The 114,585-nt window shown below is 68.5% G+C and carries 99 protein-coding genes, 3 tRNA genes and 1 pseudogene (1 of these 103 cut by a window edge); 33 read left to right on the forward strand and 70 right to left on the reverse strand.

Annotated elements, in window-relative coordinates:
* The 6 genes from mutM to AC07VM_RS16560 all read right to left on the reverse strand — a co-directional run.
* Positions 1 to 452: the 5' portion of a bifunctional DNA-formamidopyrimidine glycosylase/DNA-(apurinic or apyrimidinic site) lyase gene (gene mutM, locus AC07VM_RS16535; RefSeq protein ID WP_494912290.1), read on the reverse strand. The gene continues 412 nt to the left of window position 1, outside the view; 452 of the gene's 864 nt are visible here — the first part of the coding sequence; the start codon lies at positions 450 to 452; its stop codon lies off the left edge, out of view.
* Positions 445 to 1,137, reverse strand: a complete 693-nt coding sequence (rnc, locus tag AC07VM_RS16540) for a ribonuclease III (RefSeq protein WP_267418332.1) — start codon at positions 1,135 to 1,137, stop codon at positions 445 to 447. The genes mutM and rnc overlap by 8 nt, the downstream gene beginning before the upstream one ends.
* 10 nt (positions 1,138 to 1,147) lie before the next feature.
* Positions 1,148 to 1,357 carry a 50S ribosomal protein L32 gene (rpmF, locus tag AC07VM_RS16545; protein ID WP_029263535.1) on the reverse strand — a complete coding sequence of 70 codons (210 nt, stop codon included), beginning with the start codon at positions 1,355 to 1,357 and terminating at the stop codon, positions 1,148 to 1,150.
* Between the two features lie 2 nt (positions 1,358 to 1,359).
* Positions 1,360 to 1,908, reverse strand: a complete 549-nt coding sequence (locus tag AC07VM_RS16550; RefSeq protein ID WP_267418540.1) for a YceD family protein — start codon at positions 1,906 to 1,908, stop codon at positions 1,360 to 1,362.
* 71 nt (positions 1,909 to 1,979) lie between these two features.
* Complete coding sequence (gene coaD, locus AC07VM_RS16555) at positions 1,980 to 2,477, reverse strand: pantetheine-phosphate adenylyltransferase (RefSeq protein ID WP_267418327.1); 498 nt, start codon at positions 2,475 to 2,477, stop codon at positions 1,980 to 1,982.
* A 30-nt stretch (positions 2,478 to 2,507) separates the two neighbouring features.
* Positions 2,508 to 4,682: an ATP-dependent DNA helicase RecG gene (locus tag AC07VM_RS16560; protein ID WP_494912293.1), complete on the reverse strand. Its 2,175-nt coding sequence runs from the start codon at positions 4,680 to 4,682 to the stop codon at positions 2,508 to 2,510.
* A gap of 61 nt (positions 4,683 to 4,743) precedes the next feature.
* Here AC07VM_RS16560 and rsmD point away from each other — a divergent pair, with 61 nt between their 5' ends.
* Positions 4,744 to 5,352 (forward strand): 16S rRNA (guanine(966)-N(2))-methyltransferase RsmD, encoded by a 609-nt coding sequence (gene rsmD / locus AC07VM_RS16565; RefSeq protein WP_494912295.1) that lies wholly within the window; start codon positions 4,744 to 4,746, stop codon positions 5,350 to 5,352.
* Here the strand turns inward: rsmD and thiL are convergent.
* A complete protein-coding gene (thiL, locus tag AC07VM_RS16570; protein ID WP_494912297.1) occupies positions 5,322 to 6,317 on the reverse strand; it encodes a thiamine-phosphate kinase in 996 nt (331 codons plus the stop codon). The two genes, rsmD and thiL, sit on opposite strands and share 31 nt — an antisense overlap.
* A gap of 23 nt (positions 6,318 to 6,340) precedes the next feature.
* Between thiL and AC07VM_RS16575 the strand changes: the two genes are divergently transcribed.
* Positions 6,341 to 6,826: a DUF3515 family protein gene (locus AC07VM_RS16575; RefSeq protein WP_267418323.1), complete on the forward strand. Its 486-nt coding sequence runs from the start codon at positions 6,341 to 6,343 to the stop codon at positions 6,824 to 6,826.
* A gap of 18 nt (positions 6,827 to 6,844) precedes the next feature.
* On the opposite strand, the gene AC07VM_RS16580 is transcribed toward AC07VM_RS16575, so the two are convergent.
* The 6 genes from AC07VM_RS16580 to leuC all read right to left on the reverse strand — a co-directional run bounded on the left by AC07VM_RS16580 (position 6,845) and on the right by leuC (position 13,195).
* On the reverse strand, positions 6,845 to 7,927 hold the full coding sequence (locus AC07VM_RS16580) for a D-alanine--D-alanine ligase family protein (protein ID WP_267418322.1): 1,083 nt from the start codon (positions 7,925 to 7,927) through the stop codon (positions 6,845 to 6,847).
* Positions 7,833 to 8,966: an NAD(P)H-dependent glycerol-3-phosphate dehydrogenase gene (locus tag AC07VM_RS16585; RefSeq protein ID WP_267418321.1), complete on the reverse strand. Its 1,134-nt coding sequence runs from the start codon at positions 8,964 to 8,966 to the stop codon at positions 7,833 to 7,835. The genes AC07VM_RS16580 and AC07VM_RS16585 overlap by 95 nt, the downstream gene beginning before the upstream one ends.
* Complete coding sequence (locus AC07VM_RS16590; protein WP_494912300.1) at positions 8,956 to 9,720, reverse strand: lysophospholipid acyltransferase family protein; 765 nt, start codon at positions 9,718 to 9,720, stop codon at positions 8,956 to 8,958. The genes AC07VM_RS16585 and AC07VM_RS16590 overlap by 11 nt, the downstream gene beginning before the upstream one ends.
* Complete coding sequence (gene murA, locus AC07VM_RS16595) at positions 9,717 to 11,084, reverse strand: UDP-N-acetylglucosamine 1-carboxyvinyltransferase (protein ID WP_267418319.1); 1,368 nt, start codon at positions 11,082 to 11,084, stop codon at positions 9,717 to 9,719. Before murA ends, AC07VM_RS16590 begins: the two co-directional genes overlap by 4 nt.
* A 65-nt stretch (positions 11,085 to 11,149) precedes the next feature.
* A complete protein-coding gene (leuD, locus tag AC07VM_RS16600) occupies positions 11,150 to 11,746 on the reverse strand; it encodes a 3-isopropylmalate dehydratase small subunit (protein ID WP_105721078.1) in 597 nt (198 codons plus the stop codon).
* 3 nt (positions 11,747 to 11,749) lie between these two features.
* Positions 11,750 to 13,195: a 3-isopropylmalate dehydratase large subunit gene (gene leuC, locus AC07VM_RS16605; protein WP_494912301.1), complete on the reverse strand. Its 1,446-nt coding sequence runs from the start codon at positions 13,193 to 13,195 to the stop codon at positions 11,750 to 11,752.
* Positions 13,196 to 13,385: 190 nt separating this feature from the next.
* Between leuC and AC07VM_RS16610 the strand changes: the two genes are divergently transcribed.
* Positions 13,386 to 14,681 carry an O-acetylhomoserine aminocarboxypropyltransferase/cysteine synthase family protein gene (locus tag AC07VM_RS16610; protein ID WP_494912302.1) on the forward strand — a complete coding sequence of 432 codons (1,296 nt, stop codon included), beginning with the start codon at positions 13,386 to 13,388 and terminating at the stop codon, positions 14,679 to 14,681.
* Positions 14,678 to 15,991: an LLM class flavin-dependent oxidoreductase gene (locus tag AC07VM_RS16615; protein ID WP_494912303.1), complete on the forward strand. Its 1,314-nt coding sequence runs from the start codon at positions 14,678 to 14,680 to the stop codon at positions 15,989 to 15,991. Before AC07VM_RS16610 ends, AC07VM_RS16615 begins: the two co-directional genes overlap by 4 nt.
* Positions 15,992 to 16,015: 24 nt before the next feature.
* On the opposite strand, the gene AC07VM_RS16620 is transcribed toward AC07VM_RS16615, so the two are convergent.
* Positions 16,016 to 17,020 (reverse strand): TerC/Alx family metal homeostasis membrane protein, encoded by a 1,005-nt coding sequence (locus AC07VM_RS16620; RefSeq protein ID WP_267418315.1) that lies wholly within the window; start codon positions 17,018 to 17,020, stop codon positions 16,016 to 16,018.
* 269 nt (positions 17,021 to 17,289) lie between these two features.
* On the opposite strand from AC07VM_RS16620, the gene AC07VM_RS16625 reads away from it, so the two are divergent.
* Genes AC07VM_RS16625 through AC07VM_RS16635 form a run of 3 tightly spaced genes read left to right on the forward strand, consistent with a single transcriptional unit; the run spans position 17,290 to position 20,393 of the window.
* Positions 17,290 to 17,850: an RNA polymerase sigma factor gene (locus AC07VM_RS16625; RefSeq protein WP_494912304.1), complete on the forward strand. Its 561-nt coding sequence runs from the start codon at positions 17,290 to 17,292 to the stop codon at positions 17,848 to 17,850.
* Entirely contained in the window at positions 17,847 to 19,007 is a 1,161-nt protein-coding gene (locus tag AC07VM_RS16630) for a DUF4349 domain-containing protein (protein WP_494912305.1), read from the forward strand. Before AC07VM_RS16625 ends, AC07VM_RS16630 begins: the two co-directional genes overlap by 4 nt.
* A 54-nt stretch (positions 19,008 to 19,061) precedes the next feature.
* Positions 19,062 to 20,393: an acyltransferase family protein gene (locus tag AC07VM_RS16635; protein WP_494912306.1), complete on the forward strand. Its 1,332-nt coding sequence runs from the start codon at positions 19,062 to 19,064 to the stop codon at positions 20,391 to 20,393.
* A 91-nt stretch (positions 20,394 to 20,484) separates the two neighbouring features.
* Here the strand turns inward: AC07VM_RS16635 and AC07VM_RS16640 are convergent.
* Positions 20,485 to 20,557: transfer RNA gene (locus AC07VM_RS16640), tRNA-Glu, on the reverse strand.
* Positions 20,558 to 20,706: 149 nt separating this feature from the next.
* Between AC07VM_RS16640 and AC07VM_RS16645 the strand changes: the two genes are divergently transcribed.
* Both AC07VM_RS16645 and AC07VM_RS16650 read left to right on the forward strand, forming a co-directional pair.
* Positions 20,707 to 21,345, forward strand: coding sequence for an MBL fold metallo-hydrolase (locus AC07VM_RS16645; RefSeq protein ID WP_494912307.1), 639 nt, complete (start codon positions 20,707 to 20,709; stop codon positions 21,343 to 21,345).
* Between the two features lie 2 nt (positions 21,346 to 21,347).
* Entirely contained in the window at positions 21,348 to 22,250 is a 903-nt protein-coding gene (locus AC07VM_RS16650) for a phosphotransferase (protein WP_494912308.1), read from the forward strand.
* Here the strand turns inward: AC07VM_RS16650 and pepN are convergent.
* Together pepN and AC07VM_RS16660 are read right to left on the reverse strand one after the other, a co-directional pair.
* Complete coding sequence (gene pepN / locus AC07VM_RS16655) at positions 22,222 to 24,708, reverse strand: aminopeptidase N (RefSeq protein ID WP_494912309.1); 2,487 nt, start codon at positions 24,706 to 24,708, stop codon at positions 22,222 to 22,224. The two genes, AC07VM_RS16650 and pepN, sit on opposite strands and share 29 nt — an antisense overlap.
* Before the next feature lie 49 nt (positions 24,709 to 24,757).
* The gene (locus AC07VM_RS16660; protein WP_494912310.1) at positions 24,758 to 27,211 is read right to left on the reverse strand and encodes a tetratricopeptide repeat protein; all 2,454 of its coding nucleotides are present in this window, start codon (positions 27,209 to 27,211) and stop codon (positions 24,758 to 24,760) included.
* Positions 27,212 to 27,366: 155 nt separating this feature from the next.
* Here AC07VM_RS16660 and AC07VM_RS16665 point away from each other — a divergent pair, with 155 nt between their 5' ends.
* Together AC07VM_RS16665 and AC07VM_RS16670 are read left to right on the forward strand one after the other, a co-directional pair.
* Complete coding sequence (locus tag AC07VM_RS16665) at positions 27,367 to 27,864, forward strand: hypothetical protein (RefSeq protein WP_494912312.1); 498 nt, start codon at positions 27,367 to 27,369, stop codon at positions 27,862 to 27,864.
* A 1-nt stretch (position 27,865) separates the two neighbouring features.
* Complete coding sequence (locus AC07VM_RS16670; protein WP_494912313.1) at positions 27,866 to 28,870, forward strand: hypothetical protein; 1,005 nt, start codon at positions 27,866 to 27,868, stop codon at positions 28,868 to 28,870.
* On the opposite strand, the gene AC07VM_RS16675 is transcribed toward AC07VM_RS16670, so the two are convergent.
* From AC07VM_RS16675 to AC07VM_RS16700, 6 genes are all read right to left on the reverse strand, one after another.
* Complete coding sequence (locus tag AC07VM_RS16675) at positions 28,836 to 29,849, reverse strand: DNA topoisomerase IB (protein ID WP_494912315.1); 1,014 nt, start codon at positions 29,847 to 29,849, stop codon at positions 28,836 to 28,838. The genes AC07VM_RS16670 and AC07VM_RS16675 overlap by 35 nt on opposite strands.
* Before the next feature lie 84 nt (positions 29,850 to 29,933).
* Positions 29,934 to 30,428: a hypothetical protein gene (locus AC07VM_RS16680; protein ID WP_267418303.1), complete on the reverse strand. Its 495-nt coding sequence runs from the start codon at positions 30,426 to 30,428 to the stop codon at positions 29,934 to 29,936.
* 68 nt (positions 30,429 to 30,496) lie between these two features.
* Entirely contained in the window at positions 30,497 to 33,856 is a 3,360-nt protein-coding gene (locus AC07VM_RS16685) for an ATP-binding protein (protein ID WP_494912317.1), read from the reverse strand.
* The gene (locus AC07VM_RS16690) at positions 33,853 to 34,515 is read right to left on the reverse strand and encodes a DUF4194 domain-containing protein (RefSeq protein ID WP_494912318.1); all 663 of its coding nucleotides are present in this window, start codon (positions 34,513 to 34,515) and stop codon (positions 33,853 to 33,855) included. Before AC07VM_RS16690 ends, AC07VM_RS16685 begins: the two co-directional genes overlap by 4 nt.
* Positions 34,508 to 35,971, reverse strand: coding sequence for a DUF3375 domain-containing protein (locus tag AC07VM_RS16695; protein ID WP_494912320.1), 1,464 nt, complete (start codon positions 35,969 to 35,971; stop codon positions 34,508 to 34,510). Before AC07VM_RS16695 ends, AC07VM_RS16690 begins: the two co-directional genes overlap by 8 nt.
* 85 nt (positions 35,972 to 36,056) lie before the next feature.
* The gene (locus tag AC07VM_RS16700; protein ID WP_494912321.1) at positions 36,057 to 36,812 is read right to left on the reverse strand and encodes a GntR family transcriptional regulator; all 756 of its coding nucleotides are present in this window, start codon (positions 36,810 to 36,812) and stop codon (positions 36,057 to 36,059) included.
* A 154-nt stretch (positions 36,813 to 36,966) separates the two neighbouring features.
* Here AC07VM_RS16700 and AC07VM_RS16705 point away from each other — a divergent pair, with 154 nt between their 5' ends.
* Positions 36,967 to 37,668: an HAD family hydrolase gene (locus tag AC07VM_RS16705; protein ID WP_267418298.1), complete on the forward strand. Its 702-nt coding sequence runs from the start codon at positions 36,967 to 36,969 to the stop codon at positions 37,666 to 37,668.
* 56 nt (positions 37,669 to 37,724) lie between these two features.
* On the forward strand, positions 37,725 to 40,781 hold the full coding sequence (locus AC07VM_RS16710) for a LamG-like jellyroll fold domain-containing protein (protein WP_494912323.1): 3,057 nt from the start codon (positions 37,725 to 37,727) through the stop codon (positions 40,779 to 40,781).
* Positions 40,782 to 40,919: 138 nt separating this feature from the next.
* Here the strand turns inward: AC07VM_RS16710 and AC07VM_RS16715 are convergent, their stop codons facing one another.
* Positions 40,920 to 41,516, reverse strand: coding sequence for a TetR/AcrR family transcriptional regulator (locus AC07VM_RS16715; RefSeq protein WP_494912324.1), 597 nt, complete (start codon positions 41,514 to 41,516; stop codon positions 40,920 to 40,922).
* Between the two features lie 112 nt (positions 41,517 to 41,628).
* Here AC07VM_RS16715 and pdhA point away from each other — a divergent pair, with 112 nt between their 5' ends.
* From pdhA to AC07VM_RS16730, 3 genes are read left to right on the forward strand one after another with little or no spacing between them, the layout of a single operon-like run.
* On the forward strand, positions 41,629 to 42,738 hold the full coding sequence (gene pdhA / locus AC07VM_RS16720; protein ID WP_494912325.1) for a pyruvate dehydrogenase (acetyl-transferring) E1 component subunit alpha: 1,110 nt from the start codon (positions 41,629 to 41,631) through the stop codon (positions 42,736 to 42,738).
* Positions 42,735 to 43,727, forward strand: coding sequence for an alpha-ketoacid dehydrogenase subunit beta (locus AC07VM_RS16725; RefSeq protein WP_494912326.1), 993 nt, complete (start codon positions 42,735 to 42,737; stop codon positions 43,725 to 43,727). The genes pdhA and AC07VM_RS16725 overlap by 4 nt, the downstream gene beginning before the upstream one ends.
* Before the next feature lie 16 nt (positions 43,728 to 43,743).
* Positions 43,744 to 44,952, forward strand: a complete 1,209-nt coding sequence (locus AC07VM_RS16730) for a dihydrolipoamide acetyltransferase family protein (protein WP_494912327.1) — start codon at positions 43,744 to 43,746, stop codon at positions 44,950 to 44,952.
* A 168-nt stretch (positions 44,953 to 45,120) separates the two neighbouring features.
* Here the strand turns inward: AC07VM_RS16730 and AC07VM_RS16735 are convergent.
* The 8 genes from AC07VM_RS16735 to AC07VM_RS16770 form a co-directional block, all read right to left on the reverse strand.
* Positions 45,121 to 45,192: transfer RNA gene (locus AC07VM_RS16735), tRNA-Gln, on the reverse strand.
* A 99-nt stretch (positions 45,193 to 45,291) separates the two neighbouring features.
* Complete coding sequence (gene gltX, locus AC07VM_RS16740; RefSeq protein WP_267418292.1) at positions 45,292 to 46,797, reverse strand: glutamate--tRNA ligase; 1,506 nt, start codon at positions 46,795 to 46,797, stop codon at positions 45,292 to 45,294.
* A 52-nt stretch (positions 46,798 to 46,849) separates the two neighbouring features.
* The gene (locus tag AC07VM_RS16745) at positions 46,850 to 47,614 is read right to left on the reverse strand and encodes a class I SAM-dependent methyltransferase (protein WP_494912329.1); all 765 of its coding nucleotides are present in this window, start codon (positions 47,612 to 47,614) and stop codon (positions 46,850 to 46,852) included.
* Positions 47,611 to 48,870: an MFS transporter gene (locus AC07VM_RS16750; protein ID WP_267418290.1), complete on the reverse strand. Its 1,260-nt coding sequence runs from the start codon at positions 48,868 to 48,870 to the stop codon at positions 47,611 to 47,613. The genes AC07VM_RS16745 and AC07VM_RS16750 overlap by 4 nt, the downstream gene beginning before the upstream one ends.
* A complete protein-coding gene (locus tag AC07VM_RS16755) occupies positions 48,867 to 49,643 on the reverse strand; it encodes a fumarylacetoacetate hydrolase family protein (protein WP_494912330.1) in 777 nt (258 codons plus the stop codon). The genes AC07VM_RS16750 and AC07VM_RS16755 overlap by 4 nt, the downstream gene beginning before the upstream one ends.
* A gap of 111 nt (positions 49,644 to 49,754) precedes the next feature.
* Positions 49,755 to 50,855, reverse strand: coding sequence for a branched-chain amino acid aminotransferase (locus tag AC07VM_RS16760; protein WP_267418287.1), 1,101 nt, complete (start codon positions 50,853 to 50,855; stop codon positions 49,755 to 49,757).
* A 60-nt stretch (positions 50,856 to 50,915) separates the two neighbouring features.
* The gene (locus tag AC07VM_RS16765) at positions 50,916 to 51,959 is read right to left on the reverse strand and encodes a 3-isopropylmalate dehydrogenase (protein ID WP_494912332.1); all 1,044 of its coding nucleotides are present in this window, start codon (positions 51,957 to 51,959) and stop codon (positions 50,916 to 50,918) included.
* Between the two features lie 81 nt (positions 51,960 to 52,040).
* Positions 52,041 to 53,576 carry an MFS transporter gene (locus AC07VM_RS16770; protein ID WP_494912334.1) on the reverse strand — a complete coding sequence of 512 codons (1,536 nt, stop codon included), beginning with the start codon at positions 53,574 to 53,576 and terminating at the stop codon, positions 52,041 to 52,043.
* A gap of 95 nt (positions 53,577 to 53,671) precedes the next feature.
* Here AC07VM_RS16770 and AC07VM_RS16775 point away from each other — a divergent pair, with 95 nt between their 5' ends.
* On the forward strand, positions 53,672 to 54,214 hold the full coding sequence (locus AC07VM_RS16775; RefSeq protein WP_267418284.1) for a TetR/AcrR family transcriptional regulator: 543 nt from the start codon (positions 53,672 to 53,674) through the stop codon (positions 54,212 to 54,214).
* A 63-nt stretch (positions 54,215 to 54,277) separates the two neighbouring features.
* Here the strand turns inward: AC07VM_RS16775 and serA are convergent, their stop codons facing one another.
* The 3 genes from serA to AC07VM_RS16790 all read right to left on the reverse strand — a co-directional run bounded on the left by serA (position 54,278) and on the right by AC07VM_RS16790 (position 56,802).
* Positions 54,278 to 55,882, reverse strand: coding sequence for a phosphoglycerate dehydrogenase (gene serA, locus AC07VM_RS16780; RefSeq protein ID WP_494912335.1), 1,605 nt, complete (start codon positions 55,880 to 55,882; stop codon positions 54,278 to 54,280).
* 123 nt (positions 55,883 to 56,005) lie between these two features.
* A complete protein-coding gene (locus AC07VM_RS16785) occupies positions 56,006 to 56,341 on the reverse strand; it encodes a hypothetical protein (protein ID WP_494912337.1) in 336 nt (111 codons plus the stop codon).
* Positions 56,338 to 56,802, reverse strand: a complete 465-nt coding sequence (locus AC07VM_RS16790) for a hypothetical protein (RefSeq protein WP_494912338.1) — start codon at positions 56,800 to 56,802, stop codon at positions 56,338 to 56,340. The genes AC07VM_RS16785 and AC07VM_RS16790 overlap by 4 nt, the downstream gene beginning before the upstream one ends.
* Positions 56,803 to 56,885: 83 nt before the next feature.
* Between AC07VM_RS16790 and AC07VM_RS16795 the strand changes: the two genes are divergently transcribed.
* A complete protein-coding gene (locus AC07VM_RS16795) occupies positions 56,886 to 57,827 on the forward strand; it encodes a hypothetical protein (protein ID WP_267418280.1) in 942 nt (313 codons plus the stop codon).
* Positions 57,828 to 57,840: 13 nt separating this feature from the next.
* Here the strand turns inward: AC07VM_RS16795 and AC07VM_RS16800 are convergent, their stop codons facing one another.
* Entirely contained in the window at positions 57,841 to 58,503 is a 663-nt protein-coding gene (locus tag AC07VM_RS16800) for a GntR family transcriptional regulator (RefSeq protein ID WP_494912340.1), read from the reverse strand.
* Between the two features lie 73 nt (positions 58,504 to 58,576).
* Here AC07VM_RS16800 and AC07VM_RS16805 point away from each other — a divergent pair, with 73 nt between their 5' ends.
* A complete protein-coding gene (locus AC07VM_RS16805; RefSeq protein ID WP_494912341.1) occupies positions 58,577 to 61,411 on the forward strand; it encodes an FAD-binding and (Fe-S)-binding domain-containing protein in 2,835 nt (944 codons plus the stop codon).
* A 67-nt stretch (positions 61,412 to 61,478) separates the two neighbouring features.
* Here the strand turns inward: AC07VM_RS16805 and ilvC are convergent.
* The 7 genes and pseudogenes from ilvC to AC07VM_RS16840 all read right to left on the reverse strand — a co-directional run.
* A pseudogene (ilvC, locus tag AC07VM_RS16810) lies at positions 61,479 to 62,552 on the reverse strand (ketol-acid reductoisomerase); the annotation flags it as partial.
* A gap of 34 nt (positions 62,553 to 62,586) precedes the next feature.
* Positions 62,587 to 63,096, reverse strand: a complete 510-nt coding sequence (gene ilvN / locus AC07VM_RS16815) for an acetolactate synthase small subunit (protein WP_017830816.1) — start codon at positions 63,094 to 63,096, stop codon at positions 62,587 to 62,589.
* A gap of 3 nt (positions 63,097 to 63,099) precedes the next feature.
* The gene (locus AC07VM_RS16820) at positions 63,100 to 64,902 is read right to left on the reverse strand and encodes an acetolactate synthase large subunit (RefSeq protein ID WP_267418277.1); all 1,803 of its coding nucleotides are present in this window, start codon (positions 64,900 to 64,902) and stop codon (positions 63,100 to 63,102) included.
* Positions 64,903 to 64,953: 51 nt separating this feature from the next.
* Positions 64,954 to 66,672 (reverse strand): dihydroxy-acid dehydratase, encoded by a 1,719-nt coding sequence (gene ilvD / locus AC07VM_RS16825; protein WP_267418275.1) that lies wholly within the window; start codon positions 66,670 to 66,672, stop codon positions 64,954 to 64,956.
* A gap of 9 nt (positions 66,673 to 66,681) precedes the next feature.
* A complete protein-coding gene (gene otsB / locus AC07VM_RS16830; protein WP_267418274.1) occupies positions 66,682 to 67,479 on the reverse strand; it encodes a trehalose-phosphatase in 798 nt (265 codons plus the stop codon).
* 52 nt (positions 67,480 to 67,531) lie between these two features.
* Positions 67,532 to 68,938, reverse strand: a complete 1,407-nt coding sequence (locus AC07VM_RS16835; protein WP_494912342.1) for an alpha,alpha-trehalose-phosphate synthase (UDP-forming) — start codon at positions 68,936 to 68,938, stop codon at positions 67,532 to 67,534.
* A 60-nt stretch (positions 68,939 to 68,998) separates the two neighbouring features.
* Positions 68,999 to 70,255: an MFS transporter gene (locus AC07VM_RS16840; RefSeq protein WP_267418272.1), complete on the reverse strand. Its 1,257-nt coding sequence runs from the start codon at positions 70,253 to 70,255 to the stop codon at positions 68,999 to 69,001.
* Between the two features lie 207 nt (positions 70,256 to 70,462).
* On the opposite strand from AC07VM_RS16840, the gene AC07VM_RS16845 reads away from it, so the two are divergent.
* Positions 70,463 to 71,668 (forward strand): aminotransferase-like domain-containing protein, encoded by a 1,206-nt coding sequence (locus AC07VM_RS16845; protein ID WP_494912343.1) that lies wholly within the window; start codon positions 70,463 to 70,465, stop codon positions 71,666 to 71,668.
* A 9-nt stretch (positions 71,669 to 71,677) separates the two neighbouring features.
* The gene (locus tag AC07VM_RS16850; protein WP_494912344.1) at positions 71,678 to 71,977 is read left to right on the forward strand and encodes a hypothetical protein; all 300 of its coding nucleotides are present in this window, start codon (positions 71,678 to 71,680) and stop codon (positions 71,975 to 71,977) included.
* A gap of 24 nt (positions 71,978 to 72,001) precedes the next feature.
* Here AC07VM_RS16850 and AC07VM_RS16855 read toward each other — a convergent pair whose 3' ends face one another.
* From AC07VM_RS16855 to AC07VM_RS16865, 3 genes are read right to left on the reverse strand one after another with little or no spacing between them, the layout of a single operon-like run.
* On the reverse strand, positions 72,002 to 73,186 hold the full coding sequence (locus AC07VM_RS16855) for an acetyl-CoA C-acetyltransferase (protein WP_494912345.1): 1,185 nt from the start codon (positions 73,184 to 73,186) through the stop codon (positions 72,002 to 72,004).
* Entirely contained in the window at positions 73,179 to 73,847 is a 669-nt protein-coding gene (locus AC07VM_RS16860) for a CoA transferase subunit B (protein WP_267418268.1), read from the reverse strand. The genes AC07VM_RS16855 and AC07VM_RS16860 overlap by 8 nt, the downstream gene beginning before the upstream one ends.
* Position 73,848: 1 nt before the next feature.
* Positions 73,849 to 74,622 (reverse strand): CoA transferase subunit A, encoded by a 774-nt coding sequence (locus tag AC07VM_RS16865; RefSeq protein WP_494912346.1) that lies wholly within the window; start codon positions 74,620 to 74,622, stop codon positions 73,849 to 73,851.
* A gap of 105 nt (positions 74,623 to 74,727) precedes the next feature.
* On the opposite strand from AC07VM_RS16865, the gene AC07VM_RS16870 reads away from it, so the two are divergent.
* From AC07VM_RS16870 to AC07VM_RS16885, 4 genes are all read left to right on the forward strand, one after another.
* The gene (locus tag AC07VM_RS16870; RefSeq protein WP_494912348.1) at positions 74,728 to 75,516 is read left to right on the forward strand and encodes an IclR family transcriptional regulator; all 789 of its coding nucleotides are present in this window, start codon (positions 74,728 to 74,730) and stop codon (positions 75,514 to 75,516) included.
* Positions 75,517 to 75,553: 37 nt separating this feature from the next.
* Positions 75,554 to 75,991, forward strand: coding sequence for a MarR family winged helix-turn-helix transcriptional regulator (locus AC07VM_RS16875; protein WP_267418265.1), 438 nt, complete (start codon positions 75,554 to 75,556; stop codon positions 75,989 to 75,991).
* Positions 75,988 to 77,217 carry an MFS transporter gene (locus AC07VM_RS16880; protein WP_494912350.1) on the forward strand — a complete coding sequence of 410 codons (1,230 nt, stop codon included), beginning with the start codon at positions 75,988 to 75,990 and terminating at the stop codon, positions 77,215 to 77,217. Before AC07VM_RS16875 ends, AC07VM_RS16880 begins: the two co-directional genes overlap by 4 nt.
* 76 nt (positions 77,218 to 77,293) lie before the next feature.
* On the forward strand, positions 77,294 to 77,776 hold the full coding sequence (locus AC07VM_RS16885; RefSeq protein WP_494912351.1) for a YbaK/EbsC family protein: 483 nt from the start codon (positions 77,294 to 77,296) through the stop codon (positions 77,774 to 77,776).
* Between the two features lie 97 nt (positions 77,777 to 77,873).
* Here the strand turns inward: AC07VM_RS16885 and AC07VM_RS16890 are convergent, their stop codons facing one another.
* The 3 genes from AC07VM_RS16890 to AC07VM_RS16900 all read right to left on the reverse strand — a co-directional run bounded on the left by AC07VM_RS16890 (position 77,874) and on the right by AC07VM_RS16900 (position 80,116).
* Positions 77,874 to 79,424 (reverse strand): Ig-like domain-containing protein, encoded by a 1,551-nt coding sequence (locus AC07VM_RS16890; protein ID WP_494912353.1) that lies wholly within the window; start codon positions 79,422 to 79,424, stop codon positions 77,874 to 77,876.
* A gap of 168 nt (positions 79,425 to 79,592) precedes the next feature.
* Positions 79,593 to 79,934, reverse strand: a complete 342-nt coding sequence (locus AC07VM_RS16895) for a hypothetical protein (RefSeq protein WP_494912354.1) — start codon at positions 79,932 to 79,934, stop codon at positions 79,593 to 79,595.
* Positions 79,935 to 80,043: 109 nt separating this feature from the next.
* A tRNA-Lys gene (locus AC07VM_RS16900) sits at positions 80,044 to 80,116 on the reverse strand.
* 155 nt (positions 80,117 to 80,271) lie between these two features.
* Here AC07VM_RS16900 and AC07VM_RS16905 point away from each other — a divergent pair.
* Both AC07VM_RS16905 and AC07VM_RS16910 read left to right on the forward strand, forming a co-directional pair.
* Entirely contained in the window at positions 80,272 to 81,069 is a 798-nt protein-coding gene (locus AC07VM_RS16905; RefSeq protein WP_267418259.1) for an inositol monophosphatase family protein, read from the forward strand.
* 20 nt (positions 81,070 to 81,089) lie between these two features.
* Positions 81,090 to 81,659 (forward strand): hypothetical protein, encoded by a 570-nt coding sequence (locus AC07VM_RS16910; RefSeq protein ID WP_494912356.1) that lies wholly within the window; start codon positions 81,090 to 81,092, stop codon positions 81,657 to 81,659.
* 33 nt (positions 81,660 to 81,692) lie between these two features.
* Here the strand turns inward: AC07VM_RS16910 and AC07VM_RS16915 are convergent, their stop codons facing one another.
* Genes AC07VM_RS16915 through AC07VM_RS16930 form a run of 4 tightly spaced genes read right to left on the reverse strand, consistent with a single transcriptional unit; the run spans position 81,693 to position 85,632 of the window.
* The gene (locus AC07VM_RS16915) at positions 81,693 to 82,505 is read right to left on the reverse strand and encodes an ABC transporter ATP-binding protein (protein WP_494912357.1); all 813 of its coding nucleotides are present in this window, start codon (positions 82,503 to 82,505) and stop codon (positions 81,693 to 81,695) included.
* A complete protein-coding gene (locus AC07VM_RS16920; RefSeq protein ID WP_494912358.1) occupies positions 82,502 to 83,545 on the reverse strand; it encodes a FecCD family ABC transporter permease in 1,044 nt (347 codons plus the stop codon). Before AC07VM_RS16920 ends, AC07VM_RS16915 begins: the two co-directional genes overlap by 4 nt.
* A complete protein-coding gene (locus tag AC07VM_RS16925) occupies positions 83,542 to 84,531 on the reverse strand; it encodes a FecCD family ABC transporter permease (protein ID WP_267418255.1) in 990 nt (329 codons plus the stop codon). Before AC07VM_RS16925 ends, AC07VM_RS16920 begins: the two co-directional genes overlap by 4 nt.
* A 57-nt stretch (positions 84,532 to 84,588) precedes the next feature.
* Positions 84,589 to 85,632, reverse strand: a complete 1,044-nt coding sequence (locus AC07VM_RS16930; protein WP_494912359.1) for an ABC transporter substrate-binding protein — start codon at positions 85,630 to 85,632, stop codon at positions 84,589 to 84,591.
* A 162-nt stretch (positions 85,633 to 85,794) separates the two neighbouring features.
* Between AC07VM_RS16930 and AC07VM_RS16935 the strand changes: the two genes are divergently transcribed.
* Complete coding sequence (locus AC07VM_RS16935) at positions 85,795 to 86,580, forward strand: helix-turn-helix transcriptional regulator (protein WP_494912360.1); 786 nt, start codon at positions 85,795 to 85,797, stop codon at positions 86,578 to 86,580.
* Between the two features lie 24 nt (positions 86,581 to 86,604).
* On the opposite strand, the gene AC07VM_RS16940 is transcribed toward AC07VM_RS16935, so the two are convergent.
* From AC07VM_RS16940 to AC07VM_RS16965, 6 genes are all read right to left on the reverse strand, one after another.
* On the reverse strand, positions 86,605 to 89,496 hold the full coding sequence (locus AC07VM_RS16940) for an HAD-IC family P-type ATPase (RefSeq protein WP_494912361.1): 2,892 nt from the start codon (positions 89,494 to 89,496) through the stop codon (positions 86,605 to 86,607).
* 102 nt (positions 89,497 to 89,598) lie between these two features.
* A complete protein-coding gene (locus AC07VM_RS16945; RefSeq protein ID WP_494912362.1) occupies positions 89,599 to 90,732 on the reverse strand; it encodes an AAA family ATPase in 1,134 nt (377 codons plus the stop codon).
* Between the two features lie 229 nt (positions 90,733 to 90,961).
* The gene (locus tag AC07VM_RS16950; RefSeq protein WP_494912363.1) at positions 90,962 to 92,770 is read right to left on the reverse strand and encodes a serine/threonine-protein kinase; all 1,809 of its coding nucleotides are present in this window, start codon (positions 92,768 to 92,770) and stop codon (positions 90,962 to 90,964) included.
* A 94-nt stretch (positions 92,771 to 92,864) separates the two neighbouring features.
* A complete protein-coding gene (locus AC07VM_RS16955) occupies positions 92,865 to 94,520 on the reverse strand; it encodes a UvrD-helicase domain-containing protein (RefSeq protein ID WP_494912365.1) in 1,656 nt (551 codons plus the stop codon).
* A complete protein-coding gene (locus AC07VM_RS16960; protein WP_494912366.1) occupies positions 94,517 to 96,451 on the reverse strand; it encodes an ATP-dependent nuclease in 1,935 nt (644 codons plus the stop codon). Before AC07VM_RS16960 ends, AC07VM_RS16955 begins: the two co-directional genes overlap by 4 nt.
* Positions 96,452 to 97,105: 654 nt before the next feature.
* Positions 97,106 to 97,390: a helix-turn-helix transcriptional regulator gene (locus AC07VM_RS16965; protein ID WP_494912368.1), complete on the reverse strand. Its 285-nt coding sequence runs from the start codon at positions 97,388 to 97,390 to the stop codon at positions 97,106 to 97,108.
* A gap of 674 nt (positions 97,391 to 98,064) precedes the next feature.
* Here AC07VM_RS16965 and AC07VM_RS16970 point away from each other — a divergent pair.
* Entirely contained in the window at positions 98,065 to 98,850 is a 786-nt protein-coding gene (locus AC07VM_RS16970) for a metallophosphoesterase family protein (protein ID WP_494912369.1), read from the forward strand.
* Positions 98,847 to 99,230 carry a hypothetical protein gene (locus AC07VM_RS16975; protein ID WP_494912371.1) on the forward strand — a complete coding sequence of 128 codons (384 nt, stop codon included), beginning with the start codon at positions 98,847 to 98,849 and terminating at the stop codon, positions 99,228 to 99,230. Before AC07VM_RS16970 ends, AC07VM_RS16975 begins: the two co-directional genes overlap by 4 nt.
* 28 nt (positions 99,231 to 99,258) lie before the next feature.
* Here the strand turns inward: AC07VM_RS16975 and AC07VM_RS16980 are convergent, their stop codons facing one another.
* From AC07VM_RS16980 to AC07VM_RS16995, 4 genes are all read right to left on the reverse strand, one after another.
* Positions 99,259 to 99,381, reverse strand: a complete 123-nt coding sequence (locus AC07VM_RS16980; protein WP_494912372.1) for a hypothetical protein — start codon at positions 99,379 to 99,381, stop codon at positions 99,259 to 99,261.
* A 222-nt stretch (positions 99,382 to 99,603) separates the two neighbouring features.
* Positions 99,604 to 101,193 carry an exonuclease domain-containing protein gene (locus AC07VM_RS16985; protein WP_494912374.1) on the reverse strand — a complete coding sequence of 530 codons (1,590 nt, stop codon included), beginning with the start codon at positions 101,191 to 101,193 and terminating at the stop codon, positions 99,604 to 99,606.
* Between the two features lie 90 nt (positions 101,194 to 101,283).
* Complete coding sequence (locus AC07VM_RS16990) at positions 101,284 to 102,612, reverse strand: ApeA N-terminal domain 1-containing protein (RefSeq protein WP_494912375.1); 1,329 nt, start codon at positions 102,610 to 102,612, stop codon at positions 101,284 to 101,286.
* Positions 102,613 to 102,675: 63 nt separating this feature from the next.
* Positions 102,676 to 102,846: a hypothetical protein gene (locus AC07VM_RS16995; RefSeq protein ID WP_494912377.1), complete on the reverse strand. Its 171-nt coding sequence runs from the start codon at positions 102,844 to 102,846 to the stop codon at positions 102,676 to 102,678.
* A gap of 156 nt (positions 102,847 to 103,002) precedes the next feature.
* Between AC07VM_RS16995 and AC07VM_RS17000 the strand changes: the two genes are divergently transcribed.
* Entirely contained in the window at positions 103,003 to 103,320 is a 318-nt protein-coding gene (locus tag AC07VM_RS17000) for a hypothetical protein (RefSeq protein WP_494912379.1), read from the forward strand.
* 63 nt (positions 103,321 to 103,383) lie between these two features.
* Complete coding sequence (locus tag AC07VM_RS17005) at positions 103,384 to 103,893, forward strand: hypothetical protein (RefSeq protein ID WP_494912381.1); 510 nt, start codon at positions 103,384 to 103,386, stop codon at positions 103,891 to 103,893.
* 135 nt (positions 103,894 to 104,028) lie between these two features.
* Here the strand turns inward: AC07VM_RS17005 and AC07VM_RS17010 are convergent, their stop codons facing one another.
* Together AC07VM_RS17010 and AC07VM_RS17015 are read right to left on the reverse strand one after the other, a co-directional pair.
* Positions 104,029 to 105,675, reverse strand: a complete 1,647-nt coding sequence (locus AC07VM_RS17010) for an SIR2 family protein (protein WP_494912383.1) — start codon at positions 105,673 to 105,675, stop codon at positions 104,029 to 104,031.
* A 205-nt stretch (positions 105,676 to 105,880) separates the two neighbouring features.
* Positions 105,881 to 108,028 carry a hypothetical protein gene (locus tag AC07VM_RS17015; RefSeq protein WP_494912385.1) on the reverse strand — a complete coding sequence of 716 codons (2,148 nt, stop codon included), beginning with the start codon at positions 108,026 to 108,028 and terminating at the stop codon, positions 105,881 to 105,883.
* Between the two features lie 134 nt (positions 108,029 to 108,162).
* Between AC07VM_RS17015 and AC07VM_RS17020 the strand changes: the two genes are divergently transcribed.
* A complete protein-coding gene (locus tag AC07VM_RS17020) occupies positions 108,163 to 109,158 on the forward strand; it encodes a DUF2971 domain-containing protein (RefSeq protein ID WP_494912386.1) in 996 nt (331 codons plus the stop codon).
* A gap of 27 nt (positions 109,159 to 109,185) precedes the next feature.
* Here AC07VM_RS17020 and AC07VM_RS17025 read toward each other — a convergent pair whose 3' ends face one another.
* The 5 genes from AC07VM_RS17025 to AC07VM_RS17045 all read right to left on the reverse strand — a co-directional run.
* Positions 109,186 to 109,608: a hypothetical protein gene (locus tag AC07VM_RS17025; RefSeq protein WP_494912387.1), complete on the reverse strand. Its 423-nt coding sequence runs from the start codon at positions 109,606 to 109,608 to the stop codon at positions 109,186 to 109,188.
* On the reverse strand, positions 109,605 to 110,411 hold the full coding sequence (locus tag AC07VM_RS17030) for a hypothetical protein (RefSeq protein ID WP_494912389.1): 807 nt from the start codon (positions 110,409 to 110,411) through the stop codon (positions 109,605 to 109,607). Before AC07VM_RS17030 ends, AC07VM_RS17025 begins: the two co-directional genes overlap by 4 nt.
* A gap of 14 nt (positions 110,412 to 110,425) precedes the next feature.
* A complete protein-coding gene (locus AC07VM_RS17035; RefSeq protein WP_494912390.1) occupies positions 110,426 to 111,655 on the reverse strand; it encodes a hypothetical protein in 1,230 nt (409 codons plus the stop codon).
* The gene (locus AC07VM_RS17040) at positions 111,642 to 112,961 is read right to left on the reverse strand and encodes a hypothetical protein (RefSeq protein WP_494912392.1); all 1,320 of its coding nucleotides are present in this window, start codon (positions 112,959 to 112,961) and stop codon (positions 111,642 to 111,644) included. The genes AC07VM_RS17035 and AC07VM_RS17040 overlap by 14 nt, the downstream gene beginning before the upstream one ends.
* Positions 112,962 to 113,251: 290 nt before the next feature.
* Positions 113,252 to 114,585, reverse strand: a 1,334-nt coding sequence (locus AC07VM_RS17045) for a tyrosine-type recombinase/integrase (RefSeq protein ID WP_494912394.1), incomplete at its 5' end; no start/stop codon positions are given.

Raw genomic sequence — 114,585 nt, forward strand, 5'->3', positions numbered from 1 at the left:
TCGTCCATCGGATCGCGGGCGATGTGCGCGACCTGGGTGGGGATGCGCGAGGCGCCGTCGTCGAGCAGGGCATCCACCGCGAGCGAGCCGAACGTCCGCTGATCGGCGAAGACGATGGCGAGCTCACCGTGGAGGGGATGCTCGATGCCGATCCGCACGCGCTCATGCCTCTCGGCCTGTGCGTTCGGCGTGCGCAGCAGCATCTGTCCGCTCATCCCGAGATGCGCGATCAGCGCGGACTCGGCGTCGTCGAGCGGAAGCCAGAGGAACTTGCCCCGACGAGAGGCGGCCGTGAAGGTGCGCCCCTCCAGTCGTCCGACGAAATCCGCCGGCCCGGCGCCGTGCCGCGTGAGGGCGCGTTCGTCGAACACGCTCACGGAGGTGATCAGAGAGCCGACGGCCGCGGGCGCGAGTCCCGCTCGGACGACCTCGACCTCGGGGAGCTCAGGCACGCTCGCTGAGGGTGCGCCAGGCGCTGAGAGCCGCCGCCATCTCCGCGGTCTTCTTGCTGCTGCCGGTGCCGGTCATGCTCACGTCGCCGACGGCGACCGTCGCGGTGAAGCGACGGTCGTGATCCGGACCACTCGCCTCCACCGAATACTGGGGCGGCGGCGCACCGACGCGCGCGGCGAGTTCCTGCAGGCTCGTCTTCGGGTCCATCGCCGCGCCGTAGCGCTCCGGGTCGGCCAGCAGGGGCTTCGTCAGACGCAGGACGAGCTCGGTCGCGGCCTCCGGGCCGGCCGAGAGATACGTCGCGCCGATGACCGCTTCCATCGTGTCGGCCAGGATCGAGTCCTTATCCCGACCGCCGGTCTGCTCCTCACCGCGACCCAGCAGCAGGTGGCTGCCGAGATCGATCCCGCGCGCCACCTCGGCGAGGGCGACGGTGGAGACGACGCTCGCGCGCCGCTTCGCCAGCTCGCCCTCATCGAGGTCGGGGTGCGTGGTGAACAGCATCACGGTGACGGCCTGCCCGAGCACCGAGTCCCCGAGGAACTCGAGACGCTCGTTGTGCGGGATGCCACCGTGCTCGTACGCGTAGGAGCGGTGGGTGAGGGCCAACTCCAGAAGCTCCGCGTCGATGTCGACGCGGAGCTTATCTGGGAGAGGTCTCGTCCCCCCGGGGACCTCCGTCACGGTACGCGACTCAGACGTCGGCGACCTTGCGGCCCTTGTACTCGAGGAACAGCTCGGTGCCCTGCGAGTCGGTGACGACCTTCGCCTGGTGAGGGCGGCTGTAGACGACCTGACCGTTCTCGACCGTCTTCACGAGGGCGACGGGAGCCGCCTTCCACTGCGCGCGGCGCGAGCGGGTGTTCGAACGGGAAACCTTGCGCTTCGGGGGGTTACCAGCCATGACTAGCTCTCTTCTTTCTCGGCGGCACGAGATTCTTCCGTGCCGTCTTGGTCTGTGATGTTCTGGAGCGCACTCCATCGAGGATCGATGGGAGCGGCCTGCTCCGTTCCGGTGCTCACGGTCAGTCGTTCACCCGTTTGCGGGTCGAGACCCGGGCAATCCGGCTGACACACCGGCTGAAAAGGAAGTGCCAGTACGGCCGCATCCCTGACGAGAGTTTCAAGATCCACGTGGTCGTCTTGAACCTCGAAGTCAGTTTCTTCCTCACCAGGATACGCGAAAAGCTCCTGGAACTCGACTTCGACGGGCCGAGTGATGTCGATCAGGCATCTTCCGCACACACCGGCGTACTCCGCATCGGCTGTTCCGGACACGAGAATGCCCTCGTGGACGGACTCCAGCCGCACGTCGAGATCGAGTTCGGAACCCGCCTCGTACGAGACGATGCCCTCACCCCACGCCTCCGCGAGAGCGACGGTGAACTCGTGTTCGCGCATCTCACCCGGACGTCGGACGATGTCGCGGACGGGGAGGACGAAAGGGCCGTTCATTCGAGAGCGCACCCTGCAATGCTACCGGGCCGCGCCTCGGGCCGGGCTGACCACGCGTTCAGGGAACGGGCTCAGATGCCCCGAGATCCGGTGTCGAGGAACTCGGCGACGGCGGCCGGGACGAACGGCGAGATGTCGCCGCCGAGCGAGGCGACCTGGCGGACCAGCGAGCTCGAGACCATCGCATGCGACGGGTCGGGCAGGAGGAACACGGTCTCGATGTCGGCGAGGTGGCGGTTGACGATCGCCATCGGCGACTCGTAGGCGACATCGATCTGCGAGCGGATGCCCTTGACGAGCACCCCGGCACCGACGTCACGGGCGTAGTCGACGAGGAGACCCATGCTCCAGGAGCCGATCACGATGTTGCCCGGCATCCCGTCATCGGCGATCGAGCGCTCCAGCAGGGACAGTCGCTGCGCGATCGGCAGCATGGCCTCCTTGCCGGGGTTGTGCACCACCAGCACATGCAGCTCGTCGTACAGGGCGGCGGCCCGACGGATCACGTCGAGGTGACCCAGGGTCGGCGGATCGAAGGAACCCGGGACGACGGCGATCCGGCTGCTCATGCCACCAGCCTAGGGCACCTCACCGGCGACTCAGTTCTTCGCCAGGGCCGCGCGATCCTCGTCGCTCACCCGGCGGGCGATGGCCTCGCGCAGGCCCGGATGCTGCTCCAGGAGCGGGTCGGCGGCGAGGATCGCCTCGGCCACCTCCCGCGCGCGGGTGATGAGCCCGGCGTCCTTCACGACACGCAGCAGCTTCAGCGAGGAGCGGACGCCGGCCTGGGCCGCACCGAGGACGTCGCCCTCGCCGCGAAGCTCCAGATCGACCTCGGCCAGCGCGAATCCGTCGAGGGTCGCCGCCACGGCATCGACGCGATCCCGCGCGAGGGAGCCGGCCTCCGCCTCGGTGACCAGCAGGCAGAGCCCGGGGACCCCGCCTCGACCGACGCGACCGCGCAGCTGGTGCAGCTGCGACACCCCGAAACGATCGGCGTCGAGCACGATCATGGTGGAGGCGTTCGGCACGTCGACGCCGACCTCGATCACCGTGGTCGCCAGGAGGAGGTCGATGTCGCCGCGGGCGAAGGCCTGCATCACCGCGTCCTTCTCCTCCGACGGCATCTTCCCATGCAGCACGGCGCGACGCAGACCGCCGAGCGTGGGGTGGGTCGCGAGGGCCTCATCGAGCTGCACGACGCCCCAGCGCGGGCCCGATGCGCCTTCGGGAGCGAGCGCGGACTGCTCCCCCGCCTCCGCGGTCTTCTTCGCCGTGTCGATCGCCGCGCACACCGCGAAGACCTGGCGGCCCTGCGCGATCTCCTCGGCGGCGCGCTCCCAGACCCGGTTGAACCACCCCGGATGCTCGGCGAGCGGTGCGACGAACGACTCGATGCCGGCGCGGCCGGCGGGCATCGTGCGGATGACCGAGGTGTCGAGGTCGCCGAACACCGTCATGGCCACGGTTCTCGGGATGGGCGTGGCCGTGAGCACCAGCGCGTGCGGACTCGACCCCTTGGCGCGCAGCGCCTCGCGCTGCTCGACCCCGAAGCGGTGCTGCTCGTCGACGACGACGAGGCCGAGATCGGCGAACGTGGTCTTCTCCCCCAGCAGCGCGTGCGTGCCGACGACGATGAGCGCCTGGCCCGAAGCGACGCGGAGTGCGGCCTTGCGGCGCTCCGCAGCCGGAAGCTGACCCGTGAGCAGGGTGGGCATCAGCTGCGGGGCGAGTTCGGGTCCGAGCATCTTGGCGATGGAGCGCAGGTGCTGACCGGCCAGGACCTCGGTGGGCGCGATCAGCGCCGCCTGGCCGCCACTCTCGGCCACCTGCAACATGGCCCGCAGCGCGACCAGGGTCTTGCCGGAGCCGACCTCGCCCTGGACGAGACGGTTCATCGGCCAGGAGCCGACGAGGTCGGTGGCGATCTGGGCGCCCACGGTCTCCTGATCGGGCGTGAGCGTGTACGGCATGGCCGCGTCGAACCGTTCGAGCAGCCCGCCCGCCCGCGCCGGGCGCGAGGTCGCCGACAGCGCCCGCACGGCGTCGCGCTGCTGCAGGAGCGCCGTCTGCAGGGTGAGCGCTTCGTGCATGCGCAGGGTGCGGACGGCCGGATCGATGTCGTTGCGATTGCGGGGCCGGTGGATCCGCTCGAGCGCCTCGCCCGCCGTGAGCAGCTCCTCGCGCTCGCGGATCTCGTCGGTCAACGGGTCGGGCGCCTCGTCGAGGCCGTCCAGCACACGACCGATGAGCCGGGCGATCTGCCAGGTCTGGATGGTGGACGTGGCCGGGTAGATCGGGATCGGCACCGCCGCGCGTGCATCCGCGCTCCGCCGGGCCGCATCCTCGTCGTCGAAGAGCTCGTACTCGGGGTGCGCGAACTGCGTGACCCCGTTGAACTCGCCCACCTTGCCGGAGAACACCCCGCGTCGGCCGACGGCGAGATCCTTGGAGCGCCATTCCGCCGCGCCGACGTTCTTCGCGAAGAACGTGAGCGACATGCGCCCGATGCCGTCGCCGATCACGACGTCGACCATCGCGCCCGGGCGGTTGCGCATGCGCCGGAAGCTCGACGACAGCACCTCGGCCACGATGGTCACCGTCTCGCCGAGCGGGAGATCACGGATCGGGGTGAGCTCTCCCGGATCCGCATAGCGGCGAGGGTAGTGGGCGAGCAGGTCGCCGACGCTCTGCATGCCGAAGGCACGACCGAGCGTCTTGGCAGACGCCGCACCGAGCGCATCCTCCAACGAGGAATCGAGCGTGAGCGACATGCTCCGAGTCTAGGGAACGCGACCGACACGGCCCGCACTCCTCCTGTCGTATCGTGAACAGGTGACCAGGATCATCGCAGGAGCCGCTCGGGGCGCACGGCTCGAGGTTCCGGGAGCCGGCACCCGACCGACCAGCGACCGCGTGCGCGAGTCGCTGTTCGGCAGCCTCGAGTCCCTGAGCGCCATCTCCGGGGCCCGGGTCCTCGATCTGTACGCGGGATCCGGTGCGCTCGGCCTCGAATCCCTGAGTCGAGGTGCGGCGAGTGCCGAGTTCGTGGAGCGCGGACGTCAGGCCGCGGCCATCGTCCGCCGCAACGCCGCCGTCGTGGCCAAGGCGGGCGGGCTGACGCCGGGACGCGTGCACGAGAGCGCGGTCCACACCTTCCTGCTGCGCGCGACCGGACCCTTCGACCTCGTCTTCACGGACCCGCCCTACGACCTCGACGACGCCGCGATGACGGCGGATCTCGTCGCGCTCGCGCCGCTCCTGTCGTCGGACGCCGTCGTCGTCGTCGAGCGCGCCCGTCGATCCACTCCCCCGGATTTCGCCGCCGCCGGGCTGGAGCAGTTCCGGGAGAAGTCCTACGGCGACACCACCCTGTGGTGGGCCGAGCCGGTCGAGGACTCGGGCACGGATCGTCAGCCGGCGACCGAGTCCCAGTCCCGGTAGGGATCCCAGCCGCTGAGGTCGACCGGAAGGTCGTCGCAGAGCAGATCCTCCGCACCGCGTGGACGCACCCTCCCGATGACACGGAACCCCGGCGGCAGGATGCCCTCGGGGAACGTCGCCAGGAGCGCATGGTCCTCACCCCCGGCGATCGCTCGCTCCGGGTCGTCCCCGAGTGCCGACCGATCGAGGGCGATCGTGACGTCGGAGGCCGCCGCCATCCGCCGCGCATCGAGCGCCAGCCCGTCGGAGACGTCCATCATCGCGGTGGCGCCCGCCGTCGCGGCCACGGCGCCCAGGCCGATCGGCGGCGAGGGACGCAACTGCGCGGCCAGCGCGGCGCTCTCCCCCGCAGCCAGCTTCGACACGTCGACCGGCACCGGCACGTCGCCGTCGCGGAAGCGCCCGAACAGCACCGCGAGTCCGTGCGCGGCATGACCGAGCTCGCCGGCGACCGCGACGACGTCTCCGGCGCGTGCACCGCTGCGGGTGACCGCCGCTCGGCCTTCGAGGTCGCCGAGTGCCGTCACCGCGACGGTCAGGACGTCCGAGACCGTCAGGTCGCCGCCGACGACCGCACAGCCGGGGGCGAGGGCGGCACAGGCGTCACGGAAGCCGTCGGCGAGCCGTTCCACGAACGAGAGGCGAAGGTCGCGCGGCACGGCCAGGGCGACGAGCAGCGCCGTCGGGCGGGCGCCCATCGCCGCGATGTCCGCGAGGTTCACGGCGGCGGACTTCCAGCCGAGGTCGTACCCCGAGGACCAGGCCAGACGGAAGTCCGGCCCATGCACGAGGGTGTCGGTCGTCGCCACCACCGTGCCCGACGGCGTCGCGATGACGGCGGCGTCGTCGCCCGGTCCGATCAGCGTGTGCGAGGCCGCGGGCGTCCGCGTCAGGATGGCCTGCAGGATGCGCCCCTCGGACACATCTCCCAGGCGCGGATCATCGGCTTCGGGTCGGGAGGGCATGCTGTCAAAGGTAGCCTGGAAGCATGCCTCGTTCCCGTCGCCTCGCTGCCTTCGCCGGTGCGGTGGCCATCACCGCCGCGCTCACCGGCTGCTCGACCACCGTGCACCTCGAACCGGCCGACGATGCGAACAATCCCGCCTGCGCCTCCGTCTCGGTGCTGCTCCCCGACAACGTCGCGGGATTCGACCGTGTGTGGACCGACGCCCAGGCGTCGGGGGCATGGGGCGAGCCCACCACCGTCGTGCTGCGGTGCGGCGTCGAGCCGCCCGCACCGTCCGCTCTCGTGTGCACCACCCTCGGGGGCGTCGACTGGCTGGTCCTCGATCAGGAGGAGACGCGTCAGCGTCTCGTGACCTACGGACGCGAACCCGCGATCGAGATCAACATCCGGCGCGGGGAGCAGATCGATTTCCAGTCGATCGTCGACTCGCTGTCGAAGAGCATCCAGTCCGGACTCGCGCCGGCCACGGCCCAGTGCACCGACCGGGTCGAGTTCCCCGCGAGCTGAGGCCCGCGGGGAACGTCGTCAGCGGCGCAGACCGGCCTCGATGAGCTCGGTGATCAGGTCGCCGTAGCTCAGCCCCGACGCCACCCAGCACTTCGGGAACATCGAGATCGGCGTGAACCCGGGCATCGTGTTCAGCTCGTTCACCACGAGATCGCCGGACGGGGTCAGGAACATGTCGACACGGGCGAGGCCCCGGCCGTCGACGGCCTCGAACGCCCGGATGCCCGCCTCGCGGATCGCCGATTGCTCGGCGTCGGTGACGTCGGCGGGACACACCACGTCGACGCCGTCGCCGCCGAGGTACTTGCCCTCGAAGTCGTAGAACCCGCGGGACGTGAGCACGATCTCGCCCGGAAGCGACGCCCGGACGCCGTCCGCCGTCTCCAGCACGGCGACCTCGATCTCGCGACCGGTCACGCCGGTCTCGATCAGCACCTTCTCGTCCTCGGCGAAGGCCACGGCCAGCGCGGCGTCGAGCTCGTCCGCGGCGGCGACCTTGGACACACCGACGCTCGAACCCGCTCGCGCCGGCTTCACGAACAGAGGCAGTCCGAGCTCCGCGGCGCGAGCACGCACGGCGTCGGCATCCTGCTCCCAGTCCCGGCGGCGGACCGTCACCCCGGGGGCGACGGAGATCCCGGCCGCCTGGAGCGCGATCTTCATGAAGTGCTTGTCCATGCAGAGGGCCGAATCGAGGACCCCACCGCCGGCGTAAGGGACCTCGAGCGTGTCGAAGTAGCCCTGGATGGTGCCGTCCTCGCCGTGCGTGCCGTGCAGGATGGGCAGCACCACGTCGATCTCTCCGAAGCCCTCCACGGTGCCGTCGACCTGCACGACGCGCAGGGTGCGGTCGCCGCCGGGCTCGGGCCACAGCACACGGGTGCCGTTGTCGACGACCTCGGGGAGGTGCGCCGCATCGAGCGGGAACTTCGCGGGGTCGTCCTCTTCGAGGACGAAGGCACCCTCGCGGGTGATCCCCACCGGGATCACGGCGTAGCGGTCGCGATCAATCGCTCCCAGCACGCCCCCCGCCGTTGCGGAACTGATCGAATGCTCGCTGGAGCGCCCGCCGAAGAGCACCACCACCGTCTGCTTGTCCATGGTTGGTCCTCTCACCCTGCGGGGTGTCGTCGTCCGTCGTCAGGTGGGGTGCGATGTCACGCGGATCCATCTTGCCGTCCAGCACCATCTTCACCTGCTCGACGATGGGCATGTCCACTTCGGCCTCGCGCGCGAGCTGCAGGATGGGCGCGACGGAGGCGAGTCCCTCCGCCGTCTGTTGCATCTGCTTCACCACGTCCTGGAAGCTGTACCCCTGGCCGAGCAGGCGCCCCGCCGTGTTGTTGCGGCTCAGCGGCGACTGGCACGTGGCGATCAGGTCGCCGAGGCCCGCGAGCCCCTGGAGCGTCTCGGGGTGCGCGCCGTTCGCGACCGCGAAGTCCGTCATCTCGACGAGACCGCGCGTGATGATCGAGGCCTTGGTGTTCTCGCCATAGCCCACGCCGTCCACGATGCCGATGGCGACCGCGATCAGGTTCTTGAGCACACCGCCGAACTCGGTGCCGATGACATCCGTGTTCACGAAGGTGCGGAAGTAGCTGTTCCGCGCCGCGCGCGCCACGATCTCGGCGGTCTCCTGGCTGCGCGAGGAGATCACGGCCGCGGTCGGCTGCTCGCGGGCGATCTCGAGCGCGAGGTTCGGACCGGAGGCGACGGCGATGCGATCGGGGTCGCAGCGCAGCTCCTGCTGGATCACCTGGCTCATGCGCAGACCGGTGCCGCGCTCGACGCCCTTCATGAGGCTGATGACCTTCGCGTCGCTGTCGGCCAGCAGCGGACGCAGCGCCTTCAGGTTCTCGCGCAGCGACTGGCTCGGCACCGACAGGTAAACCTGGTCGACACCCTCCAGCGAGGTCGCGAGCTCATGCGTGGCGGCCATCGTCCGCGGCAGGTTGATGCCGGGCAGGTAGCGGGAGTTGCGCTTGGCCTCGTTGATCTCCTGCGCGAGCTCGGCGCGTCGGGCCCACATCGTGACCTGGGCACCGCCGTCGGCGAGGATCTTTCCGAAGGTGGTTCCCCAGCTGCCCGAGCCGATGACCGTGGCCCGGGGGCCGACCGGAGCGGTTCTCTTAGGAGTCAAGGCGTCCGGTCTCCTTCTGGCCGTGGCTCGCGGGGTTCCAGCGCTCCGCGGGTGCCTTCTCGTCGCGCAGCTCCTCGAGGAGTGCCGTGATCGCGTTCATCAGCCGGTTCGACGCCTCGGTGAGGGCCGCCGGCTCCCCCGCACGACCGCGCAGGTCGGAGACGTCGACCGGATCGCCGATGAGCACCCGGACGGGCTTGCGCAACGGCCAGAGGCTCAGGCCCTTCTGATAGCGGCCCATGATCTCCTGCGTGCCCCACTGGGCCATCGGGATCAGCGGGATGCCGTCGGCGAGGGCCAGGCGCACCGCGCCGGACTTGCCGCGCATCGGCCACAGGTCGGGATCGCGCGTGAGCGTGCCCTCCGGGTAGACGATGACCCCGCGGCCGTGCTCCACGAGCTCTTCCGACTGCTTCATCGTCTGCCGCGCCGAGGTGGCGGACGAGGTGCGGGCGACCGGGATCATCCCGGTGCGGTGCAGGAACCAGCCGAGCACCGGCACCTTGAACAGGCTCTCCTTGGCCATGAACCGAGGGGCCCGACCCGCGCGCCACACGGCGACCGCCACGATGAGCGGATCGAACTCCGAGTAGTGGTTCGGCGCGAGGATGAACGAGCCCTGCTGCGGAAGCTTCTCCGCACCGGTGACCCGGATCTTCGCGATCAGCGAGACGGGCGGGATCACCAGCGCGGCGAGCGGCCAGAAGATGCTCGGCCGCGTCGTCTCGGATGACCGGGACGTCACGGCGGTCACCGGATGACGTCGAAGTCGGCGCCGAGCGCGTCGAGCTTGGCGAGGAACTTCTCGTAGCCGCGGCTGAGGATGTCCACTCCCGACACCTTCGACTCCCCCGACGCGGTCAGCGCAGCGATGACGTGGCTGTATCCGCCGCGGAGGTCGGGCACCACGATGTCCGCGCCGTGCAGCGGCGTGGGACCGGTGATGACGGCGGCCTGCTCGAGGTCCCGACGGGGAACGCGACGGGGACCGTCCTGCAGACCACGCGGGTGCACGACGATGTCGGCGCCCATCTTGACCAGGGCGTCCGTGAAGCCCATCCGGTTCTCGTACACGGTCTCGTGCACGACGGAGCGGCCGTGCGCCTGCGTCAGGGCGACGACGAGCGGCTGCTGCCAGTCCGTCATGAAGCCCGGGTGCACGTCGGTCTCGATCACGACGGGCTTGATCTCGCCGTCGCGGCGGAAGAGGATGCCGTCCTCCTGGATGTCGAACCAGCCGCCCGCCTTGCGGAAGACGTTGAGGAAGGTCAGCATCTCCTGCTGCTTGGCACCGCCGACGAAGATCTCGCCGTCCGTGGCCAGCGCGGCGGAGGCCCAGGACGCGGCCTCGTTGCGGTCGAAGATCGAGCGGTGGTCGTAGCCGCGGAGCTTCTCGACGCCCTCGATGACGATGACGCGGTTCGGCTCGTAGGAGATGATCGCGCCCATCTTCTGCAGGACGGCGATCAGGTCCATGATCTCGGGCTCGATGGCCGCGTTGCGCAGCTCCGTCACGCCCTCGGCGCGGACGGCGGTGAGCAGCACCTGCTCCGTGGCCCCGACGCTCGGGTACGGGAGGTGGATGTTCGCCCCGTGCAGCCGGCTTCCGCCGGTCGAGAGACGGATGCCGCTGGGCAGCTTCTCCACGATCGCCCCGAACTTGCGGAGCGCATCCAGGTGGAAGTCGATGGGGCGGTCGCCGATGCGGCATCCGCCGAGGTCGGGGATGAACGCCTGACCGAGACGGTGCAGCAGCGGGCCGCAGAACAGGATCGGGATGCGGGAGGCACCCGCGTGCGCGTCGATCTCCTCGAAGTGCGCGGACTCGACGTCGCTCGGGTCGAAGATCAGCGAACCGGGCTCGTCGCCCTCGGAGACGCGCACGCCGTGCACCTCGAGCAGCGAACGGACGACGGCGACATCGCTGATGGCGGGGACGTCGCGCAGGGTGCTCACGGTCTCGCCGAGCAGGGAGGCGACCATGGCCTTGGTGGCCAGGTTCTTCGCGCCCTTGACGTCGACACGACCGCGGAGCGGACGTCCGCCTCGAATGGCGAGGACGTCTCCGGTGAGTGCAGGGACTCCGTCCGGGAGAGCGTCGCGCACAGGTGTCGTCATTCGGAGCCTCACTTCATCAACGGAAATCGGGGGCGGGTTGCCCCTGGCTCCCCCGCCCCCACCGTCTACTGGACGGGAAGGGTTCGGGGCCGCCACGACTCGCGACGGGCCTCGAACTGCGCGATCTTGTCTTCATTGCGCAGCGTGAGCCCGATGTCATCGAGCCCTTCGAGGAGCCGCCATCTAGTGTAATCGTCGATCCCGATCTCGGCCTGGACGTCACCGATCGACGCGGTGCGCGCCTCGAGGTCGACGGTCATCTGAACCCCGGGATTCCGGTCGATCTCGGCCCAGAACCGCTCGAGATCCTCTTCCGAGATCGTCGCGGCGAGGAGCCCCTGCTTGCCCGAGTTGCCCCGGAAGATGTCCGCGAAGCGCGGGCTGAGGACGACGGCGAAGCCGAAGTCGCGCAGCGCCCAGACGGCGTGCTCGCGGCTCGATCCGGTCCCGAAGTCGGGGCCCGCGAGCAGGATGGAGGCACCCTGGAAAGGCGCCTGGTTGAGCACGAACTCCGGGTCCTGGCGCCAGCCGTGGAACAGCGCGTCCTCGAAGCCGGTCTTGGTGACGCGCTTGAGGAAGACGGCCGGGATGATCTGGTCGGTGTCGACGTTCGAGCGCTTCAGCGGCGCGGCGATGCCGGTGTGAGTGGTGAACTTCTCCATGATTCAGATCCCTTCCGTCAGGTCGCTGGGGCTGGACAGCGTGCCGCGGATCGCGGTCGCCGCGGCGACGAGGGGCGACACGAGATGCGTGCGGCCTCCCTTGCCCTGGCGGCCTTCGAAGTTGCGGTTCGAGGTGGAGGCGCAGCGCTCCCCCGGCGCGAGCTGGTCGGGGTTCATGCCCAGGCACATCGAGCAGCCGGCGAAGCGCCACTCCGCCCCGAAGTCCTTGATGACCTTGTCCAGTCCTTCGGCCTCGGCCTCCAGACGCACCCGAGCAGAGCCGGGGACGACCATGACGCGCACGCCGTCGGCCTTCTTCTTGCCCTCGATGATCGACGCGAAGGCGCGCAGGTCCTCGATGCGGCTGTTGGTGCACGATCCCATGAAGACCGCGTCGACCGGCACCTCCTTGAGCGGGGTGCCCGGCGTCAGGGCCATGTACTCCAGCGCACGCTCGGCCGCAGCCCGCTCGTTCGGGTCGGCGATCTCGGCCGGGTTCGGCACCGAGGCCGAGAGCGAACTGCCCTGACCGGGGTTGGTGCCCCACGTGACGAACGGCTCGAGCTGGTCGGCGTCGATGGACACCTCGGCGTCGAAGGTCGCGCCCTCGTCGGTCGGCAGGGTGCGCCAGTAGGCGACCGCGTCGTCCCAGTCCTGGCCCTTCGGGGCATGCGGACGGCCCTCGAGGTACGCGAACGTCGTCTCGTCGGGGGCGACCATGCCGGCGCGGGCACCGGCCTCGATCGACATGTTGCAGATGGTCATGCGCCCCTCCATGGAGAGGGCGCGGATCGCACTGCCGCGGTACTCGAGCACGTAGCCCTGACCGCCGCCGGTGCCGATCTTGGCGATCACGGCGAGGATGATGTCCTTCGCGGTGACGCCGGGGCGCAGGGTGCCCTCGACGTTGATCGCCATGGTCTTGAACGGCTTGAGCGGCAGCGTCTGCGTGGCCATGACGTGCTCGACCTCGCTGGTGCCGATGCCGAACGCCATCGCGCCGAACGCGCCGTGGGTGGAGGTGTGCGAGTCGCCGCAGACCACGGTGATGCCGGGCATCGTGAGGCCCAGCTGGGGGCCGACGACGTGCACGATGCCCTGCTCCGCGTCGCCCAGGGAGTGCAGTCGCACACCGAACTCGGCGGCGTTGCGTCGCAGCGTCTCGATCTGCGTGCGGCTGGTCAGGTCGGCGATCGGCTTGTCGATCTCCCACGTCGGGGTGTTGTGGTCCTCGGTCGCGATCGTCAGGTCGAGTCTGCGCAGCGGCCGCCCCTCGCTGCGCAGACCGTCGAAGGCCTGCGGGCTGGTGACCTCGTGCACGAGGTGCAGGTCGATGTAGATGAGGTCCGGCTCGCCGTTCTCGCCCTTGACGACGAGGTGATCGTCCCAGACCTTCTCGGCCAGGGTCCTGCGGCGTGCGGAAGCGGCACCGTCTGCGGTGGTGGTCATTGCGTGTCTCCTGTGGATGGCGGTTCGGCCCACGATGGACTCCGCGACGAGGAGGGGCTCAGATCGAGGTCTCGTCGCGGCGCCTAAGAAGAAGGAGGACGGTCCGCATGACGTCAGATTACCACCGCCGGGACATGCTCCGACCCGTCATGACACTCTGTTGAGCACCCGAACGACCGAGAGGCACCGCATGACCGTCGACACCGCCCGCTTCGCCACCCGTGCGGTCCACGCGGCGAGGAGCCGCGAGACCGCCGCGTCCCGCGCGACGCCGATCTACCTCACGGCGGGCTTCGAGTTCGACGACTTCGACCATGCGGCCGACCACTTCAGCACCGGCACCGGCTTCGGGTACACCCGGACCGGGAACCCGACCGTACGCGCGGTGGAGCGTCAGCTCGCCGACCTCGAAGGCGGCGCCGACGCGGTCCTGGTCGCCAGCGGACAGGCGGCCGTCGCCACCGCGCTGCTCACCGTCGCCGGTGCGGGTGACCACATCGTGTCGTCGACCCACATCTACGAGGGCAGCCGCGGACTCTTCCTCGACAACCTGGCCCGGCTCGACATCGAGACCACCTTCGTCGACGACATCGCCGACCCGGACGCCTGGCGTTCCGCGATCCGCCCGAACACCCGCGCGCTGTTCGCCGAGTCCCTGGCCAACGCCCGCAACGATGTGCTCGACATCGCCGCGATCGCGGCGATCGCGGACGAGTCCGCCGTCCCGCTCATCATCGACAACACGCTGGCCACCCCCGCGCTCCTGCGTCCGATCGAGCACGGCGCGGCGATCGTCGTCCACTCCGCCTCCAAGTTCATCGCCGGACACGGTTCCGTGCTCGGCGGGGTGATCGTCGACGACGGCCGTTTCGATGCCGAGCGCGCGGGACACAACGCCCCGCACCTCGTGCTCCCCGGCCGGGGCGGCACGCCGAGCGTCGTGGCGCGCCATGGCGGCCGGGCACGGATCGGCTATGCCCGCGAGTCGGTGGCGCCGCGCTTCGGGTCGTCCCCCTCGCCGCTCAACGCCTTCCTCATCGGTCAGGGCGCCGAGACCCTCGGTCTGCGGGTCGAGCGCCAGTCCGCCAGCGCCCTCAAGATCGCGCAGTGGCTGGAAGCGCACGACGAGGTCGAGAGCGTCGACTACGTCGGGCTCCCCTCGCACCCGGACCACGAGACGGCGCTCCGCTACCTGGAGGGCGGATTCGGCTCGATCTTCACCTTCACGCTCCGCGGCGGACTTCCCGCCGCGCGGCGCTTCGTGGAAGAGGTGCAAGTCTTCACGCACATGACCCACATCGGCGACGTGCGCTCCCTGGTCCTGCATCCGGGAACCACCAGTCACGCGCAGCGCACCGAGGAGGAGCGGGAGGCACTCGGCGTCCGCCCCGGCACCCTGCGCCTGTCCGTCGGGATCGAGGACGTCGACGACCTCATCTCGGATCTCGCCCGGGTGCTCGCCGGTGCGCGGGAGACCGTCGCATGAGCCGCCCGCAGCACTTCGGCTGGTTCCTCGCGCGCGGCTTCGGCCCGCAGGGGTGGGGCTATCCCTCCCTGGACTGGGACTACGACTGGACGCGTCCCGAGATCTACCAGGACGCCGCCCGGACCCTGGAGCAGGCCGGGTTCGACCTCGTGATCATCGAGGACGGCCCCTCGCTCGGCTCCCCCGAGACCATCGACATCCGTGTGCGCCATGCCTTCGGCGGCCCCAAGCACGACCCGCTGCTGCTCGCACCGTACCTGTTCCAGGCCACGAAGCACCTCGGCGTGGTGCCCACCGTGAACCCCGCGGCCTCGCTGCCCTTCACCTCGGCGCGGCAGTTCGCGACCCTGCAGCACCTGAGCGGTCACCGCCTCGGCCTGAACGTCGTGACGGACACCGGAAGCGCGCGCCACTTCTCCGACGCCGCGCAGCTCGGCCACGACGAGGCCTACGACCGCGCGGAGGAGTGGCTCGACGGCATCCGCGCGCTCTGGCACAGCTGGGACGACGGCGCACTGGTCGCTGACCGCGCGACCGACGTCTACGCGGACGGGTCGAAGCTGCGCCCGATTCGTCACCGCGGCGAGTACTTCTCCTTCGACGGTCCGCTCAACGCGATCCCCTTCACCGACGGCGAGCCGGCCATCGTCTCCCCCGGCGGCTCCGGCCGCGGCCTCGGCTTCGCGGGGGCGAACTCCGATGTCCAGCTGGCCCTCGCGCCGCTGAACGAGAAGTCGGTGCGCGCCTACCGCGCCAAGGTGCACGAGGCCGCCATCGCGAAGGGACGGCGCCCGGAGGACATCAAGATCCTCTTCGCCATCCAGCCGGTGATCACGTCGTCCAGCGAGGAGGCCGACCGCATCGTCGCCGCGTCCGCGCACCCCGATGACGCCGCTCTGGTGCAGATCGCCCGGAAGCAGTCGAGCGACCTGGAGACGGATCTCACCTCGCTCGACCTCGACCGCCCGCTCGACCTCTCCCTCTTCGGCGCCCACGTCTCCCGCGGGAGCATCCAGCGTCTTGTCGGAGACCGCGGGGAGGACGCCCCGCTGCGTGCGCATCTGACCGCACTCGCGCGAGCGGGCCGGATCACGGATCGCACCGGATTCGTGGGCACCGCCGAGGAGTTCGCCGACCTGATCGAGGAGCTCGGCGACTGGGGCAACGACGGCATCCTGCTCTGGGGCGATTTCCACCCGGTCACGCTGCACCGCACGCTCGACGAGCTCGTGCCGATCCTGCGCCGTCGCGGCATCCTCCGCCGCGAGTACGCGGAGGGCGGCCTGCAGGCGAACCTGCGCCAGTTCTGAGCCGGGCGCAGGTCCGCCGCGAGGTCACTCGCTGAGCGCGGCCTTCTTCTCCGCACGCTTCTCGCGCGAGGAGGCGATCAGGCTCGCGACCGTCGCGATGGTCATCGAGGCGAGGATCACGCCGAGGGAGACCATGTTGCTGATGTCCGGCACCCACTCGACATGCTGACCGCCGTTGATGAACGGCAGCTCGTTCACGTGCAGCGCGTGCAGGATGAGCTTGATGCCGATGAAGCCAAGGATGACGGCGATGCCGTAGTGCAGGTAGCGCAGACGGTCGAGCAGGTCGCCCAGCAGGAAGTACAGCTGGCGCAGCCCCATGAGCGCGAAGATGTTCGCCGAGAAGACGAGGAATCCGTTCGTGGTGATCTCGAAGATCGCGGGGATGGAGTCGATGGCGAAGATCAGGTCGGTGACGCCGATCGTGATGAAGACGATCACCATGGGCGTCCACATGCGCTTGCCGTCCACGGTGGTGCGGATCTTCGACCCGTCGTACGTCTCGCTGATGTCGACGCGGCGACGCAGCAGCCGGACGATGAAGTTCTCGCGCTGCACCTCGCCCTCGTGGTCGCCGTCCGGCATCGCCTGACGGATCGCCGTCCAGATGAGGAAGGCGCCGAAGATGTAGAAGATCGGCGAGAAGTTCTCGACGATCGCGACGCCCGCGAGGATGAACAGCCCGCGCAGGATGAGCGCGATGATGATGCCCACCATGAGGACCTGCTGCTGCAGGCGGCGCGGCACGGCGAACTGGGCCATGATCAGCACGAAGACGAACAGGTTGTCGATGGAGAGGCTGTACTCCAGCGCCCAGCCGGTGATGAAGTCGCCCGCGTTCTGCCAGCCCCCGACGTTCCCGAGGAGCACCGCGAACAGCAGCGCGAGGCCGACGTAGAAGACCACCCAGAGGGTGGATTCCTTCGTCGAAGGGATGTGCGGCCGCAGCCGGATGAGGAGCAGGTCGCCGATCAGGATGATCGTGAGGACGACCATCGAGGTGATCTCGAACCAGACGGGGATTTCCAAGGGCGCACTGCACCTTTCGCGGAGGGGTCGGGAATGAGTCGAAAGTCTCTCCCCCGCACAGAAGTGCGTCGCGCGCCCGGAGCAGCGATGACGGTGCTCGTGATGACGTTACGCGCGGATCCGGGATACTCCCTCTCGCCCGGGCAATGCTACCGGAGCGGTGGCATCGTGGGGAACAGATGACCGGCCCTGATCGGCACGCCCGCGGATCTGAGACTATGGGGCATCCGTCGACACTTACCGGGTGAGAGACACCGAACGGAATCAGGATGCCCGTGCAGACGAGTGATCAGAAATGGGCGGCCCAGGCCGCGGGTGGCGACGAGAGCGCCTTCCGCGAGCTGTACCGCGCACATGTCCGACCGGTCTACTGGATCGCCCAGGGGATACTCGCATCGCCCGCCGATGCGGAGGACGTGACGCAGGAGACGTTCGTCGTCGCCTGGCGCAAGCTCCCGGGCCTCGAGCTGCAGGGCGAGTCGATCCTGCCGTGGCTGGCCACGATCTGCCGCTTCCAGGCAGCGAACCGGCTTCGACAGCGTCGCCGCGACCAAGCGCACACCGCCGATGCCGTCGACGAGACGCAGCTCCCGGAGACCGTGGGCGTGGAGGAGCAGGTCATCACCGCTGAGCTGGCGGCGCGGATCGCTGCCGAGGTGGGCACCCTGAGCGAGCTCGACCGCGAGATCTTCCGCCTGTGCGCCTCGGAGGGCTATGCCTACCAGGCGGCGGCCGAGGAGCTCGGCGTGACCCATGCCGTCGTCCGGAACCGTCTCTCCCGAGTGCGCACGCAGTTGCGGGGCGCCGTCAAGGAAGTGAGAGACGCATGAACGACCAGAACGTCCACGACGACCTCCCCGCGCTGTCCGACGAGACCATCGCACGGATCGAGGAGTCGGTGTTCGCTGAGATCGCCACGGAGCGCGCGCCCGCGAATCCGGCCGTCGCGAAGGCCCGCACCCGCCGTCGGCGCTGGCTCACGGGCGGCGGCATCGCCGCGGCGTTCGTGGTCGGCGTGCTCGTCACTCCCCCGATCCTGGGCAGCGTCGCAGGTTCGTCGATCTCCGTCGAGGGGCAGAGCACCTCCGGTGGCTCGTCGGGCGACACCTCTGCGGAGTCGTCGGCCGAGTCCTCGTCGTCGGACCAGATCACGGGCGTGGCGCCGGAGTCGCTGCCGGACGGTGCACTGAGCCCGGGTCTCGACGGCGCCATGCTCCCCGGCACCGCGGTGCCCGACGGCGACCGCGAGATCATCGCCACGGCGCAGGCGACCGTGCAGGTGAAGAGCATCCCCGAGGCTGCCACCGCGATCGCGGCACTCGCCGAGGAGCACGGGGGCTACGTCGAGAGCACCGAGATCGGCAAGTCCCTCGCGGTCGACGGCACCTCCGAGCCCGCACCCGCCGATTCGGCGTACGGGTGGATCGGCATCCGCGTGCCCTCCGCCGATCTTCCCGACGTCATCGCGGCGCTCGGCGACACCGGCGAGGTGCTCTCGTCGTCGACGTCGAAGCAGGACGTGACATCGGTCTCGATCGACCTCCAGGCCCGTGTCGACTCCACGAAGGCCTCGGTCGAGCGCCTCACCGAGCTGATGGCGCAGTCCGGCAGCGTCTCCGAGCTGATCGAGGCGGAGGTCGCGCTCACCGACCGGCAGGCCCAGCTCGAGTCCTACGAGCAGCAGCTCGAGGCGCTGCAGGATCAGGTCGCGATGTCGTCGCTGCAGGTGCAGCTGACGCGCGAGGCCGCGGCCACCACCGCCGACCCCGCGGGCTTCGGCGACGGCCTCCTGGCCGGCTGGAACGGTCTCGTCGTGTCGCTGAACGCCCTCGTGATCGCCGTCGGGTTCCTCCTCCCGTGGATCGCGGTCGCCGGCGTCGTGGTGCTGGTCATCTGGCTGATCCGCCGGGCACGCCGGAGCCGTCGCCGCGCGTCTGAGCGGTCCGCGCAGACGGCTACGGAGCAGACGGACACCGACGAGATCTGAGAATCCGCCGCCGGAACCTCAGCGCCCTCCCCCGGGCCGCTAAGGTCGAGTGCCATGAGCAGCGCTGCGACCGAACCGACGACCAGGACAGTGCCGGCCGGGCGCGATCTCACTCTCGATCTGGTGCGCGTCGCCTGCGTCCTGCTCGTGGTCTTCGTGCACGTCCTCTTCACCGGGGTGGGACGCGCAGCCGACGGGTCGCTGCTGATCGAGAAGACGCTCGAGGCCCAGTCCTGGTTCACGGCGGCGTCCTGGATCGCGAACATCATGCCGCTGTTCTTCGTCGTCGGCGGCTACGCGGCGCGGGCAGGCTGGCGCTCTGCCGTCGCCCGCGGTGAGACGGCCGACGCGTTCGTCCGCGTGCGACTGGCGCGCCTCGCCCGCCCCGCGCTGCCCGTTCTGCTGTTCTTCACGGTCGCCCTCGGGGCGACGAGGATGCTCGGCATCGATCAGGGACTCGTCGACACGATCGCGATCGGGGTCGGATCGCCGCTCTGGTTCCTCGCGGCCTACATGACGGCGCAGGCCCTGGCTCCGACCCTGATGCGCCTGCACGAGCGGTACGGCGCCTGGATCCTCCTGTTCCTGTTCGCCGCGGCACTGGCCGTCGACGCCTTCCGGTTCCTCTTCATCGGCGGGGTCCTCGGCATCGACCCCGTCACTCCCGGCGGCTACGGCCTCGGACAGGAGCTGTTCGGCATCCCCAACGTCCTGTTCGTCTGGCTCTTCGCGCAGCAGGTCGGCTTCTTCCTCTACGACGGCTGGTTCGCCCGCCGCCGCTGGTGGCAGCTCCTCGGGGCGATCGTGGGCGGCTACGGCGTTCTCTGGGGGCTCGTGTCGCTCGGCGGCTACACGCAGAGCATGCTCGGGAACCAGTGGCCGCCGACCGCCACGATGGCCGTGCTGGCGGTCATCCAGGCATCGGCGCTGACACTCCTGCACGCGCCCCTCACCGCCCTCATGCGCACGCGTGCCGCGCAGGGCGCCGTGTTCCTGGTCGGCTCCCGGCTGATGACGATCTACCTCTGGCACCTCCCGACGATCATGGTGCTCATCGGCGTGGAGCTCCTCCTGCCGCTCCCGCTGCCCGCTCCGGGAAGCCCGGCGTGGTGGTGGACGCGCCCGGTGTTCTTCGTCGTGGTGCTGGCCGTCGTCCTGCTGCTCTCCCGGTGGCTGGGCCGCTTCGAGAAGGTTCCGCCCCTCGGTCGCCCGCTCCGGCCCGCGCCCCTGACGACGGTGCTCGCCGTCCTCGTCTTCGTCGCTCCGATCATCGCGATCACCGCGTACGGGCTGGACTTCCCGCTCGCCGCGATCGCCGCGGCCGGCGCGGCGGCGGCACTGTGGCTGACGCGCTCCACGGCGCCCGGAGGAGTACCCGGTCTCTGACGAAGGGCGGACAACGAAGAAGGGCGGACAACGAAGAAGGGCGGACAACGAAGAAGGCCCCCGGCGAACCGGAGGCCTTCTCTTTGTTGTGTGACCCCAGCGGGATTCGAACCCGCGTTACCGCCGTGAGAGGGCGGCGTACTAGGCCGCTATACGATGGGGCCGTCTGGCGAACGTTTCCGTCGCGCGACAACCGTTCAAGTATGCCACGGCGATTCTCGCTGCGCCAAATCGAGGCCGCCCGTGCTCGACGCCCGGGCGTGGCGCGCCATTTTCGTTTGCCGTGACGCGGGCGAAGGAGTTGACTGCTGTCATGCGCGTCACCAAGTTCGAACATGCCGCCCTCCGTCTGGATGCGAACGGGAAGACCCTCGTGATCGACCCCGGATCCTTCACCACTCCGCTGTCCGACCTGTCCGGTCTCTCCGGGATCGTGCTCACCCACGAGCACCCGGACCACTGGACGCCGGAGCACCTCGATCGTCTGCTGACCGCGGCGCCGGGGACGCCGATCTTCGCTCCGTCCGGCGTCGCACGCGCCGCGGAGGGGTACGACATCACCGTCGTGTCCCCCGGCGACACCGTCGAGGTCGACGGATTCACGCTGCGCTTCTTCGGCGGGACGCACGAGATCATCCACTCCTCCCTTCCCGTCGTGGAGAACGTCGGGGTGCTCGTGAACGACGAGCTCTACTACCCGGGCGACTCGTACGCGGTCCCGGAGGGCGTCACGGTGGGAACCCTCGCCGCGCCGCTGGGGGCGCCGTGGCTCAAGGTCGGCGACGCCATCGACTTCGTCCTGGCCGTGGCACCGCGTCGCGCCTTCGGCACCCACGACATGACCCTGTCGACGATCGGCAAGAACATGCACCGTCAGCGTCTGCAGTGGGCGACCGAGCAGGGTGGCGGCGAGTTCTCCGTGCTGGAACCCGGCGACACGCTCGATCTCTGATCGTGGCGGACTCCCCCGCCGCCGAGCACGCACTCGACGAACACGGCGTCCGCGCGCTCATCCGCACCGTCGCCCCCGATCTCGCGCTGCTCCCCCTCACCCGCGTCGCGGAGGGCTGGGACAACGTGACCTGGCGCCTGGGGGCCGAGCTCGCCGTCCGCATCCCCCGTCGGGCCGTGTCCGCTCCTCTGATCTCGCATGAGCAGGAAGCGCTGCCGTTGATCGCGCCCCTTCTGGCGGCCGTGGACGTGCGCACCCCGCTGCCCGTGCGGGCCGGTTCGCCGAACCCGGTCTTCCCGTGGCCGTGGGCGATCGTGCCGTGGCTGCCCGGACAGCAGGCACTCGGCCTGGCGCGCGCCGAGAACACCACGTGGGCCGCGCAGCTCGCCACCGCCCTGCTCGCGCTCCATCGACCCGCGCCGGCGGACGTGCCCCGCAATCCCGTCCGCGGCGTTCCGCTGGCGACCCGGGACGAGAGCATCCGCGACCGCCTCGACGAACTCCCCGCGGAGATCGCTCATCCTCTCGGACGCCTCTGGCGGACGGGTCTCGAGGCCGAGCCGTCGGCCGAGTCCGTGTGGATCCACGGCGACCTGCACCCGGGGAACATCCTGGTCGACGGTGGCAGGCTCTCCGCGCTCATCGACTTCGGCGACGTCACGGCAGGAGACCCCGCCTACGACCTCGCCGCGGGCTGGCTCGCCTTCGACCGGGCCGGGCGGCAGATCTTCCGCCGTGCCACCGGCGACCGCTACGACGACGCGACCTGGACGCGTGCGCGCGCCTGGGCCGCCGCCGTCGCGGCCATCTTCTGCCATGCCAGCGACGACCGCGACGACCTGCGCGCACTCGGCTTCGACGCGGCCGCAGAGCTGATCAGCGAGGCAGCACTCCCCGCACCCTGAGCTCGCGCGCGAGGTGATCGCGCTGCTCGACCACGAGGCGTCGGAGTGCTGCCGGTGCCTCCGGGTTCTCCGCGAGCCACCAGTCGACCTGCTGCAACGACTCCGTCGCGGGGAACAGTCCGAGGACGAGCCGCCTCGCGATCTCGATGCTGCGCTCGTTCCAGACCGACGCGATGCGGTCGAAGTACGCCGCGTCGAAGCCCGCGATGAGGTCGCGACGGCCACCGGCCCGGAATCCCTCGATCTCGGCGTCGAGGTGGTCGTTGCTCAGCGACAGATCACCCCACGCGGAGTCCCAGGCCTCGCGCCGCACGGCGGCATCGGGACGCGATGCCCGCGCCCGTCGTGCCGCGGTGCGCCCGCTGCCGGTGTCGTCCCGCTGCTGCTCGGCCGCGATGTCGGCGGCGTCCGCATGCCCGGTCGTGACGAGCGCCGTGAGGAGCTGCCAGCGCAGATCGGGGTCGACGACGAGGCCGTCGGGCACATCCCCGTCCAGGAGGGCGCGCACCTGCTCGTGGTGCACGTCGTCGAAGGCGGATGCCGTTGCGAGCGCCCTCGCCCAGGAGAGCTGCGCATCGCTGCCGGCGTCGGCGGCCTGCAGCGCGCTCCATGCGGCTTCGGTCCACGTCCGCTGCTCGGTGGCGCGGTCGGCATCGGCGACGAAGTGACGCACCGCGTACGCGGCGTTCGCGAGGACGCCCGCCAGCAGCCCGATGTTCGACTCGGCGGGGGCATGAGTCCGCACGATCCGCACGTAGCGCGCCGCGTCGAGCTCGCCGTCGCGCGTGGCGTTCCACAGCGACGACCAGACGAGCGCGCGGGCGAGCGGCTCGTCGATCGCGGACAGGGACTCCTCGACCGTGGCGAGCGAGCGCTCGTCCAGCCGCGCCTTCGCGTACGTGAGGTCATCGTCGTTGAGGAGGATCAGGTCGGCCTCCGGCAGATCCACGGCGGTCTGCTCGCCGATCACATCGAGCTCCTGCTGCTCGCGTCGCACGATCCGCCCGTCGACGCGCGCGTACAGGCCGATGCGGAGCCGGTGCGGGCGCGGGTCGGTCTGCACCAGGACGCTCCGCCCCTCGCCGTCGGTCTCCGTCCACAGCGTCGACACGCCCGAGGTCTGCAGCCACGCCGCCGACCAGTCGCTCATGTCGCGTCCGGAGACCGCGCTCAGCTGCACCAGGAAGTCCTCGAGCGTGGTGTTCCCGAAGGCGTTGGCGGCGAAGTAGCGGCGGGCGCCCTCGAAGAACGCGTCATCGCCGACGAAGGCGACGAGCTGCTTGAGCACGGCCGCGCCCTTGGCGTAGGTGATCCCGTCGAAGTTCAGCTTCGCGGCCTCGAGATCGGTGATGTCCGCCACGATCGGATGCGTCGTCGGCAGCTGGTCCTGCTGGTACGCCCAGGCCTTGCGGCTCGCGGCGAACTTGACCCAGGCGTCGTGGAAGCGCGTCGCGACGGCGGAGGCATGCGCACCCATGTAGTCCGCGAAGGACTCCTTGAGCCACAGGTCGTCCCACCACGTCATGGTCACGAGATCGCCGAACCACATGTGCGCCATCTCGTGCAGGATCGTGTTCGCCCGGGCCGCGCGCTGCGCCTCGGTGGCGGCACCCCGCGACAGGTACGCCTCGGTGAAGGTCACCAGTCCGGGGTTCTCCATCGCGCCGAGGTTGTACTCGGGAACGAAGATCTGGTCGTACTTGCCCCAGGGGTACGGATAGGCGAACGCGTCGGCGAAGAAGTCGAGCCCCTGTCGGGTGACCTCGAGGATCTCCTCCGCCTCCAGGTGCGGCGCCAGTGACCGTCGCACGAACACGCCGAGCGCGACGTGCTGCTCGTCGCGCTCCCAGGTGCCGTCGACGCGCGTGTAGGGACCGGCCGCGACGGCGGTGATGTAGCTCGAGATCGGCAGGGTCGGAGCGAACTCCACGCGCTGCACACCGACGCCGAGGTCGGTGTGCGCGGGACTCTGGTTGGAGAGCACCTCCCACCCCGTCGGCGCATCCACCAGGAATGTGTAGGCGGCCTTCATGTCGGGCTGCTCGAAGCAGGCCATGACCCGTCGCGAGTCCGCCGGCTCGTACTGCGTGTACAGGTACGTCTCGTCGTCGACCGGGTCGTGGAACCGGTGCAGTCCCTCGCCCGAGCGGCTGTACGCGCCGACCGCCTCGACGCGGACCACGTTGGAGGCGCCGAGGCCGGTCAGCGCGATCCGGGCTCCGTCGTAGTCGACCGCCTGCTCCGCGCCGTTCACCACGACCCGCCGCACCTCTTCGCCGATGAAGTCGAGCCACGTGGCGTCGACCGTGGCATCGAACTCGAGCGTCGTGACGGTCGGGAAGCCTGTGCGTGCACGCTCCGGCGCGCCCGTCAGATCGAGTTCGACGCGGATGCTGTGCACGGTGACCGCTGCGGATCGCGCGGCGGTCTCCTCGCGGGTGAGGTTGGCTGTGTCCATGCCTCCATCCTGTCATCCGGAGGCCTCGAGGACCGCCCCGTCCGTGGCGTCACGCCGGTCGCAGCCGATGCCCGATGCGGGCGTACTCCTCCGCGGATGCCCGGGCGAATGCCGCGGCGGCCTCCGCGTCCCCTCTCGCTGCGGCGATCGCGGCGAGGATCCCGTCGCTGCGTGCCACCTCCGCCCGGTCGCCCGTCGCCTCGGCCGTGCTGCGGGCCTCCCCGGCATGGCGCTCCGCATCCGCGAGCAGACCGGCCGGCGCGGCCTCACCGACGGCCGCGCGCACGAGGATCTCGGCCAGGGAGTTCGCCGCCTCGGTCGCGATCAACGGCGACCCCGCCCGCTCCGCCTCGCGCAGCACGCTCCCGGCGACCTCCGTCGCCCTCCCGACGTCGCCGGCACGGCCGTCGATGCGGGCGCCCAGCAGCTCGAGGTCGGCGGAGGTGGCGAACTCCCCCGCGATCTGCACGGTCCGCATCGCGGTCGCGCACAGCGCGCGGGCTCGCACATCGTCGCCGCGCGCCTCCGTCACGAGCGCCAGGGTTCTCCGCACGAACGGGAGCGAGTCGACGTTCGACTCGGCCAGCAGATCTTCGAGCTCCGCCTCCGCCTCGTCGAGCTGCCCGACGGCGAGCAGCAGCAGCGGCCGGTTGCCGCGCACGACCGCCACGTTCAGGTCGTCGCCCTCTTCCCGCGCGATCGTCAGCGCGACGCCGTACCGGTCCCGCGCCTCGGGGTACCGGGCGAGGATCCGGAGGGTGTCCGCATGGTTCCCGGTGGCGCGCCCTTCCACGACGCGGTCCCCCGCGGCTCGGGCGTGACCGATCGCGCGTCGATAGGACTCGAGCGCGTCGTCGAGGTGACTCATCCACCGCTGCACGTTGCCGATCTGGTTCCAGGTCCGCGCCAGCGCCGATCCGGTCGCGATCCGGCGCACCCGGTGCAGCGTGATCAGCGCCTCGTCCAGGCGGCCGAGCTTCTCGGCGCAGTGCGCCACACCGAGGGCGATCTCCGGCACGAGGTCGAGTCCTTCGCCGCGGGCCGCGAGATCGTGCAGCCGCAGCGACTCGCCCCACAGCGACCAGCGCGAGAGAGCGGGATGGGCCGCGATGGCGAGCCGCTCGACGGCGGCGTCCTGTCCATGTTCCCGCGCCGCGGCCGCGACGGCCAGCACCGTGGCGACCTCGCGGGCCGCGTAGTCGGGATCCTCGCCGATCCGCACCAGGACGGCCTCGGACGCCCTCGCCACGAAGCCGCGCCGCGAAGAGGAGGGCCGCAGCGAGCGCGATCGCTCGGCCGCGAAGGCCAACACCGTGGCATGCATGTGCACGTGTCCGGCCTGCCGCTCGACGAGGTGCCGGGCATGGAGTCGCGCGAGGTCTGCGGCGGCGTCGGGGCCACCGGCGGCGATGAGCACGTCCTCGTCGATGCCGCTGTCGAGCAGGGCGGCGTCGGCGAGCAGGTCGGCCTCCGCGTGGGACAGCGAGCGGGTGGCCGCCTCCAGGACCGGGCGGATGCGGGCATCGCGGGGCTCATGCTCGAAGCGCGACGCGAGGTCCTGGAACGACCACCCGTCGTGCTCCCTGACGATTCCGGCCAGCATCACGAGATCGAGCGGGAGGCCCCCGCCCACCGCGACGATCCGCCGGAGCGCGTCGGCGCGGATCTCGCCCTCGGCACCGCGGGGGCTCTCCGAATCGCCCGCCGACAGCAGGCTCGCGAGCAGCCGGCGCGCGTCGTCCTCGGCCATCGGCGGCACGAGGACCCGTGCGAGGCGGAGGTCGCTCGAGCGGATGCGTTCCTCCAGTCCTCCCAGGTCCCCCCGCGACGTCACGAGGAATCGCACCCCGGGGACGAGGAGCGCGGAGAGCCGTCGCGCGTCGGCGGCGTCCTCCAGGATCACGGTCGTGCCCCGCGCGGCCGTCTGCAGCCTCTCGCGGAGCCGCGGCAGCTCATACGGCAGTGAACACACACCGAGCGCCCCCAGCATGCGGCGCAGGATGTCGATCGGGTCGGCGTGCGGACGCTCGGGCTCCGACTCGCGCAGCTGCACGGTGAGCACGGGCTCCGATCCGGCCGCCGCCGCTGCCACGGTGCTCTTGCCCGCCCCCGGGAGCCCGGTCAGGACCAGCACGTCGGCACCCGGCAGGCCGGCGAGCAGATCCTCCCTGCCGATCGCGGCGCCCGGGGCATCGCGGACGGCGAGCGTCACCTCGATGTGGACGCCCGACCTCTCCCCGTTGAGCATGCGCGCGGTCTCGCGCCACCGCTCCGCTGCGTCGGGGGCGCCGCCGAGGACCAGCACGATGTCCCCGACGAGCCGATCGTCCACGCGCCGGCGCCCGGGACGGAAGCAGTCGTAGACCGTCACCTTGGGCGGCTCCGCGGCATCGCGCACCCGACCGATGCGTCGGGCGATCTCCGCATACGACGGCGAGCCCGCGTCCGCCCGCAGCCGTCCGAGCCCGATGCAGAGCTCATCGAGGGTGCGCGGAGCGGGCATGAGTCGAGCCTATGGCAGGCCGTCGTCGCCGGATGCGCCCCCACCGTTCGGACTCGTTCGGACTCGTTCGGACTCCGAAGACGCCGTGTCCGCCCCTCCTAGGCTCGCTCGACGGAGAGGCCGCCCGTCTCTCGGAGAAGGAGACACACACCCCCATGACCTCCCGTGCAGAGATCGCCGCCAAGCTCGACGACTTCGCCTTCCAGAAGGTGAACTTCGGCGGATTCCTCATGAACAAGCGAGCCAAGAACTCGCACGCCCTGTGGACGCGCTCTTCGGACAAGGGCGTCACCGAGCTGACGATCCTCACGACCCGGGACTTCGGCGAGGGCAACGTCTACGACGTCGCGGCGTTCACCGTCGACGGCACCGTGCCCGCCGACGCCGTCGAGGAGCTCCGACGGGAAGCCGAGAGTCTCGCCGACCGGATCAACCTGCGCGCGCACGGCTACGTCTACACGTGCCTGGAGCCCTGGGACGGCGGCGGCACCATCTGGATCTCGAAGAAGCCGGAGTTCCGCGCGCTGAGCCGTCCCGAGCAGGGCATCCACGTCGTCCCGATCCAGCGACTCACCAGCACGGGCGAGCCCCGCTGGCTGGCCTGGGCGCGGGACAGCGGTCAGCTGAACATCGCGATCGTGTACAAGCCCTGACGTGACGATCTCCCCTCCCGGTGATGCCGTCGCGCGCCGCGCGCCCGCGCGGGACGGCATGCTCCTCGTCGGCGCGTCCGCCGCCTATCTGGTCGTAGCGGCCGCCGTGGCGTTCTACCTGCTGCCGGTCGGGTTCGGACTGCACGGCACCGGGCTCGTGCTCGCGCAGCTGGGCACGATGCTCGCGGGAGCCGCGCTCGTCGCCTACGCCGCGCTGACGATCCGCCGTCATCGACGGCGACGTGAGATCCTCGCCGGCATCGCCGCCGCACTCGGATGGCGATATCGCGCGGGCGTCGGCGACCGGGTGTGGGGCGGCTCCATCGACGAGCAGATCGACCGCGGGAGCCGGACGGCACAGGACCACCTCGACGCGCGGGACACCGATCTCCCCTTCGACAGCGTCGAACGCGCCTTCGTAGTCGGGGACCGCGAAGGCGCGACCACGCACACCGTCCGCGCCGTCCGGATCCCGCTCCCCTCCGAGGTGCCCCGGATCACGCTCCGCTCACGGCGCGGCGCGGGTGCTCTCAGCGTTCTCCCCCGGCGGCCGACCGGGCGCTCGCAGCTGCGTCTGGAGGGCGACTTCAGCGACGTGTTCGAGGTGTCCGTGCCCGCGGGCTATGAGACGGATGCGCTCTACGTGCTCACCCCCGACCTGATGGCGATCATCCTGGACGAGAGCGCGGACCTCGATCTGGAGATCGTGGACAGCACACTGCACGTCTACTTCCCCGCCGTCGACCTCACGGACGAGAGCGAGCTGCGCCGGTTCCTCACTGTGATCGCCGCGCTCCATGACCGGTTCGGGCGCCGCACGCTCCTGTATCGCGACGAGGCCGCGGAACCTGTCGGTGCCGATGTCCTCCGCCGCGACGGCGACGCGCTCAGCGAGCGCGCGAGGACCGTGGACACGCGCGTGCGCTGGTGGCCCGTGGTCGCCGCCGTCGCGACGCCGCTCGTCCCGATGCTCATCGCCCTCGTCTGGCTGCAGCTCGTCGGCTGACCTTCCTCGAGATCTCCGGGCCGCCCAGCAGGCGGCGAATGGCCGTCTCCGGTGACACCGACAGGTCGAGCGTGCGGCCGCGGGCGTACTGGCTGAAGACCCGTGGGTCGATGTAGCTGCCGCGCGCGACGGCGGTGGTGTTGCCCAGTGCGGTCGCGGCGGCCTGCACCGCGAGGCGCTCGGCCCGACTGCGCTCGCTCCGGCGGTCGAGCTCCCCGATCCGGGCGAGCGCGTCGGCGGCGAGGATGGTGCCGTGCAGGGTGCGGAAGTCCTTCGCGGTGAAGGACGCCCCGGTCACCTCCCGCAGATACGCGTTGACCTCCGCCGGAGTGATGCGCACTCGCCGGCGTCCGCGACGATGCGCCAGGAGGAAGGCACCCGACTTCCCGGCGGCGAAGTCCGTCAGGGCATCGGCGAGCGACTCGTCCGTGATCTCGATCGACGCGGTGCGCCCGCTCTTGGCGGGGAACGAGAGCGCCACCTCGCTGCCCGAGACGCGCACATCACGTCGCCGCAGCGTCGTGAGCCCGCGGCTGCCGTGGCGCACGAGGTACCGCTCCGAGCCGATCCGCAGCGCGGCGTCGTCGAGGAGTCGGAACGCGATGGCCAGGGCGCGCTCCTTCGTCTGCCCCTCCTCCTTGAGCGCCCGGGTGACCTGCGCTCGGGCGCTGGGGAGTGCGGCCGCGAGGTCGAGGGCGCGCACGAACTTGCGGCGGTCGCGGGTGACGCGCCACAGCGGGTGGTACAGATACTGCTTGCGCCCAGCGCCGTCGACGCCCACGGCCTGGATGTGCGCGAGCGGATCGGCGGCGATCCAGACGTGCTGCCAGGCGGGCGGGATCACGAGGTCGTGGATCCGCTCGCGGTCGGCCTCCGGCGCGGTCTCCCCCGCCGCATCCACGTAGCGGAATCCCGACCCGGAGCGCACACGCCGGAAGCCGGGATCCTCCCCCGGTACGACGCGGATCAGTCTCGCCATCGGTGCCCCTCTCGATTCGTCTCCGTCGAGGATGCCGAGCCGCGACGGACAGGGGAAGGGAGTGGCGCACGGCGCCCTGCCGTGCTATCCGTCCGCCGCGCGAGGGGCCGCGAACGTCTTCCGCATGTGGTCGCTCGTGAGGAAGTCCGCGATGCCGATCATGATGAGGCTGAACACGATCTGCTCCGACACCATCCACAGCGGGTAGAGGCCGGGGATCGCGGCCATCACGAGCGTGATGACGGGGAAGATCTGCGCGAACAGACGCAGCCGCTGATAGGCCCAGCGCCATCCGCGCCGCGCCCTCCAGGCGAAGTAGAACAGCGTGGCCGTCATCGCGAGCACCACCAGGGTCCGCATCCACACCGCGAACGACACGGACTCCCCGTCCACCGCCAGGGCCAGCGCGACCACGACGGCGCCGACGCCGATCACGAGCTCGGCGACGAGGAGCCAGAGGATCCAGGTGAACGCGCGCACGGTCTTGGGGTGCGTGCGGTCGGCCTCGCTGATCGCGACACCCGCCTGCCGCCCGCCCGCGATCCGGTCGAGCCGGAGGAACAGAGACTCCAGAGCCATGCTCGGAGCCTATTGCGTCCGCACGCCGCCGACCTCGTCCATTCGATGGATGCCGGGCCCGCCGTCGATCACTCGGCGGTCTCCGGCAGGCCCACCTTCGCCTTCGCCCAGGAACGGCCCCGGGTGTCCTTGAGGATGTCGTACTCCACGTCGACGTGCGGCTCGATCGCGCTGTACTTGTCGTTGGGCGCGCCGATCACGAGCTGGAAGCCGAGCCCTCGCCAGGCGCCGATCGCCCGCTTGGTGAAGTGCGCGTCCGCCTTGATCAGTGCCTCGTCCATGAACACCGGCGCGTACCGCGGCCGCGGCGCTCCCGCGTCACCGAGCTGATAGCGCAGTGCCGCGCCCACGATGAACGCGACGAGCTCCTGCGACTCGCCTCCGGATTTCTCGCCGATGTGGTCGTAGAGCGCGACGTGCGCCCGCGTGGAGGCATGGATGCGCTCCGCGCTCACGCGCACGTGGTTGCGCACGTCGATGAGCTCGGCGAAGTCGGGGGCCGTGCGGCGCATCCGCGCGATGAGGCGACCCATCTTGCGGTAGACGGTCTCCCGTTCGGCATCCGTCGACGCGGCCTCGATGAGTCCGCGGACCTCTCGGAGCTCTCGGCGGAACCGCTTGCGGGCCTCCGTCTGGTTCTCGCGCGGGGTGATCTGCAGACGGTGGTCGTCGTCGTAGAAGGGCAGCTCCTCCATGATCCGGTTGATGGGGTCGATCCGGTCCTTGATCTCGCGCAGCGAGCGGCTGAGCGTCGAGTCGAGGCTCGTGAGGTCGTTCCCCGAGAGCTTGAGGAGGCTGTCGCGCCACTCGATCTCCAGCTCGTGGAGGCCGTTGGTCTGCAGCGCCTCGAGGATGCTCTCGAACTCCCCCACCGAGGCATCCGGATCCGGAAGGATCGTGAGGTTGTCCCAGCGCTCGAGGAATCCCGTCATGAGTCGGCGCATGCTCTCGCGCTGCACCTCATGCGCCTCGGCGGCCTCCCGGCGGTCCTCCAGCAGGCGCTGCGCGGCGGTCCGCAGGGCGGTGTCGAGGTGCGCGAGCCGCTGGGCCGCCGTCCGGTCGTCCCCGGCATCGGTGTCCAGGAAACGGCCGTCGAGGAAGGACGTGTGTCCCTCCGCCAGCACGACACCGGCCTCTGTGGCCGAGTCGATCACGCGCTGACAGGCGTCGACGTCGTCGGTCACCTGCCCCCAGCGCTCCTGCACCTGCGTGAGCTCGTTGTCCAGCCGTGCGGCCTCGTCGCGCAGGCGGCCGGCCCGCGACCGGAGGTCTTCGGCCTGCCGCTTGAGCTGCGCGATCTCCGGACTGGCGGTCGTGACCTCGGCTTCCACGGCGAGCCAGCGCTCGCGCTCCGCCTCCACCGCGGCGACGTCCACCCGCTCCCAGGTGAGGTCCTCGATCTTCGCGTAGGCCGTCGATTTCGCCTCGATGCGGTCGAGCGTCGCCTCGGCGTCGCGAGCAGCCGAGGCGGATTCCTCGTAGCGGTCGGCCAGCCGCTGCAGCTCCTCTTCGATCTCGCGGAGTCGACGGTCGTTGGTGAAGCCCAGGACGTTGGCGCGGCCCTGGCCGCCGTGGGCGCCCCGGCTCCCCTGCGAGATCTGACCGCTGATCGTGAGGGCCTTCTGGTGATCGCCGAGCTGCGACGAGGAGTCCACGCAGACGTAGCCGAAGCGGTCCTGCAGACGCTGCTGAAGCCAGCCTGCGAAGGGGGTCGGCAGGTGGTCGAGCCGGCCGGGAAGTGTCTTCGGGTCGGCGTTGCGGACCTCGGGGAGCCCGACGTGGACGCCCTCGTAGTTCAACCGCTCCGGGGTGCGGACCGTGTTGATCGCCGCGCGGAAGGCCGGCAGCTGCTCGGCGTCGATCAGCAGCGTCCGCGCGAAGCCCCCGAGAGCGAGGTTGAACGCCTCGCGCCACGGCTCGAACTCCGTCCGCAGCTCGATGAGCTCGCCCACGAACGGCAGATCGGATGGCGCGAGGCCGGCCGCCTCCGCGAGCAGGGCGCGGGATTCGTCGAGGTGGGCGGGGATGCTGCCGCGCGTGCGGCTCGTGCGCGCGCGCTCGTCGCGGAGACGCGCGATCTCCTTCTCGAGCGTCCGGCGCGCCGTCTCCGCGTCCGCGAAGGCGGCACGCGCGTCGCGGATGTCGCCCTTCGGCGCGGTGCCGCGGCCGCCGGAGACGAGCGCGTCGAACTGCGCGGCCGACTCCACCTGCACCCCGAGCTCACCGACGATCGCGTCGAACTTCGCCCGCTCCCGTCGCACCTCCTCCACGCGGCGCTCGGCGACGCGCAGCTCGCGCTGCGCCGTCTCCAGGCGGTCTCCACCGGACTGCCGGAGCACGTCGAGGAGCCCCTCGCGCTCGACGTCGGCCGCGTCGACGAGCGCACGCCTCTCGCGCACGGCGAGGCTCAGCGCACGGGTCTTCTCGCCCAGTTCGAGCTCGACCTCGCGGAGCAGATCCAGACGCCGCTGCGCATTCCACAAGGCGGCGAGAGAGGACGGATCGGCGAACACCCCCACCTCGTCGATCACGCGCACGCGCTCGGCGGCCGCGGCGATGCGATCCTTGATCCCGCGGATCGGCTCGAGCGCACCCACCTGCTGCTTCGCGGTGAGCATCCGGGTCCGGGTGCTCTCCAGCTCGTCGAAGTGCGCCACGACGGCATCCGCGGTGGCCATGGTCTCGGGTTCCTCGAGCACGAGCTTCTTGTAGAGGTCGTCCACCGTGGTGATCTGCTGACCGGCCTGGATCCTCGCCAGCAGGCTCATCGCCTTCGCCCCGGACCCGGCGGCGCCGATGCCGAGCACGGCCTGCAGTCGTGCGGAGAACTCGCGGTCCGTCGCCAGCGTCTCCAGCCCTGCCGCGCGCACCGATGCGTCGGAGAGCCGCTGCGCCGCGGCCTGCTCCAGGCGGGTCAGCTCGAACGCCCCGTTGACGGTCGCCCGCACGCGGGTGGTGTCCTCCAGGGTGCGGGCATCCGCCGGGATGTACCACGCGCGCACGGCGGTGAACCGCGACCCGTCATGGTCGAGCCAGGTCGTCGCGATCGCACTCCACGTGTCCTCGCCGTCGCCGCGGAGGACACGGAGCTTCGTGCCGTCCTCGGTGCGCGACTCATCGATCTTCCCGCGCCCGTAGGAGAGGATGTTCCGCTGCTCGTCGCCGCGCGGACGACCGGTCACCCCGCCGTTCGAGGCGCCGTTGAACGGCGTGGTGTGGGGCATCATCAGGGCGATGTACGCGTCCATCAGCGTCGACTTCCCGGAACCCGAGCCGCCGCAGAGCAGGGTCGCGTTCGGCGAGAAGCGCACGCGATGCGGGCCGCCGTCGTAGCCGCCCCAGTTGATCAGCTGCAGCTCCTCCGCGACCCACTGCTGTCCCCGTGAGCCCGAGGGGATGAGCCCGAAGAGCGTGTCGACCATGGTCATCGTTCCACCACTTCCTGCGAACGCAGCCAATCGCGCAGCTCCTTGAGCGTCTCCGCGCTGAGGACGACCTCGACGAGCGCGCTGATCCGGTAGCGGCCGCTGGTCTCCTCCTGGATGATGCCCTCCCGATCGAGACGGTCCATCGCGTTGCGGATCGCCTTCTGCTGGCGGGCGGTGCCCCCGTCGACGTCGGTGAAGTAGCTCAGCACCGTCTGCTCGAGGTCTTCGATGTCGATCCGGACGGATGCCTCGCCGGCGGCCGACTCGCGCTGGTAGACCGTGCGCAGGTGCACGAGCACCAGCGTCTCGGCGCGCGTGTAGGGCGCGTCCTTGAGCAGCACCGGCATGTCGATCTCGTCGGAGCGCAGCTGCTGCTTGTAGGCGAACCCCCGGCCGTGATCGACGACCAGGCGCAGGTAGAGGTCGTTCAGCCGCGACTCGATCACCTGCTGGTGGTCGAGCAGGAGCTTCCACTCCCGACGGTTGCGCTCCGCCGAGAGGAACCGTCGCTGGAGGATGTGCACGAGCACCCGTCGGATCTCGGGGTCGAGCGTCCCCCGATCACCGGCGAAGTGCTCCTCGCCGTCGTCTTCCATGGGGACCGGCGCGATGAACGGGTCATCGACGGGCGCATCGGTCGCGATGCTCGCGTCAGACATGTGCTTCTTCCTTCGTGTTGCGTGCCGTCACGGCCCCGAACGCGAACCGTCGCGTGGAGCCGTCGGGACGACGCGCCTCGACCACCGACACGTCCTCGCTCTCGGTCATCCCGTTGCGGTGGGCGATCTCGAGCAGGCCGAGGAGGTCGACGGGGCGACGGGTGTCGTCCGCGGCTTCCGTGAACGCCTCCGCGAGGTCGAACTCCCGACCGAGCCCGGCGACGTACTCCTCGAGCTCGGCGTAGCGCGGGCCGCCCCACGCGCGCGTGTCGATGTCGAGGAACTCGACGTCGGCGGCGTCGGTGAGAGGGGCGGGGACGGCGGGCGGGCGGATGCTGCTCACCGTCTGTCGGAGGTGGCCCAGGTCGACGAGCGGGAGGCTGCGCACGGGGGCGTCACTCGCTCGCGTGCCGTCCCAGACATGGAGCGCCGCGATGACGTCGCGCAGCAGATCGTCGATCTGGCGGTCCCGCAGCGGATCGTGCGTCTTCACCTGTCCGGTGATCACGTGCGATGCCCGCCGCTGGGCGGCCAGCACCTCCTCGACGCCGAGTTCCACGCGACGCCCGATGGCGTCGAGCTCGGCGCGCTGGGTGTCGTCGAGCATGCGGGCGAACGGCTGCCGGAGAAGCCCGTGCAGCTGTTCGGCCAGCGCGTCGATCCGCTCCGGGTCACCGATGAGCCGGAGGGCGCCCGCGAACGCGCGCCCCTCCGGAGTGGCGTTCATGACGTCCTGCGCGCGCTGCAGATACTCGCGGAGCACCTCGCCGGTCGGGCGCTCGTCACGCCGCAGATGGGCGACGACATCCCGCTGCATCAGCTTGAACGACTCGGCGACGCGCGTGAAGTCCGCGGGGAGCTCCCGCGCGAGGTGCAGGACGTTCTCCGCCTCCTCGAAGAGCTCTTCGTCGTCGAGCGGATCCGCCCGCCCGGATTCCTCGATCCGGTGGATCTCGGCGTCGAGCGCGGCGCGCTCTTCGCGCAGACGGGCGAGTCGGCGGACGGGGTCGGCCTCGGCGCTGTCCGCCAGGTGCTCGACGGCTTCGAGCAGGGTGCGCACCCGGGAGTTGGACACCCGCGTCCTCCCCCCGCCCGTGCGTCCGGCGATCTCCAGTGCCTCGACCGCGTGCGCGGACAGACGGTACACCTCGACGTCCTCGTCGATCTGCTGCACCAGCCAGCCCAGCCGCACCCAGTTCCTGGCGACGTCGCGGCCCGTTCCCGCCGGCACCCGACGCTCGTCCTCCTCGTCGCCCGCACCGCGCAGCTCATCGAGGATCTCGGTGAGCTCGGCCTGCGCGTCCGCGATCGGGATGGAGGCCCGGTCGGCGGTGAACAGGAGCGAGAGCGCCGCGACCACGAAGGGGGCGAACCGCCCGTGGAGCAGATCCAGGGTCGGTGTGCTGAATGCGGTGACAGCGCGGGAGAATGCCGCTTCTGCTCGTGTTCCTGTCACGTATTCACATTACTCGGGACCCCCGAGGTCCTTCGACGGGACGCGCGCCGACGACGATCCGGGTGTCGCGCAACGCCGCCGAATGCTACCGCTCGAACTCGGTCCGCGTGAGGGAGGTGCTCTCGCGCGATGCCGGGATCAGGAACGTCACGGTGTCGGGCAGGTAGCGGTCCTCGCCGTACTCGATCGGCTCTCCCGCGGGAGTGTGGCTGACCCGACGCACCCGCAGCAGCGGGCTCGCTCGGCGGACGCCCAGGAGCTCGGCGTCGGAGCTGGAGACCGGGACGGCGTCGATCGCGTGCTCAGCGAACGCGGTGACGACTCCGTGCTCACGGCTCAGCGTCTCGACCACGGAGGCCTCGTCGTCCGCGATCGCGGCCACCCGATCGGCGATCCAGTCCGGGTAGCAGGTGCGCTCCAGCATCACATCGCGCCCGTCGATGCTGCGGGTCCGGGTCACGCGGAGGACCCGCGTCCGGGGGCTCACCCACAGGCGCCGCGCCTCGGCCCCGGTCGCCTCCCCGAACTCCTTGCGGCGGACCCGCCCGCCCGGCGTCATGCCCTTGGAACGCGCCCACTGCGCGAAGGATCGCAGCTCCTCGAACGACTGGCTCTGACGCCCCGAGCGGACGATCCAGCCCGATCCCTGCACCGGGGACACGAGACCTCGATCCTCGAGTCCGGCGAGGGCGCGCCGCACGGTGCCGCGGGTCGTGCCGTAGTGCAGAGCCAGCTTCGTCTCGGAGGGCAGGGTCGTGCCGGCGGCGAACTCCCCGTCGATGATCCTGGTCATCAGATGGCTCATGATCTCGCGGTGCGAGCGCGCGGTATCCGGGGGCACCGGCTCAGCCTATGTCCGCCGAGAAGCGCGCGATCGCGCGAAGCGGACAGCCGTTCACAGTTGTCCCCCGGATCGTGCGGAGGGGCGCCGATCGTTCAACCGTCGTTCATCTGCGCGCCGCCCCCTGCACACCGTCGAGCGGGGTAATCGTCCGGTGACCCCGTCGACCCCCTCCGCCCACGACCGCCGCTCCGGCTGGCCGTCCGCCGTGCTCTTCGACCTCGACGGCACCCTCGTCGACAGCGAGAGGCTGTGGCTCGACGCGATCCGCTCCCGCCTCGAGAGCATCGGCGCACCGGCGTCGTCGGAGGTCCTCGCCGGGTTCGAGGGACTCGCGACCATCGACGCCGCCCGCGCCCTGAGCCGGGTCGTCGGACTCTCCGCGCACGAGAGCCTCGTCGCCGCAGAGCTCGAGGACCTGACGATCGGCGCCTTCGCCGGGCGTCTGCCGTGGATCCCCGGCGCCGAGGAGGCGCTCGGCCGTCTGCGCCGCGAGGGGATGCCGCTCGCCCTCGTCACGAGCTCGACCCGCCGGTGGGTCGACGCGGTCGGTGAGAGCGTGCACCTGGGTGCGTTCGACGCCGTCGTCACCGCCGACGACGTGCAGCAGACGAAGCCGCATCCGGAGCCGTATCTGCGCGCCGCGGCCCTGCTCGGCGTCGACCCGGCAGCGTGCCTGGTCTTCGAGGATTCCGCGGTCGGCGTCCGGGCGGCGACCGCAGCCGGGTGCCGGGTCGTGCAGGTCCGGTCCGACGACCACGATGCGAGTCGCCCGACGGCCCGCATCCCCGACCTCCGCGCCGTGACCGGGCCGTGGGTCGCCTCCCTGCGCGCCGACGCACCCGCGCTCCCCTGACGTCCCCCTCCGCTCCATCCCGTCCGAAGACAGACACCACCCCACGTGAGGAAACCATGCCGACCCCTGACCTCCCACTGAGCACGCGCACGCGCTCCGAGGCGACCCTGCACCGCACACGGCGCGGAGGGGCACTCGCGGCCGCCACCGTGCTCGCGCTGCTCCTGCCCGCCGTCCCCGCCGCAGCGAGCACTCCGGCTGCCACTCCGGCCGCGCAGCCCATGACCCAGCAGCGCATCGATGCCGCGAACGACGCGTACAACGACGTGGACGCGACGCTCGAGTTCCTCACGATGTCCGACACCGAGCTGAGCGGCTCCGCCACCGCGGACAAGACCGCCGAGCAGGTCGCGTACGAGGGCGCGAAGCCGCACTTCGAGGCGATCCGCGCATGGGCCGACGCGAAGGGGTTCGACCCGCGCGTCGTCGTCGACAACGGCGATGTGGTGGGCGCGAACGACCCCGAGTACGCCGCCCACCAGGCGGGCGACAGCGAGAAGGTCGCCGGCTGGTACCGCGCCGTCGAGCGGGTCATGCGCGAGACCTTCCCCGAGTCCCAGGTGCTGCTCACGCAGGGCAACCACGACATCGCGGACCTGATGGGCACGACCTTCGAGGCAGCGCGGGAGGACGCCCCCGCCGACGCACCGGAGTGGTTCTACCCGAACGCGGGCACCGACTACGTCAGCAACTTCCACACGACGGTCGACGGCATCGACTTCATCGGGCTCGACTACAACGGCACGAACACGTTCGGCTACACCGGACAGCGCTCCGGCTATCAGGCCTACCTCACCCGGACGCTCCAGGAGATCGCCGCCCAGCCCGACTACGACCCCGGCAAGCCGATCTTCGTCTCGATCCACAGCGGCTACGCCGGCACCTCGCTGGGCGGCCCGTTCCACGCGGACTACGACATGGCCGGTCCCGACCTGCAGCGCATCCTCGCCGACTACCCGCAGGTGCTGCTCGGCTCCGCGCACACGCACTTCTCGTCGAACCCGGAGACGAGCATCTTCCAGAAGGACTTCACGGTCTACGAGAACGCCTCGATGAACTACATCTACCAGGACGTTCCCGGCGACTTCCTCGGCGGCGGCTACTTCGGCGGCAACCAGGGTGACGCCGCAGCCGGGGTGTCCCAGAAGAGCGCGAACTTCGTCTCGGTGCTCGACGACGGCACCACCGTGATCCGTCGCTTCGACGTCACGCACCAGCGCTGGATCGGCATGCCCTGGGTCGTCGACACGACCGCGGGCAAGAGCGGCTTCACGTACACCGCCGGTCAGCGCAGCACGGTCGCACCGTGGTGGGATGCCGCCGCGGTCACGGCGACCGATATCGCTGAGGAGTCGCTGACGCTGCACTTCGACCAGGCCGAGGACGACGAGCTCGTGAACTACTACGAGATCGAGATCCGCGACCAGGCCGGCAGGCCCGTCTCGTTCACCGCGAACCAGGTGCCCGACTTCGGGAACAACACGGCGAAGTCCTTCTCCGGCGCGTTCAAGGCCTATTCCCGGTTCTACATGACCCCGAACACGATGGGCTTCGACATCCGCGGCCTGAAGGCGGCCAAGAACTACACCGTCACGGTCACCGCCTACGACGACTTCCAGAACGCGTCCGAGCTACTCGTGGGCACGGTGCGCACCGCCGGCCGACTCGTCTTCCCCGACTTCCCCGCAGCGCCCGCCCCGGCCCCCGACGGCGAGTTCCTGCACCTCGCCTTCGAGGGCGACCTCAGCGACACCGGCACCCACGCCGACGGCGGCCCCGCCGCGAAGCCGGTCGGTGCGGTCAGCTACGTCGAGACCGACCGCGCCGGCGCCTCCGGCACAGCCGTGCGCATCGGCGCCGGCACCGGCAGCTACGTCGACCTCGGATCCCGCCCCGAGTTCGACCTCGGCACGGACAAGGACCTCACCATCGGCTTCTGGACGAAGGTCACCGGCGTCAACGGCTACGGCGCGATCATCAGCAACAAGAACTGGGCGAACTTCTACCGCTCCGGGATCAACCTCGCGCCGGAGGGCTCGAACACGGGCAAGCTCGAGTTCACCCTCGGCGACGGCACGAACGGCGTCTACGCGACCGGCGAGGTGAGCGACTATCGCGGATCCTGGCACCACATGACGGTCACGGTGGACCGCACGCGCAACGTCGCGAGCACCTACATGGACGGCGTGCTCGCGAAGGAGACGAGCATCGCGGGCATCGGGAGCATGACCAACGGCCTGAACATGCTCGTGGGCGTCGACGGGAGCAAGAGCTACGGGGTCGGCCTCGACATGGACGACCTGCGGATGTGGGACACGGCTCTGTCCGCGACCGAGGTCGCCGGCCTCTTCGCCGCCGATGATTCGACCAAGGAGACCGCCGCGCTCACCCAGGCCGTCGAGTACGCGACGGAGCTGATGGAGGCGAACGAGGTCGAGGCCGGAAACGGCCGGGTCTTCGATCAGGCACTCGGCGATGCGCTCGCCACGGCGGCGGCCGACAGCTCCGCGCTGCTCGCCGGGTCGGTCGCCACGGCCGATGCCGCAGCCGCCCGGGCCGTCGGCGGTGTGCCGTCGAAGGAGCAGCTGCGCACGAGCTTCGACGCGCTGAAGTCCGCCGTCGACGCCGTGGAGGCGCAGACGGTCCGCTTCGTGTATCGCACCGACGTCCGCGGCGGAACCGTCTCACCGGCCGAGGGTGTGGCGGACCGCGGCGGCGAGGTGCGCCTGGCGTTGCGCCCGGCCGCGGGGTTCCGGATGGAAGGCTCCACGGTCGCCGTCAGCGGTGTCGAGAATTACGCCATCGAGGGCTCGGAGCTGGTGCTCACCGGTGTCGCGAGCCGCGTGCTCGCCACGGTCGACTTCGCCGTGGTCGACGACGGTGGCCCTGGTGAGGGCCCGGGTGAAGGTCCGGGCGAGGGCCCTGGCGAGGACGGCGACGGAGACGGCGACTCCGGGAACGGCGGCACCGGCGTGAAGCCCGGGACCGACGGCTCGTCCGATCCGCTCGCCACGACCGGCGCGGATGGCGCGATGGGCTGGGTGTGGACAGGACTGGCCGCCACGCTGCTGGCCGCCGGCATCTGGCTGCTCCGCCTGCGCCGCAAGGCCTAGCCGCGTTCGAACCGGCCCCCTGCATCCGTTCTCGTCCTCGGACGATCGGCTGCAGGGGGCCGCGTCGTCGCCGGCGCAGCCGGAGCGCCTCCCCGCCGCGGGCCGTGTCCTCGCCGGACGCCGGGTCCGCGCCCCGGGTCAGCGGTCGTCGGACAGGCCGAGCGCGGCCAGGGCGTCCCGAGCCTGCGCACCGGCGGTCGCACGATCCGGTGCCGGACGGAGTCCCAGCAGGCGCTGCCGGTGCGGCTCTCCGAGGAGCAGCGCGAAGAGCTCTTCCGCGCGATCCGCCTCCTCGCCCGGCAGCAGCGCCTGCAGCCGCGCGATGTACCCGCGCGGTCCTTCCTCGTAGAACCGCCGAGCGAGTTCGGGGAATCGTCGCGCCTCGCCGATCATCAGGCTGTGCAGGCCGACCGCCTCGTCGGACTGCAGCATGAAGGCGATGTCCTCGGCGAGCCGGGCGAGACCGTCGTCCGGCTCCGCCCGCCGGAGCGTCCGCTCGCGGAGGCGCTCGACGGCGGCGAGGAAGATCTCGGTGCGGTCGCCGATGTAGGCGTAGATGGTCCGTTTCGTGACGTGCGCCTCGGCGACGATGTCATCGAGCGTGACCTGCTCGAACCCGCCCCGGATGAAGAGGCGGACCGCGGCGTCGAGGATGTCGTCACGGCGCTGCGCGCGCTCGTCCGCGGTCGGCCGACCCCGCTTCCGTCGTGGCGGGTCGCTCTCGTTCTCCGGCATCAGATCCCCTTCGTGCACAGGACAACTATGATCGATTCTAGAATGAAACGGAATTGGTTTCATTAATCGAGACACTCACACCGATGCCTCGAAGGCGAGAAGGAGAACCCTCATGCCCCCATCCCGCACCACCCGGCCCCCGAAGGCTCAGGTCTCACGTCCGGTGCACACCGCTCCGTCCGACGATCAGCTGCGCGCCCTCCATCGTCAGATGGTCCTGATCCGCCGCTTCGAGGAACGTGCCGCGCGCGCGTACGCCGAGGCCAAGGTCGGCGGGTACTGTCACCTCAACCTCGGCGAAGAAGCCACCGTCGTGGGGCTGATGGCCGCGCTCGAGGGGAGCGACTACGTCTATGCCAACTACCGGGAGCACGGCTACGCGCTCGCCCGAGGGATATCGCCGGAGCGGGCCATGGCCGAGCTCTACGGACGGACCGACGGCGTCTCACACGGCTGGGGCGGCTCCATGCACATGTTCGATCTCGAATCCCGATTCATGGGAGGCTACGGAATCGTCGGCGGACAGGTCCCGCTGGCCACGGGCACCGCGCTCGCGATCGACTATCGCGGCGGGACCGAGGCCGTCATGTGCCTGATGGGCGATGGGACCACGAACATCGGAGCCTTCCACGAGTCGCTCAACATCGCTGCGCTCTGGGGGCTGCCGATCGTCTACGTCGTGAACAACAACGGACTCGGGATGGGGACGACGGTCGAGCAGTCGTCGGCAGAACCGGAGCTGCACAAGCGGGCCTCCTCCTATCGCATGCCCTCCGCGCGGGTCGACGGCGGTGATCCGGTCGCCGTGCTCGAGGCCGCGCGCGTCGCCCTCGCCAGCGCCAGGGCGGGCCGCCCGTACCTGCTCGAGACGATGACCGGTCGGATGAAGGGACACTCCGTCGTCGATCCGGCCCGTTACCGCTCCCCCGAGGAGGCGGCCGCGGCGAGAGCCGCCGATCCGGTCGCACGTTTCGCCGCGGACCTGCGTGAACGGGGCGTCCTCGGACAGGACGAGATCGAGCGGGTCGATGCCGAGGTCACCGCAGAAGTCACCGCGGCGGCCGCGTTCGCCGATGCGAGCCCCGAGCCCGACGTCTCGACGCTCTTCGACTACACCTACGCCACGCCCGTGCCGAACGACTCCCGACGGCTCCCCGGCGAGGCGCTCTTCCCCGCTCCCCCGCGACCGCACGCGCTCCTCTCCGCAGGGGGTGTCCGTTGAGCATCATCAGCTACCGCCAGGCTCTGCACGACGCCCTCCGTCTCGAGATGCTGCGAGACGACGACGTGTTCCTCATCGGCGAGGAGATCGGACTCTTCGAAGGGTCGTACAAGATCACCGCCGGTCTGCTGGACGAGTTCGGGCCGAAGCGCGTCCGGGACACCCCCATCGCGGAAGAGGGCTTCACCGGCGCAGCGATCGGGGCGGCGATGGTGGGACTGCGCCCCGTGGTCGAGATCATGACGATCAACTTCTCGCTGCTCGCGCTCGACCAGATCGTGAACCATGCGGCGAAGATCTACGGGATGTTCGGCGGCCAGGCCCATGTGCCCCTCGTCATCCGCACGCCCGGGGGCGGCGGGCAGCAGCTCGGCGCCACCCATTCGCAGAACATCGAGCTGTACTACGCGTTCGTGCCCGGCATGAAGGTCGTCGCCCCGGCTACTCCCGCCGACGCGAAGGCGTTGATGATCGCGGCGATCCGCGACGAGGACCCCGTCCTCGTCCTCGAGAACCTCTCGCTGTACAACACGACCGGCGAAGTGCCCGACGACCTGGAGCCGGCGGAGATCGGGCGCGCGTCGGTCATGCGCGAAGGCAGCGACATCACCGTGGTCGCCTACTCGCGGATGGCTCTCGTCGCCCTCGAGGCCGCCGAGCGCCTGGCCGCCGACGGCATCGACATCGAGGTCATCGACCTGCGGAGCCTGCGACCGCTCGACCGGGAGACCATCGTCGCCTCCGTCCGCAAGACGAACTGCGCCGTGACCCTCGAAGACGACTGGCTCACCTACGGCATCGGCGCGGAGATCGCCGCGACCATCAGCGACGGCGCCTTCGACTGGCTGGACGCCCCCGTCCGCCGGGTCGCCATGGCCGAGGTGCCGATGCCGTACGCCAAGTCGCTGGAAACCGCAGCGCTGCCCTCCGTGGAGGACGCCGTCACCGCCATCCGTGAAACGCTCGACGCCGTCGCCCGGCGCCGATGAGAACGAAGAAGACACCATGATCGACATCCTCATGCCCCGCCTCTCCGACACGATGACCGAGGGGGCCATCGCCGCCTGGCACAAGAAACCGGGCGACGACGTCGCCGCGGGCGACCTCCTGCTCGAGGTCGAGACCGACAAGGCCCTCATGGAACAGGAGGCGTACGACTCCGGTGTGCTGGTGGAGATCCTCGTCCCCGAGGGCGAGAACGTCGCCATCGGCACCCCGATCGCCAGGCTCGACGACGGCAGCGGCTCCCCCGCGCCCTCGGCGGGACCCGCCGCGGGCGTGCAGGAGCGTCCGTCAGCAGCCCCCGACCCTGAACCGACGACCGCCGCACAGGTGGCGCCGACAGCGTCGAGCAGCCTCGGGATGACCACCGGACGCGTGGCAGCGACCCCTCTCGTCCGCCGCATCGCCCGGGAGCAGGGGATCGACCTAGCTGCGGTGTCGGGCACGGGGCCCGGAGGACGCATCGTCCGAGCCGACCTCGACGAGCTCCGCGCCGCGCCCGCTCCGGCGGCCGAAGACCTCGCCGCGGACACGATCCCGTTCGACGCGACCCGCAGGACCATCGCTGCGCGGATGTCGGAGACCACGTCGATCCCGACGTTCACCGTGACGTCCTCCGCACGGGTCGACGAGTTCCTCGCACTGCGGGCGCGGATCAACGAGAGCACGGGGACTCCGGCTCGCGTCAGTGTCAACGACCTCGTGGTCAAGGCGGTGGCCCTGGCCCTGCGGGCTCACCCGGAGATCAATGCGTCATACTTCCCCGCCGGCGGCGGCGCCACCCTCCTTCACCGTGACGTGCATGTCGGCGTCGCGATGGCCGCCCCCGCAGGACTCGTCGTCCCCGTGGTCCGTTCGGCGGATGCCGCGACGATCACGAGCATCGCCGGCCGCACGCGCGATCTCGCCGAGCGGGCCGCCGAGCGCCGACTCACCGCGGCAGAGCTCGCCGGCGGCACCTTCACCGTCAGCAACCTCGGCATGTTCGGCGTCGACCGGTTCACGGCGATCATCAACCCGCCGCAGGGCGCCATCCTCGCGGTCGGCGGAATCCGTGAGGAGCTGACGCTCGTCGACGACCGGGTGATCGTCCACCGGCGGATCGGCTACACGCTCACCGCCGATCACCGCATCATCGACGGCGCCCTCGGAGCACGGTTCCTGGCGACTCTCACCCATCTGCTCGAAGAGCCGCTGCAGCTCCTGCTGTGAGCCGGGGTGCGGGGGCCCCGGGTTCCCGCACCCGCTCATCGCGGGAGAACACTCATCGGCGTGTGCCGTCGCCGCATCTCCCCACGGGGCCACGTGCGGCCACGAGCCACCCGCCCCGCGTGATCCGGAAACGACGAAACCCCCGCCTGAGCGGGGGTTTTCGTTCTGCTGGGGTACCTGGACTCGAACCAAGAATAACGGAACCAGAAACCGTCGTGTTGCCAATTACACCATACCCCAAGGGCGAAACCGGAGCCTCGCACCGAGAATCAAGCCTACCCGAGCGGCGGCGGAACACCAAAACCGGTGCCGTACGCCGCCGCCCGGGCGCGTCGCGTCTCAGCTCGCGAGGAACGCGGAGAGGGAGCGCAGACGACGCAGGGACTCTTCCTTGCCCAGGAGCTCCATCGACTCGAACAGCGGCGGCGAGATCCGGCGGCCGGTGATGGCAACGCGGGGCGGACCGTAGGCGACGCGCGGCTTGAGCTCGAGCTTCTCGACCAGTTCCCCGGCGAGAGCCTCCTGGATCTTCTCCGGCGTGAACTCCTCCAGCGGCTCGAGAGCCACGACGCACGCGTCCAGGACCTCGGCGGCGTTGGCCGGGAGCCCCTTGAGCGCGTCCTCGGCGTAGGAGACGTCGTCCGTGAACAGGAAGCCGACCATGCCGGGGACCTCGCCCAGCAGCTGCACGCGCTCCTGCACGAGGGGTGCGACGCGGAACGCCATCACCAGCTGCTCATGCGTGGGCTCGTCGAACAGACCGGCGGCGGCGAGATACGGGATCGTGCGCTCGGCGAAGTCCTTCTCCCCCAGCATCCGGATGTGATCGCCGTTGATCGACTCGGCCTTCTTCTGATCGAAGCGCGCCGGGTTCGGGTTCACGTTCACGATGTCGAAGGCGGCGGTGAACTCGTCGAGCGAGAACACGTCGCGGTCCGGCCCGATCGACCAGCCGAGGAGGGCGAGGTAGTTCAGCAGACCCTCGTGGATGAAGCCCCGATCACGGTGCAGGAACAGGTCGGCCTGCGGGTCGCGCTTGGAGAGCTTCTTGTTGCCCGTCTCTCCCAGCACCAGCGGCATGTGCGCGAAGCGCGGGACGAACGTCGTGACACCCGCATCGATGAGCGCCGCGTACAGCGACAGCTGCCGAGCCGTCGACGGCATCAGGTCCTCGCCGCGCAGCACGTGCGTGATGCCCATGAGCGCATCGTCGACCGGGTTCACGAACGTGTAGAGCGGGACGCCGTTCGGCCGCACCACGACGAAGTCGGGGAACGAGCCGGCGGGGAAGGTGACCTCGCCGCGGATGAGGTCGACGTAGGTGACGTCTTCGTCCGGCACGCGCAGGCGAAGCGCGGGCTGACGGCCCTCGGCGCGGAACGCCGCCTTCTGCTCGTCCGTGAGGTCGCGGTCGAAGTTGTCGTAGCCGAGCTGCTTGGCGCGGCCCGCGGCCTCGTTGCGGGCGTCGATCTCCTCGGCCGTCGAGTAGCTCTCGTACAGGGCGCCGGTGGCGATGAGCTTGTCGATCACGCCGCGGTAGATGTCATGACGCTCCGACTGGCGGTACGGCGCGTGCGGCCCGCCGACCTCGACGCCCTCGTCCCAGTCGATCTCGAGCCAGGTGAGCGCGTCGACGAGCTGACGGAAGCTCTCCTCGCTGTCACGGGCGGCATCGGTGTCCTCGATGCGGAACACCATCTTCCCGCCGTTGTGGCGGGCGTAGGCCCAGTTGTAGAGCGCGGTGCGGACCATGCCGACGTGCGGCAGTCCGGTCGGCGAGGGGCAGAAGCGGACGCGGACGTCGGCACCACTGACAGTCGTGGTGAGGGGGTGAGGGGTAGCCATAGCCCTTCGATTCTACGGGGCGGGGCCTTCCGCCGCTGAGCCTCGACGATGCTCAGATCAGCGTGCAGACCGCGATCGCGGCACGATGCTCCAGCGGCAGCGCACCGTCGACGAGGCGCTCCTCGACGACCTCGTCGAAGGCTGTCCGGAAGTTCCGCCTCGCATCGGGGTCGAGTCCCGCGAACAGGGCCCCGGCGCCGGCGACTCCTCCTTCGACGGAGGTCCACAGCGCGGGCGGCGCCGCCGCCCAGGTCCAGGTGTGCTCGACGACCTCGGTGCGCCCCATCCCGGCCTCGTCCAGCATCCGTCCGAAGCCCTCGGCCGTCCGCTCGAACTCCTCGCTCTCCGGAAGCCGCCGACCCGCCACCGGCTCGATGCCGGCACGCTGGGCGACCTCCGCCCACAGCCAGGACGGCGAACGGGTCCAGGTCGTCGCGATGACGCTCTCCCGGGCGACGCGACGCAGTTCCGCCGCCGACGTGCGCGGGGACCCGACGTGGTTGAGGACGAAGTTCGCCACCACGACGTCGAACGATCCATCGGGGAACGGAAGCTCGGGCAGCCCGGCGTCGAGGACCGGGACGAGCGGATGCGTCCGCAGGGACACCTCCCGCATGCTGCCCTCCGGCTCGCACGCGGTGACGTCCCATCCCTCGCCCGCCCACGCCGCCGCGAGCCTGCCGTCCCCCGAGCCGACGTCGAGCAGGCGTCGACCCCGCGCCGCTCCGAGCGCCTCGCGCATCGGCGGGAGCGTTCCCGCGCAGAGGGCGGCATAGGAGGCGGAGTAGGCCTCGCCGACGCCCGCCCACTCCTTCATCGAGCGCCCGTGCGCGCCAGGGGCGACAGTGCGACGATCGCCAGGACCAGCACGAAAGCGGCCACGCCGAGCCCCGCGTACTGGAAGTTCGACAGGACGACTCCGGCCAGCACGGAACCGGCCGCGGCGGAGAGGCTCATCAGCGAGTCGCTGCGGCCCTGCCGGCGCGTGCGGAGCTCGGGCGCCGACGCCTCGGTGAGCAGCGCGGCGCCGGCCACGGTCGCGGCGCTCCAGCCGAGTCCGAGGAGGATGAGCGCGACCATCACTCCCCACGCCTCGGTGCCGGTGAAGATCGCGAAGCCGAGCGCGCCCGCGAGGAGCACCTGCCCGAGCAGGACCACGCGGAGTCGGCCCCACCGGTCGGCCAGGACGCCGAACACCGGGGACAGCGCGTACATGCCGCCCACGTGGAGGGCGATCGTGATCCCCACGAGAGCCGAGACGTCCGCCGAAGTCGCGGCCATCCCGCCCGCGCCGTGCGCCATGTGCGAGAGGTGCACGGGGGTCATCGCCATCACCGAGGCCATGACGACATGCGAGCCGGCGATGGCGAAGATCGCGTAGCGCGCGACCCGCGGACGGTCGACGACGGTCGCCCCCGTGGTGGCCGCCGCCGCGCGCGCCAGCCGCTGCGCGGCGAGCAGCGGATCTGGCCGGAGGGCGACGATGTAGAGCACCAGCGCCGCGCACTGGGCGACGAACGAGAACAGGTAGGACCCGGTCTGCGGCGGCATCCCGATCGCCTGCCCGACGATCTCCCCCGGCCCGAGGAGCAGGGGGCCCGCCACCCCGCCGATCGTGGTCGACCAGACGACGATCGAGAGGTCCCGGCCGCGATGCTGCGGGGCGGCGAGATCGGTTGCGGCGAAGCGCGACTGCAGGTTGCCCGCGTTGCCCGCGCCGATCATCAGGATGCCGGCGAGGAGAAGGGGGAAGATGCGGAGCGACGCGGCGAGGATGACGACGGCGATGCCGATGAGCGCGAACAGGTTCCCCAGCGTCAGGGCGCGACGGCGGCCGACCCGAGCCGCGAGGCGCGCGAGCGGGATGGCGCACACCGCCGCCCCCAGCGTCACGGAGGCCGTGGCGAGGCCGGAAAGAGCGTCGCTCCCGGAGATGTCCGCTGCGAGGAGCGCGCCGAGGGAGACCGTCGCACCGAAGGCGATGCCGCCGAGCACCTGCCCGAACGACAGCACCAGCACGGTGCGTCGCTGGACCGCCGTCTGCTGCGCCGCCGTCAGGGCGACATCGGTCATGACGCGGGTACGGCGTCGCGCACGGTGTTGCGCAGGATGCCCAGGCCCGAGATCTCGACCTCGACCACGTCGCCCGCCTCGAACGTGCCCACGCCCGCCGGAGTACCGGTCATGATGACGTCACCGGGAAGCAGCGTGAACACGGCGGAGGCGTACTCGATGATCGCGGGCACGGAGTGGATCATGTCGGTCAGCGGCGCGTGCTGGCGCACCTCGCCGTTCACCCGCGTCTCGATCGTGGCGTTCGCGGGATCGAAGTCGGTCTCGATCACGGGTCCGAGCGGGCAGAAGGTGTCGAAGCCCTTCGCGCGCGCCCACTGTCCGTCCTTGCGCTGCAGGTCACGGGCAGTCACGTCGTTGCCGATCGTGTAGCCGAGCACGTAGTCGAGCGCGTTCTCGGCCTTCACGTTCTTCGCGATCTTGCCGATGACCACGACGAGCTCGCCCTCGTACTCGGTGCGGTCGGAGAGCGCCGGACGCACGATCGCGTCGCCGGGACCGATCACCGCGGTGTTCGGCTTGAGGAACAGCAGCGGCTCCTCGGGGGCCTCTCCCCCCATCTCAGCGGCGTGATCGTGGTAGTTCTTGCCGACGCAGACGACCTTCGACCGCGGGATCACCGGAGCGAGCAGTGCGGCGTCGGCCAGTGGAACCCGTGCACCCGTCGTCTCGTAGCCCGTGAACATCGGGTCTCCGGCCAGCACCACGAGCTCGCGCTCGTCGATGATCCCGTACATGATGGCTTCGTCGTGGCTGAACCGGGCGATCTTCATGGGATCCAGCCTACCGAGCACCCCGACCGCCGCGGCCCTCCGGGAAGGACGAGACCCACCGTCCCGGAGCGGGGCGGTGGGTCTCGTCGTGTACGCGGTTCCCGAGCAGATTCAGGCGTCGAGGCGCAGGAGCCAGCCGTGCTTGTCCTCGCGGCGACCGTACTGGATGTCGGTGAGCTCCTCGCGCAGGGAGAGGGCGAGCTCACCGAGCGGCTGCGGCTCGTCGAAGCCGTCGCCGACCAGCGCACCGATCGGGGTGACCACCGCGGCGGTGCCGCAGGCGAACACCTCGACGATGTCGCCGGACGCCACGCCCGCACGCCACTCGTCGATCGAGATCGGTCGCTTCTCGACGGTGTAGCCGCGGTCCTCCGCCAGCTGCAGGAGCGAGTCGCGGGTGATGCCCTCGAGGATGCTGTCCGACTCGGGCGTGACCACACGGCCGTCCTTGAAGACGAACACGACGTTCATGCCGCCGAGCTCCTCGACGTCGCGCTTCTCGTTGAGGAAGACGACCTGGTCACAGCCCTTGGCGCTGGCCTCGCTCTGCGCGAGCAGGCTCGAGGCGTAGTTGCCGCCGGTCTTCGCCTTGCCGGTGCCGCCCTTGCCCGCGCGGGCATACTCCTCGGACAGCCAGATGCGCACCGGCTTCACCCCGCCGGAGAAGTAGGCGCCCGCCGGGCTCGCGATCACGTAGTAGGCGACCTTCTGCGCCGCGCGGACGCCGAGGAAGGCCTCCTTCGCGAACATGAACGGCCGCAGGTACAGGCTCTGGTCGGCGCCGGTGGGAACCCAGCGACCGTCGACCGCGATGAGCTCGCGCAGCGACTGGATGAAGTACTCGGTCGGCAGCTCGGGCAGCGCGAGACGACGGGCGCTGGCCTGCAGACGTGCAGCGTTGCGGTCGGGCCGGAACGTGTGGATCGAGCCGTCCGCGTGGCGGTAGGCCTTGATGCCCTCGAAGATCTCCTGCGCGTAGTGCAGGACGGACGCCGCGGGGTCGAGCGGGATCGGTCCGTAGGGCTGCACGCGCGGACGGTGCCAGCCGCCCTTGACGGACCAGCAGATGTCGACCATGTGGTCGGTGAAGACGACGCCGAAACCCGGATTCTCCAGGACCTCGGCGAGCCGCGCGGGCGACGCGGCAGTCAGGTTCTTCGTGACGGCGAACTCCAGGGGAGCCACGGTCGCCTCGGCATCGATGGTCGTCATCTCATCATCCATTCCTCGTGGGTGGGCGCATCCTCGCGCCCGTTCAGCCTACGCCTGCGGTCAGAGGCGTGCAGTGATCGCGGAGCCGATCTCCGCGGTGGTGCGCGCGCCGGTGCGGGCGGCGATGTCGGCCTCGACCGCCGCGCTGATCCGCGCGGATTCGGCGGTGAGGCCGAGGTGGTCGAGCAGCAGCGCGATCGAGAGGATCGCGGCGGTCGGGTCGGCCTTCTGCTGGCCCGCGATGTCGGGCGCCGAGCCGTGCACGGGCTCGAACATCGAGGGGAAGGCGCCGTCGGGGTTGATGTTCCCCGATGCGGCGAGCCCGATGCCGCCGGTCACGGCTCCCGCGAGGTCGGTGAGGATGTCGCCGAACAGGTTGTCGGTGACGATCACGTCGAAGCGCGAGGGGTCGGTGACGAGGAAGATGGTGGCCGCGTCGACGTGCAGGTAGTCGACCGTCACGTCGGGGTGCTCGGCCGCGACCTCGTTCACGATCCGCTGCCAGATCGCACCGGCGTGCACGAGCACGTTCGTCTTGTGCACGAGCGTGAGTTTGCGGCGGCGGCGCTCGGCCAGCTCGAAGGCGTAGCGCACGACGCGCTCCACACCGAAGGCCGTGTTGACGGAGGTCTCGTTCGCGACCTCCTGCGGGGTGCCCCGGCGGATCGCGCCGCCGTTGCCGACGTACGGTCCCTCGGTGCCCTCGCGGACCACGACGAAGTCGATCTCGCCCGGCGCGGCCAGGGGTCCCGGTGCACCGACGAACAGCTTCGACGGGCGCAGGTTGACGTAGTGGTCGAGCGTGAAGCGCAGCTTGAGGAGGAGGCCGCGCTCGATGTTCGCGTCCTTGAGGCGCGGGTCGCCGGGGGTGCCGCCGACCGCGCCGAGCAGGATCGCGTCGTGCGCGGCGATCGCGGCGAGGTCCTCGTCCGTGAGCGTGTCACCGGTCTCGAGGAAGCGTCCGGCTCCGAGCGAGAAGCGCGTCTTGTCGAAGACCACGTCGCTGGAGGCGGTCACGGCGTCGAGCACCTTCTCCGCCTCGGCGATGACCTCGGGTCCGATGCCGTCACCCGGGATGACGGCCAGCTTCACGACACGCGACATTGACACTCCTTGCACACAGCGCGGGATGGACCGGCCCCTGCCCGACGAGGGGCGAGCGGGCCGGTCCTCCCAGCGTACTGGTCAGTGCGTGGGTGCCTTGCGCAGTGTGACGGCGGCGATGACGGCCGCGAGGACGACGAGTCCCGCGCCGATCAGCGAGGTCACCATCACGCCGGATCCGAAGGCCTCCGTCGCCGCCGCCCACAGGGCGTCGCCGAGCTGGCCGGGCAGGGCGTGTGCGGCGGTGTACGCGCCGGCGAGGGTCTCACCGGCGGCGTGTGCGACATCGGCGGGCAGGCCTTCCGGAAGCACGAGTGCGCCGCGGTAGAAGGCGGTGATGATGCCTCCGAGCACCGCGGTGCCGAGCACGGCGCCGAGCTCGTACGCCGTCTCGGACACGGCGCTGGCCGCACCGGCCTTCGCGGCGGGGGCGCTCGACAGGATCAGCTCGTTGGAGATCGTCTCCGCCGCCCCGATCCCGATGCCCAGCACCACGAACGCGACGATGAGCGGCAGGACGCCGTGCTCGTGCGTCGTGAACGCGACGATCAGGTATCCGGCCACCGAGAACGCCAGGGCGACGGGGATCACGATGTGCGGCGGCACACGACGCGAGACCGGCACGACCGAGAGCCCGGCGACGATCATCGCGAGCATTCCGGGCACGAGGGCCAGACCCGCCGTCATCGGGGACAGCCCGAGGACGAGCTGCAGATGCTGCGACACGAAGTAGAGGAAGCCCACGAGCGCCACGACGCTGAGCAGGTTCACCAGGATCGCGCCCGAGAACGAACCGCGGCGGAACAGCGCCATGTCGAGCATCGGCGACATCACCCGCAGCTGACGCCGGACGAACAGGTAGCCCATGCCGAAGCCGAGCAGCGCCCAGGCGGCGGCCGTGAGGCTGGGCCCGTCGACGGCCAGCGACTTGATCGCGTAGACCACGGGGATCATGGTCGCCATCGAGAGCACGATGCTGACCAGGTCGATCTTCCCGGGGTTCGGGTCGCGGCTCTCGGGAACGAGCAGCGGGGCGGCGATGAGCAGCGGGATGAGCACCGGCACCGCGATGAGGAACACCGATCCCCACGCGAAGTGCTCGAGCAGGAACCCACCCACGATCGGGCCGAGTGCGGAACCTGCCGAGAACGCCGACGCCCAGACCGCGATCGCCATGCGGCGCTGGTCGCGGTTCTGGAAGATCGAACGCAGCAGGGAGAGCGTCGACGGCATCAGCATGGCGCCGAAGAAGCCGAGGAGCGCACGCGCCGCGATGAGCAGCCCGGCGGTCGGGGCGAACGCGGCGAGACCGGAGACGGCCGCGAAGCCGATCGCTCCGATGAGCAGCAGCTTCCGGCGTCCGAACCGGTCGCCCAGGGTGCCCATCGTGACGAGGAGGCCGGCGAGCACGAGGGGGTACACATCGATGATCCACAGCTGCTCGGCGCCGGTGGGCGCGAGGGCGATGGAGATCTCGGGGAGCGCGAAGCTCAGCACCGTGTTGTCCACCGACACCAGCAGCACCGGCAGCATGAGGACGATGAGTGCCGCCCAGCCGCGGGCTCCGACGCGGGGAGCATCCGTCTCTGTCGTCGGGATCGACGCAGTACGGGTCATGGAACACCTCTCAGGATCGTGATGGCGCGGTTAGTGAACCGTCCGGATGGTATAGTAACAGAATTCCCACCTGTCCCCTGTGCAGAGGATCCACGATGCCCCGACCTCCCCTCGCTCGCGAGAAGGTGCTCGACGCCTTCGAAGAGATCCTCATCGCCGACGGGGAACGGGCGGCGACGCTCGACGCGACGGCCAAGGCGGCGGGCGTCTCCAAGGGCGGACTGCTCTATCACTTCGGCTCGAAGGACGACCTCGAGGCCGGACTCCTCGCCCGCCTGGACGACCTGACGACGCTGGACCTGGAGCGGATGGCAGCCGCCGACGAGGGTCCGGTCGCCTACTACGTGCGCACGTCCGTGATGGAGGACGACGCGCTGGACCGCGCCCTGATCGCCGCGACCCGGCTCGCCCAGGGCGGCTCGATCCCCGCCGCCGACATGCTCCGCGACACCCGACGGCGCTGGGCCGAGACGATCCGCCCGCACGTGCGCGACACCGCGAGCCTCGACCTCGTCATGCTGGTCAGCGACGGGCTCTACTTCAACAACTCGCTCGACGTGCACGGACCGGAGCGGCTGGTCCCCCGCAGCGAGGAGCTCGCCGAGCTGATCGCCCTCGTGCTCCGCGCGACGGCCTGACCGCCGGACACGCAGAGAGGGCGGGAGCTTCGCGCTCCCGCCCTCTCTCGGTATGGCTGCGGATCAGACCTCGGTGATCTCGATCTGACGGAACAGGTCGGCGTCGATCGCGTCGCGCACGTCGTCGAGCAGCTCGTCGGAGACCGGCGAGTCCAGCGTCAGCACGCTGAGGGCCTGGGCACCGGCGGCCTGACGGGCGATCTGCATGCCGGCGATGTTGATCCCGGCCTCGCCGAACTTCTGTCCGTAGACCGCCACGATGCCGGGGCGGTCGGTGTAGAGCATCACGACGTGGTGCTTCTCGATCGGCAGCTCGAGCGCGTGGTCGTTGATGCCCACCAGCTTCTCGGACTGCTTCGGACCGGTGAGCGTGCCGGACACGGAGAGCTGGGTGCCGTCGGAGAGGGCACCGGTGAGGGTGATGACGTTGCGGTACTCGTCGCTGACGTCGTCCTTGAGCAGGCGCACCGCGATGCCGCGCTGTTCGGCCAGCAGCGGCGCGTTCACGTACGACACCGTCTCGCTGACGATGTTCGTGAAGACGCCCTTGAGCGCTGCCAGCTTGAGCACGCTCACGTCGTACTCGTTGAGCTCGCCGTGCACCTCGACGTCGAGGCTCGTGAGCGGCGACGTGGCGAGGGCGGCGAAGATCTGACCGAGCTTCTCGACCAGGGAGATGCCCGGGCGCACGTAGGGGTCGATCACGCCGCCCGCCACGTTGACCGCGTCGGGAACCAGGTCGCCGCCGAGGGCCAGACGCACGGAGCGGGCGACCGAGACGCCGGCCTTCTCCTGGGCTTCCTCGGTGCTCGCACCGAGATGCGGGGTGACGACGACGTTGGGCAGCTCGAGGAGCGGACGAGCGGTGCCACCCTCGGCGGGAGGCTCCGACGTGAAGACGTCGAGTCCAGCCCCGGCGATCTCGCCGGCGACGAGCGCCGCGTGCAGCGCCTCCTCGTCGATCAGGCCGCCGCGGGCCACGTTCACGACGAACGCGGTCGGCTTCATGGCCTTGAACTGCTCGGCGCCGATCATGCCGGTGGTCTCCGGCGTCTTCGGCATGTGGATCGTGAGGAAGTCCGACTCGGCGACCAGCTCGTCGAGCGAGAGCAGCTGCACGCCGAGCTGCTGCGCACGGGCGGAGGTCACGTAGGGGTCGTACGCGACGACGCGCATGTCGAACGCGGCGAGGCGGGCGGCGACCAGCGCGCCGATACGGCCGAGGCCGACGATGCCGACCGTCTTCTCGAACAGCTCGGCACCGGTGAAGGAGCTGCGCTTCCAGGCGCCGGCCGACAGCGACGCGTGCGCGGCCGGGATGCGGCGGGCGAGGCTCAGGATGTGACCGACCGTGAGCTCGGCGGCCGAGACGATGTTCGAGGTCGGCGCGTTCACGACCATGACGCCGGCGGCCGTGGCGGCCTTGATGTCGACGTTGTCGAGGCCGACACCCGCACGCGCGACGACCTTCAGCTTCGGCGCGTGGGTCAACGCCTCCTCGTCGATGCGCGTCGCCGAGCGGACGAGCACCGCATCGGCGTCGGCCAGCGCGGCGAAGAGCGCCTCGCGGTCGGTGCCATCGACGTCACGGACGTCGAAGTCGGGGCCGAGGGCCTCGATCGTGGCGGGAGAGAGTACTTCGGCGATGAGCACGACAGGCTTCGGCACAGTGGATCCTTCGGGGCAGCGCGGCAGGCGGGAGGGGCCGATGCGCCGCACACCATGGGGGCGCGATCGCGTCAACTCTACCCGAGCGTCCGAGGCCCTCCGTGCCGTGTGACCGTGTGCGACTCAGGCGCTGGGCATCGTCAGGCTGAGCGCGATCAGGCTCATCCAGAACACCGCGACGATGCCGAGACCGGCGAGGAACACCAGTGCGAGCTCGCCCACCCTGCGCCGGCGGCCGATCACGTAGGCGAACGCGAACACGATGGCGGGGAACGCGACACCGAACAGCAGCGTCGCCCACCCGCCGCCGGTCAGTCCGGTCTGCGCCATCGTGATGAGGTGTGCGACGGCGTTCCACACCGCGTAGGCGTAGAAGAGTCCCGCCAGCCCGATGACGAGACCGACGAGCCAGTGCGGCGAACCCGCGGAGACCTGAGGAGCGGTCGACGACTCGCTCATGATCCGATCACCCCCACGGTGACGAAGGGCCACGGAACCAGGAGGACCACCCCGGCGAGCAGGACGGCGACCCGGATCCAGGAGGCTCTCCCCCGCGTGAGCACCCAGCTCGCGAGGAACCACAGGGCCGGTGCGGCGATCGCCAGCACGAACCAGGGCAGGAACATGACGTCGGACACGAGGAACGAGGCGAGCGGCTGCAGCCGCAGCCCTCCGACGATCCAGCCGATCGTGTAGAGGAGGTAGACGCCCCCGATCACGCCGACGATCAGCAGCATCGGGGTGCTCAGGCCCGCCGGCTCCTCCGGGTGGGCGGAGGTCACGGTGCCGTCGTCCTCGATCGTGCCGACCTCGCCGCTGCCCTTGCCGACGGCGTTCCAACCGCGCGGAAGAGCGGGATCCTGGGGCGGAGTCGCGTCGTCGCCGTCCCAGCTGAGGGCGTCGTCGGAATCGGAAGTCATGTCCCCAGCGTAGGACACCCGGTCCACTAGGCTCGGGGTTGCCTTCAGCCGGATCGGCGGGCATCGGAGGGAAAGGGAGCACCGTGGCCGAGAGCGACAAGACGAACGCCGGCGTCGAGCCGTCCGTGAAGGACGACGCGAACGTCGAACCGCCTGCCGGCTGGGTCCCGACCCCCGAAGCCAAGGCCACGGCGACGCGCTTCCGCTGGATCGCCGCCGTGCTCTGGGCCGTCGCGATCATCGGCGAGGGCGTCGGCATCTTCTGGCTCCTGCGTCAGCGCGTCTTCGTCGGCGAGGACGGCGAACTGCTGCGCAACCCCGACACCGGTCTCCTGGAGGAGCACGGCGTCTCGGCGCAGTTCCCGCAGTGGGCCTTCATCGCCCTCCTCGTGCTGCTCGTCGTGATCGCGGCCCTGTCGATCACCGGGTCGGTGCTGTGGAAGAAGGCGAACCGCCTGGATCCGGCGCGCAAGTCCGACAAGGTGCGGTTCTTCGTGCAGAACCAGCTCGGTGCGATCATCGCCATCGTGGCGTTCCTTCCGCTGGTCATCCTGATCTTCCTGAACAAGGACATGTCGAAGGGGCAGAAGACGACCGCCGGCATCGTGGGCGTCGTCCTCGCCGCACTCGCCGCCATCGTCGGCATCGACTTCGCGCCGTCGTCCGTCGAGCAGTACACCGCCGACCAGTCCGCGGTCATCCAGCTCCTCGGCAAGGACCAGGTGGTCTGGGTCGAGGGCGGCAAGGTCTATCACGTCTGCGATGAGGTCTCCGCGATCCAGACCGGCAGCGAGATCATCACCGGCACGACCGCTCAGGCCGTCGAGGCCGGCAAGACCCGACTGACGCTCCAGTTCGCCTCGGAGCTGCGCGCCTGCGACCTGCCGGTGCCGGAGAACGACGAGGAGATCACCGAGGCGCTCCGCCAGATCCAGGCCGGACAGGTCGACACCGTCCTTCCCGCGCCGGTCTGGGCCGACTCCGTCGAGCCGCCGCTCGTGGTCGAGGACGCCCCGGCCGAGTGACCCGGCTGCGGCGCTAGTCGGCGTCGAGCGCGGCCACCAGCCTCTCCTCCGCGGAGGAGAGGTGCGCGTCGAGGAGAGCTGCCGCGCGATCGGCGTCTCCGGAGGCGACGGCGTCGAGGATGTCGGCGTGCTGGGCGGCGATCTCGGCGGCGTCCAGCAGCTGCCGTCCCTGCACCTGCGCCATGCACAGCCGCACCTCGTCGAGAACGCTCCGGTACATCCGTCCCGTCCGCTCGCTCTCGAGCGCGTCGATCAGGGCGGTGTGGAACCGGAGGTCGGGGTCGACGGTCGCCGGGTCCGGCCCCGGCGGCATCGCGAGGATCTCGGCGTTCGCGTCGAGCGCCGCCTGCGGCACGGTTCCGTCGACGGCGAGGTCGCGCAGGGCCGCACTCTCCAGTCGCGCCCGCGTGCGATAGACGTCCCGCACGGTGGCCGGGTCGATCGCCACGACGCGCGCGCTCCGATGAGCGGTGCGGACCAGGAGCCCCGCGGCGACGAGCTGCTCGATGGCCGCTTTCGCGCTGGGTCGCGCCACGCCGAAGGTCTGCGACACCGCAGCCTCCGTGAGCGGAGTGCCCGAGCGGATGTCGCCGCGGAGGATGCGTCTGCGCAGCTGTGCCGTGACGGCATCCACCACGCCGACGATCCCCAGCGGTGCGTCCGTGGTCGTGGTCATGCGGTCAGCCTATCGAAGCCGTGCGATCTCGGTACACTTGTCAGACAATCTTTCGACGGAGCAGAGGAGCACCGTGCCGACCACACTCGCCGAACCACTCGACCCCGCACTGCTGGGCTCGACGACGCAGGTGCACTCCCGATCCATCGACCGCTTCGCACGCGCCCACGATGCGTCCCATTACCTCCTGATCCCGGACGCGGTGCTCTCCCCCGCGGACGCCGAGGGCGTCGCCCGTGCCTTCGGAGCGGTCCGCGCGGCCGGACGCACCCTCACCTTCCGCTCCGGTGGCACCAGCCTCTCCGGCCAGAGCGTCAGCGGAGACATCCTGGTCGACACGCGGAGCAACTTCCGCGACATCCGCGTCGAAGAGGACGGTGCCTTCGTCCGGGTCGGCCCGGGCGCGACCGTGCGTCAGGTCAACACCCGCCTGACCCGCCATCGTCGCAAGCTCGGACCCGACCCCGCGAGCGAGATCGCCTGCACGATCGGCGGCGTCGTGGCCAACAACTCCAGCGGCATGGCCTGCGGCATCACCGAGAACTCCTATCAGACGATCGAGTCGATGACGCTCGTGCTCCCGAGCGGCACGATCCTCGACACCGGTCGGCCCGATGCGGATGCCGTGCTGCGCGCCGCCGAGCCCGCGATCGCCGAAGGGCTCCTGGCCCTCCGCGCACGCCTGCTCGCCTCGCCCGAGCACGTCGCGTTCCTCCGCCAGCAGTTCTCGATGAAGAACACGATGGGCTACGGGCTCAACGCCCTCCTCGACTTCGACGAGCCGGTGCGCATCCTCGAGCACCTCGTCATCGGGTCCGAGGGAACGCTCGCGTTCGTCGCGGAAGCCCGGTTCCGGACGATCGAGGTGCGACCGGCGATCGCGACCGGCCTGCTGGTGTTCGAGACCCTCTCCGCCGCGATGACCGCACTGCCCGACCTCACACGTCTGGGTCTCGCGACCATCGAGCTGATGGATGCCGCATCGCTCCGCGTCGCGCAGGGGCTCAGCGACGTGCCGGCCGCCATCGCCGAGATCGAGGTGCAGGGGCACGCCGCGCTTCTCGTCGAGGTGCATGCCGCCGACGCCGATGCGCTCGCGGACGCGAGCGCCGGCGCGCAGGCGCACTTCGAGGCACTGCCCCTCGCTGTCGCTCCGCGGCTCACGACCGACGCCGCCGAGCGCGCCGCCCTGTGGCATGTCCGCAAGGGCCTCTACACCGCCGTGGCCGGAGCACGCCCCTCGGGGACGACCGCGCTGCTGGAGGACATCGTCGTCCCCGTCCCCCGTCTGCTCGCGACCTGCGAACGGCTGATCGAGCTGTTCGCCGAGCACGGCTACGAGGGCTCGGTCATCTTCGGCCACGCGAAGGACGGCAACGTCCACTTCCTCCTCAACGAGCGCTTCGACGACGCCGACAGCGTGGCACGCTACCGGAGGTTCACGGACGACCTGGTCGACCTGGTCCTCTCCCAGCAGGGATCCCTCAAGGCCGAGCACGGCACCGGTCGCATCATGGCGCCCTTCGTGCGTCGGCAGTACGGCGACGAGCTCACCGACATGATGTGGGAGATCAAGGGCCTGCTCGACCCCGACGGCATCCTCAACCCCGGTGTGGTCCTCTCGGACGACCCCGACTCCTACCTGCACGACCTCAAGCGGGTGCCGACGGTCGAGAGCGAGGTCGACCGCTGCGTCGAATGCGGCTACTGCGAACCCACCTGCCCGAGCAAGAGCATCACGCTCACACCGCGTCAGCGCATCGTGATCCGTCGCGACATGGCGTGGGCCGAGGAGCAGGGCGACACCGAGCTGCTGCGCGACCTGCAGAAGGACTACGACTACGACGGCGTGCAGACCTGCGCCGTCGACGGCATGTGCGGTGTCGCGTGCCCGGTCGACATCAACACCGGCGACCTCGTGCGCCGGCTGCGAGCCGAGCAGACGAACGCGGTCGAGGGCGCACTCTGGGGGACGGCGGCGAAGCACTGGAGCACCGTGACCCGTGCCGGCGGCGTGGCGCTGACCGTGGCCGACGCCCTTCCCGCGCCGCTGGTGCGCGGAGTGACGCAGGTCGGCCGGGCCGTCCTCGGCGCCGACACCGTCCCGCTCTATGACGGCGGGCTCCCCCGCGGCGGCTCCAAGCCCCCGCGGCCCGATGCGCCCGCCGGCGCCCAGGCAGTCTTCTTCGGCGCCTGCATCGGCACGATGTTCGGTGCGGAGGACGAGGGCCGGGGATCCCGCGATGCGCTGCGCGACCTCCTGGATCGCGCAGGGATCCCGGTCGTGATCCCCGAGGAGAACGGCGGTCTCTGCTGCGGGACCCCGTGGAAGTCGAAGGGGCACCTCGACGGCTACCGGCTCATGTCGGACCGGGTGCTCGATTCGCTGTGGGAGGCCAGCCGCCACGGCGAGCTCCCCGTGGTGTGCGACGCCGCATCCTGCACCGAGGGCCTCGACGTGATGCTCGCCCAGTCGGTGGCGAAGAACCCGAAGTACCAGGGCCTGCGGATCGAGGACGCCACCACCTTCGTCGCCCGCGAGGTGCTGCCGCGCCTGAGCGTCACGGAGAAGCTCCCGACCTTGGCCGTGCACCCGACCTGCTCCACGACCGCGCTGGGAGCGACGGGCGCACTGACCGCGATCGCGGCGGCGGTGGCGGACGACGTCTTCATCCCCGAGGGCTGGGGCTGCTGCGCGTTCGCCGGCGACCGCGGGATGCTGCATCCCGAGCTCACCGCCAGTGCGACGGCCCAGGAGTCGGCGGAGATCGCCGCGGCCGAGGGCGAGCGGGGCGGATTCGACGCCTTCGTCTCGGCCAACCGCACGTGCGAGATCGGGATGACCCGCGCCACGGGGCGCCCCTACCGCCACGTGATCGAGGTGCTGGAGGAGCTCACCCGCCCCTGAACGGCCGGACAGAACGAAAGAACGGGCGCCCCCGAGGGGACGCCCGTTCTTTCGTCGGATACTCGGGTCAGCGCGCGGCGCTGCCGTCGATGTAGTCCTCGTCCTGCTGCTTCCAGGCGAAGAGCGAACGCAGCTCCTTGCCGGTGACCTCGATCGGGTGCTGCTCCTCCTTGGCGCGCAGCGCCAGGAACTCCTCGGCACCGTTGTCCTGGTCGTCGATGAAGCGCTTGGCGAAGGCACCCGACTGGATGTCGGCGAGGACGCCCTGCATGCTCTCCTTGACGCGCTCGTCGATGACGCGCGGGCCCGAGACGTAGTCGCCGAACTCGGCGGTGTCGGAGATCGACCAGCGCTGCTTGGCGATGCCACCCTCCCACATGAGGTCGACGATGAGCTTCAGCTCGTGCAGCACCTCGAAGTAGGCGATCTGCGGCTGGTAGCCCGCCTCGGTCAGCGTCTCGAAGCCGGCCTGGACGAGGTGGCTCACGCCACCGCAGAGCACGGCCTGCTCGCCGAACAGGTCGGTCTCGGTCTCCTCGGTGAAGGTCGTCTTAATGACGCCGGCGCGGGTGCCGCCGATGGCCTTCGCGTACGAGAGCGCGAGGTCCCAGGCCTTGCCCGATGCGTCGCGCTCGACCGCGATGATGTCCGGGATGCCACGGCCCGCGACGAACTCGCGACGGACGGTGTGGCCCGGCGCCTTCGGGGCGACGAGGATCACGTCGACGCCCTCGGGAGCGTCGATGTAGCCGAAGCGGATGTTGAAGCCGTGCGCGAAGGCGAGGGTCTTGCCGGCCGTGAGGTTCGGCGCGATGGACTCGCTGTAGATGATGCGCTGGTGCTGGTCCGGCGCGAGGATCATGATGACGTCGGCCCACTCGGTGGCCTCGGCGACGGTCTTGACCGGGAAGCCGGCCTCCTCGGCCTTGGCAGCGGACTTGGAGCCCTCCTTGAGCGCGATGGCGACCTCGACGCCCGAGTCGCGCAGGTTCTGCGCGTGGGCGTGGCCCTGCGAGCCGTATCCGACGATCGCGACCTTCTTGCCCTGGATCAGGGACAGGTCGGCGTCGGCGTCGTAGAAGATCTCGGTGCTCACTATGTGTTTCTCCTTGTTCTTTGCGTTTCGTCTGGCTTCGCGCGCTCGGCGAGCGGCGAAAAGTCGGTGGTCAGGTCTGTCAGCCGCGCAGGACGCGCTCGGTGATGCTCTTGCCGCCGCGGCCGATGGCGAGGAGACCCGACTGCGCGATCTCCTTGATGCCGAAGGGCTCGAGCGCGCGAAGCATCGCGTCGACCTTGCCCTTGTCGCCGGTCACCTCGATCACGAGCGCGTCGGAGGCGTAGTCCACCACGGATGCGCGGAAGAGGTTCACCACCTCGATCACGTTCGAGCGCGTGGCGTTGTCGGTGCGCACCTTCACGAGCATGTGCTCGCGCTGCACCGACGTGGCGAAGTCGAGCTCCACGATCTTGATCACGTTGATCAGCTTGTTGAGCTGCTTGGTGACCTGCTCGAGCGGGAGCTCGTCGACGTCGACGACGACGGTGATGCGGGAGATCCCCGGCACCTCCGTCACGCCGACGGCGAGGGAGTCGATGTTGAAGCCGCGGCGGGCGAACAGCCCGGCGACGCGGGTGAGGAGGCCGGGGGTGTTCTCCACCAGCAGGCTCAGCACGTGGGTCGACATGGATCAGTCCTCCTCGTCGAAGGCGGGCGCGTGCTCGCGGGCGTACTGGACAAAGCTGTTGCTCACTCCCTGCGGGACCATCGGCCACACCATGGAGTCGGCGCTCACCACGAAGTCGATCACCACCGGACGGTCGTTCGTCTCGAGGGCGAGCTTGATCGCGGCATCCACTTCTTCCTCCTTCTCCACGCGGATCGCGAGGCAGCCGTAGGCCTCGGCGAGCTTCACGAAGTCGGGGATGCGGATCGTGCCGTGCCCGGTGTTGAGGTCGGTGTTCGAGTGGCGACCGTCGTAGAACAGCGTCTGCCACTGGCGGACCATGCCCAGCGACGAGTTGTTGATGATCGCGACCTTGATCGGGATGTTGTTGATCGTGCAGGTCGCGAGCTCCTGATTGGTCATCTGGAAGCAGCCGTCGCCGTCGATCGCCCACACGGGACGGTCGGGCTCGGCGACCTTCGCGCCCATCGCGGCCGGAACCGAGTAGCCCATGGTGCCGGCTCCACCGGAGTTCAGCCAGGCGTTGGGGCGCTCGTACTTGATGAACTGCGCGGCCCACATCTGGTGCTGGCCGACGCCCGAGGCGAAGATGCCCTCGGGCCCGGTGAGCTCGCCGATGCGCTGGATCACGTACTGCGGGGCCAGGAGGCCGTCCGTCGTCGGCGCGAAGCCGAGCGGGAACTCGCTGCGCAGCCCGTCGAGGTACGACCACCACTCCTCGATGTCGGTCTTCTCGCCGCCCGTGGCACCGCGGAACGCGGCGTCCAGGTCGGTCAGCACGTCGCGGACATCGCCCACGATCGGCACATCGGCCGTGCGGATCTTCGAGATCTCGGCGGGATCGATGTCGACGTGCACGACCTTGGCGTTCGGCGCGAAGAGCGCCGCCTTGCCCGTCACGCGGTCATCGAACCGCGCGCCGAGCGACACCAGCAGGTCGGCCTCCTGCAGCGCCAGCACGGCCGGGACCGTGCCGTGCATGCCCGGCATACCGAGGTGCTGCGGGTGCGAGTCGGGGAATGCGCCGCGGGCCATCAGCGTGGTGACGACGGGCGCGCCCGTCGACTCCGCGAGCTCGAGGAGCTCCGCCGACGCCTTGCCGCGGATCACGCCGCCGCCGACGTACAGCACGGGCTTCTTGGCCTCCGCGAGGAGGGTCGCCGCGGCCTGGATCTGCTTGCCGTGCGCCTTGGTCACCGGACGGTAGCCGGGGAGGTCGATCTTGGGCGGCCACACGAACGGAGCCGTCGCCTGCTGCGCGTCCTTCGTGATGTCGACGAGCACGGGGCCGGGACGACCGGTGCCGGCGATCTCGTAGGCCGCCGCGATGGCGCCCGGAATGTCGGCGGCGTCCTTCACCAGGAAGGAGTGCTTGGTGATCGGCATCGTGATGCCCACGATGTCGGCCTCCTGGAAGGCGTCCGTCCCCATCAGGGTCGAGAACACCTGGCCGGTGATGGCCAGCATCGGCACCGAGTCCATGTAGGCGTCGGCGATCGCGGTCACGAGGTTGGTCGCGCCCGGACCGGAGGTCGCGATGCACACGCCCACCTTGCCGGACGCGGATGCGTAGCCCTCGGCCGCGTGGCCGGCGCCCTGCTCGTGCCGGACCAGGATGTGACGCAGCTCGGACGCGTCCATCAGCGGGTCGTAGACCGGAAGGATCGCTCCACCCGGGAGACCGAACACATCGGTCACACCGAGCAGCTCGAGCGAGCGGACCACGGCCTCGGCGCCGGTGATCTCCGGCGCAGAGGATTGACGGGCGGGCGGCCTCGGCACGGCCGGGGCGGAATCAGCAGTCATGAGTTTCCTTCTGATGATCTGTGGAGGACGCCGGATGCCGGAGCGTCCGGGTCAGCCGGTGGTCGCTCCCTCGGCGGCGGACCGCACGAGGCGCGAGTACTTGGCAAGAACGCCTCGGGTGTAGCGCGGGGGAAGCGGCTCCCAGCCAGAGCGGCGGGAGGCGAGCTCTGCCTCATCGACGAGTAGATCGAGAGAGCGAGCTGCGATATCGACCCGTATCAGATCACCATCGCGCACGAAGGCGATGGGACCAGCGTCCACCGCTTCGGGTGCTATGTGGCCGATGCACAGGCCGGTTGTGCCGCCTGAGAATCGTCCGTCCGTCAAGAGTAGTACATCTTTTCCGAGCCCCGCGCCCTTGATGGCCGCGGTGATGGCCAGCATCTCGCGCATACCCGGTCCGCCCTTGGGTCCTTCGTAGCGGATGACGATGACCGTGCCGGGCTCGATCTCGCCCTCGGCGACGGCGTCCATGGCCGCGCGCTCGCGCTCGAACACGCGGGCCGGGCCCTCGAACACGGCGGCGTCGAAGCCCGCGGTCTTCACCACGGCGCCCTCGGGCGCCAGCGAGCCGTGCAGGATCGTGAGCCCGCCGGTGGCGTGGATCGGGTTGTCGAACGTGTGGATGACCTCGCCGTCGATCGGCTGCGGGTCGAGGTCGGCGAGGTTCTCGGCGAGCGTCTTGCCCGTGACGGTGAGCGCGTCGCCGTGCAGCAGGCCCTCGTCGAGCATCGCCTTCATGATCACGGGGATGCCGCCGTGACGGTCGACGTCGTTCATGACGTACTTGCCGAACGGCTTCATGTCGGCGACGTGCGGGACCTTGTCGCCGATGCGGTTGAAGTCGTGCAGGCTCAGCTCGACCTCGGCCTCACGGGCGATCGCGAGCAGGTGCAGGACGACGTTCGTGGAGCCGCCGAGGGCCATCGCGAGGGCGATCGCGTTCTCGAACGCCTCCTTGGTGAGGATGTCGCGGGTGGTGATGCCCTGGCGGAGCAGGTTCACCACGGCCTCGCCCGAGCGGTGGGCGAAGTAGTCGCGACGACGGTCCGCCGCGGGCGGCGCGGCCGAGCCGGGCAGGCTGAGACCGAGGGCCTCGGCGACCGATGCCATGGTGTTCGCGGTGTACATGCCGCCGCAGGCACCCTCGCCGGGGGCGATGGCGCACTCGATGCGCTTCAGGTCCTCCTCGCTCATGAGACCGGCACGGCAGGCGCCGACCGCCTCGAACGAGTCGATGATCGTGACGTCCTTCTCGGTGCCGTCGGAGAGCTTGACCCATCCCGGCGCGATCGATCCGGCGTACAGGAACACGCTGGAGAGGTCGAGGCGGGCGCTGGCCATGAGCATGCCGGGGATCGACTTGTCGCAGCCTGCGAGGAGCACAGAGCCGTCGAGGCGCTCGGCCATCATCACGGTCTCGACGGAGTCGGCGATGACCTCGCGCGACACGAGGGAGAAGTGCATGCCCTCGTGGCCCATCGAGATGCCGTCGGAGACGGAGATCGTGCCGAACTGCAGCGGGTAGCCACCGCCGGAGTGCACGCCCTCCTTCGCGCCCTGCGCGAGCCGGTCGAGGCTCAGGTTGCAGGGCGTGATCTCGTTCCAGCTGGAGGCGATTCCGATCTGCGGCTTGTCCCAGTCGGCGTCACCCATGCCGACGGCACGGAGCATGCCTCGGGAGGTCGTGGCCTCGATGCCGTCGGTGACGACGCGGCTGCGGGGCTTGATGTCGATGGGCGCGCTGTGAGAGGGATCATGCGAGGACATGACGGAAGTCTATTGCCGCCGAGAGGTGCGTTCGTCCGCCAACGCCTCCAGAAGCGCGGCGATCTCTTGTGGAGTGTCCACACGCAGGGTCGCGACGCTCTCCCCTGGACCGACGCGCACGCCGAGGTCGCCCTCCCCGAGCACGCGCATCGCATCCTCGTCGGTCACATCGTCGCCGGCGAACAGGATGCCGGTGGCGTCGAAGCGGTCGCGGAGCGCGGCCATCGCGGCGTCCTTGCCCTCGTTGCGCGAGGAGAACTCCAGCACCCGGTGGCCGGCTCGGCGTCGCCAGTGCGGGAAGCGCTCGGCGACGAGGGCGTCGATCTCGGCGAACACGCGCTCCTCGGTCTCACGGTCGGCCCGGCGGGTGTGCACGCCCATGCCGAACGTCTTGGGCTCGAACTCGGCACCCTCGTACCGCTCGATGATCGGCTTCGCCGCGGCCCACAGCTCCTCGCGCGCGCCGTCCTCGGTGGCCTCTCCCGGGGCATCGGCGTCGCCCTCTCCGGGGAACCAGTACTGGGCGCCGTGCGAGCCGGCGAGGGCGATCGGCGAGTCGTCGGTGTGCTCCGTGATCACGCGGAGGTCGTGCATGCTGCGGCCGGAGACGTAGGCGACGACCGTGTCCGGCAGGGCCGCGAGGCGATCGACCTGGGCCGCGACCTCGGGGAGCGCGCGCGCCGCCATCGGGTCCTCGACCAGAGGGGAGGCGGTGCCGTCGAAGTCGAGCGCGACGACCAGCCGCGGCGTGGCGGCCAGGGCGCTGAGGGCGTCGTCGGCGGTTCCGGGGATCCAGGGGCGCGTCACAGTGTCTCCATTCGCAGGGGGTTCGCTCCCAGTATCGCGGCCTCGCGGAAGGTCAGCGTCCACGTACCTCGGCGAGAGCGGCCAGGAACGAGGAGGACCAGGCGGCGACGTCGTTGTCGAGCACGCGCCGGCGGAGCGACCGCATGCGGCGCCCCTGCTCGGTCGGCGTCATCTCGACCGCGGTCATGATCGCGTCCTTGAGCCCCTCGATGTCGTGCGGGTTGACGCGCACGGCCTGCCGCAGCTCGTCCGCCGCGCCGGTGAACTCGCTGAGCACCAGCACACCGCGGTCGTCGACGCGGGTCGCGACGTACTCCTTCGCGACGAGGTTCATGCCGTCGCGCAGCGCGGTCACGAGCATCACGTCGGCCGCCAGGTACAGCGCGACCATCTCCTCGCGCGGATATCCCTGGTGCAGGTAGCGGATGGCGGAGTGACCCATCGTGTCGGTGTCGCCGTTGATGCGGCTCACGGCGAGCTCGATCTCGTCGCGCAGGTGCACGTACGCGTCGACGCGCTCCCGACTGGGGCTGGCGACCTGGACGAGCGTGACGTCCTCGACCTTCAGCCGCCCCTCCGCGAGCAGCTCGCCGTACGCCTTGATGCGGTGACGGATGCCCTTGGTGTAGTCGAGCCGGTCGACGCCGAGCAGGATGCGCTTCGGGTTGCCCAGGCTGGCGCGGATCTCGGCCGCCCGGGCACGAACGTCCTCCCGCGCCGCGAGCTCGAGATAGGGCGTGGTGTCGATGGAGATCGGGAACGCCCGCGCCAGGGCGGTGCGCGTGCCGTCCCCCTCGGGGACCGCGACGTGCGGCCCCTTGACCTCGTAGCGGAGCCGACGCCGCACGGCGGTGAGGAAGTAGGTGGCGTCCTGAGCGCGCTGGAAGCCGATCACGTCGGCGCCGAGCAGGCCGCGCAGCACCTGGTCGCGCCAGGGCAGCTGGGCGTAGAGGCCGTGGGCCGGGAACGGGATGTGGTGGAAGTAGCCGATCGTCACGTCGGGACGCAGCTCGCGCACCATCTGCGGGACGAGCTGCAGCTGGTAGTCGTGCACCCAGACGGTGCCCTCCGGGGCCACGGTGGCCGCGGCGGCTTCGGCGAACCGCCGATTGACCGTGACGTAGGCCTCCCACCATTCGCGGTGGTACTGGGGCGGCGCGATCACGTCGTGGTACAGCGGCCAGATCGTGTCGTTCGCGAAGCCCTCGTAGTACTCCGCCACCTCCTGCGCGCTGAGCGCGACGGGCACGAGTTCGATGCCGCCCGCCTCGAACGGCTCGAGCTCGACGTCGGCCTGACCGGCCCAGCCGACCCAGGCGCCGTGGACGTTGCGCATCATGGGCTCGAGAGCGGCGACCAGCCCTCCGGGAGAGGTGCGCCAGATCTCCTCGCCGTCAGGTCCCTCCACCCGGTCGACGGGCAGTCGGTTGGCGACGACGACGAAATCTGCAGCGGTCACGGATGACTCCTCACGGTTGACTCCAACCTACCCAGGATGACGGGATTCCGCCCGCGGGCGTCAGACCGTGACGGAGGCGCGACGACGCCCTTCACCGCTGAGCGCCCAGTTCGCCACGCCCGCGGCGAAGGCGATGAAGGCGGCGATCATCGGCAGCAGGAGGGCGGCGGAGGTGCCCACGTTCTCGGCGATCTCTCCCGCCACGGCGGCGCCGATGGACTGCCCGACGACCACGCCGGAACCGAGCATCGTCATCACGGTGGCCGAGCGGCCGCGCGGGCTGCGGGCCGCTCCGAAGCTGTACTGCGTGACCAGCGTCGGCCCGATCCCGATGCCCATGATCGCGAGCGCGACCATCATCGTCCCGGGCGAGTCGACGAAGCCGAGCAGGAGCGTGCCGGCGAGCAGGATGCCGGAGAAGACGAGCCAGCGCGCCCGCATCGAGAACGCGGGAGGGAGCCACGCCACGCCCAGCGCCAGGAGCGCGGAGCCGACGCCCATCACGCCGTAGAGGAGACCCGCCTGCTCGGGGGCGCCACGGTCGGCCATGAAGGACGTGAGCGAGGTGAGCATCGTGCCGAAGAACATCCCCACACCGAGGATCCCGAGGACCACGATCAGCAGCTGCGGGCGGAACAGCTCCGAGACCGCCGACGGGGCCCTGCCGTCGGCGTCGCGGTCCTGCGACACGTGCCGGCCGCTGGGGTGCAGCGCGAACGCTCCGACGAACACGACCGTGAGCGCGGCAGCGCCCACGAGGGGCGCCCACGGCGCGATCGCGGAAGCCAGGACGCCGACCAGGAACGGGCCGAAGACGAACACGGTCTCGTCGGCCGCGGACTCGTACGCCATGGTCCCCGACACGGTGCGCGGGCGACGCTCCTCCGGCATCCGCTCGCTGATGATCGTGACGAGTCGGGACCGAGAGAGCGGCGCGACCTGCGGAGCGGTGGCGCCGATGCCGACGGCGGCCAGCAGCACGAAGCCGTCGGCCGCGGTGCCGTAGACGACCGCGGTGAAGAGCAGGAGCATCGCGCCGTTCGCGAGCGCCAGCACGACGAGCACGGCCCGCTGGCCGAAGCGGTCGGCCGCGGCGCCGAGGAGGGGGCCGAAGCATGCGGTCCCCAGCCCGACCGCGGCGGAGGTCAGGCCGCCGAGCGACAGGGAGCCGCGCGCCGAAACCACCACGGTCAGGACGCCGACGACCATCATGGCGAACGGGAGTCGCGCGATGAAGGCGATGAGGAAGTACGGGAAGCCGGCGAGACGGAGAAGGCTCGGCTCGGCGAGGGGCTGCGATGTGGTTGCGCGTGTCATGGCTCTCGCGCGTCGAAGACGCGATGTCGGGTGCCGCCGCTGTCCGTCGGAATGCCGACGGCCGGTAGATACACGGTTGTGCGGCCGCGGGCGAGCCGCGACGCCCCCAGGATAGCGGATGCCGCCGGGGAACAGCCGGGAATCGGGCGGCCCGCGACGGGGCTAGTCTGGGCGACACCCGCCGCCACGCTCCCGAGGAGGACCCCGTTGCCCACCGCCCCGCAGGACACCGCCTCGACCCGAGTCCTTCCCGCACCGTCGCTGCGGGCCGGCAGCGCCAAGACCTCACCGGTCCGTGATCTGCTCGCTCTCACCCGGCGCCCGGAGGTCATCTCGTTCGCCGGCGGCCTGCCCGCTCCCGAGCTGTTCGACGTGGACGGCATCCGCGCCGCGTTCGACGCCGTCCTCGACTCCCCCGGCGTCCTCCAGTACTCCACCTCCGAGGGCGACCCCCACCTTCGCGAGGAGGTGGCGAGACGCTACACGGCGGACGGCCTGCCCACCGACGCCGCGGACCTGATCATCACCACCGGGTCCCAGCAGGGCCTCGGCCTCCTCTCGACGACGCTGCTCGACCCCGGCGACACCATCCTCGTCGAGGAGCCGTGCTACCTCGCGGCGCTGCAGACGTTCGCTCTCGCCGGCGCCCGGGTGGTCGGGATCCCCTACATCGGCGACGAGCTCGACCTCGCGGCGTTGGACCGTCTCGCCGAGGAACACGGCCCGAAGTTCTTCTACACCGTGCCGACGTTCCAGAACCCGACGGGACGCACGCACGGGCTCGAGGCGCGTCAGGCCATCGCCGAGATCGCTCGACGCCGAGGATTCCGCATCGTCGAGGACGAGCCCTATCGTCAGCTCCGCTACTCGGGTGACCCGCTGCCCTCGCTCGCGGAGCTGGCGCCCGAGCACGTGATCAGCCTCGGCAGCTTCTCGAAGGTGATCGCCCCCGGATTGCGCATCGGCTGGATCCGCACGACCGCGGACGTCCGTCCGGCGATCACGATCGCCAAGCAGGCCGCCGATCTGCACACGTCCACGATCGACCAGGCGGCCGCCGCGCACTACCTCGTCTCCGGCCGCGGCGAGCCCGCGCTCGACCGCATCCGCGACGCGTACTCCGCGCGACGCGACGCGATGCTCGACGCCCTCCCCTCCGCGCTCCCCTCGGGAAGCACCTGGAACCGTCCGGACGGCGGGATGTTCGTCTGGGCACGACTCCCCGAGGGCTGGGACGCCACGGAATCGCTCGCGCACGCCCTGACGAAGGACGTCGCGTACGTCCCCGGCCTCTCGTTCTACTGCGGCACCCCCGATCCGCGGACCCTCCGGCTGTCGTTCACGACGTACGCCCCTGACAGGATCAGGGACGGCTTGTCAAGGCTCGGTGCGACCTGGGGTGCGGGCAGGTAGCGTAAGGGAATGCGCTACCTCTTCAGCACCGGACTTGTCGCTGCGATCTCGGCGGGGATCTCGCTGCTGCGCGGCACCCGCGAGCAACCCCTCACCTGGCGCGCCGCGCTGTCCTGGGTGAGCTGGGGCATCACGATGGCTCTCGCCGTCGGTGCCGTGATCGACCTGAACCGCGAGCGTCGCGGAGTGCTCGTGGACGCCGACTCCCCGCAGGCGGTCAAGAAGGCCAAGAAGGCCCAGCGCCTCCAGTTCCGGTCGCAGAAGGCGCTCGCCGACACCCAGGACCACGCCAAGGACGCACGGTCCTGAGACCGTGCGTCCCGAACGCGCCGCTCAGCGCGTGAGGATCAGCGCTTCGCCCTGACCGCCGCCGCCGCACAGGCCGACGGCCGCCGTTCCTCCCCCTCGGCGGACGAGCTCGTGCGCGACATGCACCACGAGTCTGTTGCCCGAAGCCCCGATCGGATGACCGATCGCGATGCCGCCGCCGTGGATGTTCACGATGCTGTCGTCCAGGCCGAGTTCGACCTGCGAACGGGCCACGACCGCGCCGAACGCCTCGTTGATCTCCACGAGGTCGAGGTCTGACGGGGTGATGCCCTGCTTCGCGCAGGCGCGCTCGATCGCGCGGGCCGGCTGCGCCTGCAGGGAGTTGTCGGGGCCGGCGGTCTGACCGCTGGCGCCGACCGTCGCGAGGACCGGCCATCCCTTCGCCGCGGCGGTTCCGCGGGTCGTGACGACCACGGCCGACGCGCCGTCCGAGATCTGGGAGGAGTTCCCCGCGGTGATGGAGCCACCCTCCGCGAAAGCCGCACGCAGGCCCCCGAGAGTCTCCACCGTCGTGTCCGGGCGCACGCCCTCGTCCTTCGTCACCCGCACCGGCTCTCCGCGGCGCTGCGGCACCTCCACGGCGACGATCTCCTCCTCGAACACGCCCGCCTCCTGAGCCGCCGCCGCACGCTGGTGCGAAAGCGCGGCGACTCGGTCCTGTGCCTCCCGGGTGAGCTCGTATCGGGCGTTGTGCCGCTCGGTCGACGCCCCCATGCTCTCCCGCTCATACGCATCGGTGAGCCCGTCGTAGGCCATGTGGTCGAGCACCTCGACGCTTCCGTAGGTCCAGCCGTCTCGCGAGCCCATCAGCAGGTGCGGTGCGCGCGTCATCGACTCCATGCCCGCGGCGACCACGACATCCGCGTCGCCGGTGCGGATCATCCGCGCGGCGTCGATGATCGCCGTGAGCCCGGACAGGCACACCTTGTTCACGGAGTGGGCGGGCACGTCCCAGCCGATGCCCGCACCGATGGCCGCCTGACGGGCCGCGTTCTGCCCGGAGCCCGCGGCGAGCACCTGCCCGACGATGACCGCGTCGACGTCCGCGGGATCGACGGATGCCTGCTCGAGCGCACCGCGGATCGCGAACGATCCGAGCTGGGGTGCGGTGAAGGCGGCGAGCTGCCCCTTCAGCCGCCCCTGCGGGGTGCGGGCGGCGGCGACGATGACGACATCGTTCTCAGACATGGTCCTGGTTCCTTCCGGTGGAGAGCGCGTGGGAGACGTCGAGTGGTGGTTCGGTCGCGGCGACGACCTCGTCGATCGTCACCCCGGGCGCGGTCTCGACGAGGACGAGGCCGTCCGCGGTGACATCGATCACCGCGAGATCGGTGATGATCCGGTCGACCACTCCCCTGCCCGTCAGCGGCAGCGAGCAGTCGTCGACGATCTTCGCCGACCCGTCCTTCGCGACGTGTTCCATGAGCACGATGACCCGGCCGGCCCCGTGCACGAGATCCATCGCGCCGCCCGGACCCTTGACCATCTTGCCGGGGATCATCCAGTTCGCGAGGTCGCCCGTCGCGGAGACCTGCATCGCGCCGAGGATCGCCGCGTCGATCTTGCCACCGCGGATCATGCCGAAGCTCGTCGCCGAATCGAAGAACGCCGCCCCCGGGAGAGTCGTGACCGTCTCCTTGCCGGCGTTGATGAGATCGGGATCCACCGCCTCCTCCCGCGGGTACGGGCCGACGCCGAGGATCCCGTTCTCCGACTGCAGGACGACCGTGACGTCACGCGGCACATGGTTCGGCACGAGCGTCGGCAGACCGATGCCGAGGTTGACGTACGCGCCGTCCTCGAGCTCGGCGGCGGCGCGGGCGGCCATCTGGTCTCGGGTGAGTGCCATCTCAGGCTCCTTCCGCGGCGACGGTGCGCCGTTCGATGCGCTTCGGGATGTCGGTGCCGACCTCGACGATGCGATGCACGAAGACACCGGGGAGGTGGATGCCGTCGGGGTCGAGCTCGCCCGGTTCCACCAGCTGCTCGACCTGGGCGATGCAGATGCGACCGGCCATGGCGGCGAGCGGATTGAAGTTGCGGGCCGCCTTGTTGAAGACGAGGTTGCCGTGCCGGTCGCCGCGCGCCGCGTGCACGAGGGAGAAGTCGGTGGTGATCGCCTCCTCCAGGACGAACTCCGCGGGCGTGCCGTCCACGTCGAACGTGCGCACGTCCTTGACCGGTGAGGCGACGGCGATGCTGCCGTCGGGGTTGTACCGGCGCGGGAGTCCCCCCTCGGCGACCTGGGTGCCGACGCCCGTCTGGGTGAAGAACGCGGCGATGCCGGAGCCGCCGGCACGGAGCTTCTCGGCGAGCGTGCCCTGCGGGGTGAGCTCGAGCTCGAGCTCACCGCTGAGGAACTGGCGCTCGAACTCCTTGTTCTCGCCCACGTACGACGACGTCATCTTGCGGATGCGTTGTGCGGCGAGCAGGACCCCGAGGCCCCAGTCGTCCACCCCGCAGTTGTTGCTCACGACGCTGAGGTCTTTCGTCCCCTGGGCGAGCAGAGCCTCGATCAGCGCGATCGGATTGCCGGACAGCCCGAACCCGCCGACCGCGAGCGACGCTCCGTCCGGGATGTCGGAGACGGCGGCGGTCGCGGAATCCCATTGCTTGTCGATCACGTCTGCTCCTTCGAATGCGTGCCTTCCTCCAGCATCCGCCCTGCGTGCCCGTACAGGAGAGCCCGGTCTTGTGATGTGGTCGGATACGGAGGTAGCGTCCACGATATGGAATCCTCCGGCCCCACCGTCCCCGGCGCGCAGGCGATCGCTCGTGCGGCCCGGCTGCTGCGCCTGGTGACCGCCGCCGGGGCCGACGGCGCCACCCTGCACGACCTGGCACGCACCGCCGACCTGTCGCGTTCCACGGCCCACCGTCTGCTCAGCGCCCTGAAGCTCGAGGGGCTGATCGACCGCGACGAGGAGAGCACGCGCTGGATGCCCGGCCCGGAGCTCTACCTCATGGGATCCGTGGCTGCCGCGCGGTACGACGTGACCGCCCTCGCACGCGACATCGTGCGGTCGCTGGCCGTCAAGACCGAGGAGAGCGCGTTCTTCTCCGTGCGGCGCGCGGACGAGACCGTTTGCCTCCTCCGCGAGGAGGGCTCGTTCCCCATCCGCTCCTTCGTCCTGAGCGAGGGCGTGCGATTTCCCCTGGGCGTCGCGAGCGCGGGGCTGGCCATCCTCGCGTTCCTGCCTGACCACGATGTGGACGCGTATCTGGAGCGGCATCCCGAGCTGGAGGGCACGTGGGGACGCACGCATGGCCGCCGAGCACTGCGCACCCGCCTGTCCGAGACCAAGGAGCGCGGGTACGCGATCAACCCGGGGCTGATCGTGGAGGGCAGCTGGGGCATCGGCGCCGCGGTCTTCGATCGCTCGGGGCGGCCGGAGTGGGCGCTGAGCCTCACCGGGGTCGAGTTCCGTTTCGGCCCGGATCGGCTGCCGGAACTCGGCCGCACCCTCCTCGCGCACGCGCACCAGCTCTCCGCCCGGATCGCCGGCACCCGGCGGTGATGCGTCGATACATACCATCGGGTATATACTCTTTGGTATGAATCGTTCGGACGTCATCGCCTCGCTCGTGCTCTCGGGGTACGCGCTGGGCCGGATCGCCGCCCAGGATGCCGGGAACGACGCACCCGCCGCACAGTGGCGGGTGCTGAGTCTCCTGGAGGAGGCGGGCTCCCGACGTGTCGGAGAACTCGCTGCCGCCGCGCGCACCACTCAACCGGGTATGACACGCCTCCTCGGCGGACTGGAGCGCGAGGGACTCGTGCGCCGCTCCCCCGACCCCGACGATTCCCGAGCGACCGTCGTCGACATCACGACGCAGGGCGCCGCCGCCATCGCGGCATGGCGCGCAGAGTTCCGAGAGACGCTCGCACCGCGCTTCGCCGCCGTGAGCGACGAGGACTGGTCCGCTCTCACGCGTGCGGCGGAGATCCTCGCCGCGCACACCGCCACCGATCGAACAGGAGAAACCCGGTGAACACCCCCGCCACCACCTCGGTGTGGAGACAGCCCGCGCAGGTCTGGGCCGTCGCCTTCGCATGCGTCGTCGCCTTCATGGGCATCGGGCTCGTCGACCCGATCCTGCCCGCGATCGCCGAATCGCTGCAGGCCTCACCGGTGGAGACCGAGCTGCTGTTCACCAGCTACCTGCTCGTGACCGGCCTCGCGATGCTCGTGACCAGCTGGATCTCCAGCCGGATCGGAGCGAAGGCCACGCTGCTCATCGGCCTCGCCCTCATCGTCGTCTTCGCACTCCTGTGCGCCCTCAGCGGCAGCGTCGATGCCGTCATCGGGTTCCGTGCCGGATGGGGACTCGGCAACGCGCTGTTCATCTCGACGGCGCTCGCCACGATCGTCGGCGCCGCATCGGGTGGCAGCAGCGCGGCGATCATCCTGTACGAAGCGGCTCTCGGACTCGGCATTGCCGTCGGTCCGCTGCTCGGCGGGATCCTCGGCGAGCAGAGCTGGCGCGGACCGTTCTTCGGTGTCGTCGTGCTCATGGCCATCGCCTTCGTCGCCGTGCTCGTGCTGCTGCGGGGGCCGCGTGAGAAGCGCGTCCCGGTGCCCTTCTCGGCCCCGTTCACGGCCCTCCGTCGCCCCGCCCTGGCGATCCTCGCGGTCGCCGCGCTGTTCTACAACATCGGCTTCTTCGTCCTGCTGGCCTTCTCGCCGTTCCCGCTGGGATTCGGTGCGATGGGGATCGGCTTCACGTTCTTCGGCTGGGGTGTCGCCCTCGCGGTCACGAGCGTCTGGGTGGCCCCGGTCCTCATGCGCCGCATGCCGCGCACGCGCATCATCCTCATCGTCCTCCCGCTGCTCGCACTCGATCTCGTCGCGGCCGGTCTGCTCGTAGGAAACGCCGCGGCCCTGGTGGCCTGCATCGTCGTGGGCGGACTGCTGCTCGGCGTGATGAACACGGTGCTCACCGAGGCCGTCATGGAGGCGACGGACCTGCCGCGCTCGGTCGCTTCGTCGGCGTACTCGGCCGTGCGGTTCCTCGGCGGCGCGATGGCTCCCCCGATCGCGGCGCTGCTGTGGCACGCGTTCAACGCGACCGTGCCGTACCTGTTCGCCGCGGTGTCCGTGCTGCTCGCCGCGCTCACCGTCTTCCTGGGACGCCGAGTGCTCGCGCACATCGAAGACGAGCCGGCGGATGCCGCATCCGAGGACGCTGCGGCGATCCTCGTGGGCGACGCCGCCTGAATCCGGACCGCAGCGTCGGACCGGGCATCGTCGCCCGGCCCGGCGTTGCTGCATGCGCCTTGGCTATCGTGGGGCCATGAGCGAAGGCATCCCCCTCCCCGAACGCAGCCGACTCGTGCATCAGCATCTTGTGGATGCGGGCGTCGAGACCACGATCCGCGTGCTGCCGGATTCCGCGCGAACGGCCGTGGAAGCGGCAGCCGCCATCGGATGCGACGTCGCCGCGATCGCGAACAGCCTCGTGTTCGTCGCCGACGGAGAGCCGGTCCTCGTGATGACGAGCGGCGGTCACCGCGCCGACCTCGCCGCGCTGACCGCGAGCATCGGCGCGGCGGACGTGACGATGGCGCCCGCCTCCGTCGTCCGCACCGCCACCGGTCAGGCGATCGGCGGCGTCGCTCCGGTCGGCCACCCCGCTCCGCTTCGCACCTTCCTCGACGAGGCTCTCCAGGACCACGAGGAGCTCTGGGCCGCAGCCGGACATCCGCACACCGTGATGCCGCTGACCTTCGAACAGCTGCGCCTGCTCACGAATGGGACGATCGTCGCCGTCGCCTGAGGTCCTCGTCGCCCTCCGCGCGTTCTTCCCCGTGCGCGAGAGCGACGGACGCCACGGAGCACGAGGCTCCGTGGCGTCAGCCGGATCGTGGCGTCGATCAGTCCTGCGGTTCCCGCCTGCGGGCGCGAACGGCCGCGAGGACCACGAGGGCGATGCCGAGCGCGAGGGCTCCGCCGCCCGCCCAGAGGATCGCTGCCGGCACGTCCGCACCGGTCGTCGCGAGCGATGACGCCCCGGTGAGCGGCAGTTCCGCCGGCGGAGTGACGGCGGTCGGCGGCGTCGGAGGCACGGTCGCCGGCGTGGTGGGCGGGATCACCGGCGGCTTCGCCGTCGCCGTGTTCGTCAGCGTGATCGCGACCGTCGACCCGCCGCCGATGGTGATCTGCGCGCCACCCTCCGGCAGTGCACGCACCCCGGCGCCGGTGAAGACCGGCGTACCCCAGTCGATGCCCTTCACCGCGGGCGGCGCGACCTCCTCCAGCGTGACGATCGTTCCTGCAGGGAGCTGGATGCGCGGAGCCGTCGCCCCGGCCGTCAGAGCGACGGTACGCTCCACCTCGGGATCGCCGTAGCGGTAGCGCACCGTGTAGACGGCATCCTTCGGGACATCGGACGCACCGGTGCCCGCGACCGTCTTGGTCAGCGTGAAGGCTCCGGAGGCTGAACCGTCGCCGCTTCCGCCGCCCGTGACGGTCCAGACCTCGCGGTCGTGCAGCTGCACGCCGTTCACGTCGGCGACGTTGCCGTAGGTGGCGCCGTCGACCTGCGAGCCGGGCACCGTGAGGTACTTCACGAAGTACATCCGCGCGGGGTCGATCGGCGCGGGGATCTCGAGGTGGAAAGCGGTCCCCGCGTCGTTCCACTCGCCGGTCCAGTCCGTGATGGTCCGGGGATCCTGATCCTGCATGGTGGTGCTCCAGACCACGAGCCGGCCGTCCTCGTTGTGGTGCTCCGCGTATCCGTCGCCCGCAGGCGTGAGGGTGTCGTCGATCACGATCGCGTCCACGCCCTGGAAGCGCGCGCCGGGCAGGGCGAGCTGCCAGGCGATGTTGCCGTCGTCCGTCTGCCACGACCACTTCTGCGGCTCGGTCGGCAGTGGAGCCGCCGGGCCGATGCCACCGCCGGGCACCTCGACCCGGGTGATCCGGCCGTCGACGGTGAACTCGACCGTGCTCTCGGTCGTCTGCTCGTCTGCACTGGCCGTGAACCACAACGATCCGTTGACCCCGGTGCGTCCGTCCACGTAGTCGGTGAGCGTGCACGTGACGACGGGAGCGACGTCTCCGCTCACGGCGCATTCGGCGACCGTCCGACTCGGATCCTCGGTCGACGGCACCGTGAAGGTCATCCCCGTGCGCCCGAACTCGCTCGGCAGGGTGAACCCGAAGGTCTGTCCCGCCACGGCGCCGTCCGGCACCGCCCAGTCCGCATCGACGCGCACCTGGTCCCACTGGGCGACGGTCCCCCCGGCGCCGGACTTCGTCACGGTGATCGACGACGCGTCGACCGCCCCCGGATAGTCGTACTCGGCCGCCGTGGCCGCCCCCGCACCGGCGAGCGTGATCGCGGCGGTGAGCGCTGCGGCGGCAACGGCGATGATCGTGGTGGTCCGGCGGCGCGCGCGAGCGCGCCGATTGCTTCTGTACACGGTGTTCCCCAGTTCGTCGATGAAGCCCCACCGCCGCCACGCTGTCCTGCAGCGCATCCGAACTGGTGGTGCGTATGTCCCCACTGGAGAGACGGCATCATCGGCGTTCCGTTACGCGAGAGCTCGACGGAATATCGGTCCGGAACGCCGAGATCCGACGGTGACGGCCTATCCGGCGGTGAGCGCGGGACCGACGATCGCGCGGACATCGCGTGCGTCCGACCCGCCGTCGGTCACGAACGGTTCCCAGCGGTCCAGCTGAGACAGCACCCACTCCCAGTGCGCGCGTCGAAGCGTGACGGCGAGCGGATGCCGCGGCGGCGGCCACCCGTCGTCGTCGCGCGCGCCCTCGTACACGGCGGACGCACGCCAGCCCGCGTCACGGACGCAGGACCCGGCGATCACCGTCTCGATGTTCCCGTCGACCACGTCGATCGCCATCGAGTTGTCGACGCACCCGTCGACGCGTTGCCAGAGCCCCACCGGGATCTCGATCGTCAGATAGCGCACGCCATCATCCTCACAGAAGCTCCGAGGCGCGGCAGCTCGCGAAAGTGCAGAAAGGCCCCGGGAAGCAGAAAAGCCTCGGAAACTGGCGAGAGTTTCCGAGGCTGATCCGTGCACCCCCTCGGACTTGAACCGAGAACCCACTGATTAAGAGTCAGTTGCTCTGCCGATTGAGCTAGAGGTGCGTGGCCCGGGATAACCCCGACCGAGGAATTACATTACCAGCCGACCGGCCCCATGTGAAATCGAGTGCGGCCCGGGCGTGGCAGGCCTTCTTCGCAGGACGAAACATGGCCTTTCGACCCTCAGCCTACCGTCGCCCGCCGACTATTCTGAGACCGTGACCGTCTCCCCCCACGCCGATGACCTGCGCCGAGATCTCGACCTCGCGCTCCGCCTCGCCGATGCCGCCGACGGCCAGTCGCTTCCGCGGTTCGATGCCTCCGACCTCGAGATCTCGACCAAGGCCGACAACTCGCACGTGACGGATGCCGACCTCGCCACCGAGCGGGCGATCCGCGACATCCTCGCGGCGGAACGCCCCGAGGACGGGATCTTCGGCGAGGAGTTCGGCGCGGAGGGAAGCACGCACCGCCAGTGGATCATCGATCCGATCGACGGCACGGCCAATTTCCTCCGCGGCGTCCCGCTGTGGGGCACCATGATCTCGCTCGCGATCGACGGCGTCCCCCAGGTCGGCGTCGTCAGCATGCCGGCGCTCGGCCGCCGCTGGTGGGCTTCCTCGGGAGCAGGCGCCTGGACCGCCACCGAGGACGGGCCCCGTGCACTGCAGACCTCCTCCGTTTCCTCGCTCGACGACGCCAGCGTGAGCTTCCAGAGCATCGCGCAGTGGTCGGATGCCGGGCGCCTCGACACCCTGCTCGCTATCGCGGCACGGGTGTGGCGCGATCGCGCCTACGGGGATGTCTACTCGTACATGCTGCTCGCCGAGGGGCGGGTCGACATGGTCGCGGAGTTCGGCGTCAAGGAGTACGACATCGCCGCGGCGGTCGCGATCGTCCGGGAAGCCGGCGGCCGGATGACGGCCGCCGACGGCACCGAGACGATCTCGGCGCGCTCGACACTGGCAACCAACGGCAGGCTCCACGAAGACTTCCTGACGCTCATGAACGACTGATACGAACCACGAGGCCAGCGATGAACCCGCGCATCATGTCCGCCACCGCGGGCGTCCTGCTGCTGCTCGTCGCACTGACGGCATGTGCCGCTCCCGCGGATCCGCCGCCGGCATCGACACCGGAGGCCATCGCGCCGAGCCCGTCGGCGACACCCGTCCCGGTCACGTCGGCGACTCCGGAGCCATCCTCCGGAGAGCTCACCTGCGAGTCGATGGTCTCGGCGGGAACCGTCGAACGGCTCTCCGAGATCGGATGGACCGCGCAGCCGAAGGAGTTCGTGGTCGGCGGGGTCGAGCTGGCGGACGGCCTGCTGTGCTTCTGGGCCGACTACTCGGTCGCCTCCGATCACGGCCAGCTGTACGGATGGTCCGCGCTGACCTCGGCCGATGCGGCTCGCGCGCAGGCAGGCCTGCTCGCGGAGGGCTGGAAGCGGGAGGACGGCGAGGACGGCGTGTACTTCACCGAAGACCCCCAGTACTCCATGGGGCTCGACGACGACGGGTACGGGATGACGTACCTGTTCGGCGACGGCTGGGTGAAGTTCGCCGATACGCGGCAGGGACTGATCCTCGTGGAGTGGACCGGCTGACCGGCCTGCCCGGCGCGCCCCGACAGCGTTCCCTCAGCGCGTGCGGCGCGAACGGTCGCGACCGATCGGCACGACGCTGGGCTTGCCGGTGATCGGATCGGGGACGACGACGCACGGCAGCCCGAAGACCTCCTCGACCAGTTCCGCCGTCACCACGTCATCCGGGCGCCCCTCGGCGACGACGGCGCCGTCCTTCATGGCGATGAGGTGCGTGGCGTAGCGCGCCGCATGGTTCAGGTCGTGCAGGACGGCGACCAGGGTGCTGCCGTCGTCGTGCAGGTCCGTGAACAGCTCGAGCAGCTCGATCTGATGCGCGATGTCGAGGAAGGTCGTCGGCTCGTCCAGCAGCAGCAGCGGCGTCTGCTGCGCCAGCACCATCGCGACCCAGACACGCTGGCGCTGGCCGCCCGACAGCTCGTCGACGAGGCGCCCGGAGAGCTCGGTCACGCCCGTCGCGGCCATGGCCGCGTCGACCGCGACGGTGTCCGCGTCGGTCCAGGGGCGCAGCAGCGTCTGATGGGGATAGCGCCCGCGGCCGACCAGATCGGCCACGCGGATCCCGTCCGGGGCGAGCGAGCTCTGTGGGAGCAGCCCGACCCGGCGTGCGACCTCCTTCGCCCGATAGCTGTGGATCGCCTTGCCGTCGAGCAGCACCTGCCCCGACTCCGGTGCGAGCAGGCGTGACAGCGTGCGCAGCAGCGTCGACTTGCCGCAGGCGTTCGGCCCCACGATCACGGTGAACGATCCGTCCGGGATCGAGACCGAGAGATCGGTGGAGATGATCCGGCGGTCGTAGCCGATGGTGACGCCTTCGGCTCGCAGACGGCTGGACGGCGACTCTGTCATCGACGGAATCCTTCCCTGATGAGCAACCAGGCGAAGTAGCCTCCGCCGAGGACGACGGTCACGAGACCGACGGTGATGTTGATGCGCTGACCGATGAAGTCGGCGCCGAGCAGCAGAACGGCGCCGACGATCCCTGCGCTGGGCAGATCGAGTCCCGGCGAACGCACGAGACGGCGGGCGACCTGCGGGGCGACGAGCGCGACGAACGCGATCGGCCCGGCGGCCGCGGTGACGATGGCGGTCAGTGCCACCCCCAGCACCGTCATGGTCAGGCGCCGGCGTTCGACGTGCACGCCCAGCGCCTTGGCGGCATCGTCGCCGAGTTCGAGCTGCGCGAAGCCCCGGCGCGCCACCGCGACCAGCGGAAGGATCACCACGAGGGCGAGCGTGAACGGCAGCAGTTGCTCGTAGCCGAGGGCGGAGAACGAGCCGAAGCCCCACGCGACGGCGGCGCGAGCCTCCTGGGCGCCCGTGCTGATGAGCAGGTAGCTGTTGATCCCGACCAGGAAAGCCGAGACGCCGATGCCGACGATGATGAATCGGAACCCCTGGATCCCACCCCGATAGGCGAGCAGGTAGACCACCAACGCGGTCAGCACTCCCCCGAGCACCGCCCCGGACGCGATGAGCGCGTACGACGCGCTGCCGAGGACCAGCATCACCACGAGGGCGCCGGTGTACGACCCCGCGTCGAAGCCGATGACGTCCGGGCTTCCCAGGGGGTTCCGTGTGAGGGACTGGAAGATAGCTCCGCTGACACCGAGCGCGATCCCGCCGAGCACCGCGAACAGCAGACGCGGCAGCCGCCATTCGACGACGAGCTTGCGGACGTTGTCCTCTCCCCCGCCCGTGAGGGCCGACAGCACCTGGGAGAGGTCGAGCTGGAAGGTGCCCACCATGAGCGTCGCCACTCCGAGCGCGATCAGCAGCGCCACGAGCACCGATCGGATCACGAGGGTGCGCACCTCGAGACGCCAGAGGACGTCGCCCATCCGAACGGTCATCAGACGGGAGCGGTCGTCGGTCGGAGCGGCGTTCACAGTCCGCTCACCTTCCTGCGGCGTGCGAGTGCGATCAGCACCGGAGCGCCGACGACGGCGGTGACGATGCTCACCTGGAGCTCTCCGGTGGGGAGCACCACACGACCGATCACGTCGGAGAGCAGAAGCATGCTCGGAGCGAGGATCGCCGAGTACACGATGATCCACCGCTGGTCGGGTCCGGTGAACCACCGCACGGCATGCGGCACCATCAGCCCGATGAACGCGATCGGACCGGCGAGAGCCGTGGCACCGCCGGCCAGCACCGTCACGGCGACGATCGAGACGATCCGCGTGCGCACGAGGCCGGCGCCGAGCGTCCGGCCGAGGTCGTCTCCGAGGGCGATGGCATTGAGCGGACGCGCGATGAGGAGGGCGATGATCAGGCCGACCGCGATGAACGGGGCGATCAGGGCGACCGCGCTCTCATCGCGACCGCCGAGACTGCCCAGCCCCCACAGCCGCAGCGTGCTGAAGACCTCCATGTTCTTGAGCATCACGATCGACGTGATGCCGCTGAGAACCGCGCCGATCGCGACGCCCGCGAGCGTCATGCGGCCGGGAGACGGACCACCGCGGCCGGCCGCGCCGATCAGATAGACGATCAGGGTGACCGCGAGGGCCCCGATCAGGGCGAACCAGACATAGGCGTTCGGCGCGCGCACGCCGAGAAGACCGACTCCCATCGTCACGGCGAAGGTCGCTCCGGCGTTCACCCCGAGGATGCCCGGATCGGCGAGCGGATTGCGGGTGAACGCCTGGATCAGCGCTCCGCACACGCCGAGCGCCGGCCCGACGACGAGGCCGACGACCGTGCGTGGCAGACGGGAATCACGGACGATCGCCTGCGCATCGGAGCCGTCGAAGTCGAACAGCGCGGCCAGCACGGTCGCCGGAGGCAGGGCCCGCGCACCGACCATGAGACTCAGCAACGCTGCGAGGAACAGGACGGCCAGCGCGATGACCAGTCCACCCAGACGGGACACCGCGCCGCGGGACGTCGACGGACGTTCCGCGGCGCGGCTCGACGGCGTCGACACCGATCAGTTGGCGGGAACCGCGCCGGCCAGCGCGTCGGCGAGGTCGTCGATCGTGGAGGGGATGCTCAGCACGCTCGGAGCCGTCGTCGCCCAGGCGAGGCGCTGATCCTCGAAGAAGTAGGAGGAACCGGCGGCGATCGGTGCCCAGCGGGAGACCAGCGGGTCCGCGAGGGTGTGTTCCACGTCCTCCGGGGTGTTGCCCCAGCCGATGTGGAATTGCGACTCGATGTCGCCGAGTTCCTCGAGGCTCACGTTGGCGTAGAACTCCTTCGTGGTGTCCTCGAGTGCGGCGATGTCCGGCGAGTACTCGAAGCCCAGCTGCTCGAGGAGCGGCACCCGCGGGTCACGCGGGAGGTAGAGCCCGAGGGAGGTCTCGCCCTCGGCGAGGAACCACCCGTACGAGAAGACGATGCCCTGGAACTCCGGGTGCGCGTCGGCGGCGGCCTCGATCGCGGCGTCCGATTCGTCGAGGAGCTTCTGCGCCTCGTCCTCCTTGCCGAGCACGGAGCCGACCGAGAGCGTCAGCTGCTCGCGATCCGATGCCCACGTCGACTCCGCGAACGCGACGGTCGGCGCGATCTCCGTGAGCCGCTTGTAGTCGGTCTCGGAGATGCCCGAGTGGTTGGCGAGGATCACGTCGGGGGCGAGGGCGAGGATCTGCTCGAAGTCGTACTCGCCGGCGTCCGTGAACTCGATGATCTCGGGCAGCTCGCCACCGAGCTCCTCGACCCGATCCTTGAACCACGGGAGGTAGGTGTCGACGTTGCCCCACGTGAAGTCCTCGACTCCGACCGGGACCTCTCCGAGCGCCGCGACGACATCCTGCGAGTACCAGCCGAGCGTGACGATGCGCTCGGGCTTCTCATCGATGGTCGTCTCGCCGTAGACGTGCTCGACAGTGACCGGGTAGGAGCCCGACGAGGCCTGTTCGGACGGACCGGAGGAGGCATCCGAGCTCGCGGAGCAGGCGGTCAAGGACGAGGCGGCCAGCACGAGCGCGGTGAGCGCGATCAGGGTACGTGGCGCACGCCGGTGCAGACGGGACATGGGACTCCTCGGGTGGAAAGTCAGGGGGGACGACTGCCAAACATAGTGAAGGCTTACCTAATTCGCTATCATCCTCACAGGACGTCAATCGTCCGAGAGTGCGGCATCGTCGTCCACTGAGGACGATCGAGAGCCCGGATATGCCGAGGACGAAGGATTCCTGTGCCTGGAACGACATCCGAAGATCTTGCCGCGCATCGCGAGCAGGTGCTCCCCGATCAGCACTTCGAAGAGCATGCGCACACGGCGGATCAGCTCGCCTGGGTGCCGGGTGGCGCCCACATCCGGGTCGGTGATTCGCGCTGGCGTCTGCACGGCGACCACTTCGCGTGGGTGCCCGCGCTCGCCGAGCACGAGATGCGGATGGCGGGCGCGGAGGAGATGTTCAGCCTGTACCTCTCCCCCGGGCTGCGCATCCCCCAGGCGCGGTGGAGCAGGCCGCTCGCTCTGCCCGTCGATCCGGTCGCGGGCGCGATCGTGCGGAACCTGTGCACCGCGGAGGCCGATGCGGAGCGGCTCCAGGCATCCCTCGCGCTTCTGCTGAACATCCTCGAGAACACCGAGGAGAGCTTCGACACGCTCGCCGTCCCGGCCGACCCGCGCGCTCGCACCGTCGCCGAGGGCATCCTCGCCGACCCGGGTGACCATCGCGAGCTGGACGACTGGGCGCGACAGCTCCTCGTCAGCACGAAGACGCTGCAGCGTTCCTTCCAGAGCGAGACCGGACTCACGTTCGGGCAATGGCGGACCCGCGCCCGGCTGTACGCGGCAGAACGGCTCATCGTCGACGGATGCACCGTTCAGGAGGCGTCCGACCTGAGCGGGTACGCGACCCCCACGGGGTTCATCAAGGCGTTCCGGCAGCTGTTCGGCTCGACGCCCGCCGCCTACGCCCGCGCGAAGCGTGGTCAGCGCCCTGCCCACGCGCGCCGTCGGGAGGCGCGCTGACGCGGGCCCACGTGATCAGGCGGCTCACGAACCCGACGAGCCCCGGGAGCCCATGGAGCTGTCGAGGATGCGCCCGAAACCGCGCGCGACCGGCGGCGTCCACAGCAGCACGATGATGAGGGCCGCGACCGCCGCGGTGATCGCCGCTCCCCAGGCCCACCGGTCACCGAGGACGAGGACGAGCGCGCTGAGCAGGATCGCGAGCCCGAGGAAGATCGTGAGCATCAGACGTGACAGCCCGCTGCCACGGCGCACCCCGGCCGCGACGGCGAGCACGAGCAGCCCGAAGAGCGCGATGGCCGCACCCGTGAGGGAGAACGTCGACGTGCTCACGTCCGGATCGTAGCGACCGAGGAAGATCAGGATCCCGAACCCGATCGCGAGGATGCCGAAGACGTACGCCAGCACGGCCACCGCGGTGGTGATGACCGCGGCTGCGACCCGGGGAGCCGACGGAGCCGACGGGCGGGGCGCGGGCGCTGCGTACACTGTCGGGCTCGACGCCGGTCCGGCCGGTGCCGACAGGACGAGACGACGATGCAGCAGCCGCACGATCTCGATCGCGGCGATCATGACGATCGTGATCCCGGTGAGCGCGATCGCGAGGTCCTCCCCGGGGTCGACGAGGACGAAGAACTGCCGTGCGAGAGGGATCGTGAAGACCGCGATGAGCATGACGAACATCGCGCCCACGACGAGCACCTTGAACCGGTTGAGCGGTCGGGCGAGCACGGCCAGCACCCAGATGCCGACGACGGCGAGGATCACGGTCGCACCGGTGCGCAGCTGGTCCTCATGGGCCCCGAGACCCCGCGCGACGAAGGTGTACCAGGTGAGGCCGAGCGCCACGACGATGCCCGAGGGGATCGCGAAGCTCAGCGAGCGGCGGAGGAATCCCGGGACGTAGCGGGCCGCATTCGGCATGAGCGCGAGGAAGAACGCCGGGATGCCGATGGTGAGCCCGTCGGTGATCGACAGCTGACGCGGCAGGAACGGGAACTCCAGCACGAACACGCCGAAGATCAGCGCGAGCAGGGTCGCGTACACGGTCTTGTTGAGGAACAGCATCGACACGCGCTCGATGTTCGCGATGACCTGGCGCCCCTCCGCCACGACGTCCGGCAGGTGCGAGAACTGTCCGTCCAGCAGCACCAGTCGCGCCACCGCCTTGGTCGCCGGCGAGCCCGAGTTCATCGCGATGCCGATGTCCGCGGCCTTGATGGCCAGGGCGTCGTTGACGCCGTCACCGGTCATCGCGACGGTGTGTCCGTGGCTCTGCAGCGCGGTGACCATGCGCTTCTTCTGCTCGGGTGTGACCCGCCCGAACACCGTCTCCCGATCGAGCACGTCTGCGAGCTCGGCGTCGTCCTCGGGAAGCCGCCGCGCGTCGAAGCCCTCGGCGACGTCGATGCCGACCTCGCGGGCGATGGCCGCCACCGTGCGCGGGTTGTCTCCGGAGATGATGCGGATGCCGACCTGCTGGCGCGCGAAGTACTGCAGGGTCTGCGCGGCATCCGGGCGCACCTGCTCGCGGAAGGTGAGGACGATGATCGCCGTGACCCCGTCGGGAAGGCGCTCGGCCTCGGTGTCGGCCTCGGACAGGGCGTGCTCCGAGTGACCGAGGACCAGCGTGCGGCGGCCGGTCTCCGCGAGCGAGGTGACCGTGCGTCCGAGCTCGGTGTCCGTCGATGTCGCGGCGTCGCCGAACACCATCTCCGGCGCCCCCATCACCCAGGTGCCCGGCAGTCCGGTGAAGGACACCGCGCTCCACTTGCGTGCGGAGGAGAACGGGATGTAGCCGCTGACGACGAGCGGAGACGCGACCGGATACGCCGTGCGCATCGATCGGGCGGTCGCGTTCGCGTCCGGAGACGCCGCGTACCAGGCCAGAGCCGCCGCTGCGCTCTGCTCCTGCTCGGCATCGAGTCCGGCGAGGTCGTGAGCGGCGTCGAAGCCGATCTCGCCCACGGTGAGGGTGCCGGTCTTGTCGAGGCAGACGACGTCGACGCGTGCCAGCCCCTCGACGGCGGGGAGCTCGTTGACGAGCACCTGCCTGCGCGCCAGCCTCGAGGCCCCCACGGCGAAGGCGATGCTCGTCATGAGCACCAGGCCGAGCGGGATCATCGCGGTCAGCGCGGCGATCGTGTTCACCACCGCCTGCACCCAGGCGCCGCTGGAGAACACCGTGGCGTATCCCCCGGTGACGATGATCTGCGCGTTCAGGACGAGCAGCCCGACCGGCCCGATCACCCAGCTCACCCACTTCAGCACCCGGTTCACCGAGGAGCGGAGTTCGCTCGACACGAGAGAGAAGCGCTTGGCCTCTCCGGCGAAGCGGTTGGCGTAGGAGTCCGCCCCCACGCGGATCGCCCGTGCGGTCCCCTCCCCTGCCACGACCACCGCGCCGGACAGCGCCTCATCGTCCGGCTGCTTCTCGACGGGGTCCGACTCGCCGGTGAGCATCGACTCGTCGATCTGGAGTCCCCGCGCCGCGAGGATCACCGCGTCCGCCGGAACCTGCTCGCCGGCCCGGAACACCAGCACGTCATCGAGCACCACGTCCGTCGGCGCGACCTCCGCCTCGGCGCCGTTCCTCCGGACCAGAGCGCGCGGTGCGTTCATCAGTGCGAGGCGATCGAGGGCGGACTTCGCGCGGAACTCCTGGATGCACCCGATGATCGCGTTGGCGAAGGCGGCGAGCCCGAAGAGCGCATCCTGCCAGCGACCGACGAGGAACAGGACGAGGAAGCACGCGAACACGATCCCGTTGAACAGCGTGAAGACGTTCGCGCGCACGATGCTCCACGCGCTCCGGCTCGTATCCGCCGCGAACGCGTTCGTCTTCCCGGACGCGACGCGCTCGGCGACCTCCGCGTCCGTGAGACCGGTCGAGAGAGTGTCGGAGGTCGCGTCCACAGACCCCAATATAGGTCCCCTCCTCGGCGCCGGGCCTCCGGTGTCGGGGCGCGTACCGGGCGGTTCCCGGAATCGGCGTCGGGGCACCCGCGGTCACCCAGGTCAGGGCTGTCGCGAATCCGACGGCCACTCTGCCGACCGCCGCACCGCGGCAGCCGCCTCTCCGGGCGAGAGACCTCCCGTCACGACGGGGACCTCGTGCTCCCGCAGCGGCAACGACGATTGCGCGTCGGACGTCTGGAGGATGGTGTCCACCGCGGCCGCCGGTGCACCGACGACGTCGTCGCCGGCGAGGGCCGGTCCGTCTCCCCGCTGCCGGAACAGCGCATGCCGGCGGACATCAGCGGCGGAGGGCACGACCCGCGCGAATGACACCTCGGAGTCCGGCAGGGCCGCACGCACGGCCTCCGGTCCGACATCGAGGGGCGCCACGATCACGAAGAGGTCGGCACCGACCTCACGGAACGCCGCGTGCAGGCAGACGAGGTTCGCCAGGGGCGCCGGCCCGTCGACGTTCCACACGAACGACAGCTGCGCGAGATCGATGAATCCCGTGCGCCGCCCCGCGCTCCACTCCCGGGTCACGATCTCCCAGCCGATGCGAGAGACACCCGCCAATCGCGGACCGGTGATCCACAGCACTCGATCCGCCGCCCGCGCTCGACGTGCCCCGCCGGGCACGGACTCGGGGCGAGGAGCCCGCGGTGGGCTCGATGGGCTCGATGGGCTCAGCGAGATCGGTGGGCTCGGCCGCCATCGTGCGAGCACCTCGTCGACGGTCTGCGATGCGGAGAGGCCGTCGGTGCCGAGGCGCTCCCACGCAAGGTTCACCCGCGCGGCCTCCGCGGTGCCTGCGGAGAGCATCTGCGCGAGCTGCTCTTCGCTGCTCCCCCGAACGGCGAGGCGTCGGCGGCGCGTGGCCTCCGAGGCGTCGAGCCACAGTGACCGCACGGAGACACCATCGATCAGGGGTGGCGGGTCGTCCGGCCAGGCGACTCCGGAGACCACCAGCCGATCCACACCCGCCCGCCGGAACTCGTGGGCGAGAGCCGCCAGCGCGCGTTCCTTGAGCGCCCACCGATCCGCATCATGGTCCGGAGCGGGATAGCACATGCCCAGCTGATCCGTGTCGATGTAACCGGATGCCGCGCCGTCGGCGGCGATGCGCCGCGCTGCGGCCCATGCCGTCGTCGACTTGCCCACGCCCGGTGCGCCTGCGAGTCGGAGAAGATCCATCCGGTGCAGCATAGCGGTGGTGTGAACAGCGGCCCCGGGCATGCAAGAAGCCCCGCACTTCTCGACGACCGTCGAGGAGCACGGGGCTTCTCACTGTGACAACGGCTGGGTGACCGGAAGAATCGCTTATGGGGTGTCTTATGTCTCATCTGAACGAGTAGCGTGCGCGACGAGATCCTCATCCGATGAGACACTTCCGCCGGACTGGCCCTGTCTTCCTCGGCAGAGACTACGTACGGGCTCTTGCGGCGGCAGTCGGATAATTGGAGATCTCCCGTTGTCCGAGGACCTTCGCCAAGGTACTGCGGATGTCGTACTCTCGATCCCACACCAGCGCGACGAGGTCATCATGCTGTGCGACGGGCCGTAGGAGGTCCCGCACGTCACCCTCGAATGAGTCATACGGCGAAGCGATCCGAAGCGCCTCGGCTTTGAAACGCTCGTACTCTGCCCGCGACCTGAAGTGAACCGAGAACTTGGAGTCGACTCGCTCACCAGTCGAAACCGACCACTGGTTCGCGAGAATCGCGAGCAACTGCTTAACCTCATCGGCGTCCGTAGTCGCTGAAATCAAGCTTCTTCCGGTCAAGACCCGTTCCGGGTCCACCGGCAGACTCGACTCCCAAAGCACCGAAACTTGTCGTTCGAATTCGATCTCCCGGAGCGCAAACTGGTCAAGTTCGATAGGGCTCATACCGAGGTAGCGGCGGACACTCTGGGCGATCCATAGGACAGGTGCGTCCTGCAAATTGAAGCGCAGAGGACCTTGTTCCGCCATCTCGCGTTGCACTTCAGAGAGAATCTCCTCGCAGTGATACGTCTTACAGAAGCGAAACAACTGCGCCGAACGTCGAGGCAGTCCCTCCCAGACAGATCGTCTCGGCAACGGGTACTCCGATAACAGTGACTCGAATTTAAGCTGTAGGCGGTCCTTCTCCGCGGAAGAGATCTCGTGCAGTCCGGTCGCCGACATAAACCCGACACTCTCATTGTCGAAGACACGCTTCGAGATATCGTAGATTCTTGATTGAGCGCAGATGTTAAATAGCTCCGTAGTGACCGTGTAGGAGATTTCGCAATGATAGTTCGAGTTGTATTGGTTCAATTCAGCGACCGACGACCGCTCTAGGATATACCTAGCAGAAAGAACGTCCCTGGCGGCTTGCCCGAGAACTCCCGGATACTCTGTTTTGTAGCGCTTTCGCACACTCTTTCCCGGTCGAAGTTCCTGGGCGATCACTTCGGTCTCGTTGCGAATCTGACCTCGAACGATCAGCAGAGAGTCGCGCGCGGCTCCAATGCCAATTCTCTGGGTTTCATCTTGGAGCATCATTTGCTGAGCCAGGAGATCAATGTCAGAAAGGAACGGGTAGTCGTCGGCGATCCGTTTTGGCCGAGCACCCTGGGGGTTCTGCTTTGTGAAAAGCTCCACGATGATGAGGCCGAGGGCAAATACGTCAGCTGGTTCACCGATGGTGTCCGGATCACGCCGAGCCATTTGTTCGGGTGCTAGGTAATTTCGGTTCGCGAGCAGATCGCCGCGCTTCGTGAGCGCCCAGTTCTTGAACCTTGCGATTCCGAAGTCAGCTAATACAGGTCGACGAGCAGCGGTATCGACCAATATGTTTTGGGGTTTGATGTCTCGATGAACGATACCCTCACCATGAACGTATGCGAGAGCATCGCATAGTTGGATCGCATAATCGAGAAGAACTTCGAAATCGGCCTCAGTTTCAATGACGTCCTGGAGTGTGGCCTGGTAGAGGTCCATGACATAGTAGAAAGCATCGCCGTCCTCCGACTGCGAATGAATCTTGACGACGTTCGGGTGATTAGCCCTGAGCCCGTACGCAATCTCGTTTCGGAATCGCTGGTTGCGCGTGCCGCTCTTAGCGTCTTTCGCGATCCGCTTCAGTGCGTACAACCGATCATCGGCAGCGGATCGCGCACTCCAGACTTCGGCTGCGCCGCCTCGACCGAGCTCTGCTTCGAGCCTGTAGTCGACTGCGGCAACTACTTGAACCTGGCGCTTCTTCATACACTCAAGCTACTTGAGGTCCTTATCTCGGAGAGGGATTAGACCTCCTCGATGCCGACTGGACCGCCGAGAGAAGTGTTCTAGCGACACGTTGCTACTCCTCGTCGGCGAATGACAAGAAACGCCCATGCCGACGCCGATACTCGTCCCAGCGTCCTCGTCCTGCGAGGCCCACGGGTGTTGGGCGGTGTCGAGCAGTAGTCATCACAAGCTCAGTCTTCGCGCGGGAGATTCCGACGAAAAAGATGCACTCTGCCTCCCGCCGTCCTCCCCAGTGCGTCTCCTCCTCCGTCGCCAGCATCACGACCTTCTCGAACTCCAGTCCCTTGGACTTGTGGATGGTGAGAACGCGGACCGCGTCGACACCGGAGAGTCGTGCGAGAGCGGACTCCTCGCCTCCGGTTTCCGCAATGGCTTCAAGTAGTGCGTGTATTGCGTCGTCAATCGACGTCTGAAGCTCGTCCCCTCGAAGATAGGACGAGGACAAGCCTCTCAGAACCGGAGCGGAGACCAGACTCAGAAAGTCTTGAATGAGCTGCGGCCAACGCTCCGAGTCCCAGCTCTCCTCCCGCACTGCGGCGGAAGCCGTTGCGAGGAACTTCTTGACGTCGCGGTCGCGACGAAGAGCGGCTTCGTCGTTCTCATCGAACAGGTCGAACACCTGCATCAACTCCGCGTACGCGCCGGGTTGCCGTGAGCTCACGACTACGCGCACGAAGTTGAAGATGAGTGCGGCCGCCGGGTCCGCAACGAGCTTCTGGTGCTCACCATCAACCAGAGCCGGAATGTCTCGCACACCCAGCGCATCAATCAACGGCGCCGCAAACAGATCGGGCCATTGCCTGACGAGGACCACGATCTCGGCGACGGGGACACCATCGTCGATCCAGTCGCTGATGAGTTCGGCCAGCGCGTCGGCTTCCTCGAGGTCGTTCCCATAGTCAAGTCGCTGAATGGTGCCCTCGTCACCCTGTAACTCCTCGATGGAGACCTCGGCACCCGGCTCCATCACGGCAATCATCCGGTTCTGCATGCGTCGCAGCCTTGGCGCAGATCGGTGATTTTGACGCAACTCAAGCACGTCTGCGTCGAAATCTGCAGAGGCCTCCTGCATGATGCCCTCGACGGCGCCGGCCCACGCCATGATGCGCTGCTTGCCGTCGCCGACGGCCGTGATCTTGGCATCCGAGGACAGAAACGCTTCCTTGACGAGGGAGTACTGTGCGCGCGTTGAATCCTGGAACTCATCCAAGAAGACATGACTGTACGTTTGGCGGAGGGCCTGTAGAGCGAAAGGTGCGCTCTGCAGCACCTCTCCGCCGAACGGAACGAGATCGTCGAAAGTAATCTGACGTCGCGCCGTGCGCGTCTTCGTATCGATCTGGTAGTCGGCGTCGAGTCCGAACTCCCCGGTCAACGCCTCCCGATAGTTGTCGACCAGTCGCTTAGCGAAGGCGTGGAAAGTGAAGCTATCGAGTCGGGTTGCAAGCTGGGAACCTACGCGTCGCTTGACTCGTTCGCGAAGGTTTCGGGCCGCGTCGACCTTGAACGAGATCGCGAGGATCCGCCGCGGATACTCACAGTTCCCGGTGCGAAGCAAGAAATCGGCGCGCTGAGCAAGCAGCTCCGTCTTTCCGGCTCCTGGACCCGCTGTGACGATGACGTGCCGGTCGACCGTAGTCACCGCTTTCAATGCGTTGGGCTCGAGAAGAACACCGTCCGCCGGGGACCACTGCAGCGCGGTGCTCATTCGGGTACCGCTTCCAGCAGGTTGCGCACTCTGGATACGAGCCGGTCTAGGACCGGAGGGAGTCCGTCCATCAGACCGCCATCGTCAAGAAGGGCAAGGGCTGCAATGTGTGCGACGGGCTTGCTGCTGAGCTTGAAGTGCTGGTGGTAGCTGCCGAGGAGTTTCAAAGCGGGCTCAGGCAGACGGCCGACGTTGGCGCGTGACTTCCCTAGTACTGCCTTAAGCTGAGATTCGGTGGGCGTCGCGGCGGTTCCTTCGTACGCCTCTGGGTAGGACTCCATCATCATCAGATCGAGATCGAGTGGGTTCGAGAAGAACACGTTTTCTGCCTCGAGATACGCAATCGGTGAGCGGTTGGCCGAATACCCCTCCTGGTCGAGCACCGGGAACTCCTCGTCGGCGTTCCACTTCGGTATCCAGTCCAACTTCTCTTGCGAGAACGTCTCAGGTCGCACCTTGTTGACCTGTTCGAATGCGTAGGTCACTCTCCCCCACCCTCCCTGATAGCGGGCGCAGTCGAGGTCGAGCAGAGTTACGTAGGGAATATCGAGACCGTCCAGCAGCCGCCAGAAGTGATTGACATGCCGTCCTCCCAGCGGGACCACGGTGACTGACGCATCATCTTCGGCAATGCCTGCAGCTGCAAGAATCCGTGGGAGCACAATCTGCTCGCTGTCTCCTTCCCCGAGCACAACGAGACGGGCGAAATAGAGCTCCGGGTATGCTTCGACTGCTTCTCGCACGAACTTCGCCGCGTCACTGTCCTTCTCTGGCATAGCGATACTGCGAACAGTTGTCTCGCGCCGCTCATTGAGCCGTAGATAGCGGATGGACTCGGGTCGCGTCCGGCGGAGCATCGCAGGCGCGTGGGTCGCAACAACACCTTGGGCGTCACCGAAGTCGCAGGCTGCGCGGATGCTCCGCATGATGCGTCCGAGGTACTGCGGAGCGAGGCTGTTCTCTGGCTCTTCAATCGCGAAGATCGTGTGCACGGGAGGGCGTAGTCGATTGACGTCGACGGACGCGTCCTTGCCCTGCAGCACCTTGCGGCCCACGGCCTGCCACGCCAGGACGAGGGAGATGTACAGCAGCGATTTCTGGCCGTCGCTGAGGCGTTCAAACTGCAAGGAGTCGGAGCCATGGCCCGGAGTGAACCGAAGGGTCAGCTGCCGCAACGCGCTCTCGATGTCCTTCGACCCAAAAGCCAGCGCAGGGTCCTTGAAGAAGTCGCCACGATGAAGCTTGACCCAGTCTGCAGCTAGTTGGACTCCAATGCTGGCGACTGCCGCGTTGCCGGCGAGGGTGTCAGTGATCCGCTCCGTCAGTTCGGCGAGCAGTTCTTTCTCCGCCGTCCAGGTCGCAGCCCGGAGTGTGCGCCCCAGAAGAGTCGCGGAGGCATAGGAAATCTGCTCCGATGGGTCGCGCCTGGCCGGAAGATAATGCACTTCAATATGGGCGCGGTCTGTCCGCGACATGCGCGCAGTTCGCAAGGGAACGCCATCGTCGTCTGCGTCGAGCACGTAGTCGATCTGTTCGACAACGTTACCGTCAGGCTCCAACGTTGCCGTCAATCTGACGCGCATCGCGGGAGGACCATCGGCCGTGATCAAGGACATGTGTGCGAAGAAGGGCGGCACCGAGGGATGCAACTCCTCGTCGCCCGCCTCCGGGAACTCGAAGTCAGCTTCGATCCACAATGTTGGCGGATCGACCTCCTCGGCGTCAGGCTTGGTCATCGGTACATGAAAGTCGAGCGCCTCGACCCGTCGTTGAGCGGCGATGGGCGAGAAGAGCCGCGACAGTGCCTCGAGGACAGTCGTCTTCCCAGCCCCATTAGGTCCGAGAACGTATGTAATCGTCTCAAACGAGATCTCTTCTGGCGTCGGCCCGAAGGCCTGGAAGTTCGAAAGTCGAACATTCTTCAGGTGCACCGCATCCCCCTGCATCTGTGTTGCTGTCGTCGAAACCGTATCGCGGAGTGAAATACTGGTAGCCCTATCGAGCGGCGCGGCACACAATGGCGTGTCCCATCCCGGATGCAAGCAGCCGGATTCCTCGATAGTGCGCGCATAGCGCGGCGCGACCGCAACGCCGCTGCGACCGTCACCGTCACCGTCACCAGAATGCGTTACGCGCCGTGCCGGTCAAACCGCTCTGACTTGTCGAGAAGAAGCGCGGCTGGCCCGCAACTAACAAGATGAGTGTGTGGACCACGACTGCACCGCCATCGGGAGTGACGGGTTCGAACGCTTAGCTCAACGTCTTGCGATGACGGCCCTCGGCAACCATGTCAAGCCCACCAACCTCTGTGGCGACGGCTGACGAAACTGGTCCTTGGATGACCCGGTCCGGTACGCCAGCCCCGCGACGGTGAGGCTCAGACTCCCCCGGTGGGAAACTGATTGTCGGCAGCCCACCTGGGCATGTCGTGCCCCGGTCCTTTCCGAGTAGTCGACACGTCGTTCGACAACGGGGCCTCAGCGACAGAAGGCGTGCCCTCCGTGCTCGGGTGGCCATCGCTTGCTCCAACGTCGAGATTCTGCCGAGGGATCACCTCATCCCTCCAGAGTGCTCCGACGAGCGAACTATCGGGTCGTGACATCCGGCTGGTTCGCGGGAAGGAGCTCCTCCAGCCGAACATCTAGCACCTGCGCCAGCGCCACGATGGTCCGCAAGGAAGGATTGGCCGGGGAACCTGTCTGACCTTCACCTGCTTCATACCGTTGAACCGTGAAGCGCGTGAGTCCCGCGCGAAACGCGAGCGCCTCCTGGGAAAGGTCCTTCTCCACGCGGAAGCGGCGAATCTGGCGGCCGAGTTCGACGGCAAACTCACGCCATCCTTCGCTCGAGCCTGCTGTCTTCCGAACCACCAACCAAGCCTTTCGGGAAAGGCGCGGGTGTATGGCCTTTCTCATGTGGCATAATTTCCACAGCCATACGAAACATTCACTCCATCGACAGGCGCTCCGCGCGTCTCGACCTGCACGTGTGCCGCTGCGCATCGGCTCCGGGTCGCCTCGATGCGTAGGTCCCGTTCCGGTCGACCCTGATTGTTGAGTAGCAGTGACTGATCCCCGACCGATCTGGTGGAGTGCCACGGAGGTCGAAGCTCCCGATGCTTGGATTGAGGCGTTCAACGCGCTCACCGACGACGAGCGGTCAGATGAGCTGGGGCTCGCCGCCGCCATCTTCATCGCGCGCGTCCGGCGCCGCACCGGACGCGGCCCGACTTTCTCGGAGGTCTTCTCTGAGTTGTTTCGAGACGAGCCGCTGCACCCTGAGTGGCCGACCGGCCTCACCTATCCCGTCCGCGCCACCATCCACCACGCGTTCCGTCTCCACGTCGCCATTCAATGGAAGCGAGGTGGATGGATCAGCTGGGATCCAGGGGTGGAGCGCAGCCTCAGAGTCGGACCCACCTTCAGAGAACGGTCACGAGCGCGCCAGGCCGCGAGGTCGCGATGAGACTCGCCCACCGCAAGCCACGGTTTGGAGCTGAATCGTGCGGACACCACCACCGCTAAACGCCCGCGAGGTCGCATCAATGATTGCGCTGCCTGACGAGCGCGTAGCCGTCGTCGGCGACGTCCACGGCAACTTCCGATGGCTGGACATCGTCGCCAGGGCGATCCAAACGCTCGCACCGGACGTCACCACCATCCTGCAGCTCGGCGATTGGGCGATGGATCCCGACACGACCGACGAGGCTCTTGAAGGAACTGGTATCGAGCGCATCTACGTGACCCTCGGCAACCACGAAAAGTGGAACCAGGTCACGCCGTTGCTCGATGCCCACCCCGGCGCCGCCGTACGGGTCTCGAGGATCACATGGTTGCTGCCGAGACCTGGCCGTCTGACCATCGGCGACCGGAGCGTGCTGTCGCTAGGGGGCGCAGTGTCCGTCGACAGGGCGTGGCGGCAAGAAGGCGTTAGCTATTGGAAGGACGAGGAGATCACCAGCGAGCATGTGAAGGCGGCCATCGCCGGCGGTCCAGCGGACGTCATGCTCACGCACGAGCCGCCAGCTGGGACGCCTGTCCGCGTGGTGCAGGAGATCCTGCGAACCAACCCGATGGGATTCCCTGATGACGCCATCCGGGACTCGGCCACGTCGCGCGCTCGGGTGGCGAAGGTGTGGAACATCGTGTACCCGGAGCTCCTGATTCACGGTCACATGCATGCCCCAGGCGGTGGTCAGACCGAGCACGGACTCCGTGTGACAAGCCTCGGCCAGGACGGGCAACAGGGGAACCTGGGAATCCTCGACATGCGCACGCTGCGCATCGAGACGCCGTCGCTGCGTCAGATTCGGGAAGCGGCAGGGCGATGACCGACTCGAACCCCTGGGACCAGATCATCGGCCCCTGTTACACAGCGGCGTCCATTGCCCGCGTTCTCGACTGGACCCCAGATCGGGTGACGGCGGCCGCTGTATCCCTCTCGCTCCTCGAGCTTGAAACACACGACAACGTGCTCCTCTACCCCGCCTTTCAGATCGAGGATGGGCGAATTATCGACGGGGTCAGCGAAGTCCTTCGCGTGCTGAGCCCTGGGACCAGGTCGACATGGACGTGGGCACAGTGGCTCAACACGCGAGTCGACGACGAGACAGGCGAGGAAGCACCCAGCGCCATCGAACAGCTCCGAGCCGGACATATCGAGGGTGTGCTCCGCGATGCCCGGCACGCTGCCGCAGCATGGAGCAGTTAAGACCTCCTGTCGCTAAGAGATCTCGGGATCAGACCGCCGCGTCGCCGACGAGATTGACCCTGATGCCGATCCCTTCGAAGAAGGCGGCCTTCGCGATGAGCGCCTTATCGGCGGTTTCGGCGTCGGGCGCGTAGACGGTCTGCGCGCGCAAGCGCAGGTAATGGTTATCCGATTCGCGCCCATCCTGTCCTAACAACGGGCAACTTCACGTTGAGCGGAGCCGCACTCGCGATGAGCGCCTATCCCGCCGGCAGTCGACCGGCAGTCGGGGCAGGACTGGGCGAGTCCCTTCGAGTAGCAGAGCGAGACCACCGCAGAGTGTGACAGCGTCTATGTCGAGAGTTGCTCAGGCGTCGTGCGAGGCTACCGGAACTCATCTCGAGCGCTCGAACGCACTCACTAACTCGGCAGACAGCCTGCCTCGCACACCGACCGCGTACCCGTTTGCGAGCCCCCACGCCCGAATATCGCCCGGCGACGTGGTCGGTGATGCCGATGCGGTGCTCCCCGCGTGAGCCGGTTCCTCACGCGGATCAGGGCGCGTGGCCTTAGGGGACGCGGCGACCGCCGGTTGAAGGTGCTTCAACAGCGTCGAGTATGTCTGCGGGTCGACGATACGTGTCCCGAGTTCGTGGGCTCGTTCGAGTTTCCCGCCAGCGAAAGAGCCGTCGGTCACCACCATGGCTGTCAGACCGGACACGGTTCCGAGGACACGTACACCCAGCGTTCGAGAGCGTTCCTCCAAGCGGGATCGTTCCCGTTCGCGTTCGACGAACCCTGTGAACACCACCCTGTCTCCCACGCGCAGAGGATCGCCGTGCTCCCAGTTCCTGGGCAGCGCGCCCAGCCCAGCGCTCAGACGTGCGGCACGGGCGGCATCCGCCTCGGCGATGAGACTCGGCACGAGCTTGGCGGGCAACCGCAGTGCGGTGGCGATGGCCTCCAACTGTGCGCGCTCATCTCGCGCGACGTGGCCATCGTCGAGTGCGGAGTGCGCTAGCGCCAACAGGAGGGCCGCGTGCGCGGCGGCGACGTCGGTGTCGCTGAGTTCGTACATCTCGACGAGGTCCTGCAGTGCGGCCGCTTCGTCGTCCGAGATGACTCCGTCTTCGAGGGCATCGAGGACAGTCTCGACGTACGTTAAGGAGCCCACGGGCGCGCCCTCGTCAAGCACCTCCGCGAGGCTGAGCTTCGTCAGTTGCGCGATGAGTGCGGGCTGCTGTGGCGCGGTTCGGGTCACGCGACTACGCCGCGCGGTACGAGGCAGCGACTCGTCCGGCAAGAACGCCGACGGGGCGCGGCTGGGGGCTGTCGGCCAGACGACACCCCGCGCTTCATTCGGCACAGAAAGAAGCGCCGGATGCGGGAGCATGCGCCCCTGCATTTGGAGATAGTGGCGGAGAAGGCCCGCCGTCGCGCGCGCATCTCCGAGCGCGGAGTGAGCGCCGTGCAAAGGAATCTGAGCACTCCAGCAACAGTCGATGAGACGACGTCGCTCGAGGTGAGGAAGGTAGTGATGACTGCCGTCGAGCGTGCAGAACGCCGGCAGCCACGGAACATCCCACCCGGCGCGGCGGAACTCCGCGCGGAGAAAGGAGAGGTCGAAGCGTGCATTGTGTGCGGCGATAGGCAGGCCCGAGATGTAGGGAATGATTGAGGTCGCAACATCGCGAAACAGTGGAGCACGTACTACATCAGCTTGAGTGATCCCGTGGATGTGAGTCGCCCCCACCGGACCCTCGGGGTTGAAGCGTGTGGACCATTCATCCACGACCTGGCCGTGGTGATCTACGCGAACGACCGCTAGTTCGAGCACGCGGTCCCTCTTCGGAGACAAGCCAGTCGTCTCGACGTCGATGATGGCAAAGTAGGGCTGCGACGCGCGGGGGGCCGGAGCGGTCATCGTCGGAACCGTCACGCCCGTCTTCGCGCGTCCACCAAACAGCTTGTTGAGCCAACCCATCCCCACCCCTTGTCTCGGTCGCCAGTCACACGGCGCACGTCATCATCATGCCCGAGTTGAACGACATGGCGCGCCAACGGTGTCGCCTCCTCATGCGGGCCATCGAAGACGCCGCGCGGCTCGCTGCTGCGCCTGTGGAGGAAGTCCTGTCCGGTGCATCAGTACTAGCGTGAGCAACCCGACCGTCTGCTGCTCTAGATCGAAGATGTTCCCGTTCCCTTCGAAGTTGCCGGTGTGCGCCAACGCGTTGCGTGCACGCACGAGGTTCTTCGCCCACAGGTCGACATCGTCTATGACCGTCGCGCACGCGAACTCGTCCGGTATTGAGGCGAGCTCAGTGAGACGCTCACGATACGTGGGTCCGTTGCGGATCTTCGCACGCAACCACGACCGTTCCTCCTCGTTATCTGCCGCTTCCAGCACTCTGTCTCGTAGCTCATCGAATCGCTGCTCGGGAATCGACATAGAGAGATTCGAGTACGCGGTCTCCAGCGACTCCGCGGCTGTCGCACTCAGCAGCAGCCGTGTCTCCGTGTAGCCGGGACGCGAGTACTGCAAGCCGAAGAACACGTTGCATGCTGTGCTCGCATCATGTCGAAGCTGAAGCCACGCTGGAACCAGCTCCTCGAACGCGGCGTCATCGCAGGTGAATCGAAAGCGCTCGTGGGCGGGCCCGACGCCCTCCGGCGATGCCGTGTGAATGCGCTCCCCGTATGTGTGGACCGTCTCGAAGTCGTCGGGGCCCATTCCCTCCCTGCGCAGGATGAGCAGCTCGCTGATGAGCCCGGAAGGCTCGCCAGAAGCCAACGTCATCAGGTCCGACAGGTGCAGAATTCTCTCATCGAACCCATACGCGTCCACGGGTACGGGCGAGGTGATGAACAGGTACGGGGTGATCTCGGTCGACACGGTCTGCGTCGCGTGAGTCGTGTCCACATTGAAGTACTGCGGGATCGAACGAACCACGAACTTCCACCCGTCGAACTCGGCCTCCTCGGACTTGTACTCTCGAACGGTCGACGAGTAGGCGAAATCGTCCTGTTCGCACCCTCGCTCAATGCCCGGAGCAGACAAGAACGTCGGCAGATTCTCCAGCTGCACGCGAGCACTGGTGAACACCGGCTCGTCGGGCAAGAAATGTGCGCCGATGAAACAGCGGCTGATGTGGAGCCGTTGGAAGTGCTCGCCTCCGCCCATCCCGCCGCGCGTGTGCAGCACGAACGCCCGTGAAAGCGTTACGGGCTTACCTTCCGCGTCACCGTGAATAGCCGCAATGGTGTCTCCGAGGTCCACGAGACCACCGCCCAACTCCAGTCGGGTTTCACCGTTGGTTTTCACCGTCAGCTTGCCCGCCACCACAGTCTGAGGCGATTCAGCCACCCACCATCGGCCGTGAAGTTCGTGTGCGAGGTCTCCCATGAGTCATAGTGTGGCCTATCCGAATGCAGCCGACGCCTGACTCCCTGTGCGCGCCCGTTCGATTCACTCGTAGGTGTGGTGAACGTGCCAACCGTCGGCACCCTTGAAGACGTCGAAGACGAATGACTGGCCGTCCTTGTCGGTCGCCTGGAACCGCCACCCGTAGAGTCCGCGATTCTCCTCGAACGGCGCTACCCAGATCGAGTCGCGCAGCCGTGTGGGGGTGTCGGTCACACGCCAATGTCGGCCGGCGAAGACCATCCTCGTCGGAATGTCGTTGACCATCCTCAAGGTCGCAGGCGGATGTACTGTCGCGGATCGCATGGATCGAGGATAGAACATAGCTTCGAATCTTGCTAGCCTGCGAGGAGGCCGGAGAAAGGTGCCGGTATGGGAGCGAGCAAACGGCTGGCCGCTCACTATGACATGAGGGCACAGCATCGCGAGGTCCTCGCGGCCGCGCGGGCCGGCCCCCTCCAATCGCTCACCGAACGCGAGGTTGCGCTGCGCGAGCAAGCGCTGACCATCCATCCCCAGCCGTACCGTCGTGTCCGCGCGTGGGTGCGTTTCGGATCGCGGGCCATCCGAGTCGACGCCAAGCTTGCCCGCTCCACTCCGTATGCAGCCGGTGTCGAATTCCGTGCCGAGGAACAGGTATTCCGGTGTTGGGTGTGGGGCAATGCGGTCCAGTTCGTCGACGAGGAGTGAAGCACTCGTTTCGGCGCGACGGCCATTCGTCTCGTGGATCTCACGCCCGCGCATAGAGGCACCATGACCGCATTCAACAACACCCCTTTCCCCCTCTTCCTCACCCTCGACGAAGCACCGCTCTACGGCTTCGACGACCGAGAGCGCGAAGCCTTGACGTTCGCTGGCCACAGCGCCGTCGGCATGGACAAGCTCGTACCTGGCGTCCACGCCGAGGAGATCAATAAGTACTGCTCGCTCGTCGATAGCGTGAACTCTGATGCCGTTCGTACCGCCGACGGCGAGCTCCCCTTCGAATACTCTGCGGCGCAGCTCGAGGTCATCCTGGACCTGGCTGAAGAGCAGGGCATCCGCTCCTGGGACGCTGCCGCGTTCATTGCACAGCAGGTGTTCCCCGATCTGACCATCCTCGACTCGACGAAGACACCGATCTCGACGCTCGATGCGCTCCCGAAGCACGACGGTGTCAACCAGCGCTCGTTCCACGGCGACTCGAACTTCCCGCTGAGTGTCGAGCCGCCGGCGTGGTTCCCGACGGCCGGGATGCCGAACGTGACGTTTAGCGGGCGCTAACAAGAGTGGAAACGTTCCGGGGGGTCGGGATGGTCCAGCGCGCCATCCCGGCAGTACTTGCACAGGAGTTCGCGCTTGCATCGTCATCCGACCTGAGGCGTCAACTCGACGCTCGGACACCGGTCCCAAATCTGCTTAGTAGCGGCGATAGCGCTCAAGCGTTTCACGGTGCGAGATCAAAGCGGCATCCAGCGTGACTCCGTCGCGCTCCAGGAGCGTCGCCCACTTGCCTTGTCCGCTTCTCTCCAAGTCACGACGGAACTGCGTCTCCGCGTTGGGTATGTCTGCCAGCCATTGCCACTCCCCCACATAGTCCCCGGAGATCGCCCGGTAGCCGCGCGACCGCTGAGATTGGAGAAGCCCAAGGCGGTACTCGAAGCCGTAGAACGCAGTCTTGAAGGCATCATCCTCGGGGAGAAGATCTGTGAAGTAGCGACGCGTGTCCAGTGAGAAGACGTGACTCACCGGATACATGTAGCGAGTTTCTTCGCATCTCGGCATCGCACTGATCCAACTATCGTCCGCGATGCGCGCGTAATGGAGGAACTGTACGCAGTTCTGTGGTTCGGTGTCGCGGTAACGGTCGACGACTTCGACCTTTTCTGTGAGCGTCGGGAGGAGGTACTCGCGTCCGCGACGCGTTGACGCGATGGACAGCACCTCGAGTGCGACCAGCGCGGGAATGCGTCGCGCGCCCCGGTAGCCCTCATTGAAGGTCTGCTCGAAAACCGCAGCGGCATCGACGAGCCGCTGCACGACGTCCTGCCACAGTTGATCATGGCGGCCGTCCGAATCGTGCCACACGCCTTCGATGAGGAGAGGTACGAGACGTTCAATGGATCGGAATCGGTCGTCCCACACGGACTGCAGAACGGCACCGGTGACGGTCTCTCCCCCGCCGGTAATCGCCTGGGTTGCGATCCCCTCTACAACTTCATCGACAACGCTCATGACGAGGTCGTGGAGGTCGATGCGGCGGACGGGGTCCGGAAGGTACTTCTTCAGACGTGCAACGGCGAGAGCGGTCGTGAGCGGCGCGGCGCTCATGCGGTCTAGCGCATCGAGATTCTCGGCAAGCTCGGTGAACAGGACATCGGCGTTGCTAGCCGGGATCATCACCCCACGACGTCCGGCCATCAGGCGCTGCGCGTTCTCCTTTCTGGCACTGCGTGCGTCCCAGAAAAGTGGGTACCGAGAACGGGCCTCTTCCAGCGCGTGCACGAGCGCTTCATCCCATTCGGCGGACCACCCTGAGACCAGAAGTCCGTACTCCTCGAACACCTGCGAGAGAAGCCGAATCCACTCCTCCGGATACGTTGACAGTTCGTCGGGGGTGTTGCGAGAACCGAGATCCTTGTAGTCGCCGTGCAACTTGATGACCGTGGCGGGAGCGTGAGCGAGTGGCATCATGCCGTTGACGGCCTCCGGTCGGGCGATGACCTGCGGGGACACTCCGACGGCTTCCAGCGCCTGCTCCATGAGGCGGTCGAAGTTCGTCGTGATGATCACTCGTACCGCGCCCCGCGCTACGAGTCGGGCGATGGAGTGGTGAGCGCGGCTCGGGACGAGTCTGTCCCCGTCTGCGGTTTCGCCTTCGAAGAACTCTGCAAGGAGCCCCTGCCGGGCCGCCGGCGTGGGCGCGAGCTGCTCAAGCAGAGTCGAGTATCCGAGCTCGCCTTCCCCGTGTTCGGACCACCATGCCTCGGCGTCAGCGCGTGCCTGTGCTGCGCCTTCGTCGCCGCCTTGGAGCGCTGCCGTGCGAGCGACGAGTTCGGTGACCACGCCCCATCCCGTCGGGACGCCAGCGCCGGTCGATACGCCTGAGCCGAGGAGCAACGCGTAGACCCCCGGCTGAGCGTGCATTGACGTTGCGAGTGAGACGAGTGGTGGGATTCCGTGGGGCATTGCCTTTCCTTTCCTTCCCGCGGCTTCCGCAGTTGTCGCTAGAGCGCGTGTCGAGTCCTTCATGCAGCATTCGCAGAGCTGGCTAGCCCAGAGAACTGAGATCCGAGCCAATCAGACCGAGGAGTCCTGTGGCGAGGCCCACGACCTCGAAGCCGGCGCCGATCAAGAGCGGTAGGAGTCTCGCATCCGACTTCTGGCACCACTGGATGCCACCAATAACGAGAATTGCGAGTCCCGCCAGCGCGCTGAGGAACGGGACGACTCCAGCGTTGACCAGAACGAGAGCAATGCACAGGAGTATGGCAACGAACCCCAGGACAAGGACGACAACGACGCGGGTGGTCCGCCGTTTCATCCATTCGATCTCGTCCTTCAGTTTCTCGCCCTGCTGCTTCGAGACCACCGAATCCGCGGCCGCGGAGTCAGCAAGCTTGCGCTGCTCAGTCGCAACGGAACGCGCAGCCTCTGCCTCGCGGAGCGCATCCGCCTCCGACTGCTTCGCCCGCTCAACGCTCAGCGCACTCTGCCGGTCTCTGCGCTGGTTCCTTCCCTCGAGAACTTCGGCCGCGATGGATGTGGCCGAGCGATTCGGATCCGCACGTAGCGCCGTGTCGAAACTGAGTTGCATGTAGCGGAGATCCGACTCCGATCCCCCACGCTCGGGAGAGATCTGCCTTGCCAGGTCCATAGCTACGTCACTAGGGAAGCGAGACGGAAGCAACCACATTGCCTCGTCAACGAGTTGGCGCGCGGCTGCTCCTGCAAGGTCCACGACCTCCGCGGGAGGCACCGTCACTGAGAGAAGAGTCGACCATTGCGCCAATGAGAGTGTCAGCGAGACAGCATCGGCGCGCTCCACCGCTCGATACGCGGCCGACATGTGGCGATCCGGCGTTATCACCCATCCACCAGACCAGGCACTGCCATTCGCCTCTCGACGACGCCGTCGCCACATCATGGCGATGGTGTCTGCGTCTCTTTGAATTGCGCTCGTCGAGCGCCCGGAGTTCGTCTGTTCTAGGTCGTTCTCGAGTGCGGCGCGACAACGCTCCACCCGCACGATGTCGTTCTCGTTGTAATGCGCTCGCACCACCACGCCGAGCTCGCTCAGGACATCTGCGATGCTCTGAGCAGCCTCTACCATCTGGTCGAGATTGGTGTACGTCCCCTCCTTGACAGCCTCGATGCAGTAGCTCGGCAGCTGCTCTTCGACTAACGAGGCATACCACTCTGCGCGGACTCCGCGGTCATGGGCTTCGTGAAGGCTCTCCTTTATTCGTGGGATCTCGCGCTCCATCAACGAGTCCAGCTCTTCGATGGTGTGATCCGCTACGACAACGTCCCATCCAGCAGCCACCGCCGCGCGAATGGTCGTGGCTGCCGGAATGCTCACGCGCGCCGGGCCGACGAGATCGACGAGAACCGGTGTGTCGATGATGGCCCGCTGACCCGCTGGCGTCCCAAGACGTTCGATGACGGCGGCAGAGTCCCTCCCCGCCACGTACGAATGGAGCACGCAGCCAGTTGTGATGTGGCTGACGATCTCCGCTCCGAATGGGTCGAGGGGGTCGAGCGCGGCGATAGCGCATGCCTGCAGGAAGGACACAACATCCGGATCTGCATCGACCCGGGCTATCTCTGCGAGGACCGTCTTCTGGTGGATGCCCCGCGGCGCCAAACGCTTCGTCACGAGATGCTCGACGTGGCCGAGGTACGCGTCCTGCGAGGCAGTGATGCCCACCACTAGCGCTCCAACAATGCGTTCGAGCCACAGCTCCGCGGTCTCCCGTGAGACGTCCCTGCCGGCGTCGGCGAGCGCCCGCAACCGGAGCTCTTCAGCGGCAGACGCCTTGACCGCTGCCACCCACGTGACTTGGCGGTCGACGTCATCCGCGCCGTGAGCGGTCAGGCCCCAGAGTTCAGTTCCATCAAGCCCGTCTTTCGGATTCAGCAGGTTGAGTTCCTGCCCGACCAGAAGCGCTTCTCCCACCGAGGCTTCATCCGTTCGGGCGCCCGGCCAGACTTGACTGACTACGGCGGTGACTTCTCCTACAGATTTGTCGCCGCTACGCAGACTGTGTGTCGCAGCAGCGAGGAGCAGATCCCTCTTCGTCGCAGCGCCCTGCGCCTTCACCAGGCTGTGTACCGCCCCTATCAGCGCGTACCCACCATCCAGCAGCGCATCGGTCGATGTAGCGTAGTCGTCCTCTATCACCGCGTCATTCATCATTGCCCCCACTCATCCAACCCAGAGTTCAGACGGTACTGGAACTTCAGCCCAGCTTCGCGCGGGACTCGCGGACGCCCTGAGCACCGCGGATCTCACCACGCGGCGGTAGTGCTCCTTCCCCGTATCCTGAACACATGAATGAGCATGGCCCCTCTATTCGAGGCACTTTGCCAATCTTCGCCGCGAAGACGCATCGCCAGCCCATCTGGCATTACACCGACGCAGCAGGTTTGGTCGGAATCCTTACCGGTACGACCCACTCCCCTACCGAGGCGCCTGCCGATGACGCTCCCACGAGCGATTCGGTCGTATGGTCGCAAACTGGCACGCTTCGCGCTACCGCGGCCACTCTTCTCAATGACTTCAGCGAGTTGAAGTTCGGAGCGGAGAGGATCCTCGATTGGTATGACAAGAAGGACAATGCCCTCGGCGGGACGATACGTGATCACGTCGCGATCCGATATGTCCTCAGCGACCTCGTGAGTCAGCTCGCTGACCACCCAACTTTCGTCTGCTGTGCATCGACTGTGCGTGATTCACTCGAGCACTGGCGCGGTTACGCAGGAGAGGGTGGATATGCCCTCAAGCTCGACCCCTGGGCCACGTACACGCTCCTCGACCGCCCCTCGGTCGAAACCGGGTACATGGTCGAACCGGTCTGGCTGCGAGTGAGATACGAACCGGCCGACCAGGATGCACTGATCTCATGGGTTTTCGAACAACTTCTCGCATCGAACTCGCTTGTAGGGCGAATGGTCGCCTCGGAGGATGAGCCAAGTGCGGTCGCGGTTGTACAAGCACACCTGGCGGCCCTAGCAGCTGTTCTCAAGCACCCAGCATTCAGGAACGAATCTGAAGTACGGCTTGTCGTGCAGCGGCCCGTCGATGTATCCCCGAACTTTCGTCCGTCCCGGCGAGGACCCGTGCCGTATCTGACGCTCGGTCACGCACCACTGGGAAACGCGCAATCCCCGACCTTCTTCACTCCACTCCCAGTAGAGGAGGTCATCGTGGGTCCGCCGAAGGGAGACGCCATGATCCAGCGCGAGCGCGGCACGCGCATGCTTCTTGAGGCGACCGGACGTTCTGCCACCCCAGTCAATCGATCCGACATCCCGTTCTTGCCGTGAGGTCGGGAACGAAGCGGGCGATGCCGACTACGGGCGATGGGGAGATCGCGGTCGCCTGATGCGGACAACGGGAGCCGCAGGCTCATCGGGCTGGGCAGCGAGCCAAAGCGCATAGATCGTCTGGAGATGAATCGCGCGCTCTTCTTCGAGGGTCTTGATCCGCTTCCTACTCTTCTCCAGGTCTCGGTCCTTGCTTCGCTCTTCGGATTGCCTGGGCGACAAGCCGCCAGTCGCTCGCTGAAGGGCATTGAAACGCTCGTTAATGGTGTGGTGAGTCGGGACAAGGAGGTCTTGGGCGAAGGCACGAGCCACGGTCGCGTGCGACAGGGCTGCGAGATCCTCGATTTGTCGCTTTGTGCGCTTCAGTACTTCACTGCTGGAGATCTCGTCGATGGCGGTCGAGATGCGGTCGAAGACTTCGTCGCTCACGAGAGCAGGTCTGATCGTCATGGCATCGTCTCCTCGTCATTGCGCGGGGCCAGCAACTCTTCCCGTCGCGTTATCAGTCGTTCACGTCCACGACGCATGTTTCGTTCGAAGCCAGGATCGAGATTCTCCTCGCTCAAAGCGGTGTCGTACCGAGCGATCTGCGAGTCGATGATGGGAAGGTGCTTCATATGCACCACCGCGTTCGCGCATGACTCTGCGGCGCAAAAATGGTCCGCCAGCTTAGGCTCGCCGGGTCCACACGCCGCCGTTTCTTCCCGGTGCGCGCAGTCATTGGTGAGCCCGAGGTGGTAGCTGGCGGCTGCTCTCGCAATCAACATCTCGGCCCTCGCTGGATCTGCCACGACTTGCGCTCGCAGTTCCATGAGTCGGCCACCCGACGGTCCGCCGATTGCTTCCGACGAATGCACCAGCTCAGCAATCGATCTCTGTACTACCTTTGCACGCTCGTCGTCGAGTGCTTCAACCACTTCATGGTGCAGGTCCCGCATGTAACTGCCGGTGAGGCGGAGCGAAGCGTGGCCCAGCTGCATGCCGATCCCGACGTCCATGCCGGGATACGCGGCTGCGTAAACGCAGAATGAGCGACGAAGTGATTGAGCGTTGATGGACTGACCGTCTGGAACCAGTATTGGATTCAGCCCGAGGTCTGCGCCCCGGCCCGGGCGCGTAGCGGGATCTGCGCCCACGAACGCGATAAGACGACGAATATCCCGGTGTGGAACGTACGTGCCGTCTTCGCCACCGTTCCCGCGGCGACCGCTTCGAGCGAACAGCCGCACCGTCCCGGTGAGCTCTTCGAGCACTTGAGTGGCCTTCTCTACGACAGAAGGCACACCCACCAGGACCGGGACCTGCCAAAGACGCCGGCGTGCTTGTATGTCATCGATACGATGGTTGGAAGGTCGGGATCGGGACCGATTGCCTCGCGTTCCAGCGCCTGCACTTCGCTGTCTCTCATGGCCGAGAGACTCGCGATGAGCACATAACATGCTCCTCGAAGCAGACTTGGTAGGTATTCCGCTTCGTCCATACCGATCTCCGCGATGACGGAAGAGGGCGGGCAGTGCACGAGCCCTCCATACTCGACGAGGCCAGCATCCACGGCGTCGTCAATAACCCGGATCACGCTTGGATTATATGCGCGACTGCTCGGTCGAAAGACTGTGTCGCTAAGGTCTAGTTTTCTGCAGAGTAGTGCGCGGTTCACCGACCCGCGGGACCTCCGCTTGTTCCTCCCGAATGCTGTGAAGAGGGGAATGAGCCCCCCGCCGTCGAGGTAGTCCTGAACGAGTGCGTCAGCATCCTTCTTGGTCGTCCCGCGCCCCATCTCTGCGGTCGTGCGGCATCGCCGCAGGGCGCGGTGTCCTTCCAAAATGAGGTCGCTGCATTCGAACACCACGAACGCTGCCGCTGCCATGAGCGGATTCCATGTCTCCCTCGGGAGCGGCGAGGTACGAGCATCGTCGATGCTTGACTCATCCTTGGCAACCTCTCTCCCCGTCTGCTTAGGCCACGGAGAGAACGTTAACGGGTGCGTAGCGGCAGGACCCAACATGCGTACCTGCTGTAGGAGTGTTGCGTGTGCTCTTACCGTCGGTGGTTCGTTCGGCTTGCCCTTTTCGTGGTGTTTTCCGTTGCGAAGATCTTCCAGGTAGCCATCTGCAGTCGTCTGCGTCCAAGCCGAGAAGTTGGCCAGTCGATTCGCAGCTCCCCACCGAGTCATCAAAGCGAAGCGCGCCAGAATCGAAACAAGGGCTTCAAGCGGAGCGGGGTTACGGCGAAGCCTGATGCCCATCTCCTCGGCATACGGATGATGTGGACGGCCTTGAAAGAGAAGGAACAGCTTGACGTCTTGCCTATATCCTTCAGGGATCACGTCGAAGTTGAGCCAGCGGGTGGGAAAGCCAGGTCGACGGATCTTCTGGCAATCCCAGCGGCTCTCGCCGAAGGTCGGACCGCCTGGCATATCTTCGTGAACGTGATCACGCCAACCAATGACGAGACCACCGTGCCGGTCGATCAGTCCTGGAGAGTCAGCTTTCGTCATCGTTCCGGAACCCTTGCCTTATCCCCAGGTCAACCAGAACCTCTGACGTGTGCTCACGTGCGGCTTCGACGGCGCGGGCGGGAAACAGAGCGAGCATGGTGGAAGTCGATTCGTGAATATCGCTCCACACGGCCTTCCATACGCGCGCGTCCGCAGCAACCTCCGGAGCCGAGGCCTGATTGAGCAAGATCATGGCGGGAAGGTGTGCGGCTGTGATCACGGCGTTCGGACACGTAAAGCATTTGCCAGCGCGAGCCACCGGACACGTAAAGCATTTGCCAGCGCGAGCCACCGGACACGTGTCACCTTCGTCGGCGTACGGAGATTTGGTTGGAGCGTGACACCCAGTGAGAGCGCCACCTTGAGCGGATGGCACCTCATCGGGCGACATCGGCACCGGGATCTGTGATCCGACATCGAGTCGAACTGAGGTGCCGTCCGCGACTACTGTGGGGCCGACAGCGCGCCTGAATAGGTCGTCGGCAGTTCTCACCCAGATCTTTCCCGCATGGGTCCTCATGTTTGGGCTGTTCGTGTACCGAGCGAAGAAAGTCTCAGGCGAATGTCTGGTCTGGGTCGTCAAGAACGTTCCCGTGTTCGCGATGAGGTCGCCGGCGATTGCCGATTTCCTGAATCGACGCCAGTCGATGGGAAGGCTTACCGATGTCGAGACGTGACGCTTCATCCATGATCGAAGCGTCGTACTGCGCCACGTTACTCTTTCCACCGACCCTTGGGTATCGAACCGTAACCATAAAGAACGTATAGACGTGTTCCTCCGCATCGCCTCGCCGCGAACCAGGAGATCATCGAGGAGCTTGACCACGTTTCGATGTCGTTTCCGGGTGTAAGTCTCATCAAAGACCGTGTGGTCGCGGTTCTTTCTCATCGTCACTTGATACGACGACACCAGACCGGCGGCGGCGAGGGTCGTAGTTCCCATATCAGCTCCCCGAGGATCGGTAGTTATCGCCCGGATGTCGTCTGTGGTCAGAACGCGGATTACCTCTGGGGGCTGCCCGGTTTCGATGCATAGCAGAATGTGCAACGCGATCAAGATGTCAGACCTCGTCCTCCGACTTGCCTCTCCGTCGGAATCGAGGCATGCCCACGCTGCCTGGCTTATCTCATCGATCTCGGAGTCAGAGAAGTCAGGGATCGAGGCGCCCTTTAGCGGAGATAACCTGGTCATCTCCGCGACGCGCGCAGCCACGTCCGGATGAAGAAGTTCAGGCTGCGCGTCGTCGATCCAGCGCAGCAATGAAAACATGTATACGGCTAACCGGTACGCCTGCTGAGTACCCATCCGAGCTTGCTTCTCTAAGAGAACCCGCTCCCAAGCGTCGAGATGACGACGTCTGAGTTCAGCGAGGCCGTGTGCAAGTGGGTCGAAGCCGGGTTGTCGGCTCATCGTTGCACACAAGCTACCAATTCCGGTTCTCAGTATGTGAGCCGCACTAGGGGTATGCGTGCACACCTCAATCCAAAAGGGTGCGAGCTCGCGCGCAAGACGAGGAGCAGGTAGCGAGTTTGGAACGATATGAAGGATCGACGGCTTCGACGGCAGCTGCCAGCGAAACGTAAATCGATCCTCGCTCACAACGAAGCCACCATCCGAACAGCGGCGGCTTGGATTACGGCGGGAACATCGTCGGAATAGTGATGCGCGTTGTGGAGGTAGAGTTCGGTCGTATCTCGTCGAGCGTGACCGAGAAGCTCTTGTACTACCAATAGGGGTTGAGCAAGGTGGATGTTGGGGTCACCCGCTGTTTCCCGTCCATGGCGCATCAGTGCCGCGAGGATACGGACCGCAAACGTGTGGCGAAGGACATGCGGTGTGACGCTGAGATGAGCGGGCGGCGAATCCTGGTGCGGTCCGAACAACGCCACCCGTTCAGTGGCCTCATTGAAGGTTTCGTTGAAACGCTTGAGCGAAGGCCCGTGACCTCCCTGCATCACGAAGAGGGCTAGGGGGTCGATTGTGCCATCCGGACGCACGCGCACGGCGCGTCGGCGAATGTCCTCGCCCACCTGTTCGGGCCGCATCGTCGCACCATCGATACGAACTCGCAGTGATCCATGGTGGTCGACGACCTCCGCGACGATCAGACGTCCATCGCGCCGAGCCTTGCGCAACACCCGTTGTGCACGCTGGACGACATACTCGCGCTCGATGAGGCGGTAGTGATCGACTACAAGAGCTAGGGCGCTAGCGATCCAGATCTCCCGCGGACGGCCGCCCTTTCCTGTGCGCCAGAAGACGTGAACCCCGTTCGGGTCGAGCAACAAGTTGGCTTCGCGACGTCGCAAGCCGGTTGAAACGAGGGTCAACCCAAAGGCATAGTCTCGTTCCGGATAGACGGTGCGTGCTTCCATGGCTGCCCCGTCGCCTCGCAGCCCTGCTTCAAGATAAAAACGTGCCTGCCCTTCTGTGAGGAATCGGATCCGCCGGACATGTCGCTCCTTGGCCTTCATCGTGATGCGACGTTTGGCGCCCCACCTCGCGACCGGATCGCGGGTGATCCATCCGATTTCGAGCGCGTAAGTGAAGAAGTTCGAAATGATGCCCAATTCACTATTCCAAGAGCTGCTTTGCAGCCTCATCTTGCGACGGTCGGCAAACTTGAACAGATCCTCGCGGGTGACATCGACGAGATCGGCATCCGGATCGCGATGCTCGCGAACATCCTCGATGAGGCGGCGTAGCGCAGTGGCGTGTTGGCTTCTCAGGGTGTCCAGCGGGTATGCCCGCTGCTGCGCGGCATCACGAAGGTATGCGTTGACGTAGTGAAGCGAGTCGAGGTCGCCATCGGCAGTCGCTAGGAACGGAGTTCCGTCGGGAATCTGAGAGGCATCCAGGAGTGCAACGACGTCCCTTGCACACAAAAGCGCGTCGTTTATACGAAGATCAACGAAGCGCTTCCGGCAGA

The organism is Microbacterium sp. GW821-FHT01D02 (assembly GCF_059422585.1).

Coding starts and splice junctions, on each gene's coding strand:
- rpmF (WP_029263535.1), bottom strand. CDS start 1,357: ATGGCTGGTAACCCCCCGAAGCGCAAGGTTTCCCGTTCGAACACCCGC.
- AC07VM_RS16550 (WP_267418540.1), bottom strand. CDS start 1,908: ATGAACGGCCCTTTCGTCCTCCCCGTCCGCGACATCGTCCGACGTCCG.
- coaD (WP_267418327.1), bottom strand. CDS start 2,477: ATGAGCAGCCGGATCGCCGTCGTCCCGGGTTCCTTCGATCCGCCGACC.
- AC07VM_RS16560 (WP_494912293.1), bottom strand. CDS start 4,682: ATGTCGCTCACGCTCGATTCCTCGTTGGAGGATGCGCTCGGTGCGGCG.
- thiL (WP_494912297.1), bottom strand. CDS start 6,317: ATGCCCTCCCGACCCGAAGCCGATGATCCGCGCCTGGGAGATGTGTCC.
- AC07VM_RS16575 (WP_267418323.1), top strand. CDS start 6,341: ATGCCTCGTTCCCGTCGCCTCGCTGCCTTCGCCGGTGCGGTGGCCATC.
- AC07VM_RS16580 (WP_267418322.1), bottom strand. CDS start 7,927: ATGGACAAGCAGACGGTGGTGGTGCTCTTCGGCGGGCGCTCCAGCGAG.
- murA (WP_267418319.1), bottom strand. CDS start 11,084: ATGACGACACCTGTGCGCGACGCTCTCCCGGACGGAGTCCCTGCACTC.
- leuD (WP_105721078.1), bottom strand. CDS start 11,746: ATGGAGAAGTTCACCACTCACACCGGCATCGCCGCGCCGCTGAAGCGC.
- leuC (WP_494912301.1), bottom strand. CDS start 13,195: ATGACCACCACCGCAGACGGTGCCGCTTCCGCACGCCGCAGGACCCTG.
- AC07VM_RS16610 (WP_494912302.1), top strand. CDS start 13,386: ATGACCGTCGACACCGCCCGCTTCGCCACCCGTGCGGTCCACGCGGCG.
- AC07VM_RS16615 (WP_494912303.1), top strand. CDS start 14,678: ATGAGCCGCCCGCAGCACTTCGGCTGGTTCCTCGCGCGCGGCTTCGGC.
- AC07VM_RS16625 (WP_494912304.1), top strand. CDS start 17,290: ATGCCCGTGCAGACGAGTGATCAGAAATGGGCGGCCCAGGCCGCGGGT.
- AC07VM_RS16630 (WP_494912305.1), top strand. CDS start 17,847: ATGAACGACCAGAACGTCCACGACGACCTCCCCGCGCTGTCCGACGAG.
- AC07VM_RS16635 (WP_494912306.1), top strand. CDS start 19,062: ATGAGCAGCGCTGCGACCGAACCGACGACCAGGACAGTGCCGGCCGGG.
- AC07VM_RS16645 (WP_494912307.1), top strand. CDS start 20,707: ATGCGCGTCACCAAGTTCGAACATGCCGCCCTCCGTCTGGATGCGAAC.
- pepN (WP_494912309.1), bottom strand. CDS start 24,708: ATGGACACAGCCAACCTCACCCGCGAGGAGACCGCCGCGCGATCCGCA.
- AC07VM_RS16660 (WP_494912310.1), bottom strand. CDS start 27,211: ATGCCCGCTCCGCGCACCCTCGATGAGCTCTGCATCGGGCTCGGACGG.
- AC07VM_RS16665 (WP_494912312.1), top strand. CDS start 27,367: ATGACCTCCCGTGCAGAGATCGCCGCCAAGCTCGACGACTTCGCCTTC.
- AC07VM_RS16675 (WP_494912315.1), bottom strand. CDS start 29,849: ATGGCGAGACTGATCCGCGTCGTACCGGGGGAGGATCCCGGCTTCCGG.
- AC07VM_RS16680 (WP_267418303.1), bottom strand. CDS start 30,428: ATGGCTCTGGAGTCTCTGTTCCTCCGGCTCGACCGGATCGCGGGCGGG.
- AC07VM_RS16685 (WP_494912317.1), bottom strand. CDS start 33,856: ATGACCATGGTCGACACGCTCTTCGGGCTCATCCCCTCGGGCTCACGG.
- AC07VM_RS16690 (WP_494912318.1), bottom strand. CDS start 34,515: ATGTCTGACGCGAGCATCGCGACCGATGCGCCCGTCGATGACCCGTTC.
- AC07VM_RS16710 (WP_494912323.1), top strand. CDS start 37,725: ATGCCGACCCCTGACCTCCCACTGAGCACGCGCACGCGCTCCGAGGCG.
- AC07VM_RS16715 (WP_494912324.1), bottom strand. CDS start 41,516: ATGCCGGAGAACGAGAGCGACCCGCCACGACGGAAGCGGGGTCGGCCG.
- pdhA (WP_494912325.1), top strand. CDS start 41,629: ATGCCCCCATCCCGCACCACCCGGCCCCCGAAGGCTCAGGTCTCACGT.
- AC07VM_RS16730 (WP_494912327.1), top strand. CDS start 43,744: ATGATCGACATCCTCATGCCCCGCCTCTCCGACACGATGACCGAGGGG.
- gltX (WP_267418292.1), bottom strand. CDS start 46,797: ATGGCTACCCCTCACCCCCTCACCACGACTGTCAGTGGTGCCGACGTC.
- AC07VM_RS16745 (WP_494912329.1), bottom strand. CDS start 47,614: ATGAAGGAGTGGGCGGGCGTCGGCGAGGCCTACTCCGCCTCCTATGCC.
- AC07VM_RS16750 (WP_267418290.1), bottom strand. CDS start 48,870: ATGACCGATGTCGCCCTGACGGCGGCGCAGCAGACGGCGGTCCAGCGA.
- AC07VM_RS16755 (WP_494912330.1), bottom strand. CDS start 49,643: ATGAAGATCGCCCGGTTCAGCCACGACGAAGCCATCATGTACGGGATC.
- AC07VM_RS16760 (WP_267418287.1), bottom strand. CDS start 50,855: ATGACGACCATCGATGCCGAGGCGACCGTGGCTCCCCTGGAGTTCGCC.
- AC07VM_RS16765 (WP_494912332.1), bottom strand. CDS start 51,959: ATGTCGCGTGTCGTGAAGCTGGCCGTCATCCCGGGTGACGGCATCGGA.
- AC07VM_RS16770 (WP_494912334.1), bottom strand. CDS start 53,576: ATGACCCGTACTGCGTCGATCCCGACGACAGAGACGGATGCTCCCCGC.
- AC07VM_RS16775 (WP_267418284.1), top strand. CDS start 53,672: ATGCCCCGACCTCCCCTCGCTCGCGAGAAGGTGCTCGACGCCTTCGAA.
- AC07VM_RS16785 (WP_494912337.1), bottom strand. CDS start 56,341: ATGAGCGAGTCGTCGACCGCTCCTCAGGTCTCCGCGGGTTCGCCGCAC.
- AC07VM_RS16790 (WP_494912338.1), bottom strand. CDS start 56,802: ATGACTTCCGATTCCGACGACGCCCTCAGCTGGGACGGCGACGACGCG.
- AC07VM_RS16800 (WP_494912340.1), bottom strand. CDS start 58,503: ATGACCACGACCACGGACGCACCGCTGGGGATCGTCGGCGTGGTGGAT.
- ilvN (WP_017830816.1), bottom strand. CDS start 63,096: ATGTCGACCCACGTGCTGAGCCTGCTGGTGGAGAACACCCCCGGCCTC.
- AC07VM_RS16820 (WP_267418277.1), bottom strand. CDS start 64,902: ATGACTGCTGATTCCGCCCCGGCCGTGCCGAGGCCGCCCGCCCGTCAA.
- ilvD (WP_267418275.1), bottom strand. CDS start 66,672: ATGTCCTCGCATGATCCCTCTCACAGCGCGCCCATCGACATCAAGCCC.
- AC07VM_RS16840 (WP_267418272.1), bottom strand. CDS start 70,255: ATGACACGCGCAACCACATCGCAGCCCCTCGCCGAGCCGAGCCTTCTC.
- AC07VM_RS16850 (WP_494912344.1), top strand. CDS start 71,678: ATGCGCTACCTCTTCAGCACCGGACTTGTCGCTGCGATCTCGGCGGGG.
- AC07VM_RS16855 (WP_494912345.1), bottom strand. CDS start 73,186: ATGTCTGAGAACGATGTCGTCATCGTCGCCGCCGCCCGCACCCCGCAG.
- AC07VM_RS16860 (WP_267418268.1), bottom strand. CDS start 73,847: ATGGCACTCACCCGAGACCAGATGGCCGCCCGCGCCGCCGCCGAGCTC.
- AC07VM_RS16870 (WP_494912348.1), top strand. CDS start 74,728: ATGGAATCCTCCGGCCCCACCGTCCCCGGCGCGCAGGCGATCGCTCGT.
- AC07VM_RS16875 (WP_267418265.1), top strand. CDS start 75,554: ATGAATCGTTCGGACGTCATCGCCTCGCTCGTGCTCTCGGGGTACGCG.
- AC07VM_RS16885 (WP_494912351.1), top strand. CDS start 77,294: ATGAGCGAAGGCATCCCCCTCCCCGAACGCAGCCGACTCGTGCATCAG.
- AC07VM_RS16910 (WP_494912356.1), top strand. CDS start 81,090: ATGAACCCGCGCATCATGTCCGCCACCGCGGGCGTCCTGCTGCTGCTC.
- AC07VM_RS16915 (WP_494912357.1), bottom strand. CDS start 82,505: ATGACAGAGTCGCCGTCCAGCCGTCTGCGAGCCGAAGGCGTCACCATC.
- AC07VM_RS16930 (WP_494912359.1), bottom strand. CDS start 85,632: ATGTCCCGTCTGCACCGGCGTGCGCCACGTACCCTGATCGCGCTCACC.
- AC07VM_RS16945 (WP_494912362.1), bottom strand. CDS start 90,732: ATGGATCTTCTCCGACTCGCAGGCGCACCGGGCGTGGGCAAGTCGACG.
- AC07VM_RS16950 (WP_494912363.1), bottom strand. CDS start 92,770: ATGAAGAAGCGCCAGGTTCAAGTAGTTGCCGCAGTCGACTACAGGCTC.
- AC07VM_RS16955 (WP_494912365.1), bottom strand. CDS start 94,520: ATGAGCACCGCGCTGCAGTGGTCCCCGGCGGACGGTGTTCTTCTCGAG.
- AC07VM_RS16970 (WP_494912369.1), top strand. CDS start 98,065: ATGATTGCGCTGCCTGACGAGCGCGTAGCCGTCGTCGGCGACGTCCAC.
- AC07VM_RS16975 (WP_494912371.1), top strand. CDS start 98,847: ATGACCGACTCGAACCCCTGGGACCAGATCATCGGCCCCTGTTACACA.
- AC07VM_RS16985 (WP_494912374.1), bottom strand. CDS start 101,193: ATGGGTTGGCTCAACAAGCTGTTTGGTGGACGCGCGAAGACGGGCGTG.
- AC07VM_RS16990 (WP_494912375.1), bottom strand. CDS start 102,612: ATGGGAGACCTCGCACACGAACTTCACGGCCGATGGTGGGTGGCTGAA.
- AC07VM_RS17000 (WP_494912379.1), top strand. CDS start 103,003: ATGGGAGCGAGCAAACGGCTGGCCGCTCACTATGACATGAGGGCACAG.
- AC07VM_RS17005 (WP_494912381.1), top strand. CDS start 103,384: ATGACCGCATTCAACAACACCCCTTTCCCCCTCTTCCTCACCCTCGAC.
- AC07VM_RS17015 (WP_494912385.1), bottom strand. CDS start 108,028: ATGATGAATGACGCGGTGATAGAGGACGACTACGCTACATCGACCGAT.
- AC07VM_RS17020 (WP_494912386.1), top strand. CDS start 108,163: ATGAATGAGCATGGCCCCTCTATTCGAGGCACTTTGCCAATCTTCGCC.
- AC07VM_RS17025 (WP_494912387.1), bottom strand. CDS start 109,608: ATGACGATCAGACCTGCTCTCGTGAGCGACGAAGTCTTCGACCGCATC.
- AC07VM_RS17035 (WP_494912390.1), bottom strand. CDS start 111,655: ATGACGAAAGCTGACTCTCCAGGACTGATCGACCGGCACGGTGGTCTC.
- AC07VM_RS17040 (WP_494912392.1), bottom strand. CDS start 112,961: ATGGGTACTCAGCAGGCGTACCGGTTAGCCGTATACATGTTTTCATTG.